The organism is Paenibacillus castaneae (assembly GCF_002884445.1).
Lineage (GTDB): Bacteria > Bacillota > Bacilli > Paenibacillales > Paenibacillaceae > Pristimantibacillus > Pristimantibacillus castaneae.
Genome location: NZ_KZ614144.1, coordinates 6,010,934 through 6,126,276, shown reverse-complemented (window position 1 = coordinate 6,126,276; position 115,343 = coordinate 6,010,934). Strand labels below are relative to the sequence as shown.

109 protein-coding genes (2 of these 109 running past the window's edge) are annotated in these 115,343 nt (G+C 46.1%); 60 read left to right on the top strand and 49 right to left on the bottom strand.

Going from position 1 to position 115,343, the window contains the following annotated elements; genetic code table 11:
- Positions 1–679: the 5' end (the start) of a GDYXXLXY domain-containing protein gene (locus CEF13_RS27555; protein WP_208414739.1), read on the bottom strand. 1,562 nt of this gene lie to the left of the window's left edge; only the first 679 of its 2,241 coding nucleotides appear in the window; it begins with the start codon at positions 677–679; the stop codon falls past the left edge of the window.
- Positions 680–930: 251 nt separating this feature from the next.
- On the opposite strand from CEF13_RS27555, the gene CEF13_RS27550 reads away from it, so the two are divergent.
- From CEF13_RS27550 to CEF13_RS27505, 10 genes are all read left to right on the top strand, one after another.
- The gene (locus CEF13_RS27550; RefSeq protein ID WP_102715868.1) at positions 931–2,379 is read left to right on the top strand and encodes a DEAD/DEAH box helicase; all 1,449 of its coding nucleotides are present in this window, start codon (positions 931–933) and stop codon (positions 2,377–2,379) included.
- Between the two features lie 105 nt (positions 2,380–2,484).
- Positions 2,485–3,033, top strand: a complete 549-nt coding sequence (locus CEF13_RS27545) for a class I SAM-dependent methyltransferase (RefSeq protein WP_102715866.1) — start codon at positions 2,485–2,487, stop codon at positions 3,031–3,033.
- Positions 3,034–3,167: 134 nt separating this feature from the next.
- Positions 3,168–4,910, top strand: coding sequence for an ABC transporter ATP-binding protein (locus tag CEF13_RS27540; protein WP_102715864.1), 1,743 nt, complete (start codon positions 3,168–3,170; stop codon positions 4,908–4,910).
- A 22-nt stretch (positions 4,911–4,932) separates the two neighbouring features.
- Entirely contained in the window at positions 4,933–5,607 is a 675-nt protein-coding gene (locus CEF13_RS27535; protein WP_102715862.1) for a response regulator transcription factor, read from the top strand.
- Positions 5,604–6,659, top strand: coding sequence for a sensor histidine kinase (locus CEF13_RS27530; protein ID WP_102715860.1), 1,056 nt, complete (start codon positions 5,604–5,606; stop codon positions 6,657–6,659). The genes CEF13_RS27535 and CEF13_RS27530 overlap by 4 nt, the downstream gene beginning before the upstream one ends.
- Positions 6,660–6,771: 112 nt before the next feature.
- A complete protein-coding gene (locus CEF13_RS27525) occupies positions 6,772–7,023 on the top strand; it encodes a GlsB/YeaQ/YmgE family stress response membrane protein (protein WP_102715858.1) in 252 nt (83 codons plus the stop codon).
- 172 nt (positions 7,024–7,195) lie between these two features.
- Complete coding sequence (locus CEF13_RS27520) at positions 7,196–7,639, top strand: MarR family winged helix-turn-helix transcriptional regulator (protein WP_102715856.1); 444 nt, start codon at positions 7,196–7,198, stop codon at positions 7,637–7,639.
- 23 nt (positions 7,640–7,662) lie between these two features.
- Positions 7,663–8,610 carry a ring-cleaving dioxygenase gene (locus CEF13_RS27515; RefSeq protein ID WP_102715854.1) on the top strand — a complete coding sequence of 316 codons (948 nt, stop codon included), beginning with the start codon at positions 7,663–7,665 and terminating at the stop codon, positions 8,608–8,610.
- Complete coding sequence (locus CEF13_RS27510; RefSeq protein WP_102715852.1) at positions 8,610–9,221, top strand: alpha/beta hydrolase; 612 nt, start codon at positions 8,610–8,612, stop codon at positions 9,219–9,221. Before CEF13_RS27515 ends, CEF13_RS27510 begins: the two co-directional genes overlap by 1 nt.
- Before the next feature lie 32 nt (positions 9,222–9,253).
- Complete coding sequence (locus CEF13_RS27505; protein WP_102715850.1) at positions 9,254–9,865, top strand: flavin reductase family protein; 612 nt, start codon at positions 9,254–9,256, stop codon at positions 9,863–9,865.
- Between the two features lie 535 nt (positions 9,866–10,400).
- Here CEF13_RS27505 and CEF13_RS29775 read toward each other — a convergent pair.
- Positions 10,401–10,772 (bottom strand): YhfM domain-containing protein, encoded by a 372-nt coding sequence (locus tag CEF13_RS29775; protein WP_208414723.1) that lies wholly within the window; start codon positions 10,770–10,772, stop codon positions 10,401–10,403.
- Between the two features lie 330 nt (positions 10,773–11,102).
- On the opposite strand from CEF13_RS29775, the gene CEF13_RS27495 reads away from it, so the two are divergent.
- On the top strand, positions 11,103–11,900 hold the full coding sequence (locus tag CEF13_RS27495) for a class I SAM-dependent methyltransferase (RefSeq protein WP_102715846.1): 798 nt from the start codon (positions 11,103–11,105) through the stop codon (positions 11,898–11,900).
- Between the two features lie 295 nt (positions 11,901–12,195).
- Here CEF13_RS27495 and CEF13_RS27490 read toward each other — a convergent pair whose 3' ends face one another.
- The 3 genes from CEF13_RS27490 to CEF13_RS27480 are packed head-to-tail and all read right to left on the bottom strand — an operon-like array spanning position 12,196 to position 13,848.
- Complete coding sequence (locus tag CEF13_RS27490) at positions 12,196–12,603, bottom strand: hypothetical protein (protein ID WP_102715844.1); 408 nt, start codon at positions 12,601–12,603, stop codon at positions 12,196–12,198.
- Between the two features lie 31 nt (positions 12,604–12,634).
- Positions 12,635–13,087, bottom strand: coding sequence for a GNAT family N-acetyltransferase (locus CEF13_RS27485; protein WP_102715842.1), 453 nt, complete (start codon positions 13,085–13,087; stop codon positions 12,635–12,637).
- Positions 13,088–13,140: 53 nt separating this feature from the next.
- On the bottom strand, positions 13,141–13,848 hold the full coding sequence (locus CEF13_RS27480) for a hypothetical protein (RefSeq protein ID WP_102715840.1): 708 nt from the start codon (positions 13,846–13,848) through the stop codon (positions 13,141–13,143).
- Positions 13,849–14,023: 175 nt separating this feature from the next.
- On the opposite strand from CEF13_RS27480, the gene CEF13_RS27475 reads away from it, so the two are divergent.
- A complete protein-coding gene (locus CEF13_RS27475) occupies positions 14,024–14,437 on the top strand; it encodes a DUF2500 domain-containing protein (RefSeq protein ID WP_102715838.1) in 414 nt (137 codons plus the stop codon).
- A gap of 165 nt (positions 14,438–14,602) precedes the next feature.
- Here CEF13_RS27475 and CEF13_RS27470 read toward each other — a convergent pair whose 3' ends face one another.
- The 3 genes from CEF13_RS27470 to CEF13_RS27460 form a co-directional block, all read right to left on the bottom strand.
- Positions 14,603–15,343 carry a hypothetical protein gene (locus CEF13_RS27470; RefSeq protein ID WP_102715836.1) on the bottom strand — a complete coding sequence of 247 codons (741 nt, stop codon included), beginning with the start codon at positions 15,341–15,343 and terminating at the stop codon, positions 14,603–14,605.
- Positions 15,336–16,067 (bottom strand): hypothetical protein, encoded by a 732-nt coding sequence (locus CEF13_RS27465; protein ID WP_102715834.1) that lies wholly within the window; start codon positions 16,065–16,067, stop codon positions 15,336–15,338. Before CEF13_RS27465 ends, CEF13_RS27470 begins: the two co-directional genes overlap by 8 nt.
- Positions 16,068–16,268: 201 nt before the next feature.
- Positions 16,269–17,243 (bottom strand): MraY family glycosyltransferase, encoded by a 975-nt coding sequence (locus CEF13_RS27460; protein ID WP_208414721.1) that lies wholly within the window; start codon positions 17,241–17,243, stop codon positions 16,269–16,271.
- Between the two features lie 203 nt (positions 17,244–17,446).
- Here CEF13_RS27460 and CEF13_RS27455 point away from each other — a divergent pair, with 203 nt between their 5' ends.
- The 4 genes from CEF13_RS27455 to CEF13_RS27440 all read left to right on the top strand — a co-directional run bounded on the left by CEF13_RS27455 (position 17,447) and on the right by CEF13_RS27440 (position 20,911).
- Complete coding sequence (locus CEF13_RS27455; RefSeq protein WP_102715832.1) at positions 17,447–18,352, top strand: NAD(P)/FAD-dependent oxidoreductase; 906 nt, start codon at positions 17,447–17,449, stop codon at positions 18,350–18,352.
- A 227-nt stretch (positions 18,353–18,579) separates the two neighbouring features.
- The gene (locus tag CEF13_RS27450; RefSeq protein WP_102715830.1) at positions 18,580–19,389 is read left to right on the top strand and encodes a GNAT family N-acetyltransferase; all 810 of its coding nucleotides are present in this window, start codon (positions 18,580–18,582) and stop codon (positions 19,387–19,389) included.
- A gap of 30 nt (positions 19,390–19,419) precedes the next feature.
- Positions 19,420–20,358: a helix-turn-helix transcriptional regulator gene (locus CEF13_RS27445; RefSeq protein ID WP_102715828.1), complete on the top strand. Its 939-nt coding sequence runs from the start codon at positions 19,420–19,422 to the stop codon at positions 20,356–20,358.
- A gap of 64 nt (positions 20,359–20,422) precedes the next feature.
- Entirely contained in the window at positions 20,423–20,911 is a 489-nt protein-coding gene (locus tag CEF13_RS27440; RefSeq protein ID WP_102715826.1) for a GyrI-like domain-containing protein, read from the top strand.
- A 70-nt stretch (positions 20,912–20,981) separates the two neighbouring features.
- Here CEF13_RS27440 and CEF13_RS27435 read toward each other — a convergent pair whose 3' ends face one another.
- The 11 genes from CEF13_RS27435 to CEF13_RS27385 all read right to left on the bottom strand — a co-directional run bounded on the left by CEF13_RS27435 (position 20,982) and on the right by CEF13_RS27385 (position 32,957).
- On the bottom strand, positions 20,982–21,545 hold the full coding sequence (locus CEF13_RS27435) for a beta-class carbonic anhydrase (protein WP_102715824.1): 564 nt from the start codon (positions 21,543–21,545) through the stop codon (positions 20,982–20,984).
- Between the two features lie 116 nt (positions 21,546–21,661).
- Positions 21,662–22,687: an LLM class flavin-dependent oxidoreductase gene (locus CEF13_RS27430; RefSeq protein WP_102715822.1), complete on the bottom strand. Its 1,026-nt coding sequence runs from the start codon at positions 22,685–22,687 to the stop codon at positions 21,662–21,664.
- 68 nt (positions 22,688–22,755) lie between these two features.
- On the bottom strand, positions 22,756–23,475 hold the full coding sequence (locus tag CEF13_RS27425; protein WP_102715820.1) for a 3-ketoacyl-ACP reductase: 720 nt from the start codon (positions 23,473–23,475) through the stop codon (positions 22,756–22,758).
- A gap of 252 nt (positions 23,476–23,727) precedes the next feature.
- Positions 23,728–24,567 (bottom strand): 1,4-dihydroxy-6-naphtoate synthase, encoded by an 840-nt coding sequence (locus tag CEF13_RS27420; RefSeq protein WP_102715818.1) that lies wholly within the window; start codon positions 24,565–24,567, stop codon positions 23,728–23,730.
- Positions 24,564–25,232: a futalosine hydrolase gene (locus tag CEF13_RS27415; RefSeq protein WP_424991990.1), complete on the bottom strand. Its 669-nt coding sequence runs from the start codon at positions 25,230–25,232 to the stop codon at positions 24,564–24,566. Before CEF13_RS27415 ends, CEF13_RS27420 begins: the two co-directional genes overlap by 4 nt.
- Positions 25,233–25,385: 153 nt before the next feature.
- Positions 25,386–26,810 (bottom strand): TrkH family potassium uptake protein, encoded by a 1,425-nt coding sequence (locus CEF13_RS27410; RefSeq protein WP_425320555.1) that lies wholly within the window; start codon positions 26,808–26,810, stop codon positions 25,386–25,388.
- Positions 26,797–28,389, bottom strand: coding sequence for a histidine kinase N-terminal 7TM domain-containing diguanylate cyclase (locus CEF13_RS27405; protein WP_102715816.1), 1,593 nt, complete (start codon positions 28,387–28,389; stop codon positions 26,797–26,799). The genes CEF13_RS27410 and CEF13_RS27405 overlap by 14 nt, the downstream gene beginning before the upstream one ends.
- Before the next feature lie 155 nt (positions 28,390–28,544).
- Positions 28,545–30,812, bottom strand: a complete 2,268-nt coding sequence (locus CEF13_RS27400) for an ATP-binding protein (protein WP_166742925.1) — start codon at positions 30,810–30,812, stop codon at positions 28,545–28,547.
- Between the two features lie 137 nt (positions 30,813–30,949).
- Positions 30,950–31,435 (bottom strand): hypothetical protein, encoded by a 486-nt coding sequence (locus CEF13_RS27395; RefSeq protein WP_102715812.1) that lies wholly within the window; start codon positions 31,433–31,435, stop codon positions 30,950–30,952.
- Positions 31,436–31,513: 78 nt separating this feature from the next.
- Positions 31,514–32,017, bottom strand: a complete 504-nt coding sequence (locus CEF13_RS27390) for a hypothetical protein (protein ID WP_102715810.1) — start codon at positions 32,015–32,017, stop codon at positions 31,514–31,516.
- A 115-nt stretch (positions 32,018–32,132) separates the two neighbouring features.
- Complete coding sequence (locus tag CEF13_RS27385; protein ID WP_102715808.1) at positions 32,133–32,957, bottom strand: hypothetical protein; 825 nt, start codon at positions 32,955–32,957, stop codon at positions 32,133–32,135.
- A gap of 283 nt (positions 32,958–33,240) precedes the next feature.
- On the opposite strand from CEF13_RS27385, the gene CEF13_RS27380 reads away from it, so the two are divergent.
- From CEF13_RS27380 to CEF13_RS27365, 4 genes are all read left to right on the top strand, one after another.
- The gene (locus CEF13_RS27380; RefSeq protein WP_102715806.1) at positions 33,241–33,474 is read left to right on the top strand and encodes a hypothetical protein; all 234 of its coding nucleotides are present in this window, start codon (positions 33,241–33,243) and stop codon (positions 33,472–33,474) included.
- Between the two features lie 243 nt (positions 33,475–33,717).
- Entirely contained in the window at positions 33,718–35,115 is a 1,398-nt protein-coding gene (locus CEF13_RS27375) for an MATE family efflux transporter (RefSeq protein ID WP_102715804.1), read from the top strand.
- Between the two features lie 480 nt (positions 35,116–35,595).
- Positions 35,596–36,129, top strand: coding sequence for a YceI family protein (locus CEF13_RS27370; protein ID WP_102715802.1), 534 nt, complete (start codon positions 35,596–35,598; stop codon positions 36,127–36,129).
- Between the two features lie 135 nt (positions 36,130–36,264).
- Entirely contained in the window at positions 36,265–38,259 is a 1,995-nt protein-coding gene (locus CEF13_RS27365) for a GTP-binding protein (protein ID WP_102715800.1), read from the top strand.
- A 67-nt stretch (positions 38,260–38,326) separates the two neighbouring features.
- On the opposite strand, the gene CEF13_RS27360 is transcribed toward CEF13_RS27365, so the two are convergent.
- The 4 genes from CEF13_RS27360 to CEF13_RS27345 form a co-directional block, all read right to left on the bottom strand.
- Complete coding sequence (locus CEF13_RS27360; RefSeq protein WP_102715798.1) at positions 38,327–38,677, bottom strand: VOC family protein; 351 nt, start codon at positions 38,675–38,677, stop codon at positions 38,327–38,329.
- Positions 38,678–38,693: 16 nt separating this feature from the next.
- Positions 38,694–39,254: an NADPH-dependent FMN reductase gene (locus CEF13_RS27355; protein WP_102716592.1), complete on the bottom strand. Its 561-nt coding sequence runs from the start codon at positions 39,252–39,254 to the stop codon at positions 38,694–38,696.
- Between the two features lie 151 nt (positions 39,255–39,405).
- The gene (locus CEF13_RS27350) at positions 39,406–40,059 is read right to left on the bottom strand and encodes a response regulator (protein WP_102715796.1); all 654 of its coding nucleotides are present in this window, start codon (positions 40,057–40,059) and stop codon (positions 39,406–39,408) included.
- A complete protein-coding gene (locus tag CEF13_RS27345; RefSeq protein WP_102715794.1) occupies positions 40,056–41,738 on the bottom strand; it encodes a GAF domain-containing sensor histidine kinase in 1,683 nt (560 codons plus the stop codon). Before CEF13_RS27345 ends, CEF13_RS27350 begins: the two co-directional genes overlap by 4 nt.
- A gap of 349 nt (positions 41,739–42,087) precedes the next feature.
- Between CEF13_RS27345 and serS the strand changes: the two genes are divergently transcribed.
- Entirely contained in the window at positions 42,088–43,374 is a 1,287-nt protein-coding gene (serS, locus tag CEF13_RS27340) for a serine--tRNA ligase (RefSeq protein WP_102715792.1), read from the top strand.
- Positions 43,375–43,513: 139 nt separating this feature from the next.
- On the opposite strand, the gene CEF13_RS27335 is transcribed toward serS, so the two are convergent.
- Complete coding sequence (locus tag CEF13_RS27335; RefSeq protein ID WP_102715790.1) at positions 43,514–45,313, bottom strand: ABC transporter ATP-binding protein; 1,800 nt, start codon at positions 45,311–45,313, stop codon at positions 43,514–43,516.
- A 133-nt stretch (positions 45,314–45,446) separates the two neighbouring features.
- On the opposite strand from CEF13_RS27335, the gene CEF13_RS27330 reads away from it, so the two are divergent.
- The gene (locus CEF13_RS27330; RefSeq protein WP_166742924.1) at positions 45,447–46,190 is read left to right on the top strand and encodes an HAD family hydrolase; all 744 of its coding nucleotides are present in this window, start codon (positions 45,447–45,449) and stop codon (positions 46,188–46,190) included.
- Between the two features lie 61 nt (positions 46,191–46,251).
- On the opposite strand, the gene CEF13_RS27325 is transcribed toward CEF13_RS27330, so the two are convergent.
- On the bottom strand, positions 46,252–46,671 hold the full coding sequence (locus CEF13_RS27325) for a DUF1284 domain-containing protein (RefSeq protein ID WP_102715786.1): 420 nt from the start codon (positions 46,669–46,671) through the stop codon (positions 46,252–46,254).
- Between the two features lie 105 nt (positions 46,672–46,776).
- Positions 46,777–49,080: a helix-turn-helix domain-containing protein gene (locus tag CEF13_RS27320; protein WP_102715784.1), complete on the bottom strand. Its 2,304-nt coding sequence runs from the start codon at positions 49,078–49,080 to the stop codon at positions 46,777–46,779.
- A 145-nt stretch (positions 49,081–49,225) separates the two neighbouring features.
- On the opposite strand from CEF13_RS27320, the gene CEF13_RS27315 reads away from it, so the two are divergent.
- From CEF13_RS27315 to CEF13_RS27290, 6 genes are all read left to right on the top strand, one after another.
- Complete coding sequence (locus tag CEF13_RS27315; protein ID WP_243864795.1) at positions 49,226–50,740, top strand: extracellular solute-binding protein; 1,515 nt, start codon at positions 49,226–49,228, stop codon at positions 50,738–50,740.
- Between the two features lie 225 nt (positions 50,741–50,965).
- Positions 50,966–52,525 carry an extracellular solute-binding protein gene (locus CEF13_RS27310; RefSeq protein WP_102715782.1) on the top strand — a complete coding sequence of 520 codons (1,560 nt, stop codon included), beginning with the start codon at positions 50,966–50,968 and terminating at the stop codon, positions 52,523–52,525.
- 93 nt (positions 52,526–52,618) lie between these two features.
- Entirely contained in the window at positions 52,619–53,569 is a 951-nt protein-coding gene (locus tag CEF13_RS27305) for an ABC transporter permease (protein WP_102715780.1), read from the top strand.
- Positions 53,570–53,790: 221 nt separating this feature from the next.
- The gene (locus CEF13_RS27300; protein ID WP_102715778.1) at positions 53,791–54,666 is read left to right on the top strand and encodes a carbohydrate ABC transporter permease; all 876 of its coding nucleotides are present in this window, start codon (positions 53,791–53,793) and stop codon (positions 54,664–54,666) included.
- Positions 54,667–54,684: 18 nt separating this feature from the next.
- Positions 54,685–55,803, top strand: a complete 1,119-nt coding sequence (locus tag CEF13_RS27295) for a hypothetical protein (RefSeq protein WP_102715776.1) — start codon at positions 54,685–54,687, stop codon at positions 55,801–55,803.
- A gap of 31 nt (positions 55,804–55,834) precedes the next feature.
- Complete coding sequence (locus CEF13_RS27290; protein WP_102715774.1) at positions 55,835–56,941, top strand: glycoside hydrolase family 88/105 protein; 1,107 nt, start codon at positions 55,835–55,837, stop codon at positions 56,939–56,941.
- A gap of 103 nt (positions 56,942–57,044) precedes the next feature.
- Here CEF13_RS27290 and CEF13_RS27285 read toward each other — a convergent pair whose 3' ends face one another.
- Together CEF13_RS27285 and CEF13_RS27280 are read right to left on the bottom strand one after the other, a co-directional pair.
- Complete coding sequence (locus CEF13_RS27285; RefSeq protein WP_102715772.1) at positions 57,045–57,767, bottom strand: amino acid ABC transporter ATP-binding protein; 723 nt, start codon at positions 57,765–57,767, stop codon at positions 57,045–57,047.
- On the bottom strand, positions 57,760–59,259 hold the full coding sequence (locus tag CEF13_RS27280; protein WP_102715770.1) for an ABC transporter substrate-binding protein/permease: 1,500 nt from the start codon (positions 59,257–59,259) through the stop codon (positions 57,760–57,762). Before CEF13_RS27280 ends, CEF13_RS27285 begins: the two co-directional genes overlap by 8 nt.
- 212 nt (positions 59,260–59,471) lie before the next feature.
- Here CEF13_RS27280 and CEF13_RS27275 point away from each other — a divergent pair, with 212 nt between their 5' ends.
- Genes CEF13_RS27275 through CEF13_RS27265 form a run of 3 tightly spaced genes read left to right on the top strand, consistent with a single transcriptional unit; the run spans position 59,472 to position 61,439 of the window.
- Positions 59,472–59,795 (top strand): hypothetical protein, encoded by a 324-nt coding sequence (locus tag CEF13_RS27275; RefSeq protein ID WP_102715768.1) that lies wholly within the window; start codon positions 59,472–59,474, stop codon positions 59,793–59,795.
- On the top strand, positions 59,765–60,595 hold the full coding sequence (gene yidC / locus CEF13_RS27270) for a membrane protein insertase YidC (RefSeq protein ID WP_102715766.1): 831 nt from the start codon (positions 59,765–59,767) through the stop codon (positions 60,593–60,595). The genes CEF13_RS27275 and yidC overlap by 31 nt, the downstream gene beginning before the upstream one ends.
- 19 nt (positions 60,596–60,614) lie before the next feature.
- Positions 60,615–61,439, top strand: a complete 825-nt coding sequence (locus CEF13_RS27265) for a sugar phosphate isomerase/epimerase family protein (protein WP_102715765.1) — start codon at positions 60,615–60,617, stop codon at positions 61,437–61,439.
- A 117-nt stretch (positions 61,440–61,556) separates the two neighbouring features.
- Here the strand turns inward: CEF13_RS27265 and chrA are convergent, their stop codons facing one another.
- Genes chrA through chrS form a run of 3 tightly spaced genes read right to left on the bottom strand, consistent with a single transcriptional unit; the run spans position 61,557 to position 63,210 of the window.
- Complete coding sequence (gene chrA, locus CEF13_RS27260) at positions 61,557–62,102, bottom strand: chromate efflux transporter ChrA (protein WP_102715763.1); 546 nt, start codon at positions 62,100–62,102, stop codon at positions 61,557–61,559.
- Positions 62,089–62,709 carry a chromate efflux transporter ChrB gene (gene chrB, locus CEF13_RS27255; RefSeq protein WP_279588980.1) on the bottom strand — a complete coding sequence of 207 codons (621 nt, stop codon included), beginning with the start codon at positions 62,707–62,709 and terminating at the stop codon, positions 62,089–62,091. The genes chrA and chrB overlap by 14 nt, the downstream gene beginning before the upstream one ends.
- Positions 62,710–62,727: 18 nt before the next feature.
- The gene (chrS, locus tag CEF13_RS27250) at positions 62,728–63,210 is read right to left on the bottom strand and encodes a chromate efflux transcriptional regulator ChrS (RefSeq protein ID WP_102715761.1); all 483 of its coding nucleotides are present in this window, start codon (positions 63,208–63,210) and stop codon (positions 62,728–62,730) included.
- A gap of 245 nt (positions 63,211–63,455) precedes the next feature.
- On the opposite strand from chrS, the gene ggt reads away from it, so the two are divergent.
- From ggt to CEF13_RS27225, 5 genes are all read left to right on the top strand, one after another.
- Positions 63,456–65,036, top strand: a complete 1,581-nt coding sequence (gene ggt, locus CEF13_RS27245) for a gamma-glutamyltransferase (protein ID WP_102715759.1) — start codon at positions 63,456–63,458, stop codon at positions 65,034–65,036.
- 78 nt (positions 65,037–65,114) lie between these two features.
- On the top strand, positions 65,115–65,810 hold the full coding sequence (locus CEF13_RS27240; RefSeq protein ID WP_102715757.1) for a pirin family protein: 696 nt from the start codon (positions 65,115–65,117) through the stop codon (positions 65,808–65,810).
- Positions 65,811–65,915: 105 nt separating this feature from the next.
- A complete protein-coding gene (locus CEF13_RS27235; protein WP_102715755.1) occupies positions 65,916–66,242 on the top strand; it encodes a hypothetical protein in 327 nt (108 codons plus the stop codon).
- Positions 66,243–66,525: 283 nt separating this feature from the next.
- Complete coding sequence (locus CEF13_RS27230) at positions 66,526–66,843, top strand: transposase (RefSeq protein WP_102709085.1); 318 nt, start codon at positions 66,526–66,528, stop codon at positions 66,841–66,843.
- Positions 66,729–67,715, top strand: a complete 987-nt coding sequence (locus CEF13_RS27225; RefSeq protein WP_146022663.1) for an IS3 family transposase — start codon at positions 66,729–66,731, stop codon at positions 67,713–67,715. The genes CEF13_RS27230 and CEF13_RS27225 overlap by 115 nt, the downstream gene beginning before the upstream one ends.
- 561 nt (positions 67,716–68,276) lie before the next feature.
- Here CEF13_RS27225 and CEF13_RS27220 read toward each other — a convergent pair.
- The gene (locus CEF13_RS27220; protein ID WP_102715753.1) at positions 68,277–68,408 is read right to left on the bottom strand and encodes a DUF4023 family protein; all 132 of its coding nucleotides are present in this window, start codon (positions 68,406–68,408) and stop codon (positions 68,277–68,279) included.
- A 231-nt stretch (positions 68,409–68,639) separates the two neighbouring features.
- Between CEF13_RS27220 and CEF13_RS27215 the strand changes: the two genes are divergently transcribed.
- The 4 genes from CEF13_RS27215 to CEF13_RS27200 all read left to right on the top strand — a co-directional run bounded on the left by CEF13_RS27215 (position 68,640) and on the right by CEF13_RS27200 (position 71,160).
- Complete coding sequence (locus tag CEF13_RS27215) at positions 68,640–69,314, top strand: hypothetical protein (protein ID WP_102715751.1); 675 nt, start codon at positions 68,640–68,642, stop codon at positions 69,312–69,314.
- Between the two features lie 152 nt (positions 69,315–69,466).
- Positions 69,467–69,697, top strand: a complete 231-nt coding sequence (locus tag CEF13_RS27210; protein WP_102715749.1) for a cold-shock protein — start codon at positions 69,467–69,469, stop codon at positions 69,695–69,697.
- A gap of 197 nt (positions 69,698–69,894) precedes the next feature.
- Entirely contained in the window at positions 69,895–70,737 is an 843-nt protein-coding gene (locus tag CEF13_RS27205) for a PP2C family protein-serine/threonine phosphatase (protein WP_102715747.1), read from the top strand.
- A 63-nt stretch (positions 70,738–70,800) separates the two neighbouring features.
- The gene (locus CEF13_RS27200) at positions 70,801–71,160 is read left to right on the top strand and encodes a hypothetical protein (RefSeq protein WP_102715745.1); all 360 of its coding nucleotides are present in this window, start codon (positions 70,801–70,803) and stop codon (positions 71,158–71,160) included.
- Between the two features lie 83 nt (positions 71,161–71,243).
- Here the strand turns inward: CEF13_RS27200 and CEF13_RS27195 are convergent, their stop codons facing one another.
- Positions 71,244–72,173 carry an MBL fold metallo-hydrolase gene (locus tag CEF13_RS27195; RefSeq protein ID WP_424991992.1) on the bottom strand — a complete coding sequence of 310 codons (930 nt, stop codon included), beginning with the start codon at positions 72,171–72,173 and terminating at the stop codon, positions 71,244–71,246.
- A gap of 335 nt (positions 72,174–72,508) precedes the next feature.
- Here CEF13_RS27195 and CEF13_RS27190 point away from each other — a divergent pair, with 335 nt between their 5' ends.
- Positions 72,509–73,162, top strand: coding sequence for a helix-turn-helix transcriptional regulator (locus CEF13_RS27190; protein ID WP_102715741.1), 654 nt, complete (start codon positions 72,509–72,511; stop codon positions 73,160–73,162).
- A 33-nt stretch (positions 73,163–73,195) separates the two neighbouring features.
- Here CEF13_RS27190 and CEF13_RS27185 read toward each other — a convergent pair whose 3' ends face one another.
- Positions 73,196–74,128: an NAD(P)/FAD-dependent oxidoreductase gene (locus CEF13_RS27185; protein ID WP_208414763.1), complete on the bottom strand. Its 933-nt coding sequence runs from the start codon at positions 74,126–74,128 to the stop codon at positions 73,196–73,198.
- A 249-nt stretch (positions 74,129–74,377) separates the two neighbouring features.
- Here CEF13_RS27185 and CEF13_RS27180 point away from each other — a divergent pair, with 249 nt between their 5' ends.
- The gene (locus CEF13_RS27180; RefSeq protein WP_102715737.1) at positions 74,378–76,681 is read left to right on the top strand and encodes a helicase C-terminal domain-containing protein; all 2,304 of its coding nucleotides are present in this window, start codon (positions 74,378–74,380) and stop codon (positions 76,679–76,681) included.
- Here the strand turns inward: CEF13_RS27180 and CEF13_RS27175 are convergent, their stop codons facing one another.
- On the bottom strand, positions 76,682–77,164 hold the full coding sequence (locus CEF13_RS27175; RefSeq protein WP_102715735.1) for an HPP family protein: 483 nt from the start codon (positions 77,162–77,164) through the stop codon (positions 76,682–76,684).
- Between the two features lie 197 nt (positions 77,165–77,361).
- Between CEF13_RS27175 and CEF13_RS27170 the strand changes: the two genes are divergently transcribed.
- A complete protein-coding gene (locus CEF13_RS27170) occupies positions 77,362–77,868 on the top strand; it encodes a Crp/Fnr family transcriptional regulator (protein WP_102715733.1) in 507 nt (168 codons plus the stop codon).
- A gap of 13 nt (positions 77,869–77,881) precedes the next feature.
- Here the strand turns inward: CEF13_RS27170 and hmpA are convergent, their stop codons facing one another.
- A complete protein-coding gene (gene hmpA, locus CEF13_RS27165) occupies positions 77,882–79,114 on the bottom strand; it encodes an NO-inducible flavohemoprotein (protein ID WP_102715731.1) in 1,233 nt (410 codons plus the stop codon).
- A 545-nt stretch (positions 79,115–79,659) separates the two neighbouring features.
- Here hmpA and CEF13_RS27160 point away from each other — a divergent pair.
- Both CEF13_RS27160 and CEF13_RS27155 read left to right on the top strand, forming a co-directional pair.
- The gene (locus CEF13_RS27160; protein ID WP_102715729.1) at positions 79,660–81,405 is read left to right on the top strand and encodes an ABC transporter ATP-binding protein; all 1,746 of its coding nucleotides are present in this window, start codon (positions 79,660–79,662) and stop codon (positions 81,403–81,405) included.
- Between the two features lie 22 nt (positions 81,406–81,427).
- Positions 81,428–83,455 (top strand): ABC transporter ATP-binding protein, encoded by a 2,028-nt coding sequence (locus CEF13_RS27155; RefSeq protein ID WP_102715727.1) that lies wholly within the window; start codon positions 81,428–81,430, stop codon positions 83,453–83,455.
- A 182-nt stretch (positions 83,456–83,637) separates the two neighbouring features.
- Here CEF13_RS27155 and CEF13_RS27150 read toward each other — a convergent pair whose 3' ends face one another.
- Entirely contained in the window at positions 83,638–85,383 is a 1,746-nt protein-coding gene (locus CEF13_RS27150) for a methyl-accepting chemotaxis protein (protein ID WP_102715724.1), read from the bottom strand.
- 360 nt (positions 85,384–85,743) lie between these two features.
- On the opposite strand from CEF13_RS27150, the gene CEF13_RS27145 reads away from it, so the two are divergent.
- Positions 85,744–86,637, top strand: coding sequence for a hypothetical protein (locus tag CEF13_RS27145; protein WP_102715722.1), 894 nt, complete (start codon positions 85,744–85,746; stop codon positions 86,635–86,637).
- A gap of 117 nt (positions 86,638–86,754) precedes the next feature.
- Here the strand turns inward: CEF13_RS27145 and CEF13_RS27140 are convergent, their stop codons facing one another.
- A complete protein-coding gene (locus tag CEF13_RS27140) occupies positions 86,755–87,318 on the bottom strand; it encodes an FAD-dependent oxidoreductase (RefSeq protein ID WP_102715720.1) in 564 nt (187 codons plus the stop codon).
- A 231-nt stretch (positions 87,319–87,549) separates the two neighbouring features.
- On the opposite strand from CEF13_RS27140, the gene CEF13_RS27135 reads away from it, so the two are divergent.
- Positions 87,550–87,999, top strand: a complete 450-nt coding sequence (locus CEF13_RS27135) for a MarR family winged helix-turn-helix transcriptional regulator (RefSeq protein WP_102715718.1) — start codon at positions 87,550–87,552, stop codon at positions 87,997–87,999.
- 17 nt (positions 88,000–88,016) lie between these two features.
- Positions 88,017–91,232, top strand: a complete 3,216-nt coding sequence (locus CEF13_RS27130; RefSeq protein ID WP_102715716.1) for an efflux RND transporter permease subunit — start codon at positions 88,017–88,019, stop codon at positions 91,230–91,232.
- A 118-nt stretch (positions 91,233–91,350) separates the two neighbouring features.
- Here CEF13_RS27130 and CEF13_RS27125 read toward each other — a convergent pair whose 3' ends face one another.
- Positions 91,351–93,213: an ABC transporter ATP-binding protein gene (locus tag CEF13_RS27125; RefSeq protein ID WP_102715714.1), complete on the bottom strand. Its 1,863-nt coding sequence runs from the start codon at positions 93,211–93,213 to the stop codon at positions 91,351–91,353.
- On the bottom strand, positions 93,213–93,806 hold the full coding sequence (locus CEF13_RS27120; RefSeq protein WP_102715712.1) for a PadR family transcriptional regulator: 594 nt from the start codon (positions 93,804–93,806) through the stop codon (positions 93,213–93,215). Before CEF13_RS27120 ends, CEF13_RS27125 begins: the two co-directional genes overlap by 1 nt.
- A 223-nt stretch (positions 93,807–94,029) precedes the next feature.
- On the opposite strand from CEF13_RS27120, the gene CEF13_RS27115 reads away from it, so the two are divergent.
- From CEF13_RS27115 to bcp, 4 genes are all read left to right on the top strand, one after another.
- Positions 94,030–95,598 (top strand): helix-turn-helix domain-containing protein, encoded by a 1,569-nt coding sequence (locus CEF13_RS27115; RefSeq protein WP_102715710.1) that lies wholly within the window; start codon positions 94,030–94,032, stop codon positions 95,596–95,598.
- A gap of 201 nt (positions 95,599–95,799) precedes the next feature.
- Complete coding sequence (locus tag CEF13_RS27110) at positions 95,800–97,116, top strand: ABC transporter substrate-binding protein (RefSeq protein WP_166742936.1); 1,317 nt, start codon at positions 95,800–95,802, stop codon at positions 97,114–97,116.
- 111 nt (positions 97,117–97,227) lie between these two features.
- Positions 97,228–98,286, top strand: coding sequence for an asparaginase (locus CEF13_RS27105; RefSeq protein ID WP_166742935.1), 1,059 nt, complete (start codon positions 97,228–97,230; stop codon positions 98,284–98,286).
- A gap of 42 nt (positions 98,287–98,328) precedes the next feature.
- A complete protein-coding gene (bcp, locus tag CEF13_RS27100) occupies positions 98,329–98,802 on the top strand; it encodes a thioredoxin-dependent thiol peroxidase (protein WP_102715704.1) in 474 nt (157 codons plus the stop codon).
- Between the two features lie 135 nt (positions 98,803–98,937).
- On the opposite strand, the gene CEF13_RS27095 is transcribed toward bcp, so the two are convergent.
- Positions 98,938–100,800, bottom strand: a complete 1,863-nt coding sequence (locus CEF13_RS27095; RefSeq protein WP_102715702.1) for an LTA synthase family protein — start codon at positions 100,798–100,800, stop codon at positions 98,938–98,940.
- Positions 100,801–101,135: 335 nt separating this feature from the next.
- Between CEF13_RS27095 and CEF13_RS27090 the strand changes: the two genes are divergently transcribed.
- A complete protein-coding gene (locus CEF13_RS27090; RefSeq protein ID WP_243864822.1) occupies positions 101,136–102,023 on the top strand; it encodes a M15 family metallopeptidase in 888 nt (295 codons plus the stop codon).
- A 73-nt stretch (positions 102,024–102,096) separates the two neighbouring features.
- On the opposite strand, the gene CEF13_RS27085 is transcribed toward CEF13_RS27090, so the two are convergent.
- Both CEF13_RS27085 and CEF13_RS27080 read right to left on the bottom strand, forming a co-directional pair.
- The gene (locus CEF13_RS27085; protein ID WP_102715700.1) at positions 102,097–102,252 is read right to left on the bottom strand and encodes a DUF1540 domain-containing protein; all 156 of its coding nucleotides are present in this window, start codon (positions 102,250–102,252) and stop codon (positions 102,097–102,099) included.
- Positions 102,253–102,441: 189 nt separating this feature from the next.
- Positions 102,442–103,758, bottom strand: a complete 1,317-nt coding sequence (locus CEF13_RS27080; RefSeq protein WP_102715698.1) for a deoxyguanosinetriphosphate triphosphohydrolase family protein — start codon at positions 103,756–103,758, stop codon at positions 102,442–102,444.
- Between the two features lie 226 nt (positions 103,759–103,984).
- On the opposite strand from CEF13_RS27080, the gene cls reads away from it, so the two are divergent.
- Positions 103,985–105,433 carry a cardiolipin synthase gene (gene cls / locus CEF13_RS27075; protein WP_102715696.1) on the top strand — a complete coding sequence of 483 codons (1,449 nt, stop codon included), beginning with the start codon at positions 103,985–103,987 and terminating at the stop codon, positions 105,431–105,433.
- Between the two features lie 197 nt (positions 105,434–105,630).
- Here cls and CEF13_RS29555 read toward each other — a convergent pair whose 3' ends face one another.
- On the bottom strand, positions 105,631–105,762 hold the full coding sequence (locus tag CEF13_RS29555) for a hypothetical protein (protein ID WP_279589007.1): 132 nt from the start codon (positions 105,760–105,762) through the stop codon (positions 105,631–105,633).
- A 240-nt stretch (positions 105,763–106,002) separates the two neighbouring features.
- Between CEF13_RS29555 and CEF13_RS27070 the strand changes: the two genes are divergently transcribed.
- The 3 genes from CEF13_RS27070 to CEF13_RS27060 all read left to right on the top strand — a co-directional run bounded on the left by CEF13_RS27070 (position 106,003) and on the right by CEF13_RS27060 (position 108,825).
- Positions 106,003–106,389: a Fur family transcriptional regulator gene (locus tag CEF13_RS27070; RefSeq protein ID WP_102716589.1), complete on the top strand. Its 387-nt coding sequence runs from the start codon at positions 106,003–106,005 to the stop codon at positions 106,387–106,389.
- A complete protein-coding gene (locus tag CEF13_RS27065) occupies positions 106,374–107,210 on the top strand; it encodes a winged helix-turn-helix transcriptional regulator (RefSeq protein WP_102715694.1) in 837 nt (278 codons plus the stop codon). Before CEF13_RS27070 ends, CEF13_RS27065 begins: the two co-directional genes overlap by 16 nt.
- A gap of 160 nt (positions 107,211–107,370) precedes the next feature.
- Complete coding sequence (locus CEF13_RS27060) at positions 107,371–108,825, top strand: catalase (protein WP_102715692.1); 1,455 nt, start codon at positions 107,371–107,373, stop codon at positions 108,823–108,825.
- A 40-nt stretch (positions 108,826–108,865) separates the two neighbouring features.
- Here CEF13_RS27060 and CEF13_RS27055 read toward each other — a convergent pair whose 3' ends face one another.
- On the bottom strand, positions 108,866–109,048 hold the full coding sequence (locus CEF13_RS27055; protein ID WP_102715690.1) for a hypothetical protein: 183 nt from the start codon (positions 109,046–109,048) through the stop codon (positions 108,866–108,868).
- A 300-nt stretch (positions 109,049–109,348) separates the two neighbouring features.
- Between CEF13_RS27055 and CEF13_RS27050 the strand changes: the two genes are divergently transcribed.
- Both CEF13_RS27050 and CEF13_RS27045 read left to right on the top strand, forming a co-directional pair.
- The gene (locus CEF13_RS27050; RefSeq protein ID WP_102715688.1) at positions 109,349–109,822 is read left to right on the top strand and encodes a MarR family winged helix-turn-helix transcriptional regulator; all 474 of its coding nucleotides are present in this window, start codon (positions 109,349–109,351) and stop codon (positions 109,820–109,822) included.
- On the top strand, positions 109,797–110,681 hold the full coding sequence (locus tag CEF13_RS27045; protein ID WP_102715686.1) for a pirin family protein: 885 nt from the start codon (positions 109,797–109,799) through the stop codon (positions 110,679–110,681). Before CEF13_RS27050 ends, CEF13_RS27045 begins: the two co-directional genes overlap by 26 nt.
- Positions 110,682–110,756: 75 nt before the next feature.
- Here CEF13_RS27045 and CEF13_RS27040 read toward each other — a convergent pair whose 3' ends face one another.
- The 4 genes from CEF13_RS27040 to CEF13_RS27025 form a co-directional block, all read right to left on the bottom strand.
- Positions 110,757–111,284, bottom strand: a complete 528-nt coding sequence (locus CEF13_RS27040; RefSeq protein ID WP_102715684.1) for a GNAT family N-acetyltransferase — start codon at positions 111,282–111,284, stop codon at positions 110,757–110,759.
- A gap of 145 nt (positions 111,285–111,429) precedes the next feature.
- The gene (locus CEF13_RS27035; RefSeq protein ID WP_102715682.1) at positions 111,430–112,710 is read right to left on the bottom strand and encodes an ABC transporter substrate-binding protein; all 1,281 of its coding nucleotides are present in this window, start codon (positions 112,708–112,710) and stop codon (positions 111,430–111,432) included.
- A gap of 62 nt (positions 112,711–112,772) precedes the next feature.
- Positions 112,773–113,606, bottom strand: coding sequence for a carbohydrate ABC transporter permease (locus tag CEF13_RS27030; RefSeq protein WP_102715680.1), 834 nt, complete (start codon positions 113,604–113,606; stop codon positions 112,773–112,775).
- Positions 113,606–114,487 carry a carbohydrate ABC transporter permease gene (locus tag CEF13_RS27025; protein ID WP_102715678.1) on the bottom strand — a complete coding sequence of 294 codons (882 nt, stop codon included), beginning with the start codon at positions 114,485–114,487 and terminating at the stop codon, positions 113,606–113,608. Before CEF13_RS27025 ends, CEF13_RS27030 begins: the two co-directional genes overlap by 1 nt.
- A gap of 132 nt (positions 114,488–114,619) precedes the next feature.
- Here CEF13_RS27025 and CEF13_RS27020 point away from each other — a divergent pair, with 132 nt between their 5' ends.
- Positions 114,620–115,343, top strand: partial view of a cache domain-containing sensor histidine kinase gene (locus CEF13_RS27020; protein ID WP_102715676.1) — the 5' portion only. Its footprint extends 1,184 nt past the window's final position; only the first 724 of its 1,908 coding nucleotides appear in the window; it begins with the start codon at positions 114,620–114,622; its stop codon lies off the right edge, out of view.

Here is a 115,343-nt window from a genome sequence, read left to right as displayed (position 1 = left end):
ACCGAATACGCGAAAAATAATAAAACCCGACAGCAATGGCCAGTACGCAAGCCGTGTTCAGCCATAGCTTATAACTGCTTACATCGAAGGATACAGATGAAATAAGCAGAGAAGTATGGAACATCATAAAGCTAATTACCTTAAGCGGTGTCGATTTAAGCCATTTCACATCTGTCACAACAAATAGAATAAGGTTAATCAGAGTGAACAGGCAGCCGATCAGCAGAAGCTGTTTGTCGGTATGAAATACATGTAAGGACGTAGGAAAGAAATATTGCCATAAAGTTAAATGGACAAGTATATACGTCAATATATAAAACGGATTATAGCGGGTAATCATACTCATGAGCAGAGCAGGAATCGACCATACGAGAAATAAGGTATAGGTATCCGCCTGCGCGTTGTAGATTTGATTAAGGAGAGCAACCGAAGCTCCGAATGATATACAGCCTCCCACGAGAAAGATTGCCGATAGAAACGAATGATGGCCCAGCATGATTTTCATTTTTGAGAAAATAAATGAAACGCCATAGAACAGAACCATGATGCCTGCGGAAGCGAGAATTTTATCAGCACGGCCAAGACCGGTCCAGTTCGCGGCAAAGAAATAAATGACGGAAGCAAGCAACAGGGAAATGCCCATTAGAAATCCGACTCGGGTAACATTTAAGCGGAGCATTAAACTCACATGCCTTTCTTGTTGGTATGTCTTGTATTATAATGACCCGTTCAACAAGCAACTAGTACTCACTTTTTGTAGTACCTTCGAAATAATAGCAGAGCTTATCAGCTTGTATGTGTAGTACGGGGGAAGTAATTGAGCATTATGACGGCAAAACCAAGTTATTATGCTATTCTTAATGTAAACATGTTTCCGATAAGCCTAATCATAGGCAGGCCATGCCAATAATACGCAGAAGAGGTTTACACATGAGCGAGTTACGATTTAAAGACTATAAACTAAGTGATGAAATTGTAAGAGCATTAGAAAGCCTTTCCTACGAAACGCCGACAGAGGTGCAGAGTGAGGTTATTCCGGTTGCGCTTGAGCGGAAGGATCTTGTTGTGAAATCGCAAACGGGCAGCGGCAAGACCGCAGCCTACGGCATACCGCTGTGCGAGCTTGTGGATTGGAATGAAAATAAACCGCAGGTGCTCATTCTTACGCCAACGAGAGAGCTGGCGCTTCAGGTGAATGAGGACATTATGAATATCGGCCGCTTCAAGCGGATTAAGGCAACCGCTGTATACGGCAAGCATCCTTTCCATATCCAAAGAGCAGAGCTGAAGCAGCGAACGCATATGGTTGTGGGTACACCCGGACGCGTATTTGATCATATTGAACGCGGTACAATGGCATTGGAGCGCGTCAAATATCTCGTTATCGATGAAGCTGATGAAATGTTGAATATGGGCTTTATCGAGCAGGTGCAGTCCATCATTCAGAAGCTTCCGAGTGATCGGGTAACGATGCTGTTCTCCGCAACGTTCCCAGAGGATGTTGCGAAGCTGTCGCGCCAATATATGAAAGATCCTGTTTCAATCGAGATCAAGGCTGCGGGTCTTACTACCGCTACGATAGAGCATTCTCTTATTGAAGTGAAGGAAGCGGATAAATTTGCGCTGCTGCAGGATGTTCTGGTCGTGGAAAATCCGGACAGCTGTATTATTTTTTGCCGCACGCAGGAGAATGTGGATCACGTATTTAGAAGAATGGCAGAGCTTGATTACCCATGTGATCGGATTCACGGCGGTATGGAGCAGGATGAGCGCTTCGAAGTAATGAATGCGTTCCGAAGAGGACAGTTCCGTTATTTAATTGCAACGGATGTAGCGGCGAGAGGCATCGACATTACGAATATAACGCATGTCATTAATTTCGATATTCCGCTGGAGAAGGAAGGCTACGTCCATCGGACGGGCAGAACGGGACGGGCAGGCAAATCAGGCAAAGCTATTACCTTCGTTGCGCCTAAGGATGGCCGCCGCGTATTAGATATTGAAGACTATATCGGCTTTAGTATCACTCGAGCAAAGGCGCCTTCGGAAGAGGCTGTTTCTCTTCGCAGGGATGATTTCGAACAAAAATTGAATATCGGTCCTGTCCTCAAGAAAGACAAGCGTGAGCAGCTGAATAAGCAAATCTTGAAGCTTAATTTCAATGGCGGCAAGAAGAAGAAGCTTAGAGCTGTTGATTTCGTCGGAACGATTGCTAAGCTGGATGGTGTTTCTGCGGACGATATCGGTATCATCACCATATTGGATCATGTAACGGATGTTGAAATTCTTAATGGCAAAGGATCCCTTGTGCTGGAGCTTATGAAGAATACAACCGTAAAGGGCAAGTTATTGAAGGTGCGCAGAGGAAATAAGACATAACGCATCTGCAAGGATGGTTTCGGCAGCATGCCGGAATCATCCTTTTTTCTTATGTCGATAGGTGACTCTGCATAATGCGATAGCTAATAGAAGGAGATTTAGAGAATGGAGAAGGATGTTTATGAAGCAGTATCTTTAGCGCTTGCTGCTGCTGCACTGCTAGCCCTTATTTCTATTGTATACAGGAGCTGGAGAAACGGCATATCTCCGATGCCGTCATCGGCGCCTGTAAGGCAGGCGGTTGTCCATGAGCTGAGAAGGCTGTCCAGCAGCGGCTTGCTGGTGGAAGCGGGCTCGGGCTGGGGCACGCTAGCCCTTCAAGTTGGGAGATGCTTCCCAAAGCGCCGAATTGTCGGGATAGAAAATTCGGTTATCCCCATGTGGATATCTTTTTTAGTCCAAAAAATCAATAATCAAACCAATATATCGTTTATTAGAGGTGATTTATACACATATTCGTATGAGAATGTGGATACGGTTGTGTGTTATCTCTATCCGGGTGCAATGAAGCGGTTAAATCCCATTTTCCATGCTCGGCTGGCTCCTGGATCACATATTATAAGTATTTGTTTCGCGCTGCCGGATTGGGAGCCGGAGCGAGTAGTCGTTTGCCGAGATTTCTATCGAACAAAGGTTTATGTGTATAAGGTATAAGTACATGCTGAGGAAGAGCAAGAACAAGAGGGTTGTTAACCGTTTAAACTCTGTTTAAATTGGGGGAGTACAGTAGGAAGCGTGGTGGAGAACAGAAAAGCAGATAGCAGATATAGAGGAGTGGGTAAGCAGTTATGGAAAATAAAAAAAATAACATTCGGCGCTTCATCGGACTTATTATGCAGTCGAATCCGCCGAAAGTATTGCTTTCGATAGCAGTAGTACTTAGTGTTGTAACGACATTGGTCAGTCTGACGATACCGTTGTTCACGAAAAACCTTGTAAATGGATTTTCATTCGGTTCTTTAAGCACAGGGCAAATTATAATGATGGCGGCCGCTTTTATCGCGCAGGTAGTATCAGGAGGGGTATCGGTTTATTTCCTTCATTATGGAGGCAATAAAATTGTGTCTGCTATCCGTGAACGGCTGTGGAGCAAGCTGCTTCGCCTGCCAGTGCCTTATTATGATAACAAATCATCCGGGGATACGATTAGCCGACTCACCAATGACACGGCTATTTTGAAGGGACTTATTACTGAGCATGTAACTGGTTTTTTCACTGGAATTTTATCAGTAATCGGCGCATTATCCATCCTGTTCTATATGAACTGGCAGATGACGCTCATCATGCTTACCGTATTTCCCGTTGCTGCCCTCATTATGGTGCCGATTGGCCGGAAAATGTATGCGATCTCCAAATCAACGCAGGAGGAGAATGCTCGCTTCACTTCGGTTGTTAACCGTGTCGTATCGGAAATTCGCTTGGTCAAGGCATCGGGCTCTGAGCCGGCAGAATATGAGCAAGGCCGCACAGGAATCAACAACTTATTCCGATTTGGCTTGAAGGAGGCTCGCATGCAGGCCTTGATTTCACCAATGGTTTCATTTGTCATTATCCTGCTGCTCGTTTGCTTGATTGGGTTTGGCGGAGTGCAAGTGTCATCAGGAGCGATGACGGCGGGAGAACTGGTCGCTTTCATTATGTATTTATTCCAAATTATGCTGCCTATTACACAAATCTCTCAGTTTTTCACGCAATTTCAGAAGGCAATGGGAGCGACAGAGAGCATTATTGGTATATTGGATTCAGAAGAGGAAGAGCAGGACAACGGCAAACCATTAAAGGAATTAAATCAGACGCTTGAGGTGAATCATGTGACGTTCGCCTACAAAGCGGAAGAGGCCATTCTTCGTGATGTGAGCTTGCGTATTGAAGCGGGCAAGGTAACGGCTCTCGTCGGCCCGAGCGGAAGCGGCAAAACGACGCTGTTCTCGCTGCTGGAGCGGTTCTATGCACCAACCTCCGGCTCCATTAAAATAGGAGGGACGGATATAAAGGATACGTCGCTTCGATCATGGCGAAGAGGAATCGGCTATGTCTCCCAAGAGAGCCCGATTATTGCTGGCACAATTAAAGATAATTTATGCTATGGACTTGACCGAGAGCCAAGCCAGGAAGAAATAAAGAAAGCGGCGCAAATGGCATACGCAGACGGATTTATTGAAGCTTTGCCAGAGAGCTATTCTACAGAAGTAGGAGAACGAGGAATCAAGCTGTCCGGCGGTCAGCGGCAGCGGATTGCGATTGCTAGGGCGCTGCTCAGAGATCCGCAAATTCTCATGCTGGATGAGGCGACTTCCAACTTGGACAGCAAATCAGAGGAAGTCGTTCAGGATGCGCTCAAAAACTTAATGATCGGCCGAACGACAGTTGTAATTGCCCATCGTTTGTCTACGGTGGTAGATGCTGATTCCATCGTGTTCTTGGATAAGGGCGTAATCACAGGCGTCGGGACGCATGAGCAGCTGTATGCAAATCATGCAATGTACCGTGAATTTGCCAATGGCCAGCTCCGCATGAACCAAACGGCGTAAAACAAGGAGAGGGGAAATTCAAATGGGCTATGTGCTGGTAGTTGATGACGATCCGCATATTCGGGAGCTTGTCCGTGTTATTTTGCAGAGGGAAGGGCTGACTGTGCAGGAGGCAGAGGATGGGCAATCAGCGCTGGAGAGGATGGAATCTTCACCCGCAGATATGGTTGTTCTTGACATTATGATGCCTAAGCTTGACGGTTGGGAGCTCTGCAAGGAGCTGAGAAGCCAATATGATATTCCCCTGCTCATGCTGACCGCCAAAGGTGAAATGGTTGATAAGGTGCGCGGCTTTAATCTAGGTACAGACGATTATTTAATAAAGCCGTTCGATCCTGCCGAGCTGGCTGTGAGAGTGAAAGCATTGCTCAAGCGCTACCGTATCGCCATATCGCAGCAGGTATCCGCAGCAGAGCTGCTGATGGATAAGCAAACGTTTGAGGTTAAGGTTCATGGGGAGGCCATTACGCTCCCCCCTAAGGAGTTTGAGCTATTGTTCATGCTAGTAAGCCAAATCGGACGGACTTTGACAAGAAATCAATTGATTGAAACGATATGGGGTTATGACTTTGATGGGAATGAGCGGACGCTTGATGTGCACATTAATCGATTGAGAGAGCGGTTCGTGGCATGGAGCCTCTCCATCAAAATTAGCACCATTCGCGGACTAGGCTATCGGCTGGAGGAGCTGAAATGAAGAAAAGCTTTTCTAAGATAGGTATAGTGCTGCGATTTTCAATGTCTATTACCTTATTGTTTGCTTATAGCGGGTTAACCTTTTCTCTTGCCTATTGGCTGTTGAATTGGTTTTATGACAACTATGAGGTGGATGGATCTCCTTATATCAGACAGCTTATCAATTGGGGACTTGGCATTGTGTTCATGTTTCTTTCTATCGCTTTATTTGGTTTAATTGCGAGACCGCGACAGAGAGCCATTTGGCTGGAAGTGATAGCTGCGATCAGAAGGATGGCCAAGGGCGATTTCAATGTCACCATTAAGATGGATAAATATCAAGGTCAGGTCGGACAATTCATTGAGTCGATAAATGATATGGCCTCTGAGCTGAAGCAGGTGGAGCGGCTTCGTCAGGAGTTTATTTCGAATGTGTCGCATGAAATCCAGTCGCCATTAACGTCAATTCGCGGCTTTGCGAGCACGCTGCAGCGCGAAGGACTTAGTCTGGAGGAGCAAAGACATTATTTATCCATCATAGAGAAGGAAACGACGCGTCTTTCCAAAATAAGCGATAACCTGCTCAAGCTTACTACGCTGGAATCGGAGCAGCAGGAGCTTGATGCGCACAGCTATCGCCTTGATCAGCAGCTTGAAAGTATTGTGCTTGCTTGCGAGCCGCAATGGCTGGAGAAGGAGCTTGAGCTGGAATTGGAACTGCCTGAAACGGAAATAACGGCGAATGAAGGAATGCTGAGTCAAGTATGGGTCAATCTCATCCATAATGCGATCAAGTTTACTCCGGACCACGGCAATGTCAAGGTCATGCTCAGCCAAACGGAGCATCATGTGAAGGTGCGGATCGAGGACAGCGGCATTGGCATTTCATCGGAGGATCAGCAGCGTATTTTTGAACGGTTTTATAAAGGCGATAAGCAGCGTACTCGGACGGCTGAAGGGAGCGGTCTTGGCTTGTCTATTGTGAAGAAAATCATTGAGCTGCATAAAGGTGAAATCGTAGTGGAAAGTCGATTGGGAGAAGGCTCTACCTTCGAAGTGTTTTTGCCTAAATAATATTCCCTATTCCCATTAACTGGAATGTGCTGTTATGTTTCAAATGGAGCCTGATTGTGTATTCTTTACTATATCAGAAACATATCAGAGCAACCGAGAGGGGTAGATAAGTATGGGTTTCCTATGGGCATTAATTGTAGGTGGAGTTATAGGCTGGTTAGGTGGACTTATCGTAGGACGCGATGTGCCGGGAGGCATTATTGGTAACATCATTGCCGGTTTTATAGGCGCTTGGCTTGGTACATTAATTCTCGGCAGCTGGGGTCCAGTCATTGGCGGTTTCGCAATTGTGCCTGCCATTATCGGCGCTATTGTAGTCGTCCTCATTCTAAGTGCGATTCTACGCGGAACAAGACGAGCATAACTGCTTGCTAAGCAAAAAAGGAAAATGCAAAAAACCGTTAAAGAAGCTGCTGATTAAGCTTCCTTAACGGTTTTTTGATAAAATAGGCGGAGCATGGGTTGACAGCATCCGTAATATCTATTATCTTTAAATTAAGATATTTCAAATTGAGATAAAAGCAGGAGTGATATTTATGGGTGATCAGGTGCAGAATGCAGCATTGGATCTCTTTATTGCTCTATCTAGAGCAAGTCAATGGGTTAACGCCCACGCAGATCGCGATATTCGCAAAAACGGCTTGAACCGAACGGAGTTTGGCGTGCTTGAGCTGTTGTATCATAAAGGACCTCAGCCGCTGCAGCAAATTGGCGAGAAGGTGCTTATGAGCAGCGGCAATATTACGTATGTAGTCGATAAGCTGGTGAACAAGGGTATGGTACGCCGTCGAGCCTCAACTGAGGATAGGCGTCTGATCTATGCAGAGCTGACCGAACAGGGCGAGCAGTTTATAGAGGAAATCTTTCCGGCGCATACTGAGACGATTGAGGCTGCGGAGAACGGGCTCACAGCGGAGGAGAAACAGCTTGCCAGCGAGCTGCTGAAGAAGCTGGGAAGGTTCGCACAGGAAAATTATTAATAAATAAAAGGAGGCTAACCGTTATGAGCATGCACACATCGGGAATTCATCATATAACGGCTTTTGTCAGAAACGCACAGCGAACAGCAGACTTTTATGCGGGAGTGCTGGGTCTGCGATTGATTAAAAAAACGATTAATTTTGATGCACCGGAAGTATATCATCTGTACTTTGGGGATGAGATGGGAAGTCCCGGCACGATCATAACCTTCTTTCCTTGGGAGAACTCTCGCAGAGGACGTGTAGGCAGCGGGCAAGTGGGTTATACCACATATGTCGTGCCTGCAGATGCATTTGAATTTTGGCAAGAGCGCCTGAATAAGTTGAGCGTGGATTATGAGCAGACGGTTAGATTTGGAGAGAATTATTTGCAGTTCGTCGATCCGGACGGTTTGAAGCTTGAGATCGTAGCTCGTGACGGCGGTAAGGAAAGCAGCTGGTCATTTGGCGGTGTTCCAGCCCATAAAGCGATTAAAGGTTTCGGTGGCGCAATTCTATACAGTTCAGCTCCCAATCATACTGCTGATCTGCTCGTGAGCTTGATGGGTCTGGAGCGTGTTGGACGCGAAGGCGCATATGCTCGATTCAAAGCAGCTGGGGATGTGGGCAACCTGATTGATATCTATATGGAGCCTATGGAGCTGGGACACGGCGGTTCGGGAACTGTTCATCATATTGCCTGGCGAGCCAAAGACGACGAGGAGCATGCATTATGGAGAGACCATGCTGCCAGAGAAGGACTTGAGCCGACTCCCATTATAGATCGACAGTACTTTAATGCAATTTACTTCCGCGAGCCGGGCGGTCTTCTATTCGAAATTGCGACCGATCCACCGGGCTTTGCTCGTGATGAAGAGCCGGATAAGCTGGGCGGGAAGCTCATGCTTCCCGAATGGTTTGAGGCTAAGCGTTCACAAATCGAGCAGTTGTTGTCACCATTTGAAGTACGTGTATTAGAGGAGGATAAATAATGAAGCATATATTTAAACAAGGAACAGATCAACAAGCGCCAGTGCTGCTATTGCTGCACGGAACAGGAGGTACAGAGCGGGATTTGCTGCCGCTGGCCGAACGAGTGTCGCAAGGCTCCTCTGTGCTCAGCGTCAGAGGCAATGTGCTGGAGAACGGAATGCCGCGGTTTTTCCGCAGGCTGGCAGAAGGCGTGTTCGATATAGAGGATCTGCTGTTCCGCACCAAGGAGCTGAATGAATTTCTGGACAGCGCCGCAGTAGAGTACAGCTTCGATCGCCAGAACATCGTCGCGATCGGTTATTCTAATGGCGCTAATATTGCGGCAAGCTTACTGTTCCATTATAAAAACACGCTGCGCGGTGCGATTCTGCATCATCCAATGGTACCTATCCGCGGCGTAGAGCTTCCTGAGATGTCAGGCATGCCTTGCTTTATAGGAGCTGGCTCCAACGATCCGCTGTGCACGCCGCAGGAGACAGAGGAGCTAGAACGTTTATTAAGAGCTGGAGGCGCATCGGTCGATGTGCATTGGGAGCCATATGGCCATCAGTTGACGAATACCGAGGTGGCTGCTGCAGAAGCATGGTATAACGAGACCTTTCTAGCGTAGTTTATATGCATGATTGAAAAGGAGGAATAGCGGTGCTATCGATTGATCCGGCAAATCAAAGCGTACAGGCGAATTATAAGCTGCTTATCGGCAGCATTATTCCAAGACCAATTGCTTTCGTTTCAACGCTTTCGAGTGAGGGCGTATTAAATGCAGCACCGTTCAGCTTTTTCAATATCGTCACTGCAAATCCGCCAATGGTTTCGGTATCCGTACAGCGAACCAATGGAGCGAGGAAGGATACCGCGCGCAATGCCATTGAGGCCGGCGAATTCGTTGTTCATATTTCGGATGAAAGCTATATCGAAGCGATTAATAAGACAGCGGCCAGCTTGCCGCCGGATGAGAGTGAGGTTGCCTTAGCGGGCTTAACGGCTGTTGCAAGTGAACGTATAAGCGTCCCTGGCATAGCCGAAGCGAGGATTCGAATGGAATGTGTATTGGAGCAATCGCTGTCGCTAGGCGGTACCGAAGGTTCTCCAGCGTGCGATCTGCTCATCGGCCGAGTGGTATGCTTCCATGTCGAGGAGGAGCTGCTTGAGCAAGGGCGAATTAACGCCGAAGCGCTAGCTCCGGTCAGCCGATTGGCTGGGAATGACTATGCTAAGCTGGGAGAGCAGTTTTCAATGGAGCGACCCGGTTAAGACGAGCGGGGGCTTTATTTGAAGGATGAGATCACAGGGCTGAAGCGGTGCAGCAATTTCAATTTTATGACGACATTCACAACGTTCGCAGCTGGAGGGCCATTAAGAATGGCGGCACTGCTTCTGATGAGGTGTAATATATTTTTATTTCTCTTTGACTGGTCTTGATAAGGAGGGAGCGAACGATCGGGGTGATTTTTCTCAGCATTGCTGCCGAGGCTTCGTTTCCTTCAAATTCGTAATGGTTGAATTTATTTAGTCATTTCTCGAATAACGCATATTTTAAAAGTATTATTACTGCCCTTGTACCGTAACCCTTCCCTCGATGGTCTCCGTCTTTTTGAATACCATACTAAACGCGCCGTGCAGGGGTGTCAAAACGGTTGATATAGTATTCTCTCAATCTTCTGGTTGGATTGCGCGTAATCTTAGCGCGTTATCCTGCCAAAAATAATTGCTATAATCTAATTCTTCCAGTTGGTTTAACGGCTGCCGCAGCAAACTACTCCTTAATTATTATATTTTAATGTAAAATTTACCAACCCTTTATCAAATCCCTTAATTTGTTTGCATGTATTACAGGAATTTCATAACCTTGATTAGTATTTTCAAGGTCTACCAATAGTCCTTTCATATCCCTATTTGTACCTAATGAAAGATGGTAAGCTTTTGTTGGTTGATCCTGAAATTTTATCTTCAAATTGTATTCTGCTACATAATTAATCATGCCCTCCATTTTCCCTGCACTATCTAAAGCCGTTTTGAAGACTTGAACGGATTGGAGATCATTGAATTGCTGGTCTGTGCATTCATTTGTATTGTCATGCCGACTACATATCAGACTAATTGTAACTTCACCGTTTTCCTGGATAGAGTCCTGGTTCTTCTCGTTACATCCAAGGATCATAATAAGAGTTAGCAAGAAGAAGGTAAGTAAATACTTTTTTACAATAATCGCCTCCTTAAGACCTATAATCTGTAGACGAGAAATGGAATCAAAAGGTTACTAATAGTTTTCTTGCAGGCCGGTACCATTGCCACATGATGGGTCGGTCATGTCTGCGAGATTAAATGGACGCTGGACGGATGATTTTAGGTAGATTTGTCCATAGGGAAATGGTAAATTATTCTATGATTAGTACAGCATAGTGTTTGTGTTCGATATGTGTTATTTGGATAACACGCAAGTCGGGATATACGTTTTGGCTCATATTATATGTTTGGGGAGGGTGTCTGCATGGACAAAAATTCTGTTTATAGAACAAACATTATTGGTGCTGGCGAGGCGGGCGTGGCCATATCGGTCGATATGGATATGAATGTTGTTCATAAAACAAACAGCTTATTTTGGGATACAAAAGGAAATGATGTTTTAGGAGCAACTTCGCTTCCTTTTTATGGAGCATATGTATCAGAAGAACAATGCCAACTTTTTGGCGATGTCTCAGGGAAAAAGCTGCTGGAGATAGGCTGTGGAAGCGGACAATCTTTGCAATATCAGGGGGAACGCAAAGCATCTGAACTATGGGGTATGGATTTATCAGAAAACCAAATCGAAAAAACAAGGCAACATTTGACGGCGTGCGGTCTTTCAGCAAAACTGATCTGTTCTCCCATGGAAGAAGAATGTGGCCTGCCAGTGGATTATTTTGACTTTGTTTATTCGATTTATGCCATAGGCTGGACAACCGACCTTGAGGGTACTTTTTCCCGGATTGCTTCTTACCTTAAAAAAGACGGCGTATTTATATTCAGTTGGTCTCACCCTATACATAAATGTGTTGTTACAGAAGAGGATATACTTGTTTTTAAAAAAAGTTATTTCGATGAATCTTGGTATTCAGTATCTCTTGACGAAAGTACGCTAACATTATCGGACCGTAAACTATCAACCTATGTGAATGCGTTGGCAAAAGCGGGATTTGTAATTGAGCAAATGATTGAGCAATCTGACACGGGGGACAGTAACAGCGATTTTGCAAAAAAAGCAAAAATGCTTCCTGTAACTTTTGTAATCAAAGCAAGAAAACTCTAGCATCCGATCATAATTTCCCCCATTATTAACAGCTCGAACCTAACAAAAACCATTCAAACACACGAGAATAAGGTGCTTGACTGGTTTTTGTATCCCTGCGATTCTACATCTCTAATTCGATAAGCAGCTGATCAGGTGAAAGCAGCTTCTTGAAATTGCTTTCTATATATGTATTAAACCCAAATGCGTGATATGGCAGTAAACCGGCGATTAGAGTTTCAATAAATCAAAAAAACAGCATGTATGGGCAAACAACTCATTCCCTTCTGAAGTTTAATCAAGTGGAATGTCGTAATTATTCATCTGCTGTCGAATCTCTATTCAATCGTTTCTCGTATTCATCTAATACACTATGGCCTAGCTCGGTTGTCCACATCCGATGAACCACATCATTAAATTCACTTTCTCTATCCCATATTTCTGGTTTATGTAATAAATGCAATGATTGCTCCAGCGTCAGATGCTGGGTTTGTACGAGATCATCCCAGCGGTGATATTGAATTTTTACAATCTCCAACACTTGGTTTTCGAGAAATTTCTCCAGCTTCTCAATGGCCAGCTTATATAATTCATGAAGTTTTAAAGAGGGGTAGCGGCTGGCAAGATCGTAAATAAGCTGTGAGAATGGTTCTTCTGCTTCTGCAGCATTTAGCAAAATCATATAATCATCCGTATCCTGTATTAAATCATGATCTTTGCTCACAAAATCATTCCTCCGTTTTTAAGATTGTCATTTATAAGTCTTGAGATAAACGCACCATATCTCTGCATTGGATACCATTCTCGAAAATTGCCTCTGGATAATGCCTAGTGAAAAAATCTCTGTCAACACCGGTGATTCTAAATCCGCATTTCTGATAAAGAGCAAGCTGTCCTACCCCTGAATTTCCCGTTCCAACCTCAATCGTCTTATAACAGAGTTGCTTCGCATATGCAATCGCGTGGTGTACTAACTGTTTTCCGATTCCTTTGCCCTGATGCTGCTCACGAACGGCAATATTAACTAATTCAACCGTTTCAGGTCTTGTGGGCAGCAGTACATATACGGCTGCTATTCCCTCGTCCCATTCCGCGACACAGCATTGTCCTCGTTTCAAATATTGCTCGACAATCGGAATAGAAGGATCTGCTAATAAAAGTAAGTCCATAGGTGGAGCTTCATTTTTATTTAATTCGCGTATGATCATTTTGTCACCCTTTAAAAGTGTTAGTTGATGCGGTTATACGGGTTCAATATATGTTATGGCGAAATACCTGCAGAACTAGTTTCCTTAGCCTCTACAGGCTTGTCTTTAACAAATGCCCCGTCTGTCCAGCGATGCACTACATCCATATACTTTCCTTCCAGTTGATCATAATACTTATTCAGAAATGCTTTCTCTCCCGCCTTAGCATAGCGAATGGATGGATAATGATCAGCGGAATATATATTTCTCTCTAAAATCCCGAAACCATTCGGTTCAAGCGTCAGCAAGCAATAAAAGTTTCCGTTGCTTCCACCCCATTGTCCGATTGTGAAATCCGGCTGGCCGTCATCATTATAATCGTCGAAGAGAAGCTCGAATGGCTCATCTTGTTGAAAGCTCATCTCTTCTCCGCCGAATGCATCGTTAAGAGGGAGCCGAGCTAGTTCCTGACCGCTAGAATTTATTGCAATAACCTCAAATTTGCCCGTTCGGAATGTTCCCTGAAACGGCCCAGGCTCAGTATCCGTAATCTCCTTGCCTTCTGTCATCAAGATTTGGATCGTCATTTCCGCTCCTTCACCAGCATCGGCAATTCCTTCTGCTATGAGGAGAGGTGTTATCTTCTCTTCGGTTATATGGTCAGTCGCAGCCGTATAGAGCTTAGTAGTATTATGATGTTCGGATACCGTTTGACAAGCAGTGCCTGTTATAATGATCAATACCAGTATTAATGCTAGCGCTACCCTGTATTTCATTTTCAAAGCAGCATCACCCACCCATTACCATTTTCTATCAAATTAAGACGAATTTATTACATATTTAGTTGCGGAATATTCAACTTAAGTTCTCCGAAAAGGAGATGATTGGAAAATGGGCTTGAAACAAAATGACGGGTCTCACCGTACATATAAACAATGAGACAGAAGAGAGAAGGAGATGATAAGTATGGGAATGCCTATGGGCGGCGGCTTTGACATGATGTTTACGATCGTTCCTATTATTATTGTCATTGTGTTCGTGATTGTCATTATAGGAATTGCTACAAACGGGGTACGTTATTTTAACAATGTGAAATCGCCTCGCCAATCTGTATTTGCCCGGGTTATCACCAAACGAATGGAGGTTCGCCATCATACGAGCCAGTCTAACATTGGCAATGAGAGCATGCATTCTGTTAACTCATCATCCCGCACGTATTACTATATAACACTGGAGTTTGACAACGGCGATCGGAAAGAATATCTGGATGTGAAAAACTTATTCGGCTTAGTTGTCGAAGGCGATGAAGGATATGCTGCAATTCAAGGCGATTGGATTGTCGCCTTTGAACGAGGAGCCGTGTCGAAATGATAGGGTAACACGCTTGCTGCGTTGTCCAAAACAGAAGGGATCGCGAGTGGTTGATAGTTTCATTTCTTAACTCTAAACCACTCTATCCAGTTCGATTTACTCCATTTATTTCATTATTTGATGATAAATCAGCATATCCTCATTCGCATAAATGAAATAAGTGTATTAGGGCAACTCCAACTCATCTTGATTAATAATTTGTAAATAATCTAAATTTATTTTTTCTAATTGATAATGGCCTCCGTTAAAGGTGTAAATTGGATTTTTCATTTCTTCTGCTTGGTTAATAGGCATCCAAGCGACATGAATAGGAGAGCCGAAACTTCTATTTTGGAAAATATCACTGGGCTGCCTCGCTTTATTCAATTGAAGACTGCTGCTCATTATTTGCACCCATTCCTCGGGAAGCTGGAGCACACCATATGTTTGCTCTTCCACTGCGGAAGAAAATTGTTTCTGAATTTTTGGCGTATAGATATTGGACTCAGGTTTCTGAGTAATGGAATACCCTCGTGGTCCGATTAAATAATAATTAATCCGGTTTAACTGATCCTTAGGGTCAATGTTCCAGACTAGGTAGTAAGTAGAGGGATCGTTAGCATTGAGCTTCCATAGTTTCGGCTCGCCTGTATCAACCCGCGCAAGCTTCCACTTCAACCCTTTCCAAATCCAATAGCTTACGCCATAGTGGTCATCGCTCGATATGAAAGGAACAACTGCATGACGTTCATCCAACCGAGTAGCAGCTTGAACCTTAAGGGCGCCTGCTTCCGGGTAATGTCCATTCATATTCTCAATTAATTGTTTATCGTTAGGGAAGTCCTTTGGTTGCGCATTGTAGAACAGTATAACGATCAAAGCTATAGCTGCTAGACTAACAAGAATGATAATCTTCTTCTTATTCATCAGAATCTGCCCCTCTCTCTATGAGCGGTTCCGTTGAGCGGTAATAATACTGCTGATTCGCTGTAGTGATTAGTATACCTTTGCTGTCTTCCTCGATATAGATCTCGGTTGCTATTCCGCTGCCCCATTTTGGCATCGCTCCAACTAATTGATAAGGAAACTTCTCTTTCCGATAATTCGACGGGCTCTCGCTTTCTAATACAATTGCCCGGTACCAATTGTCACTTTCAATAGGAGTTGGCTTGAGCTCTTTAAGCTGCTTCATGAATTGCTCCTTGTGGAAATAGGCCTCAGAAGTGGAAGGAACAATTCGTATAATAGCTGCATCATTCACATTCGCAACATAAGTGGACACTTGTCCCTTCGGATAGACCCAGCTATGGGTCAGGGCAGATAGTAAGGTAGCTATTAAGAAAACAAAGTTTGCCCAAAATCCAATCCAAGCAAATCGCCGATACAACTGGAATGTCGTTTTTTTCAAGAGAAAATATACAAACCAAACGCCGAGCGGTAAAATAGGTAATTTTACAGAAGTATGAAATAGGGTGATATTTAATGAGAAGGCGCCTAACCCAATCAAAGCAACGAGGATAGCTCTCCAGAGTACGGGCTTCACTTCTTGCTTCAAAAATTGACGGATGACCAAAAAACTAATGAAGCCCCAGCTTAAGACAGAGAAAATAATAGTAATGATATTATTCGGCAAATCGAAATTGAATTGCATGCCTTTACCTCCGATGCTTTGTCTATTGATCCAATAACTATATAGCGTACAGTACTTTTAAAATGTGATTTCCAATATTTAGACGAATCATAAATAGACTATGTTGCTTAGCGGTGGGGGTAGCATGGGAACAGAATAGTGACGAAAAAAAAAGGCAGCCGGCAAACACGAATTGACGTGTTTACGGGCTGCCTTCTTCTGTTAAATCTGCACGAGCAGCAATATAATGGATGACAAGCCTAGGCAAGTACTAATTAGGCAAAGAAACAAGACGACTTGCTTATGAGTGAGGCCAGCTCGTAATAATCGATAATGAGCTTGGCTTGCATCGGCTTCATAAATCGCTTTGCCCTGCAGCATACGTTTCACGACGACGAACAGATTATCGAATATCGGTACGCCGATTGCTAGTATCGGGATGAATAATGACAGCAGGGTAGCTTGCTTAAAGGCGCCGTCTAAAGCGATTACGGCCAGAATGAAGCCTAGAAAGGTTGCTCCTGCATCTCCCATGAAGATTTTGGCGGGAGGCTTATTGTAGCGCAAGTAAGCGACGGTTACGCCGACTAAAATGATCGCCATGATAGCGGAGTTGGATTGTCCTTTGGCAATAGCGACAATGAACAGCGTAATGGCCGAAATGGTAGTGAGTCCCCCAGCTAATCCATCCATGCCGTCTGAGAAATTAATGACGGTTGTAACTCCGAATATCCACAGAATCGTAAGTAAGAACTGCAGTATAACCGGAAGCCATACATATTCCCCAGAAAGCGGATTATAAAACCCTGTAAATGAGATGCCAGACGCATAGACGAGTACAGCCGCAGAAATTTGCACGATAAACTTTGGAAGCGACGGAAAGTCCTTGCCTTTTGTTTTGTACCAATCGTCTATTGTCCCAATAATGAGCAGAAGCACGCCCCCAGCAAATATAGCGACAGTTTCCATGGAGAAGTCTCTAGACATGAGAAGGTATGTAATAAAGAATCCTATGAATATAACATAGCTTGCTGTGAGCGGGATCGGCTCTCGATGGAGCTTGCGTTCCACGTCTTTTCTAGGCTTGTCTACGAAATCTAGACGGAAAGCCAGCCGACCGAACGGCGGAATTAAGAAGTAAACGATCGTAAAGGACAATAATAGAGAAAAAGCGTATATAATAAGAGCCACCACCATATTTTTATGTATTATAGCTAGCATTATTGTACATTTTAAGCTGAATATTGTCGATTAGAGGAAACAAAAGTGAGAGTATTCTAATTTTTGTAACGGTGCGCTAATTAGGCATGCATCCTTCCATAATAGACGGAATAAAGATAAGCAATCGTTTGTTTGAAATAAAATATTGTTTTTACAGGTCGGTACAAGGAGTGGTAGCGATGTGGATAGAATGCGCCATTATTGGCGGCGGCCCAGCTGGGCTGAATGCGGCCTTAGTGCTGGGCAGATCACGCAGGAATGTTATTTTATTTGATCATAATAAACCGCGAAATGCGGTGACTCACCAATCTCATGGCTTTATTACAAGGGATGGCATCCAGCCAAGCGAATTTCGCAGACTTGCTCATCAGGATATAGCTAAGTATCCCTCCGTAACGATTAAACCGGATAAAGTGACGGAGGTGGCAAAGAGTACTGCAGGCTTCCAGCTTACAACCGGAAATGGTGTAGTCTATTACGCACGAACGATTATTTTGGCAGCAGGGCTGAAGGAAATGCTTCCTTCTGTGCCTAATATACAGGATTTTTACGGAAAAAGTTTGTTTAGCTGCCCTTATTGCGACGGCTGGGAGCTGCGGGATAAGCCTCTAGTGCTGATATCGGAAGGTACAAGTGCTTTCCACGGTGCAAAGATCGTTTACAACTGGAGCAGAAATGTTCTTGTATGCACGAATGGCTCTAACAAATTGAACGCCGATCAAATCGCCCAGCTAGGACGCAAAGGCATTCAAGTGAATGCGCACCGGATCAAATCATTAGTTGGCACGAACGGTCAGCTTACCGCGATAATTTTCGATAATCATACAAAGGCGGACTGTATCGGAGGGTTTGTCCATCCGCAGTGGGACCATGCTGCGGCATTCGGTGAAGCACTTGGCTGCAGTACGAACGAATCAGGCGGCTTTGTGACAGATGATTTCGGCAGGACAAGCGTGATGGGCGTATACGCAGCAGGGGATGCTGCAATAATTGCGCCTGCGCAGCTCGTTATTGCGGCAGGAGAGGGCAGTAAAGCCGCCATCGGGGTGAACACGGACTTAACATCTCAAGACTTTGATCGTTGAGGGCAGGTTAGCCTATTATTTTAATACGAAACGTTCTTGTTTTGTTACATTGGTTTTTATTTAGGGTATAGGAATAGGTAGAAGTTTTTTAGGCTAATAGGAGGGATGAATTCGTCCGTAAAAACAACCATGCTAGGAGGCTTGAAGAGACGCTTGTTTGGTCTATTTAAATACGTGTGAAACATGACCAAGATAGAGAATAAAGCAGTTTGTTAAGGAGAGATTCCATGCTTGAAACACTTACGGCTGGTGATTTCGTGTTAAATCAGTATCCGTTTATGAAAGATGAGCTGAAATACAACTTTATTCATCTGTTATGTGAATTCCAGAAATCGACGAGCCTGAAAACCTCGGATGGACGTATGATTTTTGCAGAATCGCCGGGCCATAACGCTTGGTTGTGGCTGTCAGAGGATGTGCCTTATGAACAAAAGCTTCTGCTCATGCAGGAACTTATCGATTACTATAGAGGCAAGGATTTGCCTGAAATATGCGGTACTCCCGAAACAGCTGAGCTGTTTGCCAAATTATATGCAGAAGCGAATCACCGGAAATATTCTGCTTATATGCACATGGAAACTTACTCCTGTCCGAGCTTGATTAAGCCAGCAAAGGTGAAGGGAGAAATGATTCAAGCTACGCAGCAGCATATTCAGCTAGCGGCTGAATTTCTGACAGGCTACTCCGAGAGCGCCTACGGCATTACCCTTCATCCAGCAAGCCAGCTGCCCGTTGCGGAAGGAATGGTGATGAGAGGCAATCTATATTTCTGGTCCGTAGATCATTTGCCGGTTGCAATGGCAAGCATCGCGTATCGTTCTCCGCGTCATGGACGGATTAATGCGGTCTATACGTCGCCTGGTTTGCGCAAAAGTGGTTATGCGAGCGCGATTTTGGCCGAGCTTTGTGAGAAATTGGAAGAGGAGAACCGAGAAGCCATGCTTTATGCGGACAAAAAGAACATTGTTTACAATAAGCTCTACAAGAACATAGGCTTTGTAGAGAGCGGAACCATTGTTAAAATTAGATTCCAGTAGAAGACTCTAGCCATAGAAAGTAGGATTATATTGAAAATTGATCGGTTGCTCGCGATGACGGTGCTCCTACTTAATCGCGAGCGAATGAGCGCGAAGGAGCTGGCCGAACGGTTTGAAGTATCCACGAAAACAATTTATCGGGATATGGATACATTGAACCAAGCAGGAATACCGATTTTTGCCCGACAAGGCACATTAGGCGGATTTGAGATTATGGAGCAGTTCACCCTCTCGCGTCAGTATTTATCATTAAGTGAAATAACATCCGTGATCGCTGCAGTGAAAGGCATCAGCAGCGCGCTTGATGATGATACATTCGCGAGCTTGCATGAGAAGGTTGCGTCGCTGCTAACGAAATCGGACAAGCGTCAGTCTGAGCAGCGGGGGGAAGGGATTATTTTTGATCTCAATCCTTGGGGACAAGGACCTGCAGCGCGTCATAAAGTGAACGAGTTAAAGCAAGCGATTGAAGAGCTGAAGCGTATAAAGGTAACCTATATCAATATGAATGGCACGGAAAGCACGCGAGTGGTAGAGCCTTACGCGCTCATTCTGAAAGGGAATATATGGTATTTACATGGTTATTGTACGCTGCGCCATGATTTCCGTGTATTTCGATTATCTCGGATACAGGAGCTTCATACACGGATGGAAACCTTTGAACGGCGCACTGCGCCTTCACTTAGCAGCTACGCTTGGAAATCCGAATGGAGCCCAGAAGCCAAAACGAACATGACGCTATTATTTTGCCCGAAGGTACGTTACCGGGCCTTGGATACCTTTCCTCCAGATCAAGTGACGATTCTGGAGGACGGCTCCTTGCGCGTGCAAGGGGAGTTCGCCCTGGATGAATGGTTTTACGGCATGCTGTTAAGCTATGGAGATAACGTGAAGGTCGAGCAGCCGTCTCATGCGGCTGAGGAAATGATCCGGCGTGCCCGAAATATTTTGAAGCGTTACTTGAACTAAGACAAACTGTTGTCCAATTTCCTCATGTACAATGAGAATCAAAACAAGGAAATGGGGAACAGAGATGTCAGCCAATATAATAATAAATCCAGCTCTACAGCTCGTAGGTATAAGCGCCCGAACAACTAATAACGAAGAAGGAGGGCCGAACGGAAAATTGCCTGAGCTTTGGAACACCTATTTTCGAAGCTCGATAGCAGAACGCATCCAGGCTAACAACGGCCACCTCCTTTACGGGTTATATACCGATTACGAGAGCGACGCTAGCGGCGCGTATACGGCTCTGCTCGGCCATGAACGAGGCGACGCAGAGCATCCGATTCCTGAAGACTTGAAGCTGGTTTCCGTTCCTGAGGCTCATTATATGGTATTTAAAACGAAGAAAGGCCCGGTGCAGGAGGTAGTGCTGCAGGCGTGGCAGGAGATCTGGTCTCTTTTCGAGCATTCAGCAATTAAAAGAGCCTATACGGGGGATTTTGAGCTGTATGATACCCGTAATTTCAACCCGAATGATGCAGAAGCTGAAATCTATATTGCTGTACATCCGGTTTAAATAAGCAAGCAATAGAAAGAGGAAGGCGCCTAGGCACCTTCCTCTTTCTGCTTACTATTTATAAAACTTGCTATACTCGATCATCGAGCATAGTAACCTCCAGCTCGCCCGTCACGGGGTCGATGACAAAGCCGTGAACTGGAACATCCTTTGGAAACAAGGGATGCTTACGAATCATCTGGACGCTGTGATTGACGCCTTCCTCAGCACTGCTGAAGCCGCGTAGAAATTTTTCCATACGAATGCCGGCGTTTTCTAGTGTCTCAATAGCCAGCGGGTCGATACCGCGCTCAGGAAATTTACTAATCATACCTTTGGTATCGAGGTTTGTCATGCCGCAGCCGTGGTGGCCGATGACGAGCACCTCTTGGGCCCCCAGCTCATAAACCGCAACAAGGATGCTCCGCATAGCACTTCCGAACGGTTGAGTTAGAATTGCGCCGGCGTTTTTTATGAATTTGGCATCGCCATTTTTTAAATTTAATGCTTTAGGCAGCAGCTCAACGAGCCTCGTATCCATACAAGTGAGAATGGCTACCTTCTTATCGGGAAATTTATCAGTCAAGTAGGATTCATATTGCTTTTCTGCGACGAACTTTTTGTTGAACTCTAATAGTTGCGGAACAATGGACATATGATTACCTCCTAGCAAAATAGCTATTTTCTATTATTCATAGAATTTAGGCTCACGTCAAATGTTCAAATATTGAAAGTGCTGCTAAGCACTGTGCATCCTGTTGATAAATCGGATTAATCGACCGCTCCAATGCGACTTTCTCTAACAAGCTCAGCCAATAATTCGAAGGAGCGCAGACGAGCCGCATGATCATACACTTGACTGACAACGATCAGCTCGTCGGCTTGCGTTTGTTCCAGCACGGCATTCAGCCGCTCCTTAACCGTCTCTTTCGTTCCGGCAATCGTAAAGCTTAACTGCTTCTGAACAATCATCTTTTCCTGTTCATTCCACAGTCCGTCCATGCTGTCTACAGGCGGGTTCAGCTGGCCCATCCGGCCGCGTATAAGGTTCAGGAAGGCTTGCTCCTGTGAGGTCGCAAGCCAGCGTGCAGCTGTATCGCTATCCGCGACAATGACATTTACCGCGACCATGGCATAGGGCTTTTCCAGCGCTTCCGATGGACGGAAGTTGCTGCGATACAGATTCAATGCCTGCAGCAGGAAGTCGGGAGCAAAGTGGCTGGCGAACGCAAAGGGAAGACCGTGATGTCCGGCAAGCTGAGCGCTGAAGCCGCTTGAGCCCAGCAGCCAGATCGGCACGTTCAAGCCTTCGCCGGGAACTGCTTTAGGCAAGGCTGCACGGGATTCAGCATCGGGATGGAAATAATGGCGCAGTTCATTTAATTGCTCAGGAAAGTCCTCTCCATTGCTGCCTAGCCCTCTTCGCAGCGCGCGTGCAGCAACCTGATCGGAGCCCGGAGCTCTGCCGAGTCCGAGGTCAATCCGTCCGGGATACATCGACTCTAGTGTGCCGAATTGCTCGGCAATAACGAGCGGTGCATGATTAGGCAGCATGATTCCTCCGGAGCCTACGCGAATTTTCTCGGTGCCTGCTGCCACATATCCAATTACGACAGAGGTTGCTGAGCTGGCGATACCCGGCATATTATGATGCTCAGCAAGCCAAAACCGATGGTATCCCCATTTCTCAGCGTGCTGGGCGAGATCCAATGTGTTGCGGAACGAGTCCGCTGGTGTGCCGCCGGTTACGATTGGAGCAAGATCCAAGATAGATAAGGGAATATGTTGAATAGGCATAGTATGAAGCACCTCCATTAACCCTTGCTGCCGATAAGATAAAGGCGCTAGGGTTTATGTGATTTCTATTATTGCGGATTTGTAGTCCAAATGCCTGCTGATTTGATAAACACGCGGTCAGGGAGCTTCAATGCAGCTAGTACTAGCTCGGCTACATCCTCTGCTTGCATCATACGATCCTCATCCCCGATTTTCAGTCCTGCATTTGTCGCCAATTCTGTATTAACAGTGCTTGGCGTAAGAGCAGTTACGCGAATATTTGATTTACGCACTTCTTGCATGAGAGCTTCAGTCAACCCTAGAACGGCGAACTTTGAAGCGCAATAGGCAGAGCCGGTTGCGAAGCCGCGCTCGCCTGCTGTAGATGCGATGTTAATAATGCTTCCGGAGCTTTGCTCCAGCATGACTGGAAGCACGGCGCGAGAAACATAATACGTGCCCATCAGGTTGGTTTGAATAATGCGCTCCCACTCGCTTGGTTCCATGTCAAGGACGGTACCAAAAGATGCGATCCCAGCATTATTAATCAGAATATCAATTGAGCCAAGGCTGTTTTTCAAAGCCAAGACCGCTTGATCAACCGCTTCTTTCGAGGCTACATCTGCCGTGGCAATAAACACCTTTACCCCATAGGTATTTGAAAGCGAGGCTTGCAGTGCTTCCAGGTCGGAGCTTGTCCGAGCGATTAGTCCAAGGTTGACGCCCTCAGCTGCTAAAGCCAGCGCAGTTGCTTTACCAATACCTTTGCCTGCTCCAGTAATGATGGCCGATCTATTTTTTAATTCCATGCTGATCTCTCCTTCTTCTTGCGAAATGTGGTTCTGCTTCGACATATGTAGAAATATGAATTCATCAAGTAATCCATATGCCCTACCATTATTATTATTTGTTATGCTGATGAAAGCAAGTTATAGGGCAAGGCAGATTGGCACTGGACCGCTTTTCATATTCTGTTCATATGCACTGTGTATAATGCAGAAAAAAACAGTTCTTCCGGCAAACGGTAGAAACTGCTTTTTTCTATTACTATACGACAAGGATTAGCGAAGCAAGCTCAGGTCGAAGCTGGGAACGAGTCCTTCTTCAGCGGCGCGGCCGAGCAAAGCGGTTACAGCTGCATAGCCATCATCGCCTAAATTGGCTGTAAAGGAGTTCACATAAAGCTCGATGTGCGCCTTGGCTACTTCTGGGGCCAGCTCTTGGGCATGCTGCATCACATAGTCTCTCGATTCGTCGGGATGAGTCCATGCATAGTCGACAGACGCGCGAATCCAATCGGCGATCGAGTCCGTATCCAGAGAGCGTTTTGCAATAATAGCTCCGAGCGGGATGGGCAAGCCTGTATCGGATTCCCACCAGCTTCCAAGATCAGTGAGCATGGTCAGCCCGTAGGACGGATAAGTAAAGCGGGCTTCATGGATAACCAGCCCCGCATCGATCTTGCCGTCGCGAACTGCTGGCATAATCTCATGGAAAGGCATGACGATAATTTCGCCAACCCCGCCGGGTACATGACGTGCTGCCCAAAGCCTGAACAGTAGGTAAGCGGTCGAGCGCTCGCTGGGAACCGCTACACGTTTTCCTGCTAGAGCCTCAGGTGTATTTGAGTCTGTTTCACTGCTGTTTGTTAGTAATAGCGGTCCACAGCCTCTGCCTAAAGCGCCGCCGCATGGGAGCAATTTATACTCAGATAAAACCCAAGGCAATGCCGCGTATGAAATTTTCATGACTTCGGGGCCTTCCCCGGCAGCAGCCCAATTATTCGTTATATCAATGTCCGCATACGTAACATTTAGCTTGGGCGCGCCTGGGACCAGGCCGTGCGCTAGTGCATGAAAAACAAAAGTATCATTGGGACAAGGGGAATAAGCTATATTCATTTGAGAACCTCCCGTATGGCTTGACTTGCTGCTTCTAAAGCGGACAATGCGACGCCTATTCGCCAAGCGGCGCGGTCGCGCGGTCCAACGGCATTGGAAATGGCCCGTATTTCGGCAACGGGGATATGGCAGTTGAAAGCTGCTACAGCAACGCCATGTCCTTCCATGCCTTCGGCAGCCGCGCCCGGAACACGTATAGCCAGCTCCTCAGTCGTATCTGCGGTACCGGTTGCGGTCGTTACGGTTAACACGGGCCCGCAGCATACCGTCAGGTCTGCTGAACGGATAGCCGCATATAGACGGCTGCTCCAATCCGGATTAACCGCTACGCGTGCTGAGCCAAATCCAAGCTCGTCCAGGCTAAGAAATCCTGTCGGCGATTGTGCGCCTAGATCTGCGGCAACAATAACATCAGCGACAACGAGAGAGCCGATTGCGGCTCTCTCGGCGAATCCGCCGCCAATACCGGCACTAATAACGAAGTGATATTGTTCTGCATTAGATGCCAGTACAGCTGCCGTTCCGGCAGCTGCTGCAGCAGAGCCTACGCCGACTGCTATAACATCAACGCCTTCTGCGCCGCATAAACCACGAAGTACTGCGTCCTTCTCGGCCTCTACCGCAGTTACAATAAGCACGCGTTTCTTTTTGACATCTGAATTCATGATTGAAATAGCCTCAGTATCCATACCGAAATTTTGTTTCATCTTGCTAATCTCCTTCATCTTCCTATCAAGCATCCTATAATTATAGTATCACTCGTAAGATTAGCCATGCAAATGCAGTTGAAGGAGAGAGCGTAGAGTAGGATCAATGCACTAACCGATCGTTATTTTACCTTCTGGGAATCGGTACAGCTCTTTCTTTGAGCCTGTGTTTAGGGCAAAAGCAAGCGTAACGGGTCCTAAACGACCGACAAACATAAGCAGAATCAGAATGATTTTACCTATATCTGTTATATGATCTGTTAACCCGGCTGACATGCCTACCGTACAATAGGCTGATGTAGCCTCGAATAAAATCGCTAGAAAGGAACCTCTTTCTGTTATAGAGAGCGCCATGGCGGCTGTGCATATAATTGTGAATGCAATCATGGTAAACATAATGGCTTGATGAATCTGCTGCTTGGCAATTCGGAAGCGGAACAGAATGACATCGTCTCTTCCGCGAATCATGGCGATCATTGCCCCGATCAGTATCGCGAAGGTCGTCACTCGAATACCGCCTCCCGTCGATCCGGGACCTGCCCCGATAAACATTAGCAGAATGAGGAAAAACTGAGTTACCTCCCGAAGCGAGGACGGATCGATCGTGCTTAGGCCGGCGGAGCGCGCCGTTACGGATTGGAAGAATGATCCGAGAACTTTGCCGCTGGCCGATAAAGGCTCAAGCGTGTCGGGGTTGCTAAACTCAAGCATAAGGATCACGATAGCTCCAAATACAGTCAGTATTCCTGTTACGGAAAGGACCACTTTACTGTGCAGGCTGAACTTTCTGTTTTTGGGGAATGTAACAATCTCTGAGATGACAATAAATCCTATTCCTCCGAAGAAGATGAGCAGCATAGAAACAATATTAATAAAAGGATCCTCTACATAATGGATAAGGCTGCCTGCGCGCTCCGGGAACTGGGCGAACAAATCGAAGCCGGCATTGTTGAAAAAAGAGATGCTATGGAATACACCAAAGTAAACCGCTTTGGAGACAGGCATTTCCGTCATGAAATAGACACTGAGCAGGAAGGCGCCTGTCAATTCAATGACTAGGGCGTAAAGCAATACCTTACGTATCAAACGCACAATTCCTTCTGTTTGTCCATAATTCATCGATTCCTTCAATACGAGACGCTCGCGGAAAGATATGCGTTTGCGGAAAAGCAGCGCGAATAGAGTCGCCATCGTCATAAATCCGAGCCCGCCTATTTGAACGAGTAAAATCATGACAACTTGTCCAAAGGAGGAAAGGTGGATGCCTGGGCTAAGGACAGTTAGACCTGTTACACAGGTTGCGCTGGCAGACATAAATAGAGCATCAATAAAAGGAATGGCATGATCATTCGTATAGGAGATAGGACGAGATAGCAGCTCTGCGCCAAGGAAAATAATTAATATGAAACCGAAGGCCATGACCTGCGGCGGGCTTGGCCGAAATCGCAGCTTGTTACGAATAGAATTTGCAGTAAACATGGCTTTAACCCGACCTTTCTCTTCCGTGTTAGTATGGTTGTTTTTATTCGTTCGCATGTAAGTATTCACCGTTTGACAGATGCACGGAATTGCGCCCTTTATGTTTAGAACGATAGAGGGCATCGTCCGCGTCTCGAAGCAGTGCCTCTAGCGGCACATGAGCTTCATCAACTGCCTCTGTCACGCCGAAGCTCGCCGTGATCGATATCGCTTTGGCTGCACTATAGAGCGGATTCTCGGCAATTTGCTTACGGATTTGCTCGGCAATATGGCCAGCTTCCGCAATTGTTGTCTTAGGTAAGCAAATGGCAAACTCCTCACCGCCATAGCGGGCGAAGACTGCTGAAGCATCAAGGGTTTGCTGGCAAATATTCACCGTATGCTGAAGGGCGAAATCCCCCAAGCTATGCCCATAGCGGTCATTGATCTGCTTGAAGTAATCGATATCAAACAAGATGAATGAGATGGGCTGGTGCTTGCTGCGGGCATCTTCAAGCAGCTCTCTGCTTTTTTCCATAAAATAATTACGATTATAAATGGAAGTGAGCCCGTCAATTTCTGCAAGATGACGAAGCTTATTCTGAAGCAAGGTATGCTCTGTTACATCGATCATAACAATTATTCTGCCCGCGATCTGGCCGTTTGGACTTAGGAGGTCAGAGGCACGAACGCGATAGTAGAACGTTTCCTTGCCCCGTATCCATTTCAGCTCTTGTTCATGCTCGCCGGAGGGATCAAGTCCGAAGGAGAAAGCGCCGGATTCAGCTCCGCGCCTCCAAATATGCTCAAGCTTCTTGCCGATGGTAGAGGAAGTGAGAGCAGGGATGATTTGTGCCGCTGCACTATTGAAATCCATGATTTGATTCGATAAATTAAGGACCAGCACACCATCACGCATACTCTCAAAAATATGCTCTCGCGCAATCGGAGCAACAGTCAGCATACCTGTAGAGAAAATAGAAAGCACGTAAAGCAGCGATGTAATGCATAGTAGAATAGGAACGGGATCCATTCCTAGCGGTACCATGCCAAGTACATACAATAAAGCACCAGTCATAGGCAGTGAAATGCCGAGCGCCATCATGGCTATTTGTCTACGATAGATGGTTTTTGTTTTTTTCCAATAGCTGAACAGCAGGAACAGACTGGCGAACATTGTGCCAAAGGTGTAACCTCCATGCACATAATACCATATGTCTGGCACAACATCGGCAAGCGGAGAAGACACATTAGGACGCAAATAAAAGGATCTATAAAATAGATGGTGATACTCATTGGTTAAGACCATTAGTAAAGTAATGGCGGGAATAACAAAGAGCAGCCATCTTATTTTGCGTTGAGTAAATTGTTCTAACCCTACATAATGCATAACGAGCAGCAGACTGCATGGCGCAATAAAAGGCATGCCCATATATTCGATATTTACCCAGAAGCGAATTTCGCGCAGGGAATCGCTTGCCAGCTCAAATGCGAAGGCAAAGGTATATAAAGCTGTTAAAGAGGATGTCCAGACAAACATGTTCATCCCCGAAAAATTTGTTTTTTTAAAATAGGCATAAATAGCAAGAAGCACACTAAGGACGCCGGCTATGATGACAATAATAATATAATGGGAAATAGGGGAATTCATTATCATTGAAATAGTTGTCTCCCAAGGTTGTGAAGTGGTTATCACTTTATTTAGAAAGAAGCATAAGCCATTGAGAAGGATAAAGACTATTGTAACATTTTAACATATGACTTTCAGCATCTTCAAAAATAATGCGAAAAAGAGCAGCTGAGTATATGACCCTAGCTGCTCGTAGGCAATGTAATTTCCACACATGTTCCTTTGCCTACTTCGCTTCGGAATTGAATCGTTCCTTTATGTCCTGTAATAATTTGCTGGCTAACCATGAGTCCTAGACCATTCCCATTTACTTTCTTCGTGAAGAATGGCTCGCCAAGCCGCAGCAAATCTTCTTCTGCAATGCCGCCGCCGTGGTCAGTGAACCGCAGAATAACCGTTTGATTCGTATAGCGTTTCAGCTCTACGGTGAGCTTGCCGCCGCTGGTCATCGCTTCTATCCCATTTTTCATAATATTAACAAATACTTGCTTTAATTGATTAGCCTCACCCATTACAAGCGGCAGGTCGGCATCTGCCTGCATGACGAGCTTCACGTTGTTCATCTTTGCTTCCGATTCAAGCAGCAGCATCATGTCCTTTAGAATGGTTTTTACATTAACCGGCTGGTAGTGATTCGCTTGAGGCTTGGCGAATATAAGAAACTCGCTGACAATCATGTTAATCTGATCTAGCTCGGCAAGCATAAGATCAAGGTGTCCGGGCGACAGGGATCCCGATTGCTTCTGCAGCTGCACAAAACCGCGAAGTGTAGTAAGCGGGTTGCGAACCTCATGTGCAACTCCCGCAGCAATTTGACCGACGACAGAGAGCTTCTCTGACCGTCTAATCATTTCCTCTGTTTGCTTGCGAGAGGTAATATTGCGGGAAATGCACGCTATAGCGATAATAGCTTCCTGTTCGTCGCGAATGGGCGATATGGTAAGGCTCAGATCGATTAAGGTACCTGCTTTCGTATAGCGAACAGTTTCGAAATCCGTTACGGAGCCGCCGCTAAGGACGATAGCTTCAAGCTCATTTTGGGACTGTTGATAGTCATCCGGCACATTATTTAAGGGGTGGCCGATCGCCTCCTCTGTCGTCCATCCATACATCTTCTCGAAAGCTCGATTCACCTGAATGATACTACCGGATAGATTGGCAACATGAATGGCATCGGAGGTATGATTGACGAAGGACTCTAGATATTGCTTGGTGCTTCGCAATTCCTCAGCAGCATCTTTTAATTTTGTCGTATAGTTATACAAATTGTGGCCCATGGTATCGACTCGCGATGCAAGCAGCCCAAGCTCATCCTTGCTTCTAATCGTAATGGTTTCTCCGAAATTTCCTTCTGCTATAGCGTTTACCTTTTTGAAAATTTGGTTAAGGCCGCGGAGCATGAACTCTGCGATTAAATAGCTTAGCAGCATGGTGACGAGTATAAGTCCGAGCGAAATCATGGCCTGTAAAAAGAGCTGTTGGTTAAGCGGCCCTGATACAGCAGCATAGTCAAAGGTGATACATATGACATAATTTTCTTTGACGGCTATAGGGATAAAGGTTTTAATTAATTTTTTTCCATTTACAGTGCTTAGAGCTGTTACCGTAGTTCCGCTGCTCTGGGCTTCCTGAATATGCAGGGAATCATTTTCTTTGTCTTTATACGTATAGACACCGAAAGGAATATCACGAACGTCTAGGTTATAAACGGGCATTCCTTTTTTTATTTTAATAATAGGGCTTTTTCCGAAAAACTTTGGATCAAAACCGGTTATTTCCAACACGTTTTTTTGGTCAGCTATTATTTTATGGATAAGCTTGCTTGTCCCGGTCGATTCTTTGAAATCCAATAACATCTGCGCGTTAACGAACGGGTTTATTATATAATTCGTGGTGCCGTCGTAATAATAGCCCCATTTACGAATTTTCTCAGGAGCGGTATCTGCGAAATTATACGGTCCGGACCAAAAGTTTTCCAGCTTTTGTCCTTTATCGATCGTCACGTTATGCGTCTCGAATAGCTGAAGAAAAGCGGTATGCCAATAATCCCAGGTCATGGAGCTGGCATTTATTTCGCTGGGCTCTGACGATTTGCGTACTACTACATCATCGCCAACCCTTACCCAAAGCGATATATAATCAACGCCAAGCTGCTGACTGAGCTCAACAAGCTGCTCATTTTTTACATTATTGATATCGGGATCAAGCTGAAGCTTAGCAGACAAAGCGGCAGTGCGCAGCTTCTCTCCGATTGTATCCTCCATGGATTGTACTGCAGCCTCAGAGCTCTCCAGCGTAATACCGATTTGATTGGCGATATTATGTACTTGCTCTACGACTTGAGACTCCAGCTCGGACTTTGTTGTGAAATAATAAATAATAATACTAAGCGCCAATACCACAGTCACAATAATGGATATGGAGAATGATAGCTTCGCTTTGATAGACAACGACAATTTCCTCCCCCGTTTTTCTAAGATGCACATACTACAATTAGACACCGGAAGTCGAAATCCTGTTTTTTATGAAAATGTAAAAAAGGAGAAACATGAGTATGCTTCTCCTTCTGAAATCCTATTTCATTTCATTAAGCACGTGAGAATTGCTCTTCTTCTAAGTATTGCTCAGCTTCCTCGTACGTTTCGAATGCCGATTCCAAGTTTAGATCTGCATATAAATACCAGAGATCCTCTTCGAACAACAGGGTCAGCACGGCATCGTTCGGACCGATCCAGCGTTCTTCCTGCGGCTGCTTAGCCTTGTTCTTTTTCTTGGAAGCAGGCTTCTCCGGTGGAGCGGTGGCAAGGGAAGAAATCGCCTTCGCGATCAAGGAGCGCAGTTCTTCTTCATTATAGTCGCGAATGTTAACGAGCCCCTTCTCATCGGTTGGGACACCGGCCACTAAGCCAGCGAATACATATCCGTTGCCATTCGGATGCAAATGCTGCACGACCGATTTCTTCTCATGAGCACTTTCTTCATAATGAAAGTTTGTACGGCCGAGAGAAACGTCCTTTCGTTGGAGTTCAGGAAAGGATTCTATAATAGAAAGCTTTTGTTCAAAAGACAGCATGTGATTGTTCCTCCTTAAAGATTTGCGTAGCAAATCTACTTCGTAAGCGTGATTATACCACATCGCAGAGGGAGGCTGTTAAATGTCTTTTTTCTTCACGAGCAAAATAAATGCTCCCGCGAGAATAAAGACGATTGCGAAGATCGGCTGGCTCAATATGAAATGGTTATAAATCGAGCCAATTGAGAAAACCGCAAAGAAAAGCAGGGAGAGAACAGTCAAAATATTAATCGGGATGAGCATCCATTTGTTGCGGTTGCCGAACCAGTAGAACTCGAATAGCCCAACGGCTACTGCAAGGATGAAGCCCGGCCACATATAACCCCAGCTATTGAAAAGCATAGAGATCTGACAGACGACGCCAGCGGTAAACAGAATCCCTCCGGGAATCAAGAGACCGATTCCTTTGCGCCCAATCATGGTGAAGTAAAGCCAGTGGAAGAATAACCCAAGGGGGATGACGAAGATCGCTGGCCAGAAGTACGCGAATATTTGTCCTGGACCGAAAGTTTTCCCTTGGGTTAGAAAAAGACAAGCCCCGAGCAGGAGGAGGACAAGCCCGCTAATGGTTCTCATATTCATTGTTTTTAAGCACCCCATTCATCAATTTATTAGCTGCTTTCAGCATAGCATCAATGCATATAGCTGTCCTCCTGCTATAGGTAAAAGCAGGAACTAGACTAAAGTCTAGTTCCGTTTATTTCATCTGATTTTCAGTTAATGTTCTCTTTTGTTTCGGTACCTCGGAGTCGGACAACTGCATGTTATAGGTTAAGATGTTCATTCTATTGCTGGAATTCATCATGGCCGTTTTGTAAGGGGCATTAAGCATAGTTAGAAAATTCGTTCTGTCTGCAGGCGGGCCTGTGAGTTGTGTGATGAATACGAAGGCTGCTGCAGCAGTAAGTACAATGCCGACTGTTTTAAATCGATGACGCCAAGCATGATAGATGAGCGGAGCAGCGGCAGCGAGCTGGTTCTGACGTGTTTGAAGCAATACGATCATGCAGGAAATAAATAAAAAGATAGTAGCGGGTACAGTAACAGACGTCCAGTCCTTTGGAACAGGCAATATAAATACAAAGAAAAATAAGGTGGCGGAGCATAGGACAGTTAACTGATAAGGCATAATAAAGCCCGGGTCAGAGGCTTGACGCCTGCGTGCGACATCGGGCATCTTCTCTGAATGGCCACTCGTGCGTTTCATTAATCTTCGCAGTCTAGGGAAGGCGCCAAACCAAATAAACACAATGGGAGCTAAAGCTAGCGTGATCCGAATAATTAGCCATTCACCCGAAAACAAAGAGTGGGATATGGCGGCTAACAAGATGTCAGAGGCTGCCAATAAGGCTGCCGGAACAGTGAGGCTAATGGTCCAAAACAACAATTTAAACGTTTTTTGATTCATCATTTTTTCAGTTTTTTGATAAACAAGCTGTGAAGCCATGTCTGCCGCTGCCCATGATAATATAATATAAAGTATGCAGGCAACGGGCTCCAAATAAATAAAAAGTGAAAACATGATTACCCTCCTAAAGAGCATCGCTAGCGTGAAGGAATGCTCTAATCTCATAAACAAATTACTTATTGTTATTCATCATATCTAGTTCATCAGTCTCGCATAACCTCCGTAAGTCTGAACGCTAACCTAGACTTGTGACGGGGAGAAAAAAGTCGAATAAGTGCCGGTAGGGGCGAACGCTACAAATAACGGAAATAGTTCCTATGAAACGACAATTTACACCTCTTGTTAACTTCTATGAAAGCGCTACAATTAAAGTAATAAGAAGTAGGAGGTGAAAGATATGAGCCAAGAACAAGATATTGTTCAAGAAGGTGCGGAAGAAACCGCAGAACTGATTTCAGAAGAGGCTCCAGCAGAAGAAGCAGTAGAAGCTGTTGAGGCTGAAATGGAAGAAGCAGAAGTGGAGGAAGCTGCCGCTGCTGTAGAGGAAGAAGCTGCCGACGAAGAAGAGGCAGAGGAAGAAGAGGCTGCAGAGGAAGAAGCTGCTGCTGAAGAAGAGTCTGAAGAGCAATAATGATACTTATCATTTTTATACTATAAAGAAGAAGACTGCTATGAAGGTCGTCACGACGTCCTTAATGCAGTCTTTTTTTGTGTCCTCTTATGTGTAAGGAGGAGGCTGAGAGGCTGCATGCAGGCGAATGTTCTTCTCCATTATTTTATTTTTTGTAAAACACAATTTTTTGCATGCAATAGCAGGAAGGATGTGCTAGGATAACTTTTGTCTTAAGTTTTTCATACAGAAGAAGGTGACAGCATGACAGCGGCAGAGGCCGGAAACGGGCAAGGGGAAAAGAAGCAAAAAGGTTTAAATCTGTTTTTCCTAACGTGGCCTATATTTTTAGAAATCTTTTTGTTTATGCTGATGGGTATAGCCGATACATTAATGCTCAGCCACATATCCGATAATGCGGTATCGGGTGTTGGAGCATCCAATCAATATTTGCATATCGCGATTTTACTGCTGGAGGTAATCGGGAACGGGGCTTCGATTGTTGTAGCTCAGTATATTGGTTCTCGCAAATTTATCGAAGCAGCGAAAATATCAGCACTGGCAGTAACGTTGAACTTAGTTGTGGGACTGATTCTGAGCCTTATGTTTGTGCTATTCGGCGGTCAATTGCTGGAAACGCTGAATTTGAAGGGCGAAATATTGGTGCATGCCAAAAGTTATTTGCAAATAGTAGGCGGAATGATCTTCCTGCAGGCTATTATTAATTCGGTATCGGCTATTATTCGTGTTCACGGCTTTACGAAGGAAGCTATGCTCGTATCGCTCGGTATGAATGTTATCCATATTATCGGAAATTATTTGCTTATTTTCGGAAACTTCGGCTTCCCGCAAATGGGCGTTCAGGGTGCGGCGATCTCATCGGTCGTCAGCCGTTTGCTTGCTCTAATCGTTTTTTTCTGGATGCTGTATCGTATTATGCCCGTCAGGGTAGAAATTCGATACTATCTTTCCTTGTCAAAGGAGTATATATCGAAAATATTGAAAATTGGCATTCCATCCGCGCTGGAGCAAGTCATGTATCAAGCTTGCCAAATTGTGTTCTTGTATTATGCAACTTATCTAGGCGAAGCATCGCTTGCTGCCAAAAACTACGCGAACAGCATATCGATGTTTACGTATCTATTTGCCTTCGCAATCGGTATGGGTACCTCGATTATCGTCGGCAGGCTGATCGGCGCAAACCAGCAGACGACGGCGTATCATCAGGTTTGGAAAAGCGTGCGCTGGGCGAGCGCGGTTACGCTGGCAGCGGTTTTACTCGTTATTGCGTTCCGTGAACCGCTCATGCGCATATTTACAGACGACCCGGATATTATCCGATTAGGGGTCAATGTACTGCTGCTGAGTATTGTGCTTGAGACGGGAAGGACAATTAACATCGTACTCGTCAATTCGCTACGGGCGACGGGAGATGCGAGATTTCCGCTTTGGATCGGCATGTTCACGATGGTCGGAATGAGCTTGTCGCTAGGCTATTTCTTTGTGTTCAAGCTGGAGCTGGGATTAGCCGGCATTTGGCTGGCTATCGCTGCCGATGAGTGGCTGCGCGCATTCATTATGTTCTTCCGCTGGAGAAGCAGAGCATGGGAGAAGCACGCACTGGTCAAGCGAGAATCAAAGGAAAAAACAGCCGCCGTATAGCATAATGCCCATCAGCAGCAGAAATAGAGCTAGAAACTAGCTCTATTTCACCCAAACTAGCTAAAACTACCCAAATAGAGCTAAAAACTAGCTCTATTCCATCCGTAATCCCGCCAACAGCCCTCATATGCGCATCAGCAGCAGAAATAGAGCTAGAAACTAGCTCTATTTCACCCAAACTAGCTAAAACTACCCAAATAGAGCTAGAAACTAGCTCTATTCATCCACCACCCCACCAATAGCCCACTTACGAGCACCAGCAGCCCAAATAGAGCTAGAAAACGGATACTATACTTATCGTGTTAATTTCTGCAATGTTGCCTTCCTTGACTGCACACATTTGCTATACGAAAAAAACATAAAATTGCAATTGACAAAATTAGACGCACACACTAAAATATAAACATACACAACTTAAGTTAGTACATTATAAAAAGTAAGTAGATAATAAACTAATAAATATAATGGAGGAATTTTAAAATGGCAAAATCCCAATGGACAATCGATCCTGCACACAGCAGCGTGGAATTCTCAGTAAAGCATATGATGATCGCTAAGGTAAAAGGCTCATTTCACCATTTTGAAGCTAACATTGCAGGTGACGCACATGATCTGACGTCTGCTGATATTCAATTCACCATTGATTTGAACAGCATCGACACTCGCAATAACGATCGTGATAATCATCTGCGTTCTGTTGACTTCTTCGATGTCGAAAATAATCCTTCGCTTACTTTCACAGCGACTGCAATTACCAAAACAGATGAAGGCGAGTATGCCATTACAGGTGATGTGAGCCTTCACGGCATTACACGCTCCGAGACCTTTGCTGCAACCTTCGAAGGCGCCGGCAAAGATCCTTGGGGCAATGAAAAAGTTGGCTTTAGCGCAGTAGGCAGTCTGAAACGCAGCAACTACGGTTTAACTTACAATGCTGCGCTGGAAACTGGCGGCGTGCTTATCGGCGATGAAGTGAAAATCTCAATAGATATCGAAGCTGTTCAACAAGGCTAATCACAACTATACAATTACAGCTTCATTCGGAAACGACCTGTCAGGCTTTCGCCTACAGGTCGTTTTTTTGTTGCTGTACAGCGCTTTCAGAGGTAGGATAAGGAGAGAAACAGCTAGAGAGGGAGACTTGAGGCCATGCTGTCTAACGATCGAATACATATACGTAATATCGGTATCTTCGCTCACGTTGATGCGGGAAAGACGACAACGACAGAGCAAATCTTATATCATAGCGGGCGTATTCGCTCACTCGGCAGCGTTGATGCAGGCACAGCACAGACGGACTTTCTTGAAGTAGAGCGCTCAAGAGGCATATCGGTTCGAGCGGCAGCTACACGCTTCACTTGGCAGGGTGTGACCGTTAATCTGGTTGATACTCCGGGCCACGTCGATTTTTTATCCGAGGTGGAGCGTTCATTGCGTGTGATGGATGGCGCAGTGTTAATTATTTCGGCTGTAGAAGGCGTACAGGCACAGACGGAGGTTATTTGGCACGCACTGCATGAGAGGAGCATTCCAACGTTGATTTATGTGAACAAGATGGATCGTATTGGTGCTGATCCAATTGGAACATTGAAGCAAATTAAGCGTTTGCTCTCGCCTCAGGCCGCTCCGATACAAGCACCGCTTGGTGTGGAGGACAGCTTCAACGGTGTGTGCAGCCTGCTGGACCATAATCTCACTGCTGCTGATGAGGCTGGATACCTTCAGCTGCTAGAGGAAACAATCGCTGAGGGGGACGAAGCGATGCTGCTGCATTATTTGGATACCGGCGCACTACCGAAGGCAGAGCTAAGCCGTATGCTGCCGTCCCTTATCCAGAAAACTGAGCTGTACCCTGTATTGTTCGGAGCATCGAACAGGGGGCTTGGTATTGAGCCGCTTCTGCAAGCGATGATTGGGCTTCTGCCTTCGCCATCTATCCATGAGGATGGGCCTTTATCAGGAGTAGTATTCCGTATCGAACGGGATTCGGCTATGGGCCGTATTGCGTATGTGCGGCTGTATAGCGGTGTCATGCGAAACCGAGATTCCGTATTCAATGTCACGCAGCAGCTTGAGGAGAAGATTACGCAAATTCGAATAATTGATGGTCAAAAGTCTGAGGATGTCGGCATGCTGGCGGCAGGAGATATCGCAGCGATATGCGGCTGGAACCATGCGCGCATCGGCGATGTAATAGGCTGCGCCGACTTTGTTCCAGAGGAGACGAGGCTGGCAGTGCCGCTTCTGACGGTACAGGTGCGCTGGAGCAATGAGGCAGAGTATCCTGCCGTCGTGGCAGCGCTTCAGGAATTGGCGGACGAGGACCCGCAGCTCGATCTGCAATGGCTGCAGGATCAGCGGGAGCTGCACCTGAAGGTGATGGGGCCGATACAGATTGAGGTGCTGACGCATGTGCTTAGCGCGAGATACGGCCTTAAGGCTGACTTCAGCCAGCCCTCCGTCATCTACAAGGAAACGCCTGCGCAGATTGGTGAAGGCTTCATTGCCTATACGATGCCGAAGCCTTGCTGGGCAATCCTACGGTTCCATATCGAGCCAGGTGAACGCGGCAGCGGGCTGACCTACAGCTCGATTGTACGCTCAGAGCGTCTGCTCGATCGCTATCAGAACGAGGTCGCCCGCAGTGTGCCCGAAGCGCTGCAGCAGGGGCTTTTTGGCTGGGAGGTAACGGATCTCAAGGTAACTCTCATTGAAGGAGAGCATCATGTGTGGCATACACATCCACTGGACTTTGCAGTGGCAACGCCAATGGGCATCATGGATGGCTTATCCCGCATTGGCGTCAAGCTGCTTGAGCCTATGCTCTCGTTCCGTCTATCGATACCGGAGGAGACAGGGGGCAAGCTTATGAATGAGCTGGTTCTCATGCGAGGTGAATTCGATACGCCTGTGGTGAGAGGAGAACGCATGGAAATTGAAGGGACGCTGCCGGTTGCAACTTCCTTGGAATTCCCTGCGCGATTCGGTTCGCTTACGAAGGGCAGAGGCGCTTTAGCGACTTTCTTCGCCGGCTATCGAGAAGCTCCGGCCGATATACAAGCGGAGCGAGTGCGCAGGGGAGTTAATCCGCTAGATCAATCGAAATATATATTATCCGTACGCAATGCTCTCTCTGGGTCGTAGTCGGCAGCGAGCAGGGCGAAAGGCGCTTTAACCAAAGTTGAAGCGCCTTTCGCCCTGCTGAAGCTGCTCAATATTTCTTGATTTCGATGCGATTGCCCTCGGGATCAATGATAGAGCCTATTGTCCCCCAACTAAAATGATGGACCTCAATCGGTATGCCTCGATCTTTCAACTCTTCAATAGTCGCATCGAAGTTCTCAACCTCTATTCGAATAACAGTCGGATTCTGCGCCCTCGTTTTTTCAGCAGCGCTCGCTACTCCGTTGTCCTCGATCATCAAGTAGCCTCCGCCAAAGTCTAATTTCGAAAGACCTTCTTTTCGTTCACGAATACGCAGACCAAGCTTATCGGTATAAAAAGCGACATGCTCCTCATAATTTTCTAAAAACAGAATAAATCCCGTTTCTTTAATGATCATAATGTTAAACCTCCTTCTATTTGTGGGCTGTTGGGCGAACCAGCGCAGCAAGCTCCAGAAAGTTAGCCGTTACCCGTCGGATACGGTTGTCCATTTCATTCCCGCCATCCTCATAGTGAGGAAGCTCATTAACCAGCCAATTGCGCTGCGCGCCGCCGATGGATATCCACTCCGGTGAGTTAATGCCATGCAAATTCCTTACAATTGCTTGCAGCTGTAGAAGCGAACTAGTGCCAACAGCTCCGCCAGAAGAGCTCATAGACAGAACTGCTTTACGATGGAAATGTTCCTTCCCAACGTAGTCCAGCGCATTTTTCAGTACGCCGGATAAGCTGCCATGGTACTCTGGCGTAGCCAATATAATCGCATCGGCTTGCTTCATGGATTGCTTAAATAAGTGTACGGATGCATGGTCATGATCAATGCCATCCGGTGAATAGAAGGGAAGCGGTGTCTGAAATAAATCAAATAGCACAACACTATGTTCTTTTTGCGAAATAAGCTGAGCTACATAAGCAGCCAAACGATTCGTTGTGGAAGCCTCCCGATTGCTTCCGGCAAGGATTGTGATGTTCATCTTAATCTTCCTTTCAAGTTGCGTTTTGTTAGTTTCATCGTACCATTCAAGAAAAGGAATGGCGTCCTCTTTTTGCATGACTTTTATGAATAAGAGCATTCAACCATTGGCTGAATGCTCTACGACTTTAGACTGAAATAGGTTTGATCATTTATTTGTCCAGTCCATGCTTAAGTGCATAAATAGCGGCTTGTGTGCGGTCGGTGATGTCGAGCTTGCTAAGCAGATGGCTGACATGGGTTTTGACCGTTTTCTCAGTAATGAACAGCTCCTCCGCAATACTGCGGTTGCTCATGCCGGCTGCGATGAGCCGCAGCACATCAAGTTCGCGCTTCGTCAGCTCGGGCAGCTTGTCACTAACGGCTGTGGGGCGGGATGGATCGAAATCAGCCAATTGGTTCATCAGCTGCTCGGCGATGTCAGGATGTAGCTCTACTTTCCCTTGATGCACCTTGCGAATAGCACTTGCCAATTCCTCAGGCTCAATATCCTTGAGCAGATAGCCCTTGGCTCCTGCGCGAATGGCCGGAAGCGCATGCTCCTGATCGGAAAAGGAGGTTAATACAATGACCTTTACAAGCGGATATAAGAGCTTTAGCTCCTTCGTGGCCTCAATGCCATTCATGCCTGGCATGTTTAAATCCATTAATACGATATCTGGCTGTAAAGCAGCAACTTGCTGCAGTGTCTCTTCTCCATTAGAAGCCTCGCCGATTAGCAGCATATCCTTTTGGGTGGCTAAGAAGGTCTGTAGGCCTCTGCGCACCATTTTATGATCATCTGCTAAAAGTAATGTTATCGTCATTCCAGTGGGAGCCTCCTTTTCAATTGAGATGGAAGAGGGATGGCGACCTCTACTCTAGTACCTTTGCTGTATGCGCTGGTCAACTGAAAACGGCCGCCGCTGCCTTCCGCACGCTCCCGCATAATCGAGAGACCGAAGGAGCCGCTTGTGGAAGCATCAGTTTTCTCCGCTATACCGCGTCCGAAATCGGTAATGCTAAGTATTACTTCGTGTGCCTTCGCGATGAGCGTCATATCCACTCGAGAAGCGCCAGCATGCTTCGAAACGTTATTCAGTGCTTCCTGGCCTATTCGCCATAATGCATTCTCAATATCGCTTGGCAATGCCAGAACACCGGATAGTTGCATGTTAATATGCAAGCCAAGCCGTGAGCCGTGTTCCTTTAGTGCCGCAGCAATGCCTTGCTCGAGGCCAGCAGGGCGCAGCTGCTTAATGAGGGCGCGCATTTCCTTCAAGGCATCTCGGGACAGGAGCTGCATATCTTGAATGGCTGTTTTTGCGCTGCTTAGATCCGGTTCATCGAGCAAGGATTCGACTCCTTTAGCCGTCATGCTTATTGAGAACAGCAGCTGAGAAACAGAGTCATGCAAGTCGCGAGCTAATCCGTTTCTCTCTTCCATTCGCGCCAATAGCTGGCGATTCTCTTCGAGCCGCACGTTCTCAAACTGAGCAGCAATATGCTCGGCAACAGCTTCCAATACGGTACCGTCTATATGACTAAGGGCGCCTGGCTTCGGATGACCGATAAGGAGCACGCCGCTTTCTGTATGACCGCCGAACATGAATGGAGCTGCCATAGCAGAGTGAAGCGGAGGCAGAATGCCATCAGGCTGTGCATATTCGCTGAGAATGGACAGACTTGAAGCCTCTATTTCTTGAAAGCCATGTGAATGCGCAGCTTCTTCGAGCCATTCAACTTTCTCAGGAGGAATGTATATGCTCGTGGTCAGCATCCGTTCATCGGATTGGATGTTGCGTATTATAAAGCCTTGATCCGAGCGTTGAAACAGCATCGCAACCGGCCAAGCGAAATGCACCTTTACTAGCTTCATAGCAAGCTCTGACAGCTGTCTGCGCGCATCTCCGCCGCTAAGCGTGACGCTCAATGAGCGGCTAAATTCGCCTAATCTTATGTAGAGCTCCGCTCTCCGCTGCTCAGCTTCATGAAGCCGCATCCGCTCGACGGCAATGCCGATTTGCAAGGCTACCGCTTCAAGCAAGGCCAGCTCCTCGTTTGAGAAATGCTCCTTGCCGAAAGCTCCGACATTCATGACGCCAAGTTTCCGATCCCCAATGCGAAGCGGCACGGTTGCGTGATGCGTAAATCCGCAGGTTTCGCCTGTTTTTAGGTTCCGCGCATCTTCCAACCGCTTGCAGCTTAATATATTAACGGCATTTTTTAACCGGTCATGTCGAAAGCGGTCGAGACACCAACAGGAGCCGCATTGCATCAGCTGCTTGTCTCCATACAGCAAAGCAGGCGGCAAATTTCGGTCTGCCACACATTCGTATTCATGATAGGGCCCGACAAGAAAAATCCATCCAAAAGAAAGCTCGGTTACCTCAAGCAGTTTTCCCAAAACCGTATCCAGCATATATGTCAAATCATTGGACTGATTTAATGTCTCTGCTATTATTTTGAGCGTGGTCAAATCCTGTACATGAGGCTCATCTGTCATGAATGCCGCACCTCCGATCCGTCATTTCTAGTATCCATATTATTCGTGTAAAAGAGACCGGAAACCTTTTTTTAACATCCTGCACTTGTATATGATCTGTTGAATACGTTATAATACTAAAAATAATATTCGGATCACGCCTAGGAAGAGAATCCAACTCGGAGGCGTTCTCGTCAAGGGGAATACGCTTCCCCCTAAGTTTACCGGGCCCGCCCGTTACCGCGGAACAAAGAGGATTAAACAGCCCGTCTGTTTAATCAATTTGGGTGGCACCGCGAGTGAAAACGCTCCTCGTCCCATAGGGATGAGGGCGTTTTTTGTGTTCTTACGAGAAAAGGAGCGCGGTGTCATGCTGGATATGAAATGGATTAAACAAAATCATGAGCGGGTTCAAACGGCAGCCAATCATAAGGGAATTGACTTATCGATTGCGGAGCTTATGGAGCGGGACGAGGAGAAGAAACGTTTTTTGCAGGAAACGGAGGCATTAAGGGAAACTCGAAATAAGCTGTCGTATCACATTGGCACGCTCGTTAAGCAAGGCGCTCATGCTGATGCGGAGCTGACGAAGGGTCAGGTCAAGGAAATTAATGAGAGGCTAAGCGTGGTGGAGGCTGAATTAGCAGCTGCCGAACGGGAAGTCATGAAACTGCTCGCTCTTGTCCCTAATGTCGTGTCGCCAGACACGCCTTTTGGTCGCTCGGATGCGGACAATGTGGAAATCAAGCGTGTAGGCGAGGCCACTCACTTCGGTTTTGAGCAGAAGGATCATATGGCGCTGGGCGAGCTTCACGATCTGATCGATACGCAGCGCGGAGTGAAGGCCGCAGGTACCCGCAACTATTACTTGAAGGGAGCAGGCGTCCTGCTCCACCGGGCTGTACAGCAGCTGGCCATTGATTTGCTTATGCAAAAAGGCTTTACGCTGCTTGAGGTGCCTTTAATGGTTCGAACGGATGCAATGCGAAATACCGGTTTTTTCCCGCTTGGCGAGGATCAAACCTATCAGCTCACCGAAGCTGACAAATGGCTGGTCGGCACCTCGGAGGTTCCGATGGTTACCTATTACGCGAATGAAATCGTAAACGCGGAACATCCGATCAAGCTTGCTGCCGCATCGGTTTGCTTCCGCAGTGAAGTGGGCTCGGCTGGTCGAGATGTTCATGGCCTATACCGGGTTCACCAGTTCGCTAAGGTGGAGCAGGTTATTCTGTGCAAGGCGGACCCTGAGTTATCGGAAGCTATTTTGCAGGAAATTACGGCGAATGCGGAGGAGCTTCTTCAATGCCTTGAGCTGCCTTATCGCATTATGGCGGTATGTACGGGCGATATGTCGCAGAAAACCTATAAGCAATACGATATTGAAACGTGGATGCCGAGCCGCGGGGCTTATGGAGAGACCCATTCGTCGTCGAATCTGCATGACTTCCAGGCGCGCCGTTCGAATATTCGCTATAGGGATGAGGCTGGCGTACTCAAATACTGTCATACACTGAACAATACAGCAGTAGCCAGTCCGCGCATTCTAATTCCACTCCTCGAGAATCATCAGGAAGAGGATGGATCGATTCGCATTCCGGCCGCATTGCAGCCTTACATGAACGGATTAACTCGTTTGGCGGTTATGGACGAATAGAGAAAGCGGCTGTCTCAAATCTGATGTTCTATCCTCTCCCGCTGGGAGAAGTCAGCAAAAGAAGCAAAACAGCCGAACAGGTGTAGAAACCCTGATCGGCTGTTTTTATTGATAGCGACAAGTTGAGCAGAGGCTCCGCCTATATTGCCTTCACATAGGTATCACCGTTTTGCTTGTCCCAATAGCTGCGGAAACGACCATTAAGGCTGATAAGCTGCTCGATTGTGCCGCTTTCTACTACTTCGCCTTGATCGATAAAAATAATATAATCGGCTTCACGAATGGTGGACAGCCTATGTGCGATAATAATTTTCGTGCAGCTGGATGCCCATTCGCCAAGATCACGTTGGAAGGAGGCTTCCGTATCGACATCAAGCGCAGATGTAGGCTCATCCAATACAAGGAGCGAGGCGTTTCGCAGAATAGCGCGAGCAATCGATAATCGTTGCTTCTGCCCATGAGACAGCTTGATGCCTCGTTCACCGATCTCGGAGTCCAGCCCTAGCGGCAATGCCTCTATAAACTCATAAGACTGTGAGAGCTTGGCCGCACGGATGATTTCCTCGCGAGAGGCACCTGGTTTGCCGACTTCAATATTGTCTGCTACGGTGCCGTCGAAGAGGAAAATATCCTGCGAGACCAGCGCCATGCGCTCGCGTATAGACTGAATGGCATATGCTTCGAGCGGTTTGTCATTCAGTGTAATCATACCTTGCTTGGCATCATAGAAGCGGTACAGCAGCTTAACAATGGTGCTTTTGCCTGCGCCGCTTGGACCGACCAAGGCAAGCGAGCTGCCTGCCGGAATCGAGAAGCTCAGGTTCTGAATCGTTGCTGATTCCTCCACGTACTGAAAACTGACATTATCATAGCGAATAGATGGCGCTTCTGGGGATAGAGGCTCGCCTGTCGTCAAATCCTCTTCCTCCAAATCGAGCACTTCGAACAGGCGCTTGGCTCCAGATATGGAGCGCTGCAAATTGTTTATCGTATCGACCATGACGGTGAACGGTTCAGCAACCTTGTCGAGCAGCGTAATGAAAGCGACAAGTCCGCCGACCCCGATCTCGCCTGAAGCCATTAAGGAGGCTCCTATGCCAATTCCGGCAAGATAACCGGCATGACCAGGCAAATCCTTTACAATCGCGCGAATGGTGCTGATATTAGTTAAGAGAACATTGTAAGCAACGCCATCCCTTTGAATTTTGGCCATTTGATGATCTACCTTGTCTTCCATCTGGTTCGATTTCACTTCTCGAATACCGTGCAGAGTTTCGCCTATGGTGAAGAACACATCGCGTGTGACACGGTTTTGCAGCTCAGCTGCGTGCTTGAAGCGCGTTTTGAGAACGAGGCTGCTTAGCATCTGTATAGGACCGATTGCGATAGCAATTACTCCGAGGAGCGGATGCACCGTTAATAGATAAATACCAACAAAAAGAAATGAAATAGGCAGTGCGATCAGCCTTTGAATATCATAGACGATAAAATTTTTAGCAATCTCCAGCTCATTGTGCATCACATTAACGGAAACGGAGCTATGGTTATTCTCGTGAAAGGATAGAGGCAGCCGCTGCAAATGATTCAGAATTGTACGCCTCATTTCATAAACGACCGATTCGTTGAGCGCTGAGCGAATCCAATTGTTAATGAAGGTGAAAATAAGCTGGAAGATTGCAATACAGGAAAATAGGAGCAAAATATGGGCCAAGGAGCTGCGGGGTACATGGGGGGCTAAATTAAACAGCCAGCGGCTGGTATCGGCAAAAAGCAGCGCCAAAGCTGTCAACAGCAGCTGTGATCCGACTGCAAAGACATAGTACCACTTATACTTTTTGACAATACTTAATAAACTTAGAAATGTAGGATCTTTAAATAAAGAAAAGATAGATTTTCTAGTATTACTTGAAGATATCTCTGATAAGGGTTGAGTGCTCATACAATCCTCCTATTCAATAATGAAAGCGCTGTAATATCTATATTAGCACCTCAAATAGAAGCTTCATAGATATGAAATGACAGGATATAAAAGTATAATATTAGGAGAAATAGGAGAATGGGAGGGAGTTACTTTGCAGCCAAAAGCTATTTTACTAGATTTGGATGATACCATTATTGCTTATGAGCAAGGAATTGATCTGGATGCATGCTGGATGAAGGTATGTCATACGCATTTAGCTGAAACGGATGCTAACAGAATGAGTGAAATCGTAGGTCTTATTAAGAAGCATGCCAAAGAATATTGGAGCGACGCGGATAGGCATCGAATTGGACGTTTAGATTTACCTAAAGCGAGAACGGAAATCGTCCATTCGGTTTTAAAACAAATTAGCTTTGATGATTCAGAGCTAGCAGGCCGGATTGCTGTTGATTATGGTTTAGTGCGAGATGAATTGGCCTTTCTGCATCCCGGTGCTCTTGAAGCAATTGCCTATATCAAGTCGATGGGCATTAAGCTGGCCCTCATTACTAATGGCGCATCAAGCGCGCAAAGAGGGAAGATTAACCGGTTCGAGCTGGCTGATTACTTTGATCATATTTATATAGAAGAAGAGTTTGGAGTCGGCAAGCCGGATCCGAGCATTTATCTCCATGCCGCGAATCAGCTTGGCGCTGCGCCAGAGGAAACGTGGATGGTGGGCGATAATTACCAGTGGGAGGTCATAGCGCCGCAGCAAATCGGAATAAAAGGGGTTTGGATTAATCCCAAAGGAATGGATACCTTGTCGACTTATGAGGTACAGCCTTATCGATCTATCCATTCTCTCAGCGATATTGTACAGCTATTACAAGAGTTAAACGGAGCTAATGGGTGAATGACAGCCGATCATGCTCGCAGCAAATAAATTCAACGTAATAGAGATTTGTGAGTATGAACTACACACTCAACTTCGGCAGCGGACGGCCTTCAACAACAAGTCCGACGCCTTCTTGGCATACCCCATACTTCTCCCAAGGACAAGTGGTGCAAAGCTTGCTGATGTCGGATGGAATCAATCGCTTCGCTACACGGTCACATATTTCCTGCCAGCTGCTTCGCTCATTTACGGTAAGACCAAGCTTCGCCAATACCGCTTCGTCCAGATCGTATACGTTTCCTTCGCAGTGATACGCTTTGTCAGGCGGGTAGGCGCGGCAAACATCATCTGGTCCTGTAATGATCTCAATTTCCGTACCGGGTTCGTTCCGCAGCATTTCGTAGATATTCGTCATATTGACGCAGAAATCCTCAGAGTACCCCATACCACGGTAGCCCAGTAGGCAAAGCAGATGATGCCCTCGTAATGAAATGGTCATTGTGCCTATCACTCCTTATGCTAAAAACGAGATATGTTAACTATATTAGCATAAGGAGTGGTTCACATACAGTCTGTTTTTGCTTCAATACCTACTATTTAATCATTAACCGCTTCGCTTTTTTTCGCGATATTGTCCTGGAGTCGTACCCTCCTGCTTGCGGAAGGATCGAATAAAGTTTTGTGGATTATTATAGCGCAGCTTGCTTGCAATATCCTTGATCGGAATTTCGCTGTCTGCAAGCCATTTCTTCGCCATTTGGAACCGATACATCGACAAGTATTCACTAAAGGAATAATGGGTCTCCTTGCGGAAAACACTGCTTAAATAGTTAGCGTTATAATGAAGGCGCGACGCGCATTCCTCCAGTGTCAGATCCGTATCATAGTGATGCTGCACGAGATCGATTATTTTCTCGGAAATATTTTGATACTGCGCGGCTTGCCGGTCCTTGAATATTTTGATCATCGGATAAACGACCTGCGTCCAGAACCAATCTTCGATTTCTGTCGCGGTGTGAAGCCCCAATAGCTCCTCCAGCAGGGAGCCCTTCATAGGATGAATTTGATTCAAGCTAACCCCCGACTCCTGCATAACAATCAGCAAATTATTCAGCAGCCTAGCAAGTGGAATTTGATATTCCTGAGGAGACAGCTCTGCGGCGAACACTGCCTGCAGAAAGCTCTTCAGCAGCTCCTTGGAATTGTCCTTCTCAGCCAGCTTAATGGCATCCATAAGCTCATTCTCTACATGGGCTGGATAATTCAAATTTAAATAATGTTTGCCTGCATTCACGTTCGCATACTGAATAATGATGCCCTCACCCAGTTTCATGCGATGCTTGAGTGCTTCAAGTCCTTCTCTATAAGCAATGGCAATGGTAGTAACAGAGCTGAAGGGCAAGCTAATGCCAATGCTGACCTGAACATTCAGAATGTTAATGATTTGCTGCTGCAAATGCTCTGTTAAGGCAAACGCCGTTTGATGAAATTCCACAGATTCGCTCTCTGTGCTTCCAATAATCGTCACGATCGTTTGATCCATAATGACCGGAGTCAGCCGCCGATCTGATGGAATAAGCTCCTCTACAATGTTATGAACCGCAAACAACAGAAGCTCTAGATCATCCTTCGAATAGCGGCTGTTATCCAGAAAATCGATCTGCAGCGTAATAGCTGCCATCGTTCTCCATTCCTCCAATTGCGTGCCGTATCCGAATTGAATAAGCTTCTCGGGTATCTCGCTTTGCTTAATGCTTCCCTGGAAGGCCTTCATGAAGAAGAAGGTGCGCACCTGATGAATATGCTGGCTAACCTCTCGCTCAAGCTGCGATTTGGATTGGAAAAGATGTGTAACACGCTCGCCTATTGCTTGAAATTCATTTGTTTTGCGTTTCTGAATGTCCGTCAGCCTCTCACCCATTTGGTTAAGCAGAAGTTGAATAGGCGAATACATGCGGCGTGAGATAATCCATGCAAGCAGCATGGACAGCATAAGCATGAACAGGCAGACGTAAAGCGTGTATGCTCCAATTTTATTCGACTCTTTCGTAATGCTGGCTATAGACGTTGCAGACAAATAAATCCAGTCATTCAAGTCTGAGCGATAATACGTAATAGAATAATTTTCTTGATTAATCATTTCCGTGAACTGGCCGGAGGATTCCGTTAACTGTCCAATCGTTAATCCGCTCTCCTGCACAGGCTTGCCAATGAGCGATTGGTCATGATGCAGCAATATCCGATATTGATCGTCCAGAATCATTATATTGGAATAATGATCCTCCTCCGTTTCAAGCAGATCCTGCAGACTGCAGGTTGGAATGTTAGCCAGTGCCAAGCCGTATTTCTCCAGACCGGCTGCTGGAAGCCTCTTCACCAGGCTGATACTATAGCTGCAAGCAGCAGTTCCAGTCGCTTCCTCCGTATAGAACCAGCTTGAAGGATTCAGCACCCATGATGCGCTTTCTGGCAGCTGTATAAGATTAGCCAGCTCATCATGATATGCATATTGACCGAATGCATATAGGCCTGAGTTTTTTATCATCCAGTTATGCTTATCGTTAATGAGAATAACATCCTCAAGCTTCGTATCAAAAGATTGCATATTTCTAATTTCATTTCTTAAATCGTCGTAAATCATAAATTCATTTACGGTAAGCTGCTGATTCATGGCTCTTTTTAGGACCGATGAGTTGATTACTTGATTTAGCGTGTGGTTGACAGTCGTCAACTTCTGCTCTACATTTGAGTTAATTTGCATGATCAGTTTCATTTGTCCGGCGTTAACATTTTTCTGGATTTCATTGGATGATGTAACGTAGGAGAAAGCACCAATGAAAATCACCGGGAGCGTGCTGAGCAGAATTCCGAAGATCATCATCTTGCTTAGAAATGTTAAAGACCGCAAAGCAACCATCACCTTAGTTAGAATGAGATAATCATTACGTTTATTTTAGTAAACGCATACATTTCGAGCAATAATCATCTATGCCGCAGATAATCATTTCATTAGATTATGGCCAATGATACGGGATAACACAAGGAGGATTTCCATGAGTAATGATCGATTGCACGTGATCCGCTGTCATAGCTTCATTTATATTCTACTTGCACTCCTTCTCTTATGCACCTCCTGCTCGAGCATGCCGTTCGCAAGCAAGGAAAATAGTGAGGATCAAAGACCGATCATATCGATCATGGCTCCCTTGCATTTTCCACATCCGCCAAGCGACGAAATGATCAAGCAAATTGAAAATCTGACCCATACGAAGCTGGATATTAATTGGGTGCCGGATGGTATTTACACCGATAAGATGAACACGGCGCTTTCTACGAATTCACTGAAGAAAGCGACCTTTGTGAAACATACCGATTATATTTTTGTGAAGAATGCAATCCGCTCGGGCTCTTTCTGGGAAATTGGCCCGTATTTGGAGCAGTTTCCGAATCTTCATCATTTGAATGCTGATATTTTGGGACAAGCAGCAGTGGATGGACGTATTTATGGACTTTACACGGAACGTCCCTCTTCCAGACAAGGGATTATATTAAGAGAGGATTGGCTTGATAATCTAGGTTTAGACAAACCGGGAACAATTGAAGAGCTGTATGAGGTCATAAGGATGTTCACATTAAATGACCCCGATCGCAATGGTCAGAAGGATACCGTTGGACTGGCCGACCGGAATGATCTCGTATTTGGCGCTTTCAAGACGATCAGCTCTTATTTCGGTACGCCGAATAATTGGGGAATCGTCAATAATAAGGTGGTTCCGGAATTTGAGACGCAGCCTTATGTGGATACGATGAATTTCATGAAGCGGTTGTATGATGAGCAGTTGATGAACAATGATTTTGCGGTTACGAGCAAAGAAATGCAGCGGGATAAAGTGATCCGCGGCACAGCCGGTGTCTATATCGGGAGCATGACTGACATTCAGCGTCTGTCAGGCGAGGCGAAGCAAATCAATCCGGAAGCGCGGTTTACGTTAGTGAATCGTATTCTAGGACCGGATGGCTACCATGTCTGGTCGATTCCGAATTATAACGGTCTATATCTATTTTCCAAAAAAGCGATTCGAACGGAAAAGGAGCTGCTCGAGCAGCTTGCTTTCTTCGATCGCACGATGGATAAGGATGTTGCCAATCTTATGCGGTATGGTGTGGAAGGCAAGCATTACAAGCTAGTGGATCAGAAGGTGCAGCTGCCCGAGGAGACATCACAGATGCGCGTGAACGAGGTCAATGCTCTTTATACCCTCATGATTGCTGATCTGAGCAACCCTAATTTGTATAAGGTTGCAGAGCAGGAAACGATGTGGGAGCTGGCGGAGCGTCTTAGTGCGGATAATGATAAATTCATTATGAAGGACCCTACGATCGGATTGGAATCGAAGACGTATGACGAGAAGAGCATGGAGCTGTACAAAATCATTTCGGATGCGACCTACAAATATATTTTGGGTCAAATTAATTTAGACGGCTTCTATCAGGAGGTTGACCGCTGGAAACGGAGCGGAGGGAACTCGATGATTAGCGAATATACAGACGCTTATTTTTTGAAATAGTTTGCTAATGAATAATGGTCACAAGCCGTGGGGAGCTCAAGCTGAGCTTCGCACGGCTTTTTTATGCCATTTTTACCCGATGTGTCATCTAAGAAGGCGATAATCATTAGCTCAGATACGCAGCAGAACGGCTTGAATCGGTATAAATGATTGTATCGGCACTCAGATCGGCGGTGGTAGCTTATAGGTGTACCAACCAAAACGATATATGGAGGTCAAAGCTTTATGAAGAAAAAATCGTTTTCGATTCTGATGGGTTTAGTACTGACATTCACTTTACTGCTCTCCGCATGTTCAGGGGGTAACAACGGTGCAAAAAATAAAACGACACCAGCACCTAACAATGAGAGCGGGGCAAAGACAGAAGAGACAGCAAAACCGGCAGAACCGGAGAAGCCAACGGAAATTACGATTATGCTTCCTCTAAACATCGCAGAGACACCGCCAGACACTATAAAAAATGAGATTGAGAAGCTGACGAATACGAAGCTGACTTATCAATTTTTCCCGGCAGATACGTATGAAGAGAAGCTGAATGCTTCATTCGCAACGGGTTCGCTGCCTAAGGTTACTTATTTGAAGAATCAAGCCACCTTCGTGCAAATGAAGGAAGCTATTCGTGACGGTCAATTCTGGGAGATCGGCCCTTACTTAAGCGAGTTCTCGAATCTAGGCAAGATGAAAGAAGAGATTCTTAACAATACGAAGGTCGACGGCAAGCTTTACTCCCTCTACATCGGCAGACCGCTTGCCCGCCAAGGGATGATTTATCGGAAGGACTGGGCCGATAAGCTCGGTATCAGCGCACCTGCTAATGTAGATGAATTGTTTGCCATGATTGAGAAATTTACGACTGGCGATCCAGACGGCAACGGACAGCCGGACACAGTAGGTTTAGCTGATCGCAACGATTTGGTATACGGTGCATTCAAAACGATTGCTTCTTGGTTTGCTACGCCGAATAACTGGGGTGAGAGAGATGGCCAGCTCGTGCCAGACTTCACAACTCCAGAGTATATGGCATCGATGGACTATATGAAGAAGATTCGTGACGCGAAAGCGATGAACGTTGATTTCTTGGCTACAAGCAAAACAGATCAAGTTAACATGTTCACAAGCGGCAAGGCGGGTGTTTACATCGGCTCGATGCAGGATGTGGACTCACTTGTGAAGGACCTTGTTAAAAACGTTCCAACAGCAGTAGTAGATACGCACAGTATGGTGGCGGGTCCAAACGGACAAGTAACGAACTGGGCAATTCCTGGCTACAACAACGTCGTATTGTTCCCTAAATCCGCTATTAAAGATGAAGCGGAGCTGAAGAAAGTTCTCGCGTTCATGGATAAGATGATGACCCCTGAGGTAGCAAACATGATGTTCTGGGGCATTGAAGGCACGCACTATACAGTGGTAGACGGCAAAGCGAAGCCGTCAGCAGACAAAGAGCTGACAGAGCGCGAAGTAAAAGGGTTCAAGGACAGTGTGATCGGCGAGGCAGAAACGAATGGCATGTATGAATCACTGAATGAGCTTCCTGCACGTATTCATGCGGAAGAGCTCATTATAGAGAATGAGAAGATTGCCATTGCTGACCCTACTGCTGCTCTTGATTCGGCTACTTACACGGAGAAGGGCACGGAGCTTCAAGAACTTATTAAAGATGCAACATACAAATACATTTATGGTTCGATCGATAAAGCGGGCTTTGATAAAGCAATTGAGAACTGGAAGTCGCGCGGCGGCTCCAAAATCATTGAAGAGTACAATGCAGCTTACAAGAAATAACCGATAGTCAATTGGAATAGCTATAGCGATGTCGAAGAGGCTGCTGGAGTACTATAGCAGCCTCTCAACCTCCAGTGGAAAGGAAGAACCAATATGCAGGAAACGGTTATTCAGCAGACAAGGGTACCTCAGCCTAGAACAAGCGAGCTTAAGAAACGTCTTTGGAGAAACAAATGGCTCTACGTCATGCTGTTGCCGGGTGTTTTATACTTTCTTATTTTTAAATATATTCCAATGCTCGGTCTTGCTATCGCCTTTCAGGACTATAAGCCTTTCAAAGGAATAGGCGGCAGTGATTGGGTAGGCTTTAAACACTTCGAGAGACTGTTTACTGAGCCCGACTTTTTGAACATTTTGACGAATACTTTATTGTTATTTGGGATGAATTTGCTGTTCTATTTCCCGGTTCCGATTATATTAGCGCTAATGCTTAACGAAGTGCGATTGTCATTTTTCAAAAAAACGTTTCAGACGCTTGTGTATTTGCCCCATTTTATGTCATGGGTCATTATCGTGTCGATCAGCTTCGTTATGCTGACATCTGACGGCGGTATTGTTAATGAATTGCTTGTGTATTTTGGATTCGAAAAAATCAATTTCCTGCTCAGCCCCGAGTGGTTCAGACCAACGTATATCATTCAGGTCATATGGCGGGAAGCTGGTTGGGGAACGATTATATATTTGGCGGCTATCGCCTCGGTAGATCCTGGTCAATATGAAGCGGCGCGCATGGACGGAGCCGGACGGCTAAGACAGGTATGGCATATCACATTGCCTGCGATCCGCAGCGTCATTATTATTTTGCTCATTCTCAAAATCGGCGATGTGCTGGAGCTTGGCTTCGAGCATGTGTACTTGATGCTTAATTCCATGAACCGCGAAGTGGCCGAGATCATCGACACTTACGTATATACAGCGGGATTAAGGCAAGGTAAATTCAGCTACAGTACTGCGATCGGATTCTTCAAATCGGTCATTGGACTCGTACTCGTTATATCAGCCAATAAGCTTGCGAAGAAAATGGGCGAAGAAGGCGTTTATTAATAACGAGGCTTACGAAGTCAGTTTTTCTTCGAAAAACTTAAAAGATTACGCTTACGAAGTCAGTTTTTCTTCGAAAAACTTAAAGGTTTACGCTTACGATGCTAGTTTTTCTTCGAAAAACTTAAAAGATTACGCTTACGAAGTCAGTTTTTCTTCGAAAAACTTAAAGGTTTACGCTTACGATGCTAGTTTTTCTTCGAAAAACTTTAGGAGGAATCAACATGGTAGAGGATAAAACACTTAGCGGCCGATTATTCTCGATTGTGAACTTCACACTGCTGGCTATTATCGCGCTCGTTACGGTGCTCCCTTTCCTGCATGTCGTTGCGGGATCGTTTACGACTAGCGCTGAAATGGCAATGAAGAAGTTCATACTCGTTCCAACGATTTGGAGCTTTGATGCGTATAAATTTATTTTTTCCACCAATACCATTTTCCGGGCCATGGGGGTTTCAGCCGGAGTTACGTTGATTGGTACGTTGTTCAGCATGCTCACCACGGCTCTGATGGCTTATGGCTTATCGCGAAGAGATCTTGATGGTCGCAAAGGCATTATGTTTCTCGTTGTTTTCACGATGCTGTTCAGCGGCGGATTAATTCCTACGTTTCTCGTCGTGCGGGAGATGGGCTTGATCGACAGCTATTTGGCACTCATTATTCCGTCTTCAATTAGTGCATTCAATCTCATTATATTAAAAAACTTTTTTCAGAATATTCCTGAAGGTCTTGAGGAATCAGCGAAGATTGATGGCTGCACCGACTTTGGCATACTGTTCCGAATTGTACTGCCTCTCTCCATGCCGGCAATCGCGACGATCTCTTTATTCTACGCGGTAACTTACTGGAACACGTATTTAAGTGCGATTCTTTATTTGAATGACAGCGCAAAATGGCCCATTCAGGTGCTGCTCCGTCAAATTGTCGTATTAGCAAGTGGTCTCGATTATAGCTCTAATTTGGATGCCTCAGTGCCGCCACCGGATCAAACGGTAAAGATGGCAGTTATCGTAGTTGCGACAATGCCGATTTTGCTCATTTATCCATTCTTGCAAAAGCATTTCGCCAAAGGAGCTTTGCTTGGATCGGTTAAAGGGTAAGTTCAGGGGGATGCTGGAATGACAACAAATAACAAGGAGCTTCAAATGCTACTGCGTGAGATGGATAGTCTGTTCGAAGATCTACTGCCCTGGTTGGCAGGGCAGTATGATGAGCCGAGCGGCGGCTTCTATTATGCTCGCAGCTCACGCCTGCTTATTGGACGAAGGCCAGATATAGAATCGACGGCACAGGCGCTGAATATGCTGGAGAGGCTAGGGCTGCTTGCCCTGATGCCGGCACGTATTCGAATCAATATGATCCATTTCTTCAGAAGCCGGCAGCATCCGGAGTCCGGGTACTTCTACGACGATGATCCCAGCATGAAAGAGGATGAGGTGATGGTGGCGAGGGCGGTAGGCTATAGCCTGAATGCCCTCCAGAAGCTTGGCGGTGAGCCGCAGTATGCGCTGCCTTATCTAGCTGACCAAGCGCCATCTTATATGCACTCTCCTCTTGAATATGAGAATTGGCTTCGGGGAATGGATCTTAGCAACAGCTGGCGCGGTTGTGATCGGCTTGCTTGCTCCAATGTATATTTAAAGCAATTGAAGGAGCCGAGACGTGATCGTTTTGTCCAAACGGCATTTCGTTTTTTTGAAGAGATGCAGGACAAGGACAGTGGCTTGTGGGGCGAGGGCTCCTTATATTTGCGTATTTCCGGTACGTTCAAGCTCCATACGTTTTACAGTAATTTTCAAACACCAATGCCTAGAACAGAGCAAATGTATGCGAGCATATTGCTCGCACTGCGTTATGAAGAAGCTAGCGACATGTGCTTTATTCGCAATCCTATTCATTTATTGTCCTATATAAAGCCTAGCATGACAGAAGAGGAGCTTCAGCAGATCATTCAGACAACGCTCAACAATATGAGCAGGCTGCTCCGCCCGGACGGGGGCTTCTCACGTGAGCTTGCCCATTCGCCTTCGGCTCCCAATGTGGCACAAGTCAAGGGTGGGGGCTATTATCCAGATATGCCAAAGCCTGTCCACTTGAGTGAAGGGAAGAGGGAAGGCGATATGAATGCGGCTACGCAGGCGCTGCTCATTCGTACGCTATGTTATAGGCTCGCAAATATGGCAGCGCCATCGCTAGGGAAGACAGGACTTAGTGCGTTTTACGATCATATGAAATAAAAAGGAATGTAATGGAGAGGGGAACTTGTTTATGCTGCAAACGATTAAGAAGACACCAATTGAATGGGCAAGAGCCGCCTGTGATTCCTTGATGAGCACCTATTTGCCGGAAGAGCTTCCTCCAGCAAACCGCTGGCACTATCATCAAGGAGTGTTCCTTTGCGGGATGGAGCTGCTTTGGCAGGTGGAGAGAGACGAGCGTTATGACTTATATATAAAAGGCTATGTGGATAAACTTGTCGACGATTGCGGAAACTTTGATTTTGCTCGTGATGAATTAGATGCCATTCAAGCAGGGTTGCTGTTATTCCGGCTCGATGAGCGGAATGGCGACCTTAAATACCGCGTTGCAGCCGATAAGCTGCGCAACCTATTCCATACGCTTAACCGAACGTCGGAGGGAGGCTTCTGGCATAAGGATAAATACGCCTATAATATGTGGCTCGATGGATTATATATGGGCGGCGTATTCGCGCTGAAATATGCGAATGCTTATGGTGAGCCGAGCTTGCGCGATATGGTGCTGCATCAAGAAGGGCTGATGCGGCGCTATATGAGGGATGAGCAAACAGGACTGCTTTATCATGCTTGGGACGAGAGCCGGCAAATGCCTTGGGCGAATCCAGAGACTGGCTGCTCGCCGGAATTTTGGGCTCGTTCGCTCGGCTGGTACGGCCTTGCGGTTGCTCAATTTCTGGATGAAATAAGAGAGGGTGAAGCGGGTCGCGCCGAGCTTGAAGCCGTGCTGGCCGATTTCGCCAAATCTTTAGTCCGCTATCAGAATGCGGACAGCGGACTGTGGTATCAAGTGGTCGACAAAGGACATTTGGCAGACAATTGGCTGGAAACCTCAGGCACCTGCTTGTTTGTATACACCCTTGCCAAAGCTTATAAATTCGGACTAGTCGGCGAGGATTGCTTGGAAGCAGCAAAGCGCGGTTATGAGGGACTCCTCCGAGTTGTGCAGCTCGACGATCAAGAGCGCTTCGTTCTTCCGGACATCTGCATCGGCACTTCAGCAGGCGACTACGAGAATTACGTGACACGGCCAACCTGTGAGAACGACCTGCATGGCGTCGGGGCTTTCGTCATGGCTTGCGTGGAAATGCATTCGCTAATGACTGCTTCTGGCGAGTGAATGAATACGTGAGATGGAAGCTAATAAAAAAAATGGCGTGGCAAGTAAATATCTTGCCACACCATTTTTGTGTATTCATATTACCTTATATGGAGCCTGCTATCTAAAGCACCTGCTCCAGAAACCGCGATGCGCGCTCGCTTTGGGGTTTAGTGAAAAATTGCTCTGGCTTTGTCCGTTCTACCAGCTTACCGTCGTCCAAGAAGTAGATCGTATCGGCAGCCTCACGAGCGAATTTCATCTCATGTGTCACGATAAGCATGGTCATGCCGCTATGAGCAAGCCCGCGAATAACGTTCAGCACTTCCTTTACCATCTCGGGATCAAGCGCTGAAGTCGGCTCGTCGAAGAGCATAATATCCGGTTCCATTGCCAGGCTGCGTGCAATAGCAACACGCTGCTTCTGTCCGCCGGACAAGCGGGATGGGTAGCTGTCTGCTTTGTCGGAGAGACCGACACGAGCGAGCAGCTCCGTAGCTTTCACCCGTGCTTCCTCCATTGACATGCCTTTAACCTGTGTCGGAGCAAATGTAATGTTATCCATGACCGTCATATGCGGGAATAGATGAAAATGTTGAAACACCATTCCAATGCGCTGACGTGTGCGGGCAACATCAGCTTTAGGGTCTGTTATTGGAGTCCCGTCGATTGTGATGATACCGGAAGTAGGTGTATCCAGCAGATTTATGCAGCGAAGAAAGGTGGATTTGCCTGAGCCGGAAGGCCCGATCAGCGCAACGACCTCTCCTCGTTCTATAGTTGTGGTAATGCCTTTCAGCACTTGGTTTTTGCCAAAGGTTTTGGTCAAGTCAGTAACTTCAATCACTGCGGCGCAGCCTCCTTTCAAGCATACGGGCAAACGAGGTTAGAATAAGCACGAGCACATAATAAATGGCGGCAATGAACAGCAGCACTTCAAACGAACGAAACGTGAGTGATCTTACGAAATCTCCGCGCCGCATTAAATCGGTAACACCGATTACGGAAACGAGTGATGATTCCTTCAGCAAAGCAATACATTCGTTAACGAGCGCCGGTAAAATATTGCGCAGCGCTTGCGGGAAAATAATGCGAACCATCATTTTGCGATAAGGGATGCCAAGTGCAATAGAAGCTTCTCTCTGTCCCTTATCGACAGACATGATGCCGCCGCGGATCGTTTCAGATAAATAGGCGGCAGAATTGAGACCAAATGCAAGGCCTGCGGCCATAAGCGCCGAAATATCATAGTTCAATATTTGTGGTGTGGCGTAATAAATAAGAATTAGCTGCAACAGCAGCGGCGTGCCTCGGAATACAGAGGTATAGGCGGTTGCGAACCACTCCAGCAGCTTTATGCCGGATATTTTGAATAAGGATAATATACTGCCCCATACGAGTCCAAACAACGCTGAAACGAGAGTGAAAAGCAACGTCACGTAAACACCTTTGAGAATATAAGGGATATAGCCCTTCAGTATGCTGAAGTCTATATTGAGCAGCTTATCGGAGGACTCGTCCTTCTCGCTGGCGAACCATTTCTGCACGATTGCGTCCAGCTGGCCGCTTTCGGACATTTCTGCAAGCACGCCATTGAAATCATTAACGATAGTTGATTTCTTCGGAAATGCGATAGCATAACCGTTTTCAGCGGACTCAGCAGGCAGAAAGCTCATTGTTAAATTAGGATTTGCAGCCGTCATTTCAATAGCTACCGCATCTTCTACGATAGCGGCGTCAATGCGGTTGGAGTTGAGCTCATTGATTAGGTCAGGAATTTTATTCAGCTTTTTGAGAACAGCTCCTTGAATCGTTTCCGCATATAGATCCTGCGTGGAGCCTAGCTGAGTTCCTACTCTTTTGCCCGAGAGAGACTCTTCGGTTTCAAGTACTGCCGACTTTTTGGAAACGATCGTATTACGAGCTGCGTAATAGGTATTAGAGAAGTCGACGCTTTGTCTGCGTTCATCGGTTGCTGACATGCCAGACATAACAAAATCAACGCGGCCCGATTGCAGTGCCGTTACCAGACCGTTGAAATCCATACTTGAGATTTCCAGTTCATAACCGAGCTTGCTGGTGATATACTTGGCTATATCGATATCTAGTCCAATAATTTCGCCGTTATTTTTGGCGTCTACACTCTCATAGGGTGGATAATCGGGGGATGTGCCCATGACAAGCTTCTTTTTCTGACCAGAGGATGGAACAGCAGCACTCTCGGCGTTTACTGTATGTGAGCCGGCAGTTCCAAGCTGAAACACGCCTCCAAGGGCCAGAAATAGAACCATCATGGTGATGAGCGATAAGTAAATGATATTTAACCTTTTTCGATTCATGATGTCCTCTTTCTTCTAAGTTAGTTTTCCTTAATGATAAGGAAGTATAATCGACTAAGAAATTATATGGTTTAAGCTATCCATTTGTAAATAACCAAGTCGCACTGTATTGTAACATATTGATGCTTAGAGTAGTCGTAATGAGGTGCGATTTACTGTTATACTATCCATAAGAATGAAAATCTATTTTATACAGAAGGGAGGTGAATACATTGTTCGAGTTCGAGCTGCATGACATCATACCGTATTTGATTTCCATTAGTTTACTTTGCTCCTTGGCCTACGCCTACGCATCGCATCTTAACATAAGTACGCATGAGCATTGGGAAAGCAGTCAAGCTATACATTTCATATTTATTTCGCTGCCCCAGCTGCTTCTCCGTACCATTCCGATTCATCGCTGGTTAGCCAGGAAGGTAAAGCGAAAGGAATCGCCGGATGACGATATTGCAGACTGCTCCGCCTCGTTTGTTGCGCTATTTCCAAACAAACGAGGAGGATTTTTATGCAAACGAGCAATGTATTCCCTTCATTAAAATATGGACGTCTGTTATTAGCTGGTATGATGCTGGCGGGCCTGCTTCTGGTAAGCGGCTGCAGCACAGCTAGCGGTACGATTGATGGCAACACGCCGGGCGTATTCAACCACTATGTGATTTACCCTTTATCGTATGTACTTCAATATCTTGCAGGCATGTTTCACGGCAATTACGGATTTGCGATTATGGGGATCACTTTGATTATCAGACTTGCTTTGCTGCCGCTCATGATGCGCCAATTCCGGTCTCAGCAGACAATGAAACAGAAGATGTCGATCCTGCAGCCCGAGCTGAAGAAAATTCAGGACAAGTACAAAGGAAAACCGGATGCAGAATCCAAGCAGAAGCTCCAACAAGAAACGATGCAGCTGTATCAGAAGCATCAAGTAAATCCGCTTGCTATCGGTTGCTTGCCGATGCTCATCCAAATGCCAATATTAATGGGCTTGTACTCTGCTATTAGGCTGACACCAGAACTTGCGGATCATTCCTTTCTATGGTTTAAGCTGGGATCGCCGGATATTGTGCTTCCGATCATCGCAGCGCTCGTATATTTCGTTCAGTTCAAGGTGTCACAGTCCCAGCAGGCGCAGGTCGGAACAAACGCCGCTCAACAGAAACAGATGGCCTTCATGGGTTATCTCTCACCAATCCTAATGGGCGTGTTCGCTTTATCTGCTCCAGCAGCTATATCCTTGTACTGGGTTACAGGCGGTCTATTCATGATTGCGCAGTCTTATCTAGCCAAAAAGATATACGCGCCGAAGGTGGACATTGCACTGGAAGGCAGCGTTTAAACGAGGAGACGATCAGAAGATGTCAGTCGGCGTTTTAGCTCATTTATTCGGAAGCTTGCCTTACAAAGAGCTTGCTCCTAAAGTAGCAGAGAACGGCTTCAGCCATGTGCAGCTTGCGCTTTGGAAAGCGATTAGCGATGTTGATTTCAGCAAGCCCGGCAATATAAGCCCGGGCCTTGCGAATGCAATCGGGGAACAATTCGACAGAAATGGTGTTTCGATATCGGTGCTGGGCTGTTACGTTCACTTGTTCGACCGGAATGAAGAGCAGCGCCGTGCTAACGTTGATCGCTTTAAGGAGCTGCTTCGCTACGCTAAGTTTTTTGGAGCGCCGATGGTAGCTGCGGAAACAGGACGGAATGAAGGAAACGACTACACAGATCGAGATTGGTCAGTCATGAGATCGACGGTGGAAGAGCTTGTAGAGGAAGCGGAGAAGTGGGGCGTATTTGTCGGGCTAGAGGCGGCAAACGACCATTTGATCGGTACGGCTCCTGAGCTTGCACGCATGCTGGAGGAGGTTCCTTCATCCAATATCGGCGTGGTGCTCGACCCCGGCAATCTGTTGACGGCTGACAATTTCGCTCGCCAAGATGAAGTGATCGAGGAAGCATTCAAGCTGCTAGGCGGCAAAATTATTGCTGCCCATGCCAAGGATCGCATCCTGACAGATAGCGGCGAGCTGGTCACTGTACCGGCTGGATTCGGTAATATGAACTATGAGCTGTATATGAAGCTTCTTAACCAATACAAGCCGCATGTGCAGATCATTATGGAAGAAGCGAAGGAACATCAAATGGCGCAGGCTAAGGCTTATATTGATGGGATTCGTGAACGGGTATAAATATATTGTAAATAGGAGCAGTAGATCAGAGTTTTTGATCTACTGCTTTTTTGTTTGATGATCAAGCAAGTTAATGCAGCTATAGCATTCTTGAATATCTGCTTTTTAGACAGCCTGTTACAGCACATTCAAATGAGGAATCACGAGCCCGCCATAAGCGAATGCAATGAGGATTACAATGGCAGGATGAATTTTGCGGAATTGCATTGCCCAGAAGGCGACGGCCGCGATGATCAGCGATTGAATGATGCCAATGGATTCGACGGAGCTTTCCGCCATTTGCCAGGTGAGCAGCAGCATCATAATAGCGATGACAGGCTGGACAAGCAGAGTCATGCCTTTTACGATCGGCGATTGCCGATGCTTCTGCAATATCTTAAGCAGAAGGATGAGTGCTAATGCCGAGGGCACGATTGTTGCAGCTAAGGCGGCAATTAAACCAATCCAGCCACTGACCTCGTAGCCTACAAAAGCGGCGAATTTGGTCGCAATCGGTCCGGGCAGTGCGTTTCCTAAAGCAAGAATGTTCGAGAATTCGATAGGTGTCATCCATTCGTAGTTCGTCACGATTTCACGATACATGAGCGGAATAGATGCAGGACCGCCGCCATAACCGAGGACGTTAGCGATAAAGAAGCCGATAATTAAATTAATCCAATCCACGTTTTACGTCCTCCTTTTGCTCAGCTTGCTGCGGCTGCTGCTTCTGTTTTCTTCGCTGAAGGGCGGCAACGGATCTGAAATGTAGCGCGCCGTAGCCAAGAAATAAAACAATAACGATTGCAGGGTGAATGTGAAACCCTTGCAGCATGGCAAAAGCTAATGCAAAAAAAGCGAATCCTACATATTTTCCCAATCCTTTGACAGCCCGTTCACCGAATTCATAGGCCATCATCCCAAGCATCACTGCGACGACAGGCGTGACTGCTCCGATCATCCCTTGGACGAAAGCTGCACTGCTCAGAAATTGTACGGCCGTCAGCAGCAAAATCATGGCTGCGCTCGAAGGTATGATATGAGCAAGAACAGCGACAATTGCACCAAGCGTACCTTTCTCTCGATAGCCGAGGTAAGCTGCAATTTTGGTAGCGATCGGACCAGGCAGTGCATTCGCGAGTGCAAGAATTTCGCCGAATTCCTCATCTTCGATCCACTTATAATTCGTAACAGCCTCGTAACGAATAAGTGGAATAACGGAGGGGCCGCCGCCGTAGCCGAGAATGCCCGTCTTCATCATGGCCCAGGACAGCTGCATATAACGGTTGTTCATTAAGCTGTTCTCCATCCTCTACAATCTCATTCCCATACGGCTCTTATAACGATTAATAAGAACCTGACAGTCAACGCTCGTAATGCCGGGCAGCGTGTATAGCTTTTCCTTCATGAAATGCTCCATTTCCTGATTGTTGCGAAATAAACCGTGCATATGTAATTTGCTCGGTCCAGTCATGTGATAAAGGCTTGTAACGAATGGCTCTGTCGATAATTGATCGGCAACGGCATGCAGATGCTTAGGCTCGACCTCAACGTTGAAAAAAGCAGACACTTGAATGCCGATGCGCTCTGGGTTGATAACGGCTGTGAATCTTTCGATCACGCCTCCATCCATTAAAGCATTAATTCGGGATTGGACAGCTACTCGCGATAAGCCGATTTCTTTCGCTAAATCAGTGTAAGATATTCTTCCGTTAATATTGAGGGCAGTTATGATTTTTCGGTCAATATCATCTATTTCTAATGCTTGAGATTCGTCTATGGGTTTAGAATGCATGATTATATCAGCTCCAATTTTATTTTCTGTTTCAAAATGTTTGTATATCGTCATATTCAATTACTATATGTATAAATATAATCGTAAATACATTCGTTTTCAATCAAAAAATCCGAATTTTATTACATTTTAGTTGCCTATCCTTTAATATGATGGTATTTTATAAACATAAAAATGTCATATTATCTTCCATTAAAATAGTTGTTCGATGTCTCTTTTCAATTCATTTTTTAGGAGTGACCATCATGAATCAATCCGTAATCGGAACAAAAGCAATGATTGTAAGTCCTCATTACCTAGCAACTGCCGCGGGAGCGCGTATTTTGGAGCAGGGCGGCAATGCATTTGACGCGGCTGTCGCTGTTAGCGCATGTCTAGCAGTTGTATATCCACATATGACCGGTCTCGGAGGAGACTCCTACTGGCTAAGTTATGCGCAATCGGAAGGCAAAGTAAGAGGTTATAATGCAAGCGGTCGTTCTGGTTATAGCGCCAATATAGACGCCTATGCGGGCATAGAAGCTATTCCAAGCCGAGGCATTGGCAGCATTGTGACCGTGCCTGGCATGGTAGACGGCTGGGATGCGGTTCACCGCGAGTACGGCCGCCTTCCATGGGCGAAGGTGATGGCTCCGGCCATTTCGTATGCTGAAGATGGTTTTCCTATGTCTAAAGATCAACATCACAATACGATTCATAATGAAGCGGTACTCGCGCAGACGCTGGAAACAGCGGATATTTATTTGCCTGGAGGAAAAGCAGTGGAGACAGGCGCGCGCTTCAAGCAACCTGCTCTTGCGAAGACGCTGCGCCGCTTAGCGGAATTTGGGCGTGATGAATTTTATAAAGGTGAGACTGCAAAAGAGATTACCCAATTCTTAAGCAAGCACAATGGGATTTTGACAGCGGATGATTTCGCCGATCATCATGGAGATTGGGTAATGCCAATCGAGGGCTCCTATCGAGGCTATACGCTTCATCAGATGCCGCCGAATTCGCAGGGCTTCTCTGGTATAATGGCCCTCCATATTTTGGAATCATTCCATTTAAAAGAAATCGAGCATGGCTCGCATGATTATTATCAGCTGTGCATTGAGGCGCTTAAGCTAAGCTTCCGTGACCGGAACAAATATTTATCCGATCCAGCGTTTACGAATATACCGTTAGAACGGCTTCTGGACAAAAGCTATGCAGCAGACTTGGCGGCTTCGATTGAACTGCATCGTGCTTCGATGGAAAAGCCGCTGGCGCTCGGCAGCGATACGGCATATGCATCCGTTGTGGATGAAGAAGGTAACTCTGTCTCCTTCATTCAAAGTTTGTATTTCGAGTTCGGATCTGGTGTAGTGGCAGGGAATACAGGTGTTCTTTTGCAAAACCGCGGCTCGTTCTTCTCATTGGATCCTAGTCATGTGAACTGCTTGAAGCCGGCCAAACGGACATTTCACACTTTAATGCCGGCCATGGCCAGTAGAGACGGCAAGCCCGAGGTGCTTTACGGTACGCAGGGCGGAGAAGGGCAGCCTCAGACACAAACGGCCATTTTCACAAGAATGATTGACTATGGAATGGATCCTCAGCAAGCGATTAATGAGCCAAGATGGGTATGGGGCCGGACATGGGGAGAGCCTACACAGGAATTGAAAATAGAAGGGCGTGTGTCCGAGCATGTGTTGGAATCATTAGCTCAGGCGGGACATCTGGTGCGGAAGGTAAAGGATTTCGACGGCATCATGGGGCATGCTCATGCCATTATGCGTGATAAGCAAGGCTTTCTGCAGGGGGGCTCGGACCCGCGCTCCGACGGCGCGGCGATAGGATGGTAATATCATTAAGGCTTGCTTGGCGGATTGAAAACTGCTATAAATAAGTAAGTAAATAAATAGTTGTTTGGAGGAGAGACGATGATCGACGTATATCCAGCCGCCGCGCGGCATTCAGTAGATCTCGGCTGGTTGCGCAGCCAGCCAATCTATTCGTTCGGAGCTTATCATGACCCAGAACGAACGGGCTTTAGTGTTATGCGAGTGTGCAATGACGATTATTTGGCTCCGGGAAAAGGCTTTGGCGCTCATCCCCACAGCGACATGGAAATAGTATCTATTGTTTTGAACGGTCTGATTAGACATGAAGATAATATGGGAAATTCCGTTGTTTCCTCGTTTGGCGAAGTGCAGCGCATGTCGGCGGGCACGGGCGTTATACACACGGAATTCAACGCCTCGGAAGAGGAGGAGCTGCGCTTGCTGCAGCTATGGTTCATGCCGAAGGAAAGAGGCATGGCACCATCTTATGAAGCGAGTCGTTTCCAAGTTGAAGGGCTGCACAATGCTTTTCTCCCTGTGGTATCCGACAAAGAAGTGGAGCATGCCGTTTCAATTAGTCAAGATATGACGATTTACTTGAGTAAGCTGGAGCAAGGGAAGCAGCTCGATTACGCAGCAGCTGGCCGCAAACAATTTCTATATATGATTGAGGGCGAGCTGCAGGTGAACGGTGTAAAACTAGCGGCAGGCGATACAGCTCAGATCGAAGCTGAGCAGAAGCTTGCGTTAAGTGCTATAGAACCTGTCTTTTTTATGCTCATTGATTTGCCATAGGCTTACGAAGTAAGTTTGCTAACGCAAACTTTAAGTATTTGCTTACGAAGTAAGTTTGCTTACGAAGTAAGTTTGCTACCGCAAACTTTTGAGGAGGGGTTCAAGTTGAAACAAACATTTCTTGTAAAGCATGCAGTAGGCGGGCGGATGTTTATTGATAGCACCAAACAGGATGTTTCGTATACGATCATTCCATTTGGTGAGGGCTGGAGATTCACCGTAAGCGTACCATGGAGCAATAATATCGAGGAGCTGCTTAGACTTAAAGAAGAGCTTAATGTGTTTGTTTTCCGAGAGTTTGACGATCAGCCCACGCTAAAAACATGGTATTACGTCAAGGATGGCCCAGTGGAATACGATGCTGACCAAAGCTGTTTGACGATTGTTGCGGATTCGCGCATTGAATATTACCCTCATGAGTATTCCGTTTAAATCAAACGTAACAGACCGTTTAGCAGCGATGAAATGCACCCTCAATATAGACATTGGAAAACCCATATGGGAAACCAGTGAATCTATAGGGGTGCATTTTTTATTAGGAAGAAAGAACGACCCAATATACAAAGGAAATAAGTCGAGGGCTTGAAGTGATACCGCTTTTACAAAAGTTCGATAACTACTAGAGAAATAGAGCTAGAAATAGAGCTAGAATAAAAAGTGGACACCTGTTAAGGAGAAATGGATAATTTACTTAACGAAGAAAGAGGTGTCCTTTATGGGGGAGCAACGTCAACGATTTAATGAAGATTTTAAGAAGCAAACGGTTAAATATATTCAGGATCAGACGAAGTCCGTACCGGAGATTGCTACAGAATTAAATATTTCCTCGAGTACTGTACACAAATGGTTAGCCAAGTACCGAGAATTCGACAATGAATCTTTAGCAAACCCCGAGAAAGTTCGTCAATTAGAACAACAATTAAAAGAGAAAGAACGCGAAAATCAACTGAAAGAGCGAGCGCTAGCAGATCTCCAAGAAGAATTGGCCATTTTAAAAAAGGCTCTGCACATCTTCAGCAAAGAAAAGAACTAAGGTTCCAATTTGTCGAAGATCATCGCTCTGAGTATCGACTAGAGAAGATGTGCAAGGTCATGGAGATTTCTCGGAGCGGTTATTATAAGTGGAAACTAGCTAAACCTAGTGAGCAAAAGCTTCGCAAGGCAGCTGTAATCGAGCGAATCAACTATCATTTCCACGATACCAAAGGGATCTATGGTAGTCCGAAGATTACCCATATGCTCTCGTTAGAGGGCATAAACACCTGTGAACGTACGGTAAGCAACTATATGAATGAGGTAGGATTGCGTTCCTGTGTTTCAAGGAAATTCAGAGTAAACACCACCGATTCCAACCATGACCAGCCTGTAGCTCCGAACATCCTGAATCAACAGTTTGCTACAGAGGAGCCTAACCGGGTGTGGGCAGCGGATATTACCTACATTCCTTGTCGTGAAGGACGACTTTATTTGGCCAGTGTTCTCGACCTCTGTACACGTGAAATTGTAGGTTGGCGGCTTGCTGCTCGAATGACTGTTGAACTTGTCCTTGGCGCATTAGAAGATGCTTTTAAGACGAAAAAACCCAAAAAGGGACTTATCCATCACTCCGATCGTGGTTCGCAGTATGCTTCTGCCGAATATCGAGAAAAGCTTTCCTCCTATAAGATGACAGCCAGCATGAGCCGTAAAGGTAACTGTTATGACAACGCGAGTATGGAATCTTTTCATAGCGTACTCAAGAAAGAGCTGGTTTACTGCAAGACATTCAAGACGAAGAAGCAAGCTTATGATGAAATATTCCAATACATTGAGCTTTTCTATAATCGCAAACGTATCCATAGCTCACTTGGCTATTTATCACCAGTTCGCTTTGCTGCGCTTTTTCATAAGAAAAGCGCTAGCTAATTCTCCTAAATAAGTGTCCACTTTATTGACAGAGGTCCAAAACTAGCTCTATTCCACAAACTCAGCATACTTTTGGAGAAATAGAGCTAGAAATTAGCTCTATTTCCGTTAAAACGAGCAGATATAGGCTCATATGACGATAGGTGTGCGAAATAGAGCTAAAAACTAGCTCTATTCTAAGGATTGGGCTTACTTTCGAGGAAATAGAGCTAAAAACTAGTTCTATTTCCGAAACAAGCAGCGGATATGAGCTCATACGAAGAAGGGGCCGTAGAAAGGGTTACCCAAAAAAGTAATAAATGTCATAAATCTAAATGACCCCTCGAAAAAGGGGTCATTTTCCAGAGCATTCTTAATAGTGAGCGTCTTAACCCAAGTGTAATGAAGCAAGTTGCCAGATGCTACGAGGGAACAACTTCGTCAAGCAAAGATAGAGCATATCGCAGAGTGGCCCATCCATGTCCATTGGTGTACCTTCAATTAGATTAATCGGGAGTATACAAACAGGGTACCACTCGCTGTCGCAAATAAGCTCTACAAAAGCTCATCACGCCAGCTTATTTATTTATTGGTGCTGTGCTTCTTGTTAGATAGCCTCTCAGCCGGGTTGCCATTGCCGCTTCTTCTCTTATTAAGCTCCGCTTTGTGCTGTGTAGCTTTAAACTTTTCGACAAACTCTCTTGTGCTTTCCAATGTCGTCAACCTCCTATTCGTCAGTAAAACGCGCAATCATTGCCTGGCTTTATTTTGTTCCCTAAGCCATATATTTATACAATATTGAATCGGATTTGTTTGCTAAATGACGATAGGACCACCCGCTATTGTTTACTGTTCTCAGCTGGAGCGGTGAATGATAAACTTGGACTATCAGGATTGAATTTACCAATAGTTATCTATTATACATACATGAAGGGGAGGAGTCTTATGTTTAGAGTTATTGCACGAGCGTACATAAAAGAAGGATTTGAGAAAGAAGCGATCGAAGCAGCGCAAAGCGAAGGGGCAATACAACAGCTCATGGAGCGAGGAGAAATAATGACAGTAGGCTGCTTCAAGTGGGAGCGCAATGTGTTTGTCTATTGTGAATGCATAGATCGGCAGCTTGAGCCAGAGGAGCTGCTGCCTGGAATGGCCGCCTTTCTTGATGATTGGCCGGGACAGAGAGCGGCGCGGAAGTGGGTTCCGATGATTGACGTGTTTCATTTCAATGAGCCGGCAAGCTATGATCACTGGCTTCGCAAGGATACAGTAGAGCGGCGTGTAGGCAGAGTGGCGCATCTAAAGCCGGAAATGGCAGCGAGCTATATTTATTACCATTATCAGCTTCAAGAGGAGCAGGCCTTCCATGGTCCGAAATACGAAATCATTGCAATGCATGAGAATATGCTGTTTGGTTATCAGGAGTTTCCTGCCGTCGTGGAGAAGCCAGCACTGCCTGGGAAATTAAGCACTGCTGGCACTCCAGCCGATTGGGGCGACTCAAGAATGGACCTGCATTTCCAGCCTTGGGAGGACGGACATTTGTATTTCAAGCCCGTTGAACAGCTATTTGCACATTATTGTGAATTCTCAAAAAAAAGGCTCAAAAATGGGGGTTGAGGTTTGCCTTTCTGGGACGAAATGTGGTACAATGAAATCAATGTAAGTTCGTATGACCTATTTACAATACACTGCTACTTATAAATGATAACTGCCCCTTACTCATAAGTTCGAGGCAGTTTTTCCTTTTTTAGCGCAAAGGGGGACTGACCATGTACAATCGTAAAAAACCGCTTGAAGAAATTCCGGAAGAAAACACGAAGGTATGGACATGTGAGACAGAAGGGTGTAACAGCTGGATGCGTGATAATTTTGCTTTTGATCACGTTCCGACCTGTTTAATCTGCCATGAACCAATGGTCAGCGGCGAGAAGATGCTGCCCGCGCTCAATAACTCCAATAGTGATATGAAGGGACTAAAGAAAGGCACACCTATTTTGTAGGTTAAATGCCTTAATCTGAAGTCACAGAAAAAAGCCGAGCATTGCAGGAATGGCCATCGCCGTTCTCGCAGAGCTAGGCTTTTTTTGTTTACAGGGAGCTTTGGTTTGGAGACTTCCGGTATAAATAATGGTCTGACTCAATAAAATGGTAGATGACGTAATATGCGCGAGCTAAGCGAAGACAAGGTGGGGATCGCATGATCAGAAGATGGCTAAGAAAAGGGTTGGCAATGCTGCTGAAGCTGCTTTTTATAGGCCGTCGGAGAAAATTTGCGGCGATAAACATTATAACTGGCCACGCGCAGCATATCGGTGAACGCGAGCAGCAGCAGGATACTTTCTATATCTCTACCCAGCAGGATTCGGAGATGATAAAGCAGCCTGACGTATTAGCTATCCTAGCTGATGGAATGGGCGGGATGGCAATGGGAAGAGAAGCAGGCGAGCTTGCGGTGCAAACGATGCTGAACGAATACAGGAAAAGATCGGCGGAGGAAACCGTTCCGCAAGCGCTTGAACGGGCGCTGCATAGGGCTAACCAAACGGTCTTTGAGCTGGCGCTGGATCATGATCTGGAATGGAACGTTGGAACGACCCTTATTGCCGCTGTCATTCAAGAGGAGCAGCTGTACTGGATATCCGCAGGAGACAGTCGTATTTATTTGTATAAGAACAGCGAGCTTGTTCAATTGACTCGGGATCACAACTACGGCAATCGACTGGACGAATATGTTGCGTCGGGGACGCTTGCGAGAGAGGAGGCGGAGATGCATCAAGATCGCCACTTATTGACAAGCTATCTCGGCATTCCTGAAATAACTGAAATCAGTGCTAACCAAGCGCCGATCCATCTATCTGCAGGCGACTGGATATTATTGTGCAGTGATGGTATTTATGAGGAATTATCCGAGCTGCTGCTGGAGGAGGCCGCAACCCGTGGGCCAGCAGAGGCCGCCGAGTTTATTTTGCAGCATGTCCTTGCTCAGCAGAATCCGTATCAAGATAATGCGACCATTGTGATATTAGCTTGTTGCGAATGATTTGGTTCGAAAAGCATTTAAAGTGGGTAGTATAAAGTAGAAACGACTAAGGAGGTAATCATAATGGCAGACGAGCCTATTCGAGATAGACACCAGTCTCACAGCTTTGTAACGGAGAAAGATATTGATCCTGAGTTTGGTTTATTTACGGAAGAGACGCAGCAAGGCGCTGTGCCTGAAGCATCAGAGACGCTGCTCAAGCAGTATCCGCATGATTATGCTGCAGCAAGAGCTGATGATGAGTTAGACAATGAGGTGGATAAAGCAGAGGAAATTTCAGAGGAGCTTGCTGCCGTTCCGGATGCAGATGCGATTGCAGTGGACAGTCCTGTCGATCCTGCATCCATCGTCGAGGAGTTTCACGGCACTGATTTGTTAAACGGTGTGGGCAAGTATCCCGAGGAAGAAACAGAAGAGCTCTGATGTGAAAGCATAGATAAGGAAAGGGCGCTGCGGCGCCCTTTTTGTATGTACTAAAGCTTCTGACGTAAAGAGCGGAAGTACGTTCAACGCCACCATTCAAAGGATGGGTATGCAGCTGCTTGTATGAATACAGTCTCGCCTATTTTTGGAGTGGCAATGATTGCTTTCTGTTCTTTGGCTGCCTTCAAGGCGCGTTCTACGGGGTCCGTCCAATTATGCAGCGCCAGTGTGAAAGCGCCCCAATGTATTGGAATCATGACCTTTCCCTTAACATCTAGATGGGCTTGTACGGTTTCCTCAGGCATCATATGAATAGCAGCCCAGCGCTCATCGTATTGCCCGCATTCCATTAAAGTGAGATCGAACGGCCCGTATTTTTTGCCGATTTCTTTAAAGTGAGGGCCATAACCGCTATCACCGCTAAAAAATATTTTTGTATTTCTTCCCTGTATAACCCATGAACACCACAGCGTGGCATCACGATCCGTAAGGCTTCTTCCGGAGAAGTGCCGGGCTGGCGTACAGGCCAGCTGAAGACCCTGAAAGGAAAACTCCTCCCACCAATCATGCTCTTCTATTTTTGCAGGATTTACCCCCCATTTTACCAGATGCGGCGCTACACCAAGCGGAACGAAAAACTGCTTCACCTTATCCTTCAGCTTCACAATCGAGCCATAATCTAGATGATCGTAATGATCATGGGAAATAAGCACGGCATCAATTACTGGCAGCTGCTCGATGTCGAAAGGAAGCTTGTCGCTAAACCGTTTTCCCCCGATCATTGGAAAGGGCGAGGGAGCTCTGCCGAACATGGGATCGAGCAGCACGGTTTTCCCATCTAATTGAAGCAGTGCAGCGGAATGGCCAAACCAGGTGAGCTTAGGTTGATGCTCTTGTCCGACATACACCTCGCCCAGTGGCTCAATGGCGACAGGCTTTGGGGGCCTCCCATGCGGATTGCCTTTCATGAACTGGAGAAGCAGTTTAAGCTTCTCTCCAAATGTTGTCTCCATATTTGTTGGTATTGCGTTTATAAACTTCTTGTTGTCATGCTGCTTCGAGCGGCTTAGCTGCCGCCGCCCCTCCCTCGACTGGCCTGCACCGAGCGGGGGATAATATTGCAGCACCAAGTACACGATGATTACGAGCAGAGCGATGATGCTAATAAATAGAAGCATTTCTGTTAACCTCTTTCCTAATTCTTACATAAGCACTTATGTAATTGAAGTTTGTATTCCCAAAAAATAGTGTTATTAAATATATTATATGTAATAGTATATAAAGGGTCAAATGTAGTATGATAGAGGGGCTCAGGCGTAAATTGAAACACAGCGGATGGTGATTATTAATGACAAGGATAGATCGGGGACAGCTTTCGACGAGAACATACATCCTGCAGCTTCTCAAGACGAAAGGTGATTTATCGACAAAGGAGCTCACGGAGGAATTAGGCATAACGATCATGGCCGTTAGACGCCATATTCAATCATTAGAGAGGGATAACCTCATTACATCCAAAACAATAAGGCAATCCATGGGCAGGCCAACAGCTGTTTATAGTTTAACTAAACAATCCGACAGTTTCTTCCCACGGAAATATCATACATTAACAAATGATTTACTAGATGAGCTTGTTGAAAATTTCGGGGATTCGGCCGTTGAGCAGCTCTTTGAAGGCCGCAAGGATAAGATGGTTAAAACATACGCGATGAGCATGGAAGGCAAAGATTTAGCAGATCGTGTCTCTACGCTTGCAGGCATTCAGAACGAGAATGGCTATATGGTCGAATGGGAAATGACCGATGACGATCAGTTCTGGTTAAAGGAGCATAATTGTCCCATCGAACAAGTAGCATCGAATTATCAGCATGCCTGCCAGTGTGAATTGAAGCTGTTTCAATCGCTGCTCGGTGATGCGGATGTGGAGCGAACCGAGTGTCTAGTCAAAGGCGGCCAACGATGCACCTACTCTATTAGAAAAAGAAAAGCAAAAAAACAGTGAGACGTCAAAGGACATCTCACTGTTTTTGTTTATTTAGAACTTCATATTACTGCTGTGACCGGGGGAAAGCTTGGCGGCAGGGTCGATATATACCTTGGCGTTATTAATTGCAGTGGGAGCTTCTCCGAATCCAACCGTAATCAGCTTCAGTTTTCCTGGATAGGTCGTAATATCGCCAGCTGCAAAAATACCGGGAATATTCGTCTCCATTCGGGTATCGACAACAATGGAGCCATTCTGAATGTCTAATCCCCATTCTGAGATAGGTCCAAGCGAAGAAATGAAGCCGAAATTTACGATGAGAGCATCGCAATCAATATCACGTGTCTCCCCAGATTTAAAAGTAAGAGTGATTTTTTCTATTTGCTCGCCGCCATGCAATGCTGTAATTTCAGCGGGAGTGACAACATTAACTTTTGATTTCATAAGATTGTCTACGCTATGCTCATGAGCGCGGAACTTGTCCCGCCTGTGAATCAGCGTCACCTCTTCGGCTATTGGCTCAAGCATAAGCGCCCAATCAATAGCCGAATCGCCGCCGCCATTTATGACTACTCTTTTACCTGCATAGCTGTCTAATTCGTTTACAAAGTAGTCTAGATTCGTTTTCTCGAAACGACTCGCTTCCTCCAGCTCTAGTCGACGGGGCTCAAACGCGCCCACTCCGCCCGTAATAATGACAGATTTGCTGTAATGAACAGCTTTATCGGTAATAATCTCGAAATGATGCTCATCCTTCTTGATGACCTGCAGCACCTTTTCTTCGAGTTGTACTTGTACCGGAAAATGGTTCATTTGGTCTTTTAAATTATTAACAAGCTGTAATGCTGTAATTTTAGGAAATCCGGCAACATCGTATATATATTTTTCTGGGTATAGAGCTACTAGCTGTCCGCCGAGCTGCGGCATGCTATCAATGATTTTGACACTTGCTTGGCGCATTCCTGCATAGAATGCGGCGAACATGCCGGCTGGGCCCCCGCCGATAATCGTTATATCTATAAATGAATCTGATTGTGCAGATGTCACAAGAAGTTCTCCCCTTCAACTTTATTATATATATTATAGTATAATATATAATAAGGTTAACGTATGTTCAAGGGAGTGTCAAACGAGTATGTTCGCATGCTTTACAATAAGTCATTCCTCTGCCGCTTGTGGTACAATAAAAGAACAAATGTTCTTTATGGGAGCGGTTGATAGGACGATATGCTAATGGATGATACGGTCACGATATCGGTGAGAAACTTAGTCGAATATGTATTTCGCAGCGGGAGCATCGATGTGCGGCTAAACGCGATCGATACGATGCATGAGGGCACCAAGGCGCATCAGAGAGTACAGCGAACTTATGGCGAGCAGGATCTCAAGGAGGTCTACGTAAAAGCAGACATCACAGTGGATGATCTGCTTTTTGTCGTGGATGGACGCTGTGACGGGCTGCTGATGACAGAACCGCTCATTACTGTGGACGAAATTAAATCGACAAGCGGCGATCTATCAAGGATAACCGAGGACGGTGCCCCTGTGCATTGGGCGCAGGCGCTGTTCTATGCCTATATGTACGCGAAGGAGCATGATCAGGCGGCAATGCGTGTTCAGCTGACTTATGTGCAGACGGAAACAGAGGAGGAGCTGCGGTTTGTGCGGGAGGTCAGCTTCCCGCAGCTGGAGCAATACGTTTATGATACGGTCGCACGCTACGCACCCTATGCGCAGCAGCGCCGCAAGCACGAGCAGGCGAGAAATGAGAGCATTCGGGAGCTTGCCTTTCCTTTTGATGGGTATCGCGCTGGACAACGCAAGCTGGCTGGGGCGGTATACAAATCGATTGAGGAAGGCGTGCGTTTATTTGCCAAGGCGCCAACCGGCATCGGCAAAACCATATCGACTACTTTCCCGACGATCAAAGCGATGGGAGCGGGCATGCTGCAGCGGTTTTATTATTTGACAGCGAGAACGACGACGCGGGCGGCTGCCGAGGATGCGCTTCTATTGATGCGCGGTAAGGGGCTTCAGCTTCACGCTGTTACGATAACGGCAAAGGATAAGATTTGTTTTCAAACGGAAGTGCGCTGCGAGAAAGATCATTGTCCTTATGCGGACGGCTATTATGATCGGATAAATGGAGCAGTGCTTGATATATTAGACAACGAGACGGTCATGACCAGATCGGTTATTGAAGCATATGCACGGAAGCATATGGTATGTCCATTTGAGTACTCGCTAGATTTGGCGTATGCGGCTGATGCGGTCGTTTGCGATTACAATTATATTTTTGATCCGCGTATCTCGCTTAAGCGTCAATATGCGGAGATGAAGAAGCGGACAGCGCTGCTTGTGGACGAGGCGCATAATTTAGTTGACCGGGCGCGTGAAATGTTCTCAGCTGAGCTCTCTAAATCTCCATTTCTAGCGCTTCAGCGTGAACTGAAAGGTGTGCATGGCGAAGGCTATCGCACGGCGAAGGAAGTTAATGATTATTTCATTGCACTGCGCAAAAGAAGCGACGGTGCGCCTCAATTAATCGAGCGGCAGCTGCCTGAGGAGCTCGTTGCGCTGGTGGATGCATTCGCATCTGCTGCCGGACAGGCGCTTGCGGCCGGTATTAGCGGAAGCGGCGGCGGGCTGCTTCTTGATACGTATTTTGCAGCGCAAAATTTTGTCCGAACAGCAAAGCTGTACGATGATCGGTATGTCGTCTACACCGAGCTGTCGAAGAATGATGTTCGGCTGAAGCTGTTTTGCCTTGACCCCTCGCAATTGCTGCAGGGGATGGGCAAAGGGTATCGATCCCATATTTATTTCTCCGCCACCCTCTCACCTGTATCGTATTATATGGACATGCTTGGAGCGGGGGAGGATGACTACACACTCGCGATTCCGTCACCCTTCTCAAAGGAGCAGCTTGATGTTGTCATTAAACCGCTATCGACCCGTTATCATGATCGAGATGAATCAAAGTTGCCGATTGCAAAGCTGATTATGGAGCTGATGGACGAGCGGCCGGGTAATTATTTCGTGTTTTTCCCTTCATACGCCTATATGAACGCGGTATATGAGACCTATATGGAGCTTAAGGAGTGGTCTATCCCCGCTGGCTCGGAATCCGATTCAGAGGTGCTGCTTCAGAGAACGGATATGTCTGAGGAGGAGAGGGATCGCTTCTTAGAGAGCTTTCAAGCAGGGAACGAGCGCTCATTAATTGGTTTTGCAGTTATGGGCGGCGTATTCTCAGAGGGTGTTGATTTGGCGGGAGATCGATTAATCGGTGTGATCGTTGTTGGTGTTGGTTTGCCGCAGATTGGTGTGGAGCGGAATATGCTGAGAGACTATTTCAACGAGGACGGCAAGAACGGCTATGACTATGCTTACGTCTTCCCTGGTATGAATAAGGTGCTGCAGGCTGGCGGGCGCTTGATTCGCTCGGAAACCGATCGTGGAACGCTTGTGCTCATAGACGATCGGTATTTGCAAAATCAGTATCAACGGCTGCTGCCGGAGGAGTGGAAGAAGTAATTATAGAGCGGAATCAGATTTCGCTTCTGTCGTTCTTCTTAGGAAAAAAGCTAATGCAGCGCATCTCTTCTCCAAATATGCGGCTGCGGATAAGGTAAGCAGTAACCCAAGCAGTGAACCGGCAACAGATACTGGAGCGACCCATATTAGCGATGTATGCGTGAAAAAAGGAATAAGTGCAACGGACAATATCGGTGGAGCATTCCACTTGAATTTATTTATGAAGAAAATGACGATTACCAACGTTAGAAGCAAGGAAAGTACGCCAGAGCTCCAATAAACGAATAATGAGCCAATAAAAGACGATAGAATAGCACCGATAGCAATTTTTCGAAGTTGTGCTTTCTCGAATGGACGCGAGATGAATAATAGACTGAAAGCGCCTAATGTAGGGAAAAATAAGGTGCTCATATGTGGGATATGTAAGGAAATCCAGTAAATGAAGATGATATAAATGCAGATTGCATAGGTCTTGATGCGCATGTAGTTAATTTGCCTTCTTTCTGTATGGAATGCATCTGATTTTTTGCTCAGCAGGTAACATTGTAACTCTCACATTCTAGCACCGTCAAATCGTTTTAATTACCATTTCTTAATCCGAGATAGGCTTATGTTTTTTGGGGAAAAGAAAAAGCCCAGCCGGATTTCCGGCTGAGCTGGAAGAAAGGAGGAGGCATTGCATGCTGCTGCATAAAGGACAAACCTTATTTAATCAAGGGGAAATCGGCTCACTCTTTCACTTGAGAAGCGGTTTGCTTAAGATTGTGAGAGTTCATGAAGACGGACATCCGTTTCTTGTTAACATCATCGTACCAGATGAAGTCATACCGCATCATTCGCTGATCAGTCCGATGTCGAATCATGGTTCAGCTATTGCGCTTGTCACTTGTGAAGTGGACAGCGTATCGCCTGAGCAATGGTATGAAGCGCTGGGAAGAAGCCCGGAGAAGAGCCGTGAAGTTGCTTTGCTCCTCCAAGGCAAGCTGAGAATGATGCAGCAGCGCATCGATCAGTTAACGGAAGTCGAGCCTGCGAATAAGCTGATTAAGCTGCAGCAATGGTTCGCTGCATATATAGGTCCAGCCCCGCTAACGGATGTGCTGACTCAGGATGAGATCGGACAACTCATCGGCCTCCGTCGTGAAACAGTCAACCGCTTGCTGCGTGCCCAGTCGAAGTCCCTGTAATGAAGGAGAGAAGCTAGCCTATAGCGGCAGGCTCTAGACTTGCTGCAGGACCGAAAAACTCAAAGTGAATATCCGAATTCGGTATGCCCCATTGCTGAAGGATGCCATTGATCGCAGACATGATTGGCGTTGGACCGCAGAAGTAATAAGCGGCGCTAGTGTCTGTGATGACGGATTGCAGCCAAGGGGAATCGATATAACCTTCCTTATGGAAAAGCTGCTGCTCAAGGTCTCTTTCTGTTGGCTCCTTATAGCAGTAGTAGACAGAAAGCTGTGGATGCTTCGCAGCAAGAGCATTCACTTGTTCTCTAAAAGCATGGACGTCGCCGTTCTGGGCTGCATGTATGAAAGTAATTGTACGATTCGGTTCCTCGTTAATGAGCGTATTCAACATGCTGATCATTGGCGTCAAGCCAACTCCGCCGCTAATCAGTACGACAGGACGTTCATCAGGCGTATGCAAGATGAAATCACCTGCTGGAGCCGATAGCGATAGGATGGCTCCTTCTTGTACATCATGGTGCAAATAGTTGGATACATGGCCTGCTTCACGATGCTGATCCCCATCCTCGCGCTTAACCGTGATACGGTAATAGGGCTTTCTGGGAGCATCGGATAAGCTATATTGGCGAATTTGTGTGTGCTCTGCGCCTTCCTGATTCACCTTAATACTTACGTATTGTCCGGGCTCAAAGCTCGCGAATGGCTTGCCATCCGCCGGAACCAAATAGAAAGAAGTGATGACATCGCTCTCCTTTTCCTTTCGCTCCACTCGAAAATCACGAAAGCCTTCCCAACCGCCAGTCTTTGTATGTGTCTCCTCATACATTTCTTGCTCGATGCCAATAAACGCATCCGCTATGATACCGTACGCTTCCGCCCAAGCATTTAATATTTCATCAGTAGCCGCGTCCCCCAGTACATCCTTAATCGCCATCAGCAAATACTTGCCTACGACAGGATAATGCTCAGGCTTCACGCCTAGACTACGATGTTTATGTCCAATTTGCTTCACGACAGGAATGATTGCCGCTAAATTATCAATATGCTGTGCCGCCGCATAAACGGTATTAGCTAGTGCTGTCTGTTGTCTGCCTTGTTTTTGATTAGCTTGATTGAAAAGGTTCAAGAGCTCTGGATGATTGGTGAACAGCAGCTCATAGAAGCGCTTCGTAATGGTCACCCCGTGAACCTCTAATACAGGAACCGTTGACTTAATAATTTGAATGGATTTTGCGCTTAACATAACTAACCCCTCCAGTATGACTGTTTTTTTTGCGTATTGAATAAGCCAAGTATAGTCTTAAGACGCGGCTGGCATTGTGATCGAGATCACACTAATCCGCAACGATTTGTGACAGCACGCTAGCTTTCGAAGCGAGTTTTATGCTTCCAGGAGAGAACATTTATAAACAAAAAATACCTTGACAGTATTTTTATGAGATGGTAAATTGACTAATATATTTTACGAGAGGAGGATTACGTTCCATGAGCAATCACAATCATTTTAATCTAATTGCAGCATTGAATCATCGTTTGAACATGAATAACGTAATCCATCCGCGCGTCGTTTAATCTTTGATTAAGGGTGTTCCCGTCATCAAAGGCGCATGGTTACGCAACCGTAACTATGCGCCTTTTCTATGCTCGCGAGAATCGTCGGCTGTTTATGCCGCGTCCCGCGATAGGAAGAAGCGTGTTGCTGCGGCGACGCGCTTTTTTTGTTTTTATTGGGAGTAAACGGAAGCATAACGAGGCTTGGATGGATAGTGGAAGGTGTGATAGAGAAGCATGTTTAGCGTACTTACAAAATTAAGCTGGTTTTTCAAATCGAATTGGAAACGGTATACCGTCGCCATTTCACTCCTTATTTTTACCGGATTTATTGATGTTATTCCGCCTTGGCTGATTGGTTATACCATTGATGGCATTCATCAGGACCTGCTGGGGCAGGCAGAGTTTGACCGCATATTTTACAGCTGGATCGCGATTACGGTAGTCGGTTATATCATAACGTATATATGGCATTATCAGCTGTTTGGCGGGGCATTCGTATTAGAGAAGCTGCTAAGGTCGCGTCTGATGGGGCACTTTCTTAAGATGACCCCGACCTTCTATGAACGCAATCGGACGGGTGACCTAATGGCGCGCTCAACGAATGATCTTGGAGCAGTTGCGACTACAGCGGGCTTCGGCATATTGACGCTGGTTGACTCCACCCTGTTCATGATTACGATACTTATCGTGATGTCCACACTTATTAGTCTGAAGCTCACGCTTGCCTCATTGCTGCCTCTGCCGCTGATGGCGCTGGCGATGAAGCATTACGGCAAAAAAAATCATGAACGATTTATGGATGCGCAGAACGCTTTCGGTGATTTGAATGACGGCGTGCTGGAATCCGTGTCCGGTGTAAGGGTTATCCGGGCGTTCGTACAGGAGGAAGCAAGCGAGGCGCGCTTTGCCGAGAAGACGAAAGATGTGCTTAACAAAAATATCGCCGTCGCTCGAATTGAAGCATTGTTTGAGCCTACGATGAAAATTCTCGTCGGAACAAGCTATTTGATCGGCCTTTGCTACGGCGGCTACTTAGTTTTCCACAATGAAATTACACTTGGAGAATTGGTCTCATTTAACGTATTTCTCGGGATGCTGATCTGGCCTATGTTCGCCATTGGCGAACTTATTAACATTATGCAGCGCGGCAATGCGTCGCTCGACCGGGTCAGTGAGACGCTTGGCTATAAGCCCGATGTTGCAGATTCAAGCGTCCCTGTTCGGGTAGAGGAGCCATCCTCGCTGCAGTTCCAGGATGTAACGTTCCGTTATCCGTCCTCAACCACCGATAATTTGGGCAATATCTCCTTTATGCTGCGCCAAGGACAAACGCTCGGTATCGTCGGTCGGACTGGCAGCGGCAAGACAACATTGCTGAAGCAGCTGCTAAGAGAGTATCCGCTTGGCCGCGGAGATATAAGCATATCCGGCACGCCTCTCAGCAGCTTGAAGAAAGATGATCTGCTTGGCTGGATCGGCTATGTACCGCAGCAGCCTATCCTATTCTCAAAGTCGATTCGCGACAATATTTTTTTCGGCCTTAAGGAAGGCACGGACGAGGATTTGCAGAGAGCACTGGAACGAGCTTCGTTCGCAAAGGATATTAAATTTCTGCCTGACGGTCTAGAGACAATGGTTGGTGAGAAAGGCGTTGCGCTGTCCGGCGGACAGAAGCAGCGTGTAAGTATCGCGCGGGCGCTCATTGCCGATCCGGAGATCTTGTTGATGGATGATGCTCTCTCGGCGGTTGACGGGAAGACTGAAGCCGAAATTATTGAAGGCATTCGTACAGAACGAGCGGGCAAAACGACGCTGATTACGACACATCGCTTGTCGGCGGTGCAGCATGCCGATTGGATTATCGTTCTGGATGAAGGTCGAATCGTGCAGGAAGGCACGCATGAGCAGCTGCTTGAGCTTGGGGGCTGGTATCGGGAGCAGTATGATCGCCAGCAGCTTGAGGCTATTATTGAAACGTAATAAATGGGAGGCGTGAAGGACAATGGGTCATACAGGAAAACGATTGTTTCAATACGCCATGCTTTATAAAAAACCGATCCTGCTGGCGCTGCTGCTGCTATTGCTTGCCGTATCCGCAGAGCTGGCAGGACCGTTTATTGCAAAACGGATGATTGACCAGAACATTCTCGGCATCGAGAAGAAATGGCATGAGGTCGATGCAGAACAAGACTATGCGGTTCTTTATAAAGATAAATGGTATAAGCGCGAGGATCACTTCGCATCTGCTGCTTCGGAGCAGAGAGGCAAAGAGGTTCGCGTGCTGCAGGTTGGCCGTCAATTTTATTGGCTGGACGAGGCGCTTCGCTTCGAGGTCGGAAAACGTGAAATAGCTGGAGATACACTTACAGTTACGAATAAGGATACGGGAGAAACAGCAGTATATCCCGTAACGAAGCTTTCGAACAATGAGCTTTACTCCTTCTATAAGCCGGAGTTTCCGGCCATTATTAAGCTAGCTGTTATGTATTTTGGTTTGCTGCTTCTAGTGGCTGCCTTCTCATACGGTCAGCGTCTTATGCTGCAAACGTCAGCCAATCGCATCGTGCGCAAGATGCGAACAGATATTTTTGCGCATACACAACGCTTGCCGGTCAATTATTACGATAATTTGTCGGCAGGGCAGGTCGTCTCGCGTGTTACGAATGATACGGAAGCGATTCGCGAGCTTTACGTTGCGGTGCTGGCTAACTTTTTTACAGGCATTATTTATATGGGTGCGATCTACGGCGCGTTGTTCTTATTGGATGCTCGCTTAGCACTTCTTGCGCTGCCGCTCATCCCGATTTTAATCATTTGGATTACGGTGTACCGCAGGTTTGCCGCTCGCTATAACCGAATAATTCGGGCTAAGCTCAGCGAGATCAACGGCATGATCAATGAATCGATTCAAGGAATGACCATTATTCAAGCTTTCCGCCGCCAGAAAGAGACGACGAAGGAGTTCGAAGAGCTGAATGAGCATTATTATAAGTATCAAAACAAGCTGCTCAGCCTCAATTCCATCACGTCGCATAATTTGGTTAACGTTGTGCGTAATATTTTGTTCCTTGTCGTTATTTGGATGTTCTGGGGCGATTCGCTTAGCTCTGCAATTGAGGTGGGAGTGCTCTATGCGTTTGTGGATCTAATGAACCGGATGTTTGCTCCAATTGTAGGCATTGTCAACCAGCTTTCAAATTTGGAGACAGCTCGAGTGTCCGCTGAACGTGTGTTTAAGCTGATGGATGAGGAAGGAATTGACGTTGTCACAGGAAGGATGGAACGCTACAAAGGCGATGTGGAATTCGATGATGTTTCGTTCGCTTACAAGAAAGACGAGTATGTGCTGAAGCATATTTCCTTCCACGCTCGTCAAGGCGAGACTTTTGCGCTAGTTGGTCATACCGGCTCAGGCAAGAGCTCGATCTTAAATTTGCTGTTCCGCTTCTATGATTCGAATGAAGGCCAAATTAAAGTGGATGGAACTGATGTGCGCGACATGCCGAAGCAGCTGCTCAGGCAGCATATGGGCATCGTGCTGCAGGATCCGTTTCTGTTCACCGGTACGATTGCGTCAAATATTAGTCTGGATAATCCGGCGATCAGCCGGGAGAAAATTGAGCAGTCGCTTCGTGATGTCGGAGCCTATGAGATGTTCAGCCAACTGCCAGGAGGCATAGATGCGCCCGTTATCGAGAAAGGAAGCACCTTGTCGGCTGGTCAGCGACAGTTGATTTCCTTCGCTAGGGCGCTGGCCTATGATCCTGCCATCCTTATTCTTGATGAGGCAACAGCCAGCATCGATACGGAGACGGAAGCGATCATTCAAGAGGCGCTGGATGTGCTGAAGAAAGGCCGCACGACGTTTGTCATTGCGCATCGTCTATCGACCATCCGCAATGCAGATCAAATTCTCGTGCTGGATCGTGGTGTTATCGTAGAGCGCGGCAGCCACGAAGAGCTGATGGAGCATGGCGGCAAGTATTTTGCTATGTACCAGCTGCAGCTTGGCTCAGCTTTGCCCGCATAGCGGAAGCTATGGGTTGTCTCAAAAGTACTTATACTCATGTAAAAACAGCCGAACAGAGTTTTATATCTGTTCGGCTGTTTTGCTTTTTTTGGGTTTATTGCTGCCTAATCACAGCCTAATAAGATTTAACATCAGATGATGAAATAATTCGAAGAGACAGCCCTTTTTCTCATGCATGCAAATCAGGTTTTAAAACGCCCAACTGCCTCATTCAAGGATTCTGCCAAACTACGCATCTGCTCTGAAGAGCTGGCAACCTCCTGCATGGAAGCAAGCTGCTCTTCGGATGCGGCGGCAACGCGCTGCAAATTTCCGGTCGCATTAGCCGTAATCGTCTCAAGCTCATCCAGTGATGCAGCAATCTGTTCACTGCCAGCCGACATTTGCTCCGATGCCACGGAAACTTCCTGCACTTGGCTCGAAACATCGCGAATGGAAGTTACAATCGTGCGGAATGACTCGCCTGCCTGACGCGAGATGGTTGATCCGACACGCGCTGCGTCAACCGATTGCTCCATCGAAGCAACAGCGGTTGAGGTATGGGCACCGATACTGTGCAGAATCGTTCCAATTTGTTCTGACGATTCCTTGGACCGCTCAGCCAGCTTCCGTATTTCATGAGCCACAACTGCGAAGCCTTTGCCATGCTCGCCTGCGCGCGCTGCTTCAATGGAAGCGTTAAGGGCAAGAAGGTTCGTTTGTGTCGCCACATCACCAATCAGCGCTAGAATATTGCTAATATGATCGCTCTGCTCCTTCAATTCGTGCAGGGTTGATACGGTTGCAACCACATTGGCTTCAATGGTTTGCATTTGCTGCAGCGTCTGGTCAATGACGGTCTCTCCTTCAGAAGCAAGAGCGGTCGTATCAGCTGCAAGCTCGGATACCGAGGAAGTTGATTCTGCAATTCTCTGAATGCCGATCGTCATTTCTGTCATCGCTCGTTGGCATTCTTGGAAGCTTTGCAGCTGTGTCTCTGATCCGGAAGCAACCTCTTGAATCGCCTCTGTAACCTCTTCAGTCGCTCGTGACGTCTGCTCCGCGCTTTGCTGCATATGGGAGGCGGACCCAGCGACTTCATCTGAAGTGGTCCGAATGCTGCTGGTAAGCTGGCGCAGGCTTGCAATCATTTCGTTAAAAGCTGTGGAAACTTGAGCTATTTCATTGCTGCCTTTGACAGCAACGGCTAACGTTAAATCTCCTTTTGCCGCTAACGAGGATACCTCGGCAAGCCTTCTGAGCGGCTTCAGCACCATGCGAATCAAGAAGACGATGATTACGATAGCGATAGCCGACAAGATCATGGAAATAGTTATGCTTTTCCATAAAAGAGAGGACATTGCGCTACTAATTTTTTGGTAGTCGACGTCGATGCCGAATATACCGATAACCTTTCCGTTGGGATCTTTTATTTGATTAAGATAAGAAATTAGCTGCCCATAATCATCTTCTATTACATCCGTTACAGCTGAACCTTTCTCTAGGGCTTCAGCAGCAGCGGTTTCGTATTCGGGACTCAATTCATATTTTTCTCCGGGGACAAGGCCTTTGGAGAAGAGCTCCTCATTACTCTGCATCACTTTTAGAAACTTTTTGCCGTCCTGTTCAATTACCTCTGGCATAAAAACGTAAGCATTGTTGATAATATCATTTCTAATCATGGAATCAAGCTGCAGCTTGAGCAGGTCGAATGTTTCATTATGCGTGTCATTTCCCGCCGTTATTTCGTTATAGCCGAACGTAATCAGATTATGCTCAGCCTCCATTTGGTAACTAAGCGTTTCGCCTATCCGTTCGATTTCATCTAAATAGTTTTTTTTCTGAGAGTAGTACGATAAATATTCTGTAACACCAATAAGCACAACTAACAGTAGAGCCAATACAATTGAGCTGGTAACAACTAAGCTTTTGTTTTTCATACGTAACATGCAAACCACACCTCTTATATTAGTAGTTAGTAGGGAACATATAGTTGAGAAGATTGTCGAAAAATGTAGAAGTAGAAAAACATATTATCCATTTTCAGACCGTTCAAGGTGTGTACTCTGTATTTACAATATCGCACTTTTATTAGAAAAATACTAGGCTTAATGTTAGAAAAGTGTTCAATTTTGGAATCAAAAAAGAAGAGGAATAATGGTTTGTGGTGGATATTGTCGAATTTTGGCAAGGAGATTACCTGAACAACCATATTCAGTAAATTTTCAGCTAGCCTTAAAGGAGGTTTAAGTATTGCTGGTTATGATAGGTGTTGTAACAACAAATGAATAAGAAAGGTGGAATACACAATGCTGAAAGCAAGAGCTATTACAGCAGGAGCAATTGCACTGACACTGGCGATCGGAGGCGGAGGCCTATGGGCAAGCCAAATCGTAAATGCGGCTGCGGCTAACAGCGGAGATAAGCAGATCGAGCAGGGAAAGTCAGATAATAGTGGAGTTAAGATGGATCGTTCATGGAAACAGGATGGATTCGGACGTGGTTTTGATCGCATCGAAGATCAGCTTCTAGCATACTTAGGAATAGAGAAAGCAGCGCTTCAGACGAAGCTGGAGACGTTAACTTTGGCAGAGGCTGCTGCTGAGCAAGGGAAAACGCGAGCTGAGCTGAAGGCGAAGCTCGTAGAGTGGCTGGAAGCGGCGGAGGCAGAGGCACCAGCTAAGACAGATGTGGATGCGAAAGCTAATGTGGACAAGCAGACTGACACGGGTGAGCTGCGGGCAAAGCCGGATACATCAACTGTTGCAGAGAAGCTGCTTGATTCCCAAGGCTTTGGTCATGGGGGGCACCGCGGCGGCAAACCATTTGGCGAAGGTGGGAATCTGGCTGCAGTGGCAGCAGTAATGGGACTGACCGCAGATGAGTTGAAGGGAGAGGTTGAGGCGGGCAAGACGATTGCAGCAATTGCAAAGGATAAGGGCATTGATGTACAGAAAGTAATTGATGCACGAGTAAGCGAGCGGAAAAAGAAGCTTGACGAGGAGCTGGCAGCGGGAACGATTACGCAAGAGCAGTATAACACGAAGCTTGCAGAGGCAGCCACGCATGCAACTGAGTTTGTGAATAACGTGCAGCAGCCTTGCGGACCTGACGGCCAAGGCAGGAAAGGGCCTCGGGGTGAACGTCCGAACAGTACCGCCTCTAACAATCAAACAGCAGCAGGCGCGGAAGCTACCGCATAACGTTCAGCTCATCATAGGACAATTGTTGTTTAGGAGGGTATTACATGCGAAGGGGCTTTCTCTTAGGTCGTAGACCTGGAGAAAGCCCCTTGAGTTTATCTATTATATCCTTCTCTTCTATGCCTTAAGGATGTCATGATCCACGTAACGCTCACCGTTCAGCTCACTGATAATATTAATGGCAGCTTTCGCGCCGTCGCCTGCTGTAATGATTGCATGCACACTAACGCCCGCAACCGTTCCTGCAGCCCAGATCCCATCCATACTCGTTTTGCCGGCTGAATCGACTTCAATAATTGTTTTGATGCGCGGCTCAGTACCCGGCTTTGTTGCAAGTCCGATATGCTCTGCCAGCTCAATGGATACGCCTGTCGCAACGAGCACATGCTTCGCTTCGTAGCTGGCAGCATCTGTTTCAATCCGCAGGCCGCCATCAATGGCAACGATATTTTGTACCGTCTCCTCCTTGATATCCGCTCCGAATTTCTCGGCTTGTTTTTTGCCCGTTTCGACAAGGTCGGGACCGCCGATCTCCATAATGCCATAATAATTCTCAAACCACGCACGCTTTGTCATTCCTTTGTTATTCTCAAACACAAGCGTCTTCTTGCCTGCCTTCGCTGCAAAAATAGCCGCGCTTGCTCCAGCTGGACCAGCACCAATAATAACGATATCGTACATTCGGCATTCCTCCAGTGAATGAATTTAGGATTACCCCAATAGTATATAAATTGTTGTTCAATAAAAGCAAACAGTAAGTCCCATTATTTCAACTTATTTGTTCACGATTCGTTCAAATCTAAAGCGTTGATTTGAATGTTTCCCTCTGATATAGTTCTATTATCGAACTATTCTACAGTAGAATCATTTTGTGGTGAAGGATGAGTTCTGCATAAGAGGGAGGCCATCACAGTGGACTTGGTGTTACTGAAGCAAATCATCGCTCGTTATGAAGGAGCAAATTTTCTCGTTAATCGTCGACTAAATGCGATGATTCGCGAGCAATTGCCAAATGAGTTGACGCTTGATCAATTTGCGACGCTGCGTTACATACGGTCGCAGGAAAAAAGCACTTCTTCTGAGTTAGCAGACATTTTTTGTGTAGGCAGAAGTTCAATAACCGCTATTATTAATCGGTTGTTTGATAAGAAGCTCATACAAAGAATGCAAGGCGAGAAGGACCGGCGGGTCACTTACTTAACGTTGACCGAAGAAGGCAAGCAGATGAATGACAAGATGGAAGAGAAGATTCATGAGATCCTCTCCCATTTCATTCAATATTTCGACGAGCAAGAGGCGCTAACTTTTATCGAGACGTTTGAGAAGCTGGCGGAAGTAATGAGCAATCGTAGTGATATTTAGCCGGAAGGGGAACGAAGATGAGAAACGTACTGAAGTTTAGATGGTTGGTGCTGGCGCTGTGGCTCGTTGCTGCGGTTGGATTGATGCTAAGCGCACCGAACATGGAGGAGCTTGTTCGTACAAAGGGGCAAGTTATGGTTCCGGATGGTTATTCCTCGACCATTGCAAGTGATTTGGAGAAAGCAATCGGCGGCAATGATGGACCTGAATCGAGCAGAGGTATGTCGACTGTGCTTGTATTTCATAAAGAAGGAGGTTTGTCTGACGCCGATTTAGCGAATGTGAAGAGCGGTTTAGATAAGCTGAAGAATGAAGGGAAGGCCATTGGCGTCCTCTCCGTTACGAGTCATTTCGATACAGAGGAATTAAAGGAGCAAATGGTATCCAAGGATGGAAGCACCATTCTTACGCTTGTTAAAGTCGAAGCAGGCGAACGTGAGTTTTCCGAGCTTCGGGAAGGATTGTATGATGCGATTTCCGATGTGAAAGTGGATCACTATTACACCGGTAACTGGCTAATTTCCGAGGATGTTGTGCAAAGCTCGCAGGAAGGGCTTAAGAAGACGGAATTCATCACGCTTGGATTTATTTTAGTCATTTTGTTTGTCGTATTCCGTTCGGCGGTTGCGCCGTTGGTGCCGCTGATTACGGTTGGCTTTACTTATTTGGTATCGCAATCGATCGTAGCGTATTTGGTCCATTATTTCGACTTTCCCCTCTCGAACTTTACGCAGATCTTTCTCGTTGCGGTTCTGTTTGGTATCGGGACGGATTATTGCATATTGCTCATCAGCCGCTTTAAGGAAGAATTAGCGCATCGCGGCGATAAGACAGAAGCGATTATTCATACGTACCGTACAGCGGGCAAAACGGTGCTTTTCTCCGGGCTTGCGGTGCTTGTCGGCTTTGCTTCCATTGGCTTCTCGACTTTCGTATTGTACCGTTCGGCGGTGGCAGTGGCAGTCGGGGTGGCAGTGCTGCTGATCGCATTGTTTACGGTTGTGCCGTTTTTTATGGCCGTTCTCGGACCGAAACTTTTCTGGCCGGCAAAGGGCTCGCTGGAGCATAAGCCTAGTAAGCTATGGGGTGCGGTTGGCATATTCTCATTGAAACGTCCTATATGGGCGCTTGTTATTTTGGCTGTCATCATCGTTCCTTTCTTAACGGCTTACAAAGGTTCAATCTCCTTTAACTCGCTCGATGAGATCGGGGATAAATACAATTCAGTTAAAGCGTTTAATATTATTTCAGATAACTTCGGACCTGGCGATTCGCTGCCGACATCGGTCGTTGTTAAAGCCGATAAGCCGTTCGATACACCTGAAGGGCTAGCTGCGTTAGAGCAAATTAGCCGCGAGCTGGCGAAGACGGAAGGTGTGAAAGTTGTTCGAAGTGCAACAAGGCCGACCGGTGAAGTTATGGACCAGTTTCTCGTGTCTGATCAAGTTGTCACATTGGAAAGCGGACTTGGCCAAAGCGGTGAAGGATTAGGGAAAATCGGAAGCGGACTCTCAGAGGCGAGCAGCGCGCTGAGTGAAAATGCACCAAAGCTGAATGAAGCGGTTGATGGGGCTGGTCGACTCGTCGCAGGAACAAATGAGCTGAAAGCAGGTATTGTGAAGCTAGGCGATGGACTGAAGCAAATTCAAAAGGGCTTGCTCGACGGATCAGCTGGCGCTGGTGAATTGAGCGATGGACTGAAGCAAGCACAAGCGAGCGCGGAGCAGCTTGCTGCAGCAAGCAAGCAGCTGTTGAACAGCTATGGCCAGCTTGGCGGCGGACTCGGTCAATTGACAGGTGCTTACACAGCAATTGCATCAGAGCAAGCTAAGCTGGCAGAAGAATTGACTGGCGTGGAGCAAGGCTTGAGCGGGCTGCAGGAAACGTACCCCGATCTGCAAACTGACGAAGCTTTCCAGAAAGCGCTAGGCACGCTTTCCCAGCTGCAGCAAGGTGCAGCTGGAATCAATGGGCAATTGACGGCGCTTAATGAGAAGCTTTCGGGTATTTCTGCAGGCATGACCCAAGCAAATGCGGGACTTCTGCAAGCAACAGATGGGCAGACGTCACTGGCAGCGGGTCTAGGCAAGCTGGCAGTTGGAATCTCACAGCTGCAAGCTGGAATTGCAGAGGCTGCTGCGGGGCAAGGACAAATTGTATCGAAGCTGCCTGGCGTAACGCAAGGCTTTAACGAGTTGAGCGACGGCCAGAAGCAGCTGCAATCGGGCTTCGCGTCATTAAATGATCAGCTGGGAGAGCTTACTAGCGGCCTGGATCAAAGCGTGGATGGCTTAAATAAAGTAACGGATGGCTTGGCCTCAGCTGGCGGTTATTTAAACGGCTTGGCTGATTCGCCGAATAAGCAGATGACGGGCTGGTATATCCCAGAGGAAGCTATTGCGAACAAAGAGTTCCAAGCTGCACTTGACGTTTATATGTCGCCTGACCGTCAAACGGCGAAGTTTGATGTCGTATTCAGTGGGAATCCATATTCAAAGGAAATGATGGATCAAGTTGATGAACTGGAGGCAGCTGTGAAGCGTGCCGTTCAAGATACAGATTACAGCGGAGCGCAAGCAGCTGTCGGCGGAGTAACGAGCATGAATAATGACCTTAGCAACATTTCGAATGCCGATTATTCTCGTACGGTCGTTCTGATGCTGATTGGAATTTCGATCATTCTTATTATTTTGTTCCGTTCGATCGTGATGCCTTTATACTTGGTCGCATCGCTGCTTGTAACTTTCTACACCTCGATGGCGATTGCAGAAGTGATTTTCGTACGGTTGCTTGGACATTCCGGCATCAGCTGGGCGGTACCGTTCTTCGGCTTCGTTATGCTTGTTGCCCTCGGCATTGATTATAGTATCTTCTTGATGGATCGATTTAAAGAATATCGCCACCTGTCACCTCAAGAAGCGATTCTGGAAGCGATGCGAAATATGGGTACGGTTATTATGTCGGCAGCCGTTATTCTTGGAGGCACATTCGCTGCAATGCTGCCGTCAGGGGTTATGTCACTTCTGCAGATAGCAACGATCGTATTATGCGGCTTATTCATCTATGCGATGCTGATGCTTCCATTGTTTATTCCAGTCATGGTTCGTACATTCGGACCGGCTAACTGGTGGCCGTTCATGGGACGCAAGCAGGATGCTGCTAAAGATGGCATTTCCTCCGATCTTCCACACGGAGGGCACCGGACACAGGCTTCGCATGAAACAACGATTTAACGATTTATGATGAAGAAAGGGATTACCCCAGGCCGGAAGAAGCGGCCCTAATGGGTAATCCCTTTCTTTTGTATGGTAAGAGGCTGAGCTTATTAATTGACCAAGAGTAGTTCGTTTTTTAGTAACGCCGTCTGCTTCTATGCCCCGCGGGCTCAACATTTTCCGTTTGCGCTGGCTCGACTTTCTGGGGGAATTGGAGCTCATAAAGATAGCTGTATCTTCCTTGCTGGGCAAGCAGCGAGTCATGCGTGCCTGACTCTATAATCTCTCCCTTATCCAGCACATAAATATGGTCGGCCTTCTGGATCGTGGATAGACGATGTGCAATGACGAGGCAGGTACGTCCTTCCAGCAGATTGGTTAGCGCGTCCTGAATGGACTTCTCCGATTCGGTATCGAGTGAGGAGGTCGCTTCATCCAAAATAATAAGCCGCGGGTTTTTCAGAATAGCTCTTGCAATGGAAATACGCTGCTTTTGTCCGCCGGACAGCTTAACGCCTCGTTCACCGATTTGAGAATCATAGCCTTGCGGGAATGATTGAATAAAATCGTGGGCGCTTGCCGCTCTGGACGCTGCTTCTACTTCCTCATCCGATGCATCGGGCCTGCCGTATACAATGTTTTCCCGAATCGTACCATTAAGCAGAACGATATCCTGCGAGACGATACCCATATGCTCACGCAGTGATTTGACCTTTATGCGAGTGAGCGGCTTGCCGTCCATCGTGACGACACCCTCCTGCGGATCATAGAATCGAGTCATCAAATGAGTAATCGTCGATTTGCCTGCGCCAGATGATCCAACGATAGCGGTAATTTTGCCAGCCTCGATTTTGAAATTGAACTGCTGCAGCACCGGCACTTCGTTATGGTAGGCAAAGCTGACGTTCTTAAATTCGACTTCGCCTTGAACATCCGTCAGCGCAACTGCATCCAGAGCATCGGTTACCTCGGGCTTCGTGTTTAGAATGCCGACAATTCTCTCATACGCCGCAGCTGATTGCTGGATTGTATTAATCGTACGGCTAAAGCGGCGAATCGGATTTTGCAAAAGACGCAAGTAAGCCATAAACGCGACGATTGTGCCTAAAGTCATCGTGCCGTCCATCGTTTGCTTCGCGCCAACAATGAGAACAGCAGCTAAACCGACGAGCAGCAGCAAATCAATAAAGGGCTCGAACAGGGAGCGGGTTTTGACAGCGTTAAGGTTGGCGGTCATATTGCTGCTGCTGCGTACCGCGAACCGTTCGGACTCATATTCTTCATTGGAGAAAGATTTAATTAAACGAATGGATGAGAGCGTATCTTGCAAATGATTGCTTACTTCGGCTACGGTCTCCTGTACTTTCCTGAAGGCGGCACGCATCCGTTTGCTAAAGAAATGGGTCGTACCGATCATGAGCGGGAAGGTAATAAGCACGACCAGCGTCAACTGCCAATTGATCCAGAGCATATAGGAAGCAACAAAGATGAACGTAAACCAATCAGTAATGAGTGACATCATCCCATTGGAAACAAGCTGCTGAAGCATATTAACATCATTCGTTACACGCGACATAAGGTCGCCGGTTCGGTTGCGGTCGAAAAACCCGATGTCGAGCTTCTGTATATGCCCATACAGCTCATTTCGTATGTCATATACGGCACGCTGACCAACCGATGCCATCAATAAACTGCTGAAGAAATTAAAGAGACCGAGCAGAATAGCGGCACCAAGCACGCCCGCGCCTATCCAAATTAAATCGTTATAGCGCTTATGAGGAATAATATCATCAATGGTATATTGCGTCAGCTGTGGAACGGCGAATTCCAGCAGAGAGACCGAGACAATACAGAAGAAGGCAGCGGTAAGCAGCAGCCAGTGGGAGCGTACATGAAAAAACATTCTTTTGTACATAGCCCATATGCTGCCGGGCTCGGGGCGTGCCGCGGGAGATTGAAACGGCCGTTTGCCGGGTATGCCCGGGGTAGAGGCAGACATTATTCAGCCTCGCCTTTGGACTCATTCTCGGTTAGGAAATGATCGATTTGCTGCTGTTGATCCTTTAACAGCTGCTGCAGCTTCGACTTTCTTTCCTGACTAGCTGAAGTCTCCCGCTCAGCTCTTGCCACCAACCGCAGCAGCTCGAATGATTCATTGGACAATCCTAGCTTGCGGCGCATTTTCTCGAATCGGAATGATTCGGCCTCAGGAGAATATCCGCCTTCACCGGCTCTATTGCTTATTGATTTGTCGGGCAGCAGCAATAATGCAGATCGGCCCTGCTCGGTTATCTGATAGATCTTCTTGCCGCTTTCCTCTTGTATGGATACGAAGCCGCGCTCTTCAAGCATTTGAAGTGTAGGATAGATTGTACCAGCGCTCGGCACATACAGCCCGCCGGATTGCTCCTCTAAGGCTTTCATCATCTGATAGCCGTGCATCGGCTCGGCATCGAGCAGCTTCAGAAGGGCAAACTTCACGCCGCCTCTGCCAAAATATCGTTTGCCGCAGCTGCGTCGCTCATCTGCTGCGTTGGTTTCATCACCGCTCGCAGGCTGCTCTGACGGTGTGTATTGTTGTCTATCTGTCATGTATAATCACCCCTAATTTCATAATACGATATATCGTAATATTAAAGTAAACGATATATCGTATTCTCGTCAATCTATTTATTTAGATATATGTCTGGCTGTTTGGTCACCCTAACAATGACACAATGGAAGAAGCTTGCTTCCGTTACAGCATTGACAATGATTATTATTATTATTTACACTTTAATAAATATTATATTGTTCATGAGGGATGTGAGCGGATATGCCGCACCAGCCGAATCAGATCCATCGCATGGAATTGTCCTATACAGGGACTGAAGAGGTTAAGCTTGCAGGAGGGCAGCAGCTTCAACTGCTGAATCGATATGAGTACTGCTTTGCTTTTGTATTACAGCAGAAAGTAAAAGTTACAATAGAAGAGGACGAGGTGAGTGCTGCTAATACAGCAGACTCGGATGAGCTGTTTCTTATTCCTCCTGAATGTATGTGTACTTTATATAATGCCGATATTCAGCAGGCTGAGGTCGTTCTTATACGCTTTCGATATGAGACGAGAGCATCGGGTAAAAAAGCAGAGGCAGCAAAGCAGAGCCTTCCATACAAGGATGCAGCAGGCATTAAGCTGTTTCGAATGCCGCAAGCAAGAAGCTGGGTTAAGGATTTCCAAAGCGATAACAGTTCACATGATATCGGAATGTATTATCAGCTGCAGTCCCAGCTCTATGCAATGGCAGCCGTTCTCCTTACTGTGATGCAGCAGCCGCGGGAAACAGAGGCAGGGCTGATTGGGTGTATCGAATGGATAAAGCAATACATGATTGAAGAATTCAATTCCCCGATGGATATGGAGGAGCTAGCTCGTTCATCGGGTATGAGTGCAAGTCGATTCTATCAGGCGTTTCGCAGCTACATAGGGATTAGTCCGCTTAAATACTTAACTAAGCTAAGACTGGACGCGTCAATGCGGCTGCTCTCAGGAACACCCTCGTCGATTGTCGAAATCGCACATTCGGTCGGCTATCCGGATGAGTATTATTTCAGCAGACTGTTCAAGAAACAAATGGGACTTGCACCTACTGAATATGCACAGCTTGCCAGAAAGAGAGTGGCAACACTGGTTTCCGTGTTCGCGGGAGATTTATCCGCCATTGGTATGACGCCTTGCTTATCCTTTAGAAAAGTAAATGGCTTAGAACAAAAAAAGGTGATTCAACAACTGCGCGAAGCGGAGCCGGAGCTTATCTTAGCGGGGCCTTTGGATGAAGACATGTATGCAGCCTGCTCCTCGATAGCGCCTGTTCTCGTGCTCAACTGGAAAGGCTTCTCGTGGAAAGAACGCCTAATCGCAATCAGCGAAGCAGTTGGCTTATCTATGGTAGCGCAGCGCTGGCTGTCCTATTATGAAAGCAAGGTTCAGAACGCTCGGATACAGTTGACAAGCAGCCTGAGTGATAAGCCAATTCTGCTCGTACATGCCGGCTCATCCGTCTTCCGCATGTTCGGCCCGCGCTGCCGCAAAATGAATGATTTCTTCTACGATGATTTACAGATGCAACCGCCTCATTCCGTTCAGCAAATCGGGATATTTCAAACGAATTCACTGCGTGATATCGCTGAATTCGGCTGCGGCAGCGTCTTATTTCTGGTGCCGTCCGGAACGTCTCGTGCTTATTGCGAGGAACTGGAAGAAAGCTGGAGCAGCATGCTGCAAACGGATGAGCAAAGAACCTGTTTATTTATTTTCTACAATGGCCGCCTCAATTACAATCCGACTGTACATGAAGGGCTTATTGATGAGACGGTTCGTCAGGTGGTTAGCTGCAAAAAATGATTGGGCTTCATCCATACCTGATCTTAGACATATATGATTTCACATAGTAAACTAAACCTAGAGAAAATACAGCATTTCGGACTTGCAGTAAGACCTGCCGAATAAGCGTATATTTAAAAATGTCATACAAAAATAGTATCGATGGGAGTGTTTGAAACCGATATAAAAGTAGTACAATCTTTAAAGGCTGGGAGGAAGATTATGAGGCTCAATATATTGGGTGTAGCTGCTTATTCAATCTTGCTGATGTTGACCATGATCATAAGCGGTTGCATGAATCATAATACAATAACCAGTGAGACTCAGCCGCCTTCCGAATCAGAAACGGTAACCTTAAAGGTGGTCCAAAGCTTATCGAATCCGAAACGAACAGAATATCTTCGTCTGCTCATCAAGCAATTTGAGTCTGAGCATACTCATATACGAGTAAAACTAATAACACCAGAGTACGATAGGGCTGATGATACGATATTGACTATGCTGGAGTCTGAGCAAGAGATTGATATTGTGGAGGTCAGGGATATTACGGTTCATAACTATGCTTCTCGCGGATTAATTCTAAGCCTTGATCCCTTTCTGTCCTGGTGGGAGTTTTATAATCAGTTAAGCGATAACGCTAAGCTAATGGCTAGAGATATGGATGCTGCGTATTATGTTCCCAGCAGTCTCTATCAATCGCAATTATACTATCGCAAGGATTGGTTTGACGCGAAGGCGCTCCAAGTGCCGGAAACGTGGGAGGAACTATATTTTGTCGGCAAACAGCTTACCAAGCCGGAATTAGGCCAATACGGCTATTCGTTTCGCGGAGATAAGGGCGCTGCTATCGCACTTTCCCGAATCATCCAGGACTATAATGGCATAAACGTCAATCCGCGTGATTCCATGTTCCGTCTAGACGGGACGACGATCTTTTCCGATCCGCATGCCGTTGAGGCCGTGAACCTGTATCGCAAAATCCAAACGGAAATTTCTCCTCCCAAATCTCTTGAATGGGGCTTTAATGACCAAGTTAAAGCGTTCACAAGCGGGCAGACAGCTATGCTGATTCAAGATTCTGATGTAATCGAACAGCTTACGGTGAAGCTTAAGGAAGGTACGTGGGCGACGGCGCCCTTGCCCAGCGGACCAGATGGCATATCCCATTCGTTTATAGGCTCTGCCGGATGGGGAATCGCCCTCCAGTCGAAGCATCGGGATGAGGCTTGGTCATTTATTTCCTTCCTATCGTCGAGGGAGAATAATGAGTCCTTCAACAAGATGACAGGAGCTATTTCAATTTATAATCATGAGCTGGATGATGATTTCAATACGACTGGGCCCTATGCACCTTATACGCTAATGGCAAATAATACTGACCGCTTCAAAGTAGTCAAGCAGCCAAACCAATATGTGAATTACAGCAAGTTTTTAGAATTAGCTGCTAATCGAAGCCAGAATTATATAAAAGACGAAATGACTGATCAAGAGCTTCTGAAGCAATTAGATGACTTCTGGATAGAGCAGAAACAACAATAAAGCCTATGGCTAGCCCGCATTAATGAATAAGGCGAGGGCAAGCTGTTAAGAGCGCAAACAATGGGCAAACAACTTAGAGGAATAATAAGCAGAAGGTTAGGAGACGGGGAAATGAAAAACCTGCTAGTCGTGTTTACCGGAGGTACGATCGGAAGCAAGCAGCAAGGTGCTGGGATTGATGTGAATCAATCGGGCTCCTATGCCTTGATTGAGGGCTTTATGAACAGCTCTCATTATAGGGAGGATGTTATGCTGGATGCCATACAGCCTCTCAATATGCTCAGCGAGAATATATGTCCAAGTGATTGGCTGACGCTTGCTGCTGCTATTCGCGGCATCGATATGTCCGCATACCATGGTGTTATCATCACGCATGGCTCAGATACTTTGGCGTACAGCGCTGCCATGTTTAGTTACTTGTTCGCTGATACAAGCTTACCTATTGTATTAACAGCGAGCAATTATCCGCTTAGCGATGGGCGAAGCAACGGCAGCCGAAATTTCGCGAACGCTGTTCATTATATTGCTGATGCGGGCTTGCCTGGCGTTTTCGTTGTGTACGAGAATGATCAAGGAGAACCGCTCGTTTATTTAGGAACGAGAATTACACAGGCCGTATCGTTCACGGATCAGTTCGGCAGCCCTTATGATGAACCCTTTGGAAGAATAGTGGAACGGAACTTCGAATGGCATGCTTCCGTTCGCAGCCCAGAACCGAAACAGCTAATGCAGCAGCGTGAAGCTCTATTTACATGGGAGCCGCATACGCTTGCCATTGATACCAGCATTGTATATATAAAACCTTTTCCGGGATTAAATTATACGTATTATGATTTCTCGAATCAGAAGCCAAAGGCTGTCCTGCATGACTTGCATCACTCGGGTACGGCGTGTGCGATTGAAGAGGGGCCTTACTCCCTTCTGGCATTTATGTCGCGCTGTCTTGCGCAGGGGATTGATTTCTACATTTGTCCCATCAAAGATCGCACAGATGCCTTATATTCCTCCTCGCTGCGCCTAATTGAAGCGGGAGCAACTGTTATTGAGAATATGTCCATGGAAGCAGCTGTTACTAAGCTCATGCTTGCATACGGAATATATGACCAGAAAGAGCAAGTTGAGGCGTTCATGAACGGCACAACTTTGTATTATGAGCGCAATGAGGTATAGAATGGTAATGGGACATTAAAATAAAGAAGAGGAGCATGAGCGATGGGACAAGCACAATTGCAAGCAGGGGACAAAGTACCAAATTTTAAGCTGCAAGCATCGAACGGCAAGGAAGTTGAACTATCCGACTATGCAGGAAAGAAGCTCGTTATTTATTTTTATCCTAAGGATATGACACCAGGCTGTACAACAGAATCTTGTGATTTCCGTGATTTCAATGGTGAGTTTGCTGCCAATAATGCGGAGGTTATCGGTATTAGCCCGGACGATTTATCCTCGCATGAGCAATTCGTGAATATGCATCAGCTTCCGTTCCTGCTGCTGTCAGATACCAATCATTCCGTATCCCAGCTATTTGGTGTATGGAAGCTGCAGACGTGGAATGACAAGGAATTTATGGGCATTGCGCGCTCCACATTTCTAATCGATGAGAAGGGCACGCTTGTGAAGGAATGGCGAAGCGTTAGCGTTGACGGTCACGTGAGGGAAGTGCTTGAAGCGGTAAAAAGCATTTAAAGAAGGAAATAGAGGTTGTCCGGACGGCTATTGCCCGAGGGCAGCCCTTTTTTTCGTTTACAAGCTTTACATGAAAATGCCCCGTTCATGCAGTGTAGACTGCTGAACGGGGCATTCACTTATCAAGCGTTATTATTATTTCTTCTTCCAGCTTGGAAGCTGGCTTACATAGCTGTCAGATAAGTTGAGAAGCTCCAGTGCGCGTTGGAACTCATCCTCTGTCGCTTCCTGCTCCTGTGAACCGTCGCCAGCTAATGAATAGTGCTTGCCATCCTCAAATCCACTTCCGGACATGAACAGCTCCTTGCTGCTTAGGAATGAGCCTGTTGGCAAATAGTAACGCTCCGGCAGCATATTATACGATTGGTTTAACAAATCCTGGCCAAAGTGAATCTGATTGTCTAAGGAGAAGCCAAGCAGATTTGCGATTGTTGGCAGGATATCGACCTGACCGCCAAGCTGATCAAATACTTTAGGCTCTGTAACGCCTGTGGAAGCAATAACAAGCGGGATATTAATCATATCGGTATAGCCATATTCCCTGCCGTAAATTTCGGCCATCAATTCTTTGTCATTACGGTCTAGCGAGTAGATCGGAAGACCAAGGTGATCACCGTAAAGCAGTATCAAGCTGTTATCCCAAATGCCGCGTTCCTTCAAATCGTCAATGAACAAGCCAAGCGCATAATCGGCGTAATTTTGTGCGCGAATATAATCGCCAACGAACGAATTTTCATAACGATCTGGTAAAGTCATTTTATATATAGATGATGGTATCGTGAATGGGTGGTGGGCTGTCATCGAGATCACTTGGGAGTAGAATGGCTTGCCGTTCTGACTCATGCGATCCATTTCAGCCGCTGTTTTCTTATACAGCTGTTCGTCGGATGCTCCGAAGAATACAGTATCCTCATCGCCAAAAAACTTCTGGTCATAGTATCGGTCAAAGCCGAGTGATTTGTAAAGCTCTCCGCGATTCCAGAACTCAACCACATTTGTATGGAATGTAGTCGTATCATAGCCATGTGATTTGAGCAGCTTCGGCAAGCTTGGCAGCACTTTGTCCGCATACATCATAGTTGCAGCTCCGCGCGGCGGGATGTAGAACGATGTATTAACAACGAACTCAGCATCAGAAGTATTGCCTTGCCCAACCTGCTGATAGAAATGTTTGAAATAGTAGTTTTCGTTAACAAGCTTATTAATATTCGGCGTAATTTCTTTTCCGTCTATTTTCAAATTAACTAGAAAGTTTTGAAATGATTCCATTTGAATAATAATGACGTTCTTGCCCGCCGCTGTCTTGAATAGAACAGGAGCTGCAGGCTGTTCAATCTTTTTGGTTTCGTCAATTTTGGCTTGTGTAATATGGTCGGGATCAACGAAATCAATCGTTTTATTTGAGAAGATCATATAAGCCTCATAATTGAGTATACCCATTTGCTCTGCCTTAACAATTTCATTCATACTTGCACGGTTTGGCAGAATATTAAACAAGCAGAGTGCAATGGAAATGGTGAACAGGGCAACGACTAAGCGTTTGCTTTCTTTGCGCGTGCTCGCTTTCTTCCAGTTAACAGCTCTCTTCGGTCTAAACAAAATAACAGCCATAATGATGATATCGATGAAAATCAATAAATAATAAGGATCCAACAGCGAGAAAACGCTGTTTTTGACCGCTGTTACTTGATTCACTTGCTGCAGCGCGAGATAGGTAACGATAACCCCATAATACTTATAATACATAATGACTGCGAACAAAATTAGCGTCATTAGCAGGTTCGCTATTAAATAATAAGTAAGCTTTCGCTTAGACGAGAACCATTCTATTAAACAATAAACAATTAGAACAAACGGAATTTCTTTTAAAATAGTGGTCCATGAAAACCCATCCTCGAAAATGACCATCCAGGCCAAGTAGCTTTTTAGAAGCATAATGAACGAGAAAAATAAGATGGGACGAGTGCCGAGCAATCGTTTTGACGTAAGAAAAGACATATAATCTCCTACCTTTCACAACAAAAACAGGCCGTCTCTTAGAAGCTCAGCCGCCCGCTTTGATTAAATAATAAACATACTGTAAATTCTTATCCATTATGCTCCTAATTGAGGCCGAATGTCAAAAGGCAAATCACTCCTCAATGACTCTGCCAATGAAATGGTTATGGTTAATGAAAGCTTTCTTATCTAATCATTGTTGTGAAAAAAGGAATAGATTCATTTGAAACATTGTCATGATTTTAGTAGTCTATTAAAGTGTTGAATAAGAGAACGGACCTGATACACGTATATGTACACCAATTTGATGAAAAAATAACAGCTGGAGGCTTCACATGAAAAAAAGAAGAAGAAGATTTTTTGGTTTTATAATACTATGCGCGATTATGGTGATTGGTTACTCCATTATAAATAAAGGTGAATCGACGACGATACCGCCTAAACAAGCTGCTGGTGAATCGAACACAGGGCAGAGCGGCGGGGAAGTGAGCGGCGAGCTTGGATCAAATCCGGTTGTGCCTGGTGATGGGGAAGATGCGGGTAAAGGATCGGGCGCTGCGAATGGATCTAAAGATGAGCCCAATCAACCGACTGCGCCTGGACAAGCTGGCCAGATGGAGGATGGACGGACTGTGATCGCTCAGCCTGAGAGCATTTCGGTGCTCGTTAATAAACAGAACAAGCTGCCAGAGAATTACAGCCCTGCGGATTTAGTTTATCCCGATGTGCGTTTTGTGTTTAAGGAAAAAGTAGAAAAGCGCATGATGCGCAAAGAGGCGGCTGAAGCGCTGGAGCGTTTATTTAAAGCGGCAGAGGATGACGGCGTCCTGTTGGCCGGTGTATCTGCTTATCGTGCGCACAGCACGCAAAAGAGCTTGTTTGAACGCTATGCAAAGAGAGACGGCGAAGAGAAAGCATTAACTTATAGCGCATTCCCGGGTACAAGCGAGCATGAGACAGGCCTTGCTATTGATGTGTCTGGAAGTGATGGCAAATGTGCAGCGGCGGATTGCTTCGGGGATACGAAGGAAGCGCTGTGGCTAGAGAAGCATGCACATGAATATGGATTTATTATCCGGTATTTGAAAGGGAAAGAGTCTATTACCGGTTACCAATACGAGCCTTGGCATCTGCGTTATGTAGGTACAGATATCGCGGCTGAGCTTGCTGCAGGCGGTGAAACGCTTGAAGAGTATTTCGGTGCGGTTCCGGTTGTGAAATAAGGAGCAATAGCAGCAGCGCAAGTATTGTATAATGGACAGAGCTTGCGCTGCAGCCTATTGATGAAGCCATACGTTAGATCTTTGCTTCAAATGTTTTGCAATCTGTTTCTTCAGAGTGGCTTGCTTGCTTCCCACGATTGCTTACAACATAAATGGAAGAGGCGGCGCAGTTATTTCCTGCTGCCCAGTACTTGCATGAATTCACTTCGCATAACACATCTTTGGCCATTGACAATTCACCTCCACCTCATTAGGATGGTCAAACGATATATCGTTTTATACTTGGCAGCGATGGATACACATGGGAGTGAGGTTTTATTTCAATCACGATCAGGACTAAGTCACAAATAAAAAAACGGCGGGCAAGAATGAGATCTTGCACCGCCATTTTTTATATTTAATTGGAGTTGATTTGATCTTAATCCATCTCATAAATCGAGCCGGACTTGCTCGCGTAAAGCTCTGCATACACCTTCTCGGCATAGGCATCTGTCATGCCAGAAATATAATCGGCTACAAACCGCGGCCAGCTCCATTTGTTTTTATGCAGCTCATAATTTTCAATCCAATCCGGCGGAATAATGAGGCGTCCAGATTCCGGTACCTTAAAGCTGTCCCAAAGCCGGCGAATCATAATTTCGCTGCGCATTTGCAGCCGCTGTACTCGGAAATCCTTAATGAGCGTAACCCAGGCAAGCTTCTTCAATATTTCCATCGTCCGCAGCAGCTCAATATCCTGATGACCATCCTCAACAAAGGTTACTTTCTTCCAATTACTGGTTGAATCCTCAATAATGCCTACCTTACTGGCGAATAGGCTTACCCATCTGGCTTTCATCTCCCGCCTTGTACGAGAGGGCTCATGGTCGCAGCTTACATATAGGGCTTCCCATTGCGCCAAATAAGAAGCAAGCACTCGCTTAACCATTGCGGGGATATCGACCTTATCCCATCCGACCCCGTTATTTCCTTTATCATCGACAATTTCTTGCACAAGATGATCAATAAGTCTGTTATCCTCGAAAAAGGTCCGATTCATTTGAATTTTGCCAGCACGTATGCCATCCTCGATATCATGCGTGGAATACGCGATATCATCGCATAAATCCATAAGCTGCGCTTCAAGCGTAGAACAGCCGATTGGCATTTTCCACGACCTGCGCAGCTGCTCGATCTCGCCCCATTCTGTGCCGTAAACACCTTTAAGCCTTCCAGGCTCGTCGAGTCCGAACGGATATTTGTTGACGGCAAGCAGAACGGCTGCTGTTAAATCGAGCCCGCTGCCGCTTCCAGCCCGTTTCTCCAAAAACATCAATATACGAAAATTTTGTGCATTCCCTTCATAAGGAATACCATATTCCTCGATCAGCATATGATTAAGTACTTCTTCGCCCTTATGCCCGAACGGCGGATGACCCAGATCATGTGCGAGCGCGGCAATTTCGACTACCGCAGGATCAAGAATCAGACCGGGATGCTCCTTGCGAGCCAAAAATTTATACTTCTTGCCCAGCCGCCTTGCAACCTCGCGCGCAATTTGAGACACCTCCAGCGAATGGGTGAGTCTTGTCCGGTAGTAATCGCCTGAGCCTGCGCCGAAAACCTGCGATTTCCCTTGCATTCGACGAAAGGCTGGAGATTGGATCAGCCTTGCATAATCACGTTCATATTCATCTCGTTCATCACTTAAGGTGCCTAGCGATTTCTCATCAAGTCGGAGCTTTCTTATGTCCATGATGTACCTCCAGTACCACTTCCGCGGATCATATTGACGATATAAGTACTATCCTTTTCTTTCTTATATAGCATTTATTCATTAAATAGAAACAAAGCTTTTGTCTCCCAAATCGAGCGAAAAGCTTATCTGCTTGAAATTGTAGCATATTTTCAGGCTTGAACATACACAGCGCTTGGAGTATGATCTGTTTAACTTTTACATTCGACTGAGGTGCTGGAAATAAATGGCGATTATGCAAAACGCTTATGCCCTAATTACGCTGCTAAATATTTTTTTAGCGATTACCGTCATTTTCCTCGAGCGACGGAACGCCAGCACGACATGGGCGTGGCTGATGGTTCTTTTTTTTATCCCTGTTATAGGATTTATTCTCTATTTGGTTTTGGGCCAGAAGGTCAGAAGAAGAAAGCTGTACAAGCTTCTGGGTGACAGCCAAAGAATCATTGAGCATACGGTAGAAAGGCAAATGCGGCAGGTACGCGATAGCGAGCTTATCTTTCATGATCCATCCACCAGGGACTATCAAGATATGATTTATATGAATTTGAAAACAGGCTATGCGGTTTATACAAGCAATAATTCGGTGGAAATATTCGTGGATGGCAATGAAAAATTCGATTCATTAATCGCCGATATTGAAGCGGCCGAGCATCATATCCATCTTGTCTATTACATTGTACGTGATGATGTTCTGGGCAGGAGGCTGATGAAGGCATTAGCAGAGAAAGCTGCGCAAGGCGTGGAAGTTAAGTTTCTGTACGATCATATTGGAAGCTCTAGATTACCGAGCCGCTACTTCCGGCCATTGAGGGAAGCGGGCGGCAAGGAAGCCGCTTTTTTCCCCTCGCGCATTCCTTATCTGAACCTAAAAATTAATTATCGCAATCATCGAAAACTCGTTATTATTGATGGAAAAATAGGCTATATCGGCGGATTTAATATCGGCGATGAGTATTTGGGGCTAGATAAGCATTTCGGCGAATGGAGGGATACTCATCTCAAGGTGCGGGGCAACGCGGTGCTGCAAATGCAAGCACAGTTCTTAATGGACTGGAACCTTGCGGCCTCGGGCAAGATTTTGCTCAATGAGATGTATTTTCCGATAATCAGCGATGATGTGGGCAAGATCGGCATGCAGCTTGTAGCGAGCGGCCCCGATACGGAATACCAGCAAATCAAGAACTCCTATATCAAAATGATTTATGCAGCCAAAGAAACGATTTGTATGCAAACACCATATTTTATACCGGATGAAAGTCTCATGACCGCACTAAAGATCGCTGCATTGTCTGGCGTGGATGTTCGGATTATGCTTCCAAGCAAGCCGGATCATTTCTTCGTTTATTGGGCGACGCATTCTTATCTGGGAGAATTGCTATCGGGCGGGGTCAAATGCTATTTGTACGAAAGAGGCTTCCTTCATGCCAAAACGCTTGTTATTGATGGCAAAGTAGCTTCGGTCGGTACGGCCAATCTTGATATTCGCAGCTTTAAATTGAATTTTGAAATGAATGCGTTTGTATATGATACGCAAACAGCTGCTAAACTGCAACATATTTTCGAGATGGATACAGCAGACAGCAGGCAGCTGACTTCCGAAATTTATAATGCGCGGCCTCTTATTGATCGTATAAAAGAATCGGTTTCCAGGCTTCTTAGTCCAATCCTATAGACAGACGTAAGAAGGGCTTCTGCTTATCTATGATAACCAGAAGCCCTTCACGTACCGGGTTTGCAACTATTCAATTTATTCTAACTCTCCGTTCTGCCGCTTGCACTATTTCTCTTTCATCCTTTCGATTTGATACAAACCATTTCGACTCCGAGCTCTAACCTTACTGACCTCGATCAAATTCCTTTCGATTTGTTTCAAATCCTTTCGTATTGATAAGTAGCTTCAAACTGCTTGGATTCATGCTTAACTAACGATAAATCTGGCTTGTCCTTCAACCGACGACTGTACCATTTCGCTGTTTTCCCCGCATGTCCGATTAATTTCATTCGGCTACTCCTTTCCGAGCTGATGAGACATGCTTCGCTAACCTACTCCAATGGACTATCCCCTCTCGGTTAAGATAAACCTAGTATAACCCATTGTGTGAATTTTGTAAATATTCAGATAATTGTTTTTCGACAAAATATTTAGATTCGACGCAGTTAGCAGAGAGCCTCTCAGTTGACCATTCTCCTACTTAAATTTATACTTAGTCTAAGTCACTAACTAGAGGAATGATGATTGAAATGAATAAAATTAACTTAACGACGCAACGCAAAGCGATATTAGAGGTTGTGCAGCATGCGGATGATCATCCGACTGCTGCCCATGTTATAGAACGTTTGCGAGACAAAGGGCATCATTTTGCATACGGTACGGTTTATAATTCGCTTCGCTATTTAACGGAAGCCGGGCTTATACGGGAGCTGAAGCTGGGTGAGACAGCTAGCCGATATGATGCGCGGACGGAAGAGCATCAGCATATTGTGTGCACGAAGTGCGGCAATGTTGATGAGGTTCTCACGGAGCTGCCGGCGGAATGGCTGCAAAGGGTGGCTGTGGAAACAAAGTATGCAATAGGGCAAGCGAAAGTGGTATTAGAGGGGGTATGTGAGCAATGCGCGAAGAAATAACGATAGATAACGCAAAGAGCTTAGCTCCAGGTACTACGATTGAAAGCACGGAGGCAGCAACGTTGTCCGTTGATAATTCCCTTCAGAGCGGTATGCTATGCTCGCTTACTCAGCGCGTGATGATTATTAGCCCCATGCCTGAGCGGGTCAAAAGCTTGCTTGTTGCTCTGTCATCGGAATGCTTTGACGTGTTCTCCTTGCATGATTTCAATAAAAGCATGCTGCAAAGCCTGCAGCCGGAGCTGCTTGTTTATGATGCAATTCCAGTCGCGCCTACATCCGGCGGAAATACACTGCAGGCAGGAGCAGAACTGATTGCTTCAGCGGAGCAGCATGGTGTGCCTGTTCTTGTTCTGCTCGATCAGAAATCATATGATACGCGGGGAACGGCAGCGCTTGGCGCAGCGGAGCTGCTGGTGTGGCCTGCTGAGCCAGAGGATGCTTTGCAGCGTATTAACCGTATGCTGACGAATAGTCCTGTGCATGCGGTGAACGCAGCAATTGATGACGTTCGTCGTTTTAAGGATATTCGCATCGATTTAAGAAAAATGACCGTTAACCGAAATGGCCAGCGTATTGAATTGACGAAGACGGAGTATGATCTGCTTCTGCATTTTATAACCTCTGACGGTTCTGTGCTGTCACGTGAATCGCTGCTCGATACAGTATGGGGCTTGCAATTTTATGGAGGAAGCAATTTGGTTGATGCTCATATCAAAAGCTTGCGCAAAAAACTAAAGGACAGCGCGGTTGCTCCCAAATATATCGTGACTGTGCGCGGCTCAGGCTATCGGCTTGCCGATGATAGTGATCATTCTTAGTTGAATAGAGATTTGCACTTGAAACCGCAGCGATTATCTTCATGATATATTCATCTTTCATTCATCTTGTTTTCATGACAGCTATTCCCTCATCCTTTATGATTAGTTTAAAGATTTAGATCAAGTCTAAATATATAAAACTAATAGATGAGGTGCTGTCATGGAAAACTTTTTAACCACGAATCAAGGAACGCCTGTAGGCAATAATCAAAGCTCACGAACGGCTGGGCAGCATGGACCTACTTTAATAGAAGATTATCATCTGCTGGAGAAGCTGGCTCACTTCAACAGAGAACGTACGCCGGAGAGAGTTGTTCATGCGCGCGGAGCTGGAGCACATGGGGTATTCAAGACGGAGTATGGTATGAGTGAGCATACGAAGGCTCATTTCATGCAGGAAGCAGGAATGGAGACACCGGTGTTCGTACGATTCTCCACCGTTATTAACGCTTCAGGCTCGCCGGAGACAGCGCGTGATCCGCGGGGCTTTGCCGTTAAATTTTATACACAGGAAGGCAACTATGATATTGTAGGCAACCATCTGCCTGTTTTCTTCATCCGTGATGCGATGAAGTTTCCGGATATGGTTCATTCGCTGAAGCCTGCGCCGCATACAAATCTTCAAGATCCTGCGCGCTACTGGGACTTCATGACGCTGACTCCGGAATCGACGCATATGCTCACATGGCTGTTCTCGGATGCGGGAACACCTGCGACTTATCGTGAAATGGATGGCTTCGGCGTACATGCCTTCAAATGGATCAACGAAAGCGGCAAGCCAACCTATGTGAAATACCATTGGAAATCTCTTCAAGGCGTGCGTAATTTCACGGCTGCTGAAGCAGGCGAAATGCAGGGAAAAGACTTCAATCATGCGACACGTGATTTATATGATTCGATTGAATTAGGCCAGTATCCAGAATGGGAGCTGCATGTACAGCTCATGCCGATTGAGCATGTGGAGCGTTATGCATTTGATCCGCTTGACCCAACGAAGCTTTGGCCGGAGGATATGTACCCGCTCGTAAAAGTAGGAACGATGACGCTTAACCGAAATCCCGGCAACTTCTTCGCAGAGGTTGAACAATCGGCCTTCTCGCCAAGCGCCTTAGTTCCTGGTATCGAGCCGTCGGAGGACAAGCTGCTGCAGGGCAGATTATTTTCTTACCCTGATTCCCAGCGTTACCGCCTTGGCGCTAACTACCTTAACATACCGGTTAACTGCCCATATGCGCCCGTACGCAACTATCAGCAGAACGGCACGATGACGATGAAGGCAAGCACATCTTCAGTCAATTATGAGCCAAACAGCCTGTCTGAGAGCCCTAAAGAAGCACCTGCCTATAGCGATTCATTCGCTCCGCTGGAAGGTTCGGCAGGCCGCCAGAAGATCGATAAAACCGACGACTTCACACAAGCTGGCGAGCGATACCGTTCACTATCTGAGGATGAGCAGGCCAACTTAATCGTTAATATCGTCGGTGAGCTGCAGCAGACTAATGATGATATCCGATTACGCGCAATCTGCAACTTCTTCCGTGCTGACCGCACGTTCGGCATGCGGCTGTCAGAAGAGCTAGCCGTAGATATCCGCAAATATATGCCTCAAGGATAACTAGAAGCCCGTTCAGTGCGATTATTCGCTCTGACCGGGCTTAATCGAGCACTTCGTATTCAGGATGTAAATAATGAAAATTACCGAACAACTTCCACCAAACGTTTTGCAAAAAGAGAGACTCCGCGTGGCGGTGTCCTCTTTCCAGCCGATTGCGCCGCTCCCCCACTCTACTGGCAATATGATGTTGAATAAATAATTGATGCGCATCGTCATAAGTCATTCCCATCATCCTCTCGGAAAAATAGAAAACGTCCCGTTATCGCTCGCAGGAGCATTAACGGGACGTTCTTCGTCTCTAAATCGATTATAGGACAAATAAGGGGAAATGACCAACCTCTTTCTTATGAATGCAAATCATCTTAACAGAAGATCATTTCACTAGTTTGCCAACGCTGCTAACAGCTGAATGTCAGCAGCCTCAGCAGCGCCGCTAAACGTACAGAGTTGACTAAATGAATCTTTTGTATTATCTTTAATTTAAGATTATTTAATTGAAGACAAATCAAGGGAGGTCAATTAAATGAATCCTCCGTTTACGGATGACGATCAGATTGCTTCACTCAAGCTGATGGTCGTGCTGTCCAAAGCCTATAAAAGCATGATGGAAAAAGCTTCGAAGGACATTAAAAACTATGGTTTGTCACCTTCTGAATTTGGAATTATGGAGGTGCTATATACGAAAGGCAAGGTTGCACTGCAGCAAATTGGCGAGAAAATGCTTATTACAAGCGGTACAATGACTTACAACGTAGATAAGCTGGAAAAAAGGGATCTGCTTAAGCGAATTCCTTGCCAAGAGGATCGAAGAGTGATCTATGCCGAGCTGACGGTGAAAGGAAGAGAGATGTTTGATCTTATTTTCCCGCAGCATTCAGCAAATATGCAGCAAATGATGAGCGGTCTTTCGCAAGACCAGAAACAAGAACTGATACAACTATTAAAGCAATTAGGAAAAGGAGAGCATTCACATGACCAACACATATCGGACAATTGAGGGAACATTCCAAGGCGCCCCATTCAACATGGTAGGCGACGGCTTCCGTGTATCCAACTACTTTCCATCAGGCAATCCATTCGAGCAGCGAATAAGCCCATTCCTCTTGTTGGATTATAATTCACCATACGTCTTCCCTCCCAGCAACGTATCGAGGGGTGTAGGCGCGCATCCTCACAGAGGCTTTGAAACGGTATCAATCGCCTACGAAGGCCATGTCGAGCATCATGACAACCAAGGCAACCACGGAATTATTGGACCTGGTGATGTACAGTGGATGACGGCAGGCTCAGGGCTTTTGCATAAGGAATATCATGAGAAGGAATTCTCGAAACGCGGCGGAACCTTTCATTTTATTCAACTATGGGTGAACCTTCCGCGAGCTAACAAAATGCACGCACCAAAATATCAGGAACTGTTGAAAAAGGATATGGGCAAAGTCGAACTTCCTGATAATGGCGGTAGTGTACGCATCATTGCCGGGGATTACAACGGAGTACGCGGACCAGCTGAAACCTTTGTGCCGATTCATCTATTCGATATTTCATTCAAAGCGAATGGGAAAGCACAATTTGAGCTGCCGTCTTCATTCAACACCGCAGCATTGGTTCTTAGAGGAAATGCCAAAATAAACGAAACAACTGAAGCTAAAGAAGGAAACTTTGTTCTGTTTGGAAATACTTCTGGAGAAATCCTCATAGAAGGCCAAACGGATGACACACTTGTTCTTGTGCTGAGCGGCGAGCCGATTAATGAACCTGTCTATCAACATGGACCATTTGTAATGAATAGCCGAGAAGAGGTTATAGAAGCCTTTAAAGACTTTCAAGCGGGTAAAATGGGAAATTCAAATTTCTAATGCCAAATAAGCGGCCACCATTAAATCGGTGACCGCTTATTTTCTTACGAATACATCGTCTTATCCATGATTTATTCAACCAATACCAATCCAATATCGCTTAATAACATTTCCGTTCTCTTCTATATAGGAGCTGTCCGGTACGCCGCCATTACGGACGATCGTTCTCGCTGAGGCCTCATTATGCTCGTCGCACACGACCAATGCCCTTTGTATGCCGAGCCGTCTCGCTTCCTCCAAAGCCAATGCAAGCAGCTTGGTGGCATAACCCTTTTGCCTTTCAGAAGGGCGTATGCCATAGCCAATATGACCGCCGCTTTGAAGCAAATGCTCTGTCAATCGATACCGTATATTAACAGCCCCGATGATTTTTTGATCTTCCGCAACGAGCCAAAAGGTCGAATCAGGAACCCAGCCCTCAGGCAGGTTTTCACCTTTTTCATTATGAAGCAGAAATTGGACCATGGCTTCAAAGTCGGAAGGGTCTTTACTAATAACCCAAGGGACCATATTCTCTCCGCTTTCTACCCATTCCTTATAGAAAAGTAAGTAAGAATCCTGTAAAGCTATTGTTGGTTTGATTAGTGATACATGGTTTTCCATCGCATAGCTTCCCCTCGCATATGACGTAGTTTTTACCTTTCCTGCATTATACCGTTTATTATCGTAATTGGAGTGAAAATAAAAAAGCCGCTTACCTCATCCTAAAGGAAGGAGAGATAAGCGGCTTTCCCGCTTTTGAAAACAATTATTTTTTCAATTTATCCCAAGCGGCTTGCATACCGGATTGCCAAGCTGTCTCATCAATTTTGCCTGCAATATATTGCTGCATAACGTTTGCGAATTCTTGCGTAACACCATCAGGATATTTCGAGGATTGAAGACCAAGCACTTTGTTTGCTTGTACATAGTTATAGACCTCTGTACCGATCGGACCCATATCCTCAGGTGTAGCTGTAATCGTTGTTAGAGCAGGTATGAATTTAAACTTTTTAACGATGTATTCTTTTCCGATATCGGAACTTACAAGCCAGTTCAGAAATATTTTTGCTTCTTCTTTCACATCGGAATCTTTGTTGATAACGAGGTTGGCAGGAATACCAACGTTTAGCTTATCATTTGCTTCAGCATCTTCACCAAGCGGCATTGGCAGTACGCCAATGTTCATGTTAGGAGTAATGCTGTCGATTTGTACTTGCGCCCAGTTGCCTTCTTGCATCATAGCTGCTTCCCCGTTAGCAAATATCGAAACTTGTGTGTTGTAGTCTGTTGTAAGCGGGTTTTTGTTGCCATAGTCTACTGTAAGCTTCAGGAGCTTCGCCCATTGTGCGAACTTCTCGTTGCCAGTCATTTGAACTGAACCATCATTCAAGCCCGCGATAAATGCGTCTACATCAGGCTGTTGCGCGAATGCAGGGTTAATTCCTTGGTTGCCGATAAGCCACCATTCTTGATAAGCGTTAGCAAAAGGCGTAATGCCAGCGTCTTTTAGTTTTTTTGCTGCTGCTTCAAGCTGTGAATACGTTTTTGGAAGCTCTGTAATGCCTGCTTTTGCGAACAAATCTTTATTGTAAATGTATCCGAAGCCTTCAAGGTTCATCGGCATGCCGAATACTTTGCCGTCTTTGGTCATTGGTTCTGCAGCTAAAGGAACAAGGTCTTTAACCCAAGCTTGATCAGATAGATCCTCTAGCTTGTCCAGCCACATTTCCATTTCAGCGTAGCCGCCATTGGAGAAAATGTCAGGAGCATCGCCAGCTGCGAATTTGGTTTTGAGTGAAGCGCCGTAGTCAGCACCGCCGCCTACTGTTTGAATGTCGAGCTTGATGTCTGGGTATTCTTTGTTGAACTCAACTGCCAATTCATTAAGACCATCAACAATTTCAGTCTTGAATTGAAAAATCGTAACTGTTTTTGCTTTGGTTTTCGGTGTTTCTCCCGCATCTTTGTTGTTGCTACCGCATGCGGACAATACAACGCTCATAGCCAGCAAGAGGCTGAGTGATAACATGGACCACTTTTTGTTCATAATAAAATTTCCCCCTAAAATAATATTTTATATATGGAATCGGCTGCTCGTGTAAAGCTATGTTAGCCCTTAACAGAGCCCGCCGCTACTCCCTCAACAATGTAACGCTGAAGCATCAAGAAGAAAGCTACAATCGGTGTAATGCCAAGGACAAGTGCTGGAAGCGCAAGATCCCACTGCTTCGTATATTGACCGAAGAAAGCAAAGGTTGCCAGCGGAATGGTCCGCATGTCAGGCTTTTGCAGTATAAGCGAAGGAAGCAAGTAGTCATTCCACACCCATAAGCAGTTCAAAATAATAACAGTCATCAGCATCGGCTTCAGAAGCGGAAGTACGATTCGGAAGAACACCGTAACAGGATTGCACCCGTCTACAGTTGCTGCTTCTTCTATTTCAAGCGGGATCGATTTAATGAAGCCGTGAAATAAGAATAGGGAAAGTGGAGCGCCAAGGCCCAGATAACACATAATAAGTCCGTACATGCTATTATTAACGCCTAGTACGTTCACGACTTTAAGCAATGGAATCATGATCGATTGGAAAGGAATAACCATAGCAGCAACAAATAGCATGAACAAGATGCGATTGAAGCGGGTATTGGCACGAACCATTCGATAAGCTCCCATCGCACTAATAAGTGCAGTGACAACTACGGTAACAACGGTAATAATCATAGAGTTTTTGAACGCTTGAGGGAATCTCGTCAGCTCCCAAGCACGAGAATAGTTCTCCCATTTGAATATGTGCGGCCAGCTTGCTGAGTTAGACATGATTTCGCCGAAGGGCTTGACCGAATTGACAAGCAGGAAGTAGAACGGTGCAAGAAACAAGAGACCGATCACAATCATAACTATTTCGGTGATTAGCAGCCTGCCGGTATATTTTTTGGTATCCATTAAGCTTCAACCTCCTTGCTCTTCGTGACCCGAACTTGAATCATCGTAATAATGGCAACGATGAGGAAAAAGATAAGTGATTTTGCTGTTCCCAGTCCATAACGGTTGTTCTGGAATGCTTCAGCATAAATATTTAGTGCGACCGATTCTGTTGATTTGAACGGTCCGCCTTTTGTTAGCGACAGGTTCAAGTCAAACATTTTGAACGACCACGAGATAGCAAGGAATAAACATACGGTAACGGCAGGCATGATAAGCGGTAAAATGATACTGCGCAGCACTTGGAAATGCGTAGCGCCATCAATCTCAGCTGCTTCCAGCACATCTTTGGAAACGTTCGTAAGCGAAGCAACGTATACAACCATCAGATAACCTGCGGATTGCCATACAAATACCATGACGATGCCCCAGAAGCCGGTTGTCTCATCGCCAAGCCATGGAAGGTTAAAGAAGGACCAGCCGGTTAAATCACCGACAGTGGAAAATCCTTTTACAAAAATAAATTGCCATATAAACCCAAGAAGCAAGCCGCCGATTACGTTAGGCATGAAGAAGACGGTCCGAAGTATGTTACGTGTCTTCAGCTTCTTAGTAAGCAGGTAGGCAAGAAAGAATCCGACCAAATTCGTTAATAGAACGCCCACTATGGTAAATCGAATCGTAAACCAGAACGAGGACCAGAAGTCAGAATCATTAGTGAAAATTTGTTTGAAATTATCGAATCCAACCCATTGGACTGTGCCCGAAACGCCGTTCCAGTCGGTAAATGAGTAGTACATACCTAGCAGAAACGGGATAATCATAATTAGTAGAAAAAAGATGGACACTGGCCCAACGAAAATGAGTTGCGGCAACCATCTGGACATTCTCTTGCTGCCCATAGAAGAACTCCCCTTTCTTTTCACAGACAAACTATTGTATGGTTAATTATGCAAGCTGGGCAGCACGATAAACACCGACGGATGTGACCGGTTAGGTGCAAAATATTGATCGGGAGCGGAGGATGTCTGTACGTGAAGTGGAAAAGTATACGAACAAAATTAATCGTTTTCATGCTTATAGCGACAATCGTGCCTATTGTAACCACGATGATTGTGTTTTATTTCTATTTATCCCAGTCGATGAAGGACAGGGTGATTCATGAAACACAAAACCTGCTTTATCAAGGCCAGCGGAATGTATCCGCGGTTCTGGAAGAGCTGAATCGCAGTTCGCTCAACGTGTATTCCGATGCTGAATTGTACAGGGTGCTTCAATCGGGATCTAGCGATTATCAAGCAGATACCCGCGTATTCGCTTCCATGTTTTATATAAAGTCATCTGTGCCGGATGCCTACCTGGTGTACTTATACGCTGAACAAAGCCATAAGGCGACGATAGTTGCAAACGGCGTAGCTGGGAAAAGGGCGGATAATACACTTGTTTTCTCCGATTCGGAGCGATATGTTGGGAGTGGAGCGGCCGTATCGCTGCAGCCCACTCATTTAAGCCATAGTTACGGCTTTGCTTCATTACAGCCGCAGCAGTCGAGCGAGAAGGTGTTCACGCTGCACCGGCGTATTGAACGGGTACCATCGAATGATACCCTTGGCTTCTTATCTATAGATGTTAAATTATCTCTTCTCACCGATATCGTGGATCAGCTTTACGATTCTAAGGATGAGAATTTATATATTGTTGATGATAACGGTTATATTGTGTTTTCAAATGAAGACCAGCAGCTTGGAAAGCCGCTGC

What these genes read in the sequence shown, in the direction of transcription:
- CEF13_RS27305 (WP_102715780.1), top strand. Translation starts at nt 52,619, where the DNA reads ATGCAGGAAACGGTTATTCAGCAGACAAGGGTACCTCAGCCTAGAACA.
- CEF13_RS27350 (WP_102715796.1), bottom strand. Translation starts at nt 40,059, where the DNA reads ATGACGATAACATTACTTTTAGCAGATGATCATAAAATGGTGCGCAGA.
- CEF13_RS27180 (WP_102715737.1), top strand. Translation starts at nt 74,378, where the DNA reads ATGGATGATACGGTCACGATATCGGTGAGAAACTTAGTCGAATATGTA.
- CEF13_RS27510 (WP_102715852.1), top strand. Translation starts at nt 8,610, where the DNA reads ATGAAGCATATATTTAAACAAGGAACAGATCAACAAGCGCCAGTGCTG.
- CEF13_RS27520 (WP_102715856.1), top strand. Translation starts at nt 7,196, where the DNA reads ATGGGTGATCAGGTGCAGAATGCAGCATTGGATCTCTTTATTGCTCTA.
- CEF13_RS27450 (WP_102715830.1), top strand. Translation starts at nt 18,580, where the DNA reads ATGCTTGAAACACTTACGGCTGGTGATTTCGTGTTAAATCAGTATCCG.
- CEF13_RS27150 (WP_102715724.1), bottom strand. Translation starts at nt 85,383, where the DNA reads ATGTTACGTATGAAAAACAAAAGCTTAGTTGTTACCAGCTCAATTGTA.
- CEF13_RS27425 (WP_102715820.1), bottom strand. Translation starts at nt 23,475, where the DNA reads ATGGAATTAAAAAATAGATCGGCCATCATTACTGGAGCAGGCAAAGGT.
- CEF13_RS27265 (WP_102715765.1), top strand. Translation starts at nt 60,615, where the DNA reads ATGTCAGTCGGCGTTTTAGCTCATTTATTCGGAAGCTTGCCTTACAAA.
- CEF13_RS27200 (WP_102715745.1), top strand. Translation starts at nt 70,801, where the DNA reads ATGGCAGACGAGCCTATTCGAGATAGACACCAGTCTCACAGCTTTGTA.
- CEF13_RS27470 (WP_102715836.1), bottom strand. Translation starts at nt 15,343, where the DNA reads ATGAATAAGAAGAAGATTATCATTCTTGTTAGTCTAGCAGCTATAGCT.
- CEF13_RS27115 (WP_102715710.1), top strand. Translation starts at nt 94,030, where the DNA reads ATGCCGCACCAGCCGAATCAGATCCATCGCATGGAATTGTCCTATACA.
- CEF13_RS27290 (WP_102715774.1), top strand. Translation starts at nt 55,835, where the DNA reads ATGCTGCAAACGATTAAGAAGACACCAATTGAATGGGCAAGAGCCGCC.
- CEF13_RS27160 (WP_102715729.1), top strand. Translation starts at nt 79,660, where the DNA reads ATGTTTAGCGTACTTACAAAATTAAGCTGGTTTTTCAAATCGAATTGG.
- CEF13_RS27440 (WP_102715826.1), top strand. Translation starts at nt 20,423, where the DNA reads ATGTCAGCCAATATAATAATAAATCCAGCTCTACAGCTCGTAGGTATA.
- CEF13_RS29555 (WP_279589007.1), bottom strand. Translation starts at nt 105,762, where the DNA reads ATGAAATTAATCGGACATGCGGGGAAAACAGCGAAATGGTACAGTCGT.
- CEF13_RS27040 (WP_102715684.1), bottom strand. Translation starts at nt 111,284, where the DNA reads ATGGAAAACCATGTATCACTAATCAAACCAACAATAGCTTTACAGGAT.
- CEF13_RS27145 (WP_102715722.1), top strand. Translation starts at nt 85,744, where the DNA reads ATGCTGAAAGCAAGAGCTATTACAGCAGGAGCAATTGCACTGACACTG.
- CEF13_RS27550 (WP_102715868.1), top strand. Translation starts at nt 931, where the DNA reads ATGAGCGAGTTACGATTTAAAGACTATAAACTAAGTGATGAAATTGTA.
- chrS (WP_102715761.1), bottom strand. Translation starts at nt 63,210, where the DNA reads ATGCATTCTAAACCCATAGACGAATCTCAAGCATTAGAAATAGATGAT.
- CEF13_RS27300 (WP_102715778.1), top strand. Translation starts at nt 53,791, where the DNA reads ATGGTAGAGGATAAAACACTTAGCGGCCGATTATTCTCGATTGTGAAC.
- CEF13_RS27110 (WP_166742936.1), top strand. Translation starts at nt 95,800, where the DNA reads ATGAGGCTCAATATATTGGGTGTAGCTGCTTATTCAATCTTGCTGATG.
- CEF13_RS27390 (WP_102715810.1), bottom strand. Translation starts at nt 32,017, where the DNA reads ATGAATATGAGAACCATTAGCGGGCTTGTCCTCCTCCTGCTCGGGGCT.
- CEF13_RS27280 (WP_102715770.1), bottom strand. Translation starts at nt 59,259, where the DNA reads ATGAATCGAAAAAGGTTAAATATCATTTACTTATCGCTCATCACCATG.
- CEF13_RS27030 (WP_102715680.1), bottom strand. Translation starts at nt 113,606, where the DNA reads ATGGATACCAAAAAATATACCGGCAGGCTGCTAATCACCGAAATAGTT.
- CEF13_RS27375 (WP_102715804.1), top strand. Translation starts at nt 33,718, where the DNA reads ATGACAGCGGCAGAGGCCGGAAACGGGCAAGGGGAAAAGAAGCAAAAA.
- CEF13_RS27465 (WP_102715834.1), bottom strand. Translation starts at nt 16,067, where the DNA reads ATGCAATTCAATTTCGATTTGCCGAATAATATCATTACTATTATTTTC.
- CEF13_RS27055 (WP_102715690.1), bottom strand. Translation starts at nt 109,048, where the DNA reads ATGACTTATGACGATGCGCATCAATTATTTATTCAACATCATATTGCC.
- CEF13_RS27365 (WP_102715800.1), top strand. Translation starts at nt 36,265, where the DNA reads ATGCTGTCTAACGATCGAATACATATACGTAATATCGGTATCTTCGCT.
- CEF13_RS27405 (WP_102715816.1), bottom strand. Translation starts at nt 28,389, where the DNA reads ATGATAATGAATTCCCCTATTTCCCATTATATTATTATTGTCATCATA.
- CEF13_RS27435 (WP_102715824.1), bottom strand. Translation starts at nt 21,545, where the DNA reads ATGTCCATTGTTCCGCAACTATTAGAGTTCAACAAAAAGTTCGTCGCA.
- CEF13_RS27085 (WP_102715700.1), bottom strand. Translation starts at nt 102,252, where the DNA reads ATGGCCAAAGATGTGTTATGCGAAGTGAATTCATGCAAGTACTGGGCA.
- CEF13_RS27170 (WP_102715733.1), top strand. Translation starts at nt 77,362, where the DNA reads ATGCTGCTGCATAAAGGACAAACCTTATTTAATCAAGGGGAAATCGGC.
- CEF13_RS27120 (WP_102715712.1), bottom strand. Translation starts at nt 93,806, where the DNA reads ATGACAGATAGACAACAATACACACCGTCAGAGCAGCCTGCGAGCGGT.
- ggt (WP_102715759.1), top strand. Translation starts at nt 63,456, where the DNA reads ATGAATCAATCCGTAATCGGAACAAAAGCAATGATTGTAAGTCCTCAT.
- CEF13_RS27335 (WP_102715790.1), bottom strand. Translation starts at nt 45,313, where the DNA reads ATGAGCACTCAACCCTTATCAGAGATATCTTCAAGTAATACTAGAAAA.
- CEF13_RS27190 (WP_102715741.1), top strand. Translation starts at nt 72,509, where the DNA reads ATGACAAGGATAGATCGGGGACAGCTTTCGACGAGAACATACATCCTG.
- CEF13_RS27545 (WP_102715866.1), top strand. Translation starts at nt 2,485, where the DNA reads ATGGAGAAGGATGTTTATGAAGCAGTATCTTTAGCGCTTGCTGCTGCT.
- CEF13_RS27090 (WP_243864822.1), top strand. Translation starts at nt 101,136, where the DNA reads ATGAAAAAAAGAAGAAGAAGATTTTTTGGTTTTATAATACTATGCGCG.
- CEF13_RS27325 (WP_102715786.1), bottom strand. Translation starts at nt 46,671, where the DNA reads ATGACCATTTCATTACGAGGGCATCATCTGCTTTGCCTACTGGGCTAC.
- CEF13_RS27380 (WP_102715806.1), top strand. Translation starts at nt 33,241, where the DNA reads ATGAGCCAAGAACAAGATATTGTTCAAGAAGGTGCGGAAGAAACCGCA.
- CEF13_RS27215 (WP_102715751.1), top strand. Translation starts at nt 68,640, where the DNA reads ATGTTTAGAGTTATTGCACGAGCGTACATAAAAGAAGGATTTGAGAAA.
- CEF13_RS27230 (WP_102709085.1), top strand. Translation starts at nt 66,526, where the DNA reads ATGGGGGAGCAACGTCAACGATTTAATGAAGATTTTAAGAAGCAAACG.
- CEF13_RS27360 (WP_102715798.1), bottom strand. Translation starts at nt 38,677, where the DNA reads ATGATCATTAAAGAAACGGGATTTATTCTGTTTTTAGAAAATTATGAG.
- CEF13_RS27045 (WP_102715686.1), top strand. Translation starts at nt 109,797, where the DNA reads ATGACCAACACATATCGGACAATTGAGGGAACATTCCAAGGCGCCCCA.
- CEF13_RS27105 (WP_166742935.1), top strand. Translation starts at nt 97,228, where the DNA reads ATGAAAAACCTGCTAGTCGTGTTTACCGGAGGTACGATCGGAAGCAAG.
- CEF13_RS27540 (WP_102715864.1), top strand. Translation starts at nt 3,168, where the DNA reads ATGGAAAATAAAAAAAATAACATTCGGCGCTTCATCGGACTTATTATG.
- CEF13_RS27345 (WP_102715794.1), bottom strand. Translation starts at nt 41,738, where the DNA reads ATGACAGATGAGCCTCATGTACAGGATTTGACCACGCTCAAAATAATA.
- CEF13_RS27125 (WP_102715714.1), bottom strand. Translation starts at nt 93,213, where the DNA reads ATGTCTGCCTCTACCCCGGGCATACCCGGCAAACGGCCGTTTCAATCT.
- hmpA (WP_102715731.1), bottom strand. Translation starts at nt 79,114, where the DNA reads ATGTTAAGCGCAAAATCCATTCAAATTATTAAGTCAACGGTTCCTGTA.
- CEF13_RS27535 (WP_102715862.1), top strand. Translation starts at nt 4,933, where the DNA reads ATGGGCTATGTGCTGGTAGTTGATGACGATCCGCATATTCGGGAGCTT.
- CEF13_RS27310 (WP_102715782.1), top strand. Translation starts at nt 50,966, where the DNA reads ATGAAGAAAAAATCGTTTTCGATTCTGATGGGTTTAGTACTGACATTC.
- CEF13_RS27195 (WP_424991992.1), bottom strand. Translation starts at nt 72,173, where the DNA reads ATGGAGACAACATTTGGAGAGAAGCTTAAACTGCTTCTCCAGTTCATG.
- CEF13_RS27210 (WP_102715749.1), top strand. Translation starts at nt 69,467, where the DNA reads ATGTACAATCGTAAAAAACCGCTTGAAGAAATTCCGGAAGAAAACACG.
- CEF13_RS27385 (WP_102715808.1), bottom strand. Translation starts at nt 32,957, where the DNA reads ATGTTTTCACTTTTTATTTATTTGGAGCCCGTTGCCTGCATACTTTAT.
- CEF13_RS29775 (WP_208414723.1), bottom strand. Translation starts at nt 10,772, where the DNA reads ATGATCCTTGGATGTAACGAGAAGAACCAGGACTCTATCCAGGAAAAC.
- CEF13_RS27370 (WP_102715802.1), top strand. Translation starts at nt 35,596, where the DNA reads ATGGCAAAATCCCAATGGACAATCGATCCTGCACACAGCAGCGTGGAA.
- CEF13_RS27315 (WP_243864795.1), top strand. Translation starts at nt 49,226, where the DNA reads ATGAGTAATGATCGATTGCACGTGATCCGCTGTCATAGCTTCATTTAT.
- CEF13_RS27095 (WP_102715702.1), bottom strand. Translation starts at nt 100,800, where the DNA reads ATGTCTTTTCTTACGTCAAAACGATTGCTCGGCACTCGTCCCATCTTA.
- CEF13_RS27175 (WP_102715735.1), bottom strand. Translation starts at nt 77,164, where the DNA reads ATGCGCATCAAGACCTATGCAATCTGCATTTATATCATCTTCATTTAC.
- yidC (WP_102715766.1), top strand. Translation starts at nt 59,765, where the DNA reads ATGCAAACGAGCAATGTATTCCCTTCATTAAAATATGGACGTCTGTTA.
- CEF13_RS27050 (WP_102715688.1), top strand. Translation starts at nt 109,349, where the DNA reads ATGAATCCTCCGTTTACGGATGACGATCAGATTGCTTCACTCAAGCTG.
- CEF13_RS27455 (WP_102715832.1), top strand. Translation starts at nt 17,447, where the DNA reads ATGTGGATAGAATGCGCCATTATTGGCGGCGGCCCAGCTGGGCTGAAT.
- CEF13_RS27080 (WP_102715698.1), bottom strand. Translation starts at nt 103,758, where the DNA reads ATGGACATAAGAAAGCTCCGACTTGATGAGAAATCGCTAGGCACCTTA.
- CEF13_RS27420 (WP_102715818.1), bottom strand. Translation starts at nt 24,567, where the DNA reads ATGAATATAGCTTATTCCCCTTGTCCCAATGATACTTTTGTTTTTCAT.
- CEF13_RS27495 (WP_102715846.1), top strand. Translation starts at nt 11,103, where the DNA reads ATGGACAAAAATTCTGTTTATAGAACAAACATTATTGGTGCTGGCGAG.
- CEF13_RS27355 (WP_102716592.1), bottom strand. Translation starts at nt 39,254, where the DNA reads ATGAACATCACAATCCTTGCCGGAAGCAATCGGGAGGCTTCCACAACG.
- CEF13_RS27475 (WP_102715838.1), top strand. Translation starts at nt 14,024, where the DNA reads ATGATAAGTATGGGAATGCCTATGGGCGGCGGCTTTGACATGATGTTT.
- CEF13_RS27485 (WP_102715842.1), bottom strand. Translation starts at nt 13,087, where the DNA reads ATGATCATACGCGAATTAAATAAAAATGAAGCTCCACCTATGGACTTA.
- CEF13_RS27530 (WP_102715860.1), top strand. Translation starts at nt 5,604, where the DNA reads ATGAAGAAAAGCTTTTCTAAGATAGGTATAGTGCTGCGATTTTCAATG.
- CEF13_RS27415 (WP_424991990.1), bottom strand. Translation starts at nt 25,232, where the DNA reads ATGAATTCAGATGTCAAAAAGAAACGCGTGCTTATTGTAACTGCGGTA.
- serS (WP_102715792.1), top strand. Translation starts at nt 42,088, where the DNA reads ATGCTGGATATGAAATGGATTAAACAAAATCATGAGCGGGTTCAAACG.
- cls (WP_102715696.1), top strand. Translation starts at nt 103,985, where the DNA reads ATGGCGATTATGCAAAACGCTTATGCCCTAATTACGCTGCTAAATATT.
- CEF13_RS27515 (WP_102715854.1), top strand. Translation starts at nt 7,663, where the DNA reads ATGAGCATGCACACATCGGGAATTCATCATATAACGGCTTTTGTCAGA.
- chrB (WP_279588980.1), bottom strand. Translation starts at nt 62,709, where the DNA reads ATGAACAACCGTTATATGCAGCTGTCCTGGGCCATGATGAAGACGGGC.
- CEF13_RS27155 (WP_102715727.1), top strand. Translation starts at nt 81,428, where the DNA reads ATGGGTCATACAGGAAAACGATTGTTTCAATACGCCATGCTTTATAAA.
- CEF13_RS27025 (WP_102715678.1), bottom strand. Translation starts at nt 114,487, where the DNA reads ATGGGCAGCAAGAGAATGTCCAGATGGTTGCCGCAACTCATTTTCGTT.
- CEF13_RS27525 (WP_102715858.1), top strand. Translation starts at nt 6,772, where the DNA reads ATGGGTTTCCTATGGGCATTAATTGTAGGTGGAGTTATAGGCTGGTTA.
- CEF13_RS27130 (WP_102715716.1), top strand. Translation starts at nt 88,017, where the DNA reads ATGAGAAACGTACTGAAGTTTAGATGGTTGGTGCTGGCGCTGTGGCTC.
- CEF13_RS27460 (WP_208414721.1), bottom strand. Translation starts at nt 17,243, where the DNA reads ATGGTGGTGGCTCTTATTATATACGCTTTTTCTCTATTATTGTCCTTT.
- CEF13_RS27185 (WP_208414763.1), bottom strand. Translation starts at nt 74,128, where the DNA reads ATGTTCGCCGCATTCTATGCAGGAATGCGCCAAGCAAGTGTCAAAATC.
- CEF13_RS27395 (WP_102715812.1), bottom strand. Translation starts at nt 31,435, where the DNA reads ATGCTGTCTTTTGAACAAAAGCTTTCTATTATAGAATCCTTTCCTGAA.
- CEF13_RS27140 (WP_102715720.1), bottom strand. Translation starts at nt 87,318, where the DNA reads ATGTACGATATCGTTATTATTGGTGCTGGTCCAGCTGGAGCAAGCGCG.
- CEF13_RS27410 (WP_425320555.1), bottom strand. Translation starts at nt 26,810, where the DNA reads ATGCGAACGAATAAAAACAACCATACTAACACGGAAGAGAAAGGTCGG.
- CEF13_RS27295 (WP_102715776.1), top strand. Translation starts at nt 54,685, where the DNA reads ATGACAACAAATAACAAGGAGCTTCAAATGCTACTGCGTGAGATGGAT.
- CEF13_RS27430 (WP_102715822.1), bottom strand. Translation starts at nt 22,687, where the DNA reads ATGCCTATTCAACATATTCCCTTATCTATCTTGGATCTTGCTCCAATC.
- CEF13_RS27205 (WP_102715747.1), top strand. Translation starts at nt 69,895, where the DNA reads ATGATCAGAAGATGGCTAAGAAAAGGGTTGGCAATGCTGCTGAAGCTG.
- CEF13_RS27065 (WP_102715694.1), top strand. Translation starts at nt 106,374, where the DNA reads ATGCGCGAAGAAATAACGATAGATAACGCAAAGAGCTTAGCTCCAGGT.
- CEF13_RS27035 (WP_102715682.1), bottom strand. Translation starts at nt 112,710, where the DNA reads ATGAACAAAAAGTGGTCCATGTTATCACTCAGCCTCTTGCTGGCTATG.
- CEF13_RS27060 (WP_102715692.1), top strand. Translation starts at nt 107,371, where the DNA reads ATGGAAAACTTTTTAACCACGAATCAAGGAACGCCTGTAGGCAATAAT.
- bcp (WP_102715704.1), top strand. Translation starts at nt 98,329, where the DNA reads ATGGGACAAGCACAATTGCAAGCAGGGGACAAAGTACCAAATTTTAAG.
- CEF13_RS27070 (WP_102716589.1), top strand. Translation starts at nt 106,003, where the DNA reads ATGAATAAAATTAACTTAACGACGCAACGCAAAGCGATATTAGAGGTT.
- CEF13_RS27240 (WP_102715757.1), top strand. Translation starts at nt 65,115, where the DNA reads ATGATCGACGTATATCCAGCCGCCGCGCGGCATTCAGTAGATCTCGGC.